Source organism: Streptomyces sp. NPDC051567, assembly GCF_044454165.1.
Taxonomy (GTDB): domain Bacteria; phylum Actinomycetota; class Actinomycetes; order Streptomycetales; family Streptomycetaceae; genus Streptomyces.
The window spans coordinates 162,388-277,730 of the sequence record NZ_JBITDK010000004.1; the positions used below are offsets into that span (position 1 = coordinate 162,388).

Consider the following 115,343-nt stretch of genomic DNA (forward strand, 5'->3'; position numbering starts at 1 on the left):
CCCCAGTCGTCGGTGGTGGACCCGGCGCCGTCGGCCAGTTCGACGGGTTCCAGCGGGTTGCGGCCGAAGCCGGGGTCGCAGACCCACACCCGGCCGGTCCCGGCGGTCTCGGCCGTCTCCACGCGCAGCATGGCGTGCGTGGCCGGACGGATGACGTCGGAGCCGATCCGGACCCGGGAGGCCAGGCCGGTCACCCCGAAGCCGACGCGCTCCAGTGCCGCCGCGAACAGCAGGCTGTGCTCGTAGCAGTAGCCGCCCCGGCGCTGGTGGACCAGTTTGTCCTGGAGGTCCTGGAGGTCGAGGGAGACGGGCCGGCCGAGCACGATCTCCACCACTTCGAAGGGTATCGAGCGGATGTGTGCCCGGGTCAGGGCCCGCAGGACATCGAGGGTGGGCGCGAGCTCTCCGTCGTAGCCGATCCGCCGGAGGTACGCGTCCAGATCGAGGCGGCTGCCCTGCCAGGCCGTGGCGTCGTCGTTCTTCGTCATGGCGCTCATCGTGCAGAAGGGACCGGCCGGTGCCGGAGTCCCCGGGGCCGACAACGTCACCTCGCCGGCCCGGCCCGGTCCGGTATGTACGCCTACGGCTACGGCTACGTGAAGCGGGCCATCGCCTCCGCGATCAGCCGCCGGCTGTCCTCCCGGGACTCCGCGGCGTGGCGCAGGTTGGTGAGGGCGTTGCGGTGGTCGTCGAGCGCCCGGGGCCGGGTCACGTAGGTGGCGCTGCTGACGTGCTCGACGTACGCCAGCTCGGACTGGTCCGGGTCGCCGAACTTCAGGTGCATGATCGGGTAGGGCGGTGTGGCGCCGTAGGCGCGGGAGAGCGCGAGGACGCGGATGTTCACCTTGGCGATGTCGCAGGCGTCCAGCAGGTGCCGCAGTTGTTCCCGCATCACCTCGGGGTCTCCGTAGCGCCGGTGCAGGACGCTTTCCTCCAGGAGGGCGGTCACCCGGGGCAGGGGGCCTTCCATCAGCCGGAACTGGCGCTGATGGCGCAGGTCCACGACCCGTTCGATCTCCTCCGGGCGGGCGCTGGGCATCACGGCGCGGACCATGTGCCGGGCGTAGGCGCGGGTCTGGAGGATGCCGGGGACGACCAGGTTCTCGTAGACGCAGATCTCCTCCGCGTCGCCCTCCATCTGGATCAGCCGCTTGAGGTAGTCGGGGGTGACGTCGCTGAACTGCTCGTACCACTCGGAGCTCTGGGCGTGTTCCAGGAGTTGCTCGATGGTGCGCATCCCCTGGTCGTCGACGCCGTAGTACCGGGCCAGGTCGCGGACGTCGCGCGGTTTGGGCGGGCTCTCGCCGCGCTCCAGCCGGCTGATCTTGGACACCGAGCCGCGGATGACGGGAGCGACCTGCCGCAGGGTGAGGCCGCGGGCTTCGCGCCAGGTTCTGAGTTCCTGCCCCAGCATGCGGTCGGCGGCCGCCCGGCCCGTGTCCTTCCCCAGCGGCAGGACGGGAGCGAGGGAGTCGGCGGGCTCGGGCAGCGGCTCGGGAAGGGCGGACATACAAACTCCAATATGACCGAGGAAGTCTTCGGTCACAGAATGGGGTCCGCGCCTCTCCCCCTCCAAGTCGTGGCCTGAGGTAAGGCCGTCATCCGGTCAGGTGGTCGAACTCCGCGCGCTTGGCACCGTCGAGGAAGGCCGCGATCTCGGCCGCCGTGAACACCAGGGCGGGACCGTCGGGGAAGCGCGAGTTGCGCACCGCCGCACCGCCACCGGCCAGGGCGGCGACCTCGACGCAGTTCCCGTTGCCCGTGCTGGCACTGCTCTTCGTCCACACCGCGCCGGGAATCCCGCTCGCCGCCACGCCGTTGTCCACGTGCATGATGAACCCTCTCCTCGTCGGACGCGCAGAACCGCGTGGTCCCCTTGCCGGACCGCACGACAAGCACGTACGGGCATGCTAACGACGCGCGCCGGAGAGGGGGATCAACTGGGCCCGCCGGGGGAGATCCCGCCGGAAAACCGGAAACGGAGGCGGGCCGCCTGGTATAAGGCGGCCCGCGGCCCCGACCGGCCGCTTCCCCGCGTACACCGGGGGCGGCGGAAGAATGTCCTAGAAGTCCCCGTAGTTGACCTGCCAGGTGGGCAGGCCCATCCGGCGCCAGAGCGCGACCACCCGGTCCCGGTCGTCGAGCGACACCCGGACCGCGTAACGGTCCCGCACGTGCGCGTCGAAGAGTTCGGCCTTCACCACGTCGTCGCGGCGCGTGTCGCCACCGGCCCGCATCCACAGCTCGTCGTAGGGCACCTCGTACCGCCGCAGCCAGGACTCGGTCCGCGCCCGGTGGTCCTCGCTCCGTCCGGACAGCAGCACGACGGCGTCGCCGTCGCGCCGGAAGGACTCCAGGGCGTGGCGCACCGGCTCGTTGGGCAGGTCGTGCTCGCAGCGCGAGAAGTCGTACGGGCCCCGGTCGCCGATCAGCGCGAGCGTGCCGTCGATGTCGCACATCACCGCGGCGGGCAGCGCCGGGTCGGGGACGTACGGTTCCACCGGGGGCTGGTCGTTCAGCCACTGCGCGGTGAGCCGCCAGCCGCCCTTCGTCGCCTTGCGGTGCTTGTCGGCCAGAATCCGGATGATCTCCTCGCCGACCGGCCGTTCCCGCCCGGCGTCCCGGCGCAGGCACTCCTCGACGGGCACACCGGTGAGGTCGTGGACGACGAAGACGGCGAGCCCGGCGACCGCGGCCTTGAGGCGCTTGGGGATGTGGGAGGTCAGGTGCGTGTTGTCCACCACCACGTCGAAGCCGCCGTCGACGGCCGCGCGCACCGCCGCGTCCTGGACGGCCAGGACGGTCTGCTCGTGCGCGAAGGACCGGGCGCCGCCGGGTGCGGGCGTGTCGAGCATGGCCCGCAGGTCGTCGAGGTTGACGCGGCGCATACGGCCCCCCGACCCGGCCTGGAGGGCGCGCGCGACGGTCGTCTTGCCCGAGGCGGGCAGGCCCGTCATGACGTGGACGACGGGAAGCGCGGGGGCCAGGCGCTCCTCCGGGGTGGAGGGGACCGAGGGGGTGAGGGGACCTGAGGTGCCCGAGACGTCCGAGGCGTCTGAGGTGCCCGAGGTGCCCGAGGGGCTCGGGGCATCGGTGGGGCGTACAGAATCGGTGGGACGTGTGGGTTCCGTGCGGCTGGTGGGGGTTGCGGACACGGGTCCGGTCTCCTCGTCGGTGGTGAACGGGTCGGCCGTTTCCGGCCGTACGGCCCGCCAGGTGAGGAGCCCGGTCCTCTTGCCGTCCAGGCGCAGGAACATCGCGGCCCGGATGCCTCCGTCACGGATGTCCTTCGCGGCGCGGGCGAACGCGGCCCGGTCGTCGGCCAGGTGGGCGAGGGCCCGGTACGCCTCGTCGATGGCGCCTTCGCGCCGCGCGGCCTCGTCCTCGATCCGGGCGATGACCCCGCGCACCCAGGCGTCGAACTCGTCCGGCACCTGCTCCAGCAGCGCGTCGAGCGGCCTGCCGCCCGACGCGCGGACCTCCGCGAGCGGGCAGCCCAGTGCCTGGGCCACCTGCCCGGCGGGCAGCGCGGCGAAGCGCTGGATGCCGTGGCCGCGCCAGATGTCCCGCTCGGTGACCCCGGTGAGGACCTTGTGGAGCCGTACGTACTCGGAGAGCTTGGCCTTGGCGCGCACACCGGAGGCGAACCGCAGGACGAACCCCTCGGCGTCGGTGCCCGTAGCGCGGCGGCCGTCCGGCAGGGTGTCGGACGCGGCCAGCGCGGCCAGCGCGGCGAGCGGCATCGCGGGCCAGACGGTGACGACGGAGCCGACGCCCTCCCAGTGGGCGGCGGCCTCGGTGAGCGGGAGTTCCGTGCCGTCCGGGCCGAAGGCGGCGAGGAGGACCAGGTCCCGGCGGTCGCCGTAGTTGACGACGATACGATTCTGCGGGTACAGGATCTCCGCGAGGTAGGTCACGCCCGGCCGCAGTGCCGTGGTGTCCCCGGTGTCGAGGCGGCGCTGGGCCCAGGTCGCCTGGGTGCTGGTGAAGGACGCCTTGGACGCGGCGCGCCAGTGGCCCGCGTAGTGGAAGACCACGGCCAGGCTGCCGTCGACCTTGTCGTACACCTCGAACGGTTCGTCCGGCAGGGCGGGGGCGTACGGCAGGCCCGCGGCGTGCTCGGCGACGTTGAAGAACTTCGGCAGCGGCAGGGCGACGACCTCGCCCGTGACGTCGTCGGCGACGAGGCCCCGGCAGAGGGTGGTGGTCCGGTTCCAGACCTGTTCGTACTGGGCCGACCGTGTGTACGTGTAGATGGAGAGCGGCAGCTCGGGGTGCGGCTTGCGGGTCACGTGGCCGGCGTCCAGCGCCTGTGCCAGTTCGCCCGCGGGCAGCAGGTCGTGCAGAGTCAGGTACGCCTGGCTCATGGGTTCCTCCCGGTTCGAGATGGTTCATTCTCACGTGCGGGAGGGGTGTCCGGAAAGGGATTTACGCAGGTCCGGCAGGTGGGGGCGGGTAAGAAGGACCACAGGGGGGCCGGGTCCGGCGCGGACGCGCGGGGCTGACGTACGGTCAGGAGAGGATCTATGACTTCCCTCATCCGGGGCGGCATCCTGCGGCCCCTGGCGGCGCGGCTCTTCCCGCCGGGGCCGGGCACGGTGAGCGGCCCGCACGGGGTGCTGCCGCCGCTGCTGATCGTGCTCACCTTCGTCAGCGGGCTGGTCGACGCCGTCAGCTATCTCGGGCTCGACCACACCTTCGTCGCCAACATGACCGGGAACGTGGTGTTCCTCGGCTTCGCGCTCGCCGGGGACCGCGAGCTGTCCGCCGCGGCGTCCCTGCTGGCGCTGGCCGCCTTCCTGACCGGGGCCGTGGCCGCCGGCCGGCTGCGCCGCGACGGGGAGGCGGCAGGGATGTTCGGGCCGCTGGTGGCGGCGCAGACCGTCCTGGTGGCCGTCGCGCTCGCCCTGACGGAGAGCGGCGCGGGGCAGCTCGTGGTCATCGCGCCGCTCGCCCTCGGGATGGGGTTGCAGAACGCCGTCGTGCACCGGCTCGCCGTCCCCGACCTGACCACCACCGTGGTCACCCGGGCCCTGACCGGTCTGGCGGCCGATCCGTGGGGGGCGGCGGCCGTGCGGCGGCTGGTGTCGGTCGTGGCCCTGCTCTGCGGGGCGCTGGCCGGCGGCCTGCTGATGCTGCGCCACGGTCCCCGGTGGGTGCTGCTGGCCGCGGTCCTCCTGCTGGCCTGGGTGGCGGTCCTGGGCTTCCGGGCCCACCGGGAGCCCCGCCGGGTGACCAGTGACCGGTGACCAGTGACGGGTGACCGGTGACGTGCGGCCGGGGGGCGGCGGCGGACCGGGCGGGCGGGGAAGAAGCCGGGGCCCGGACGGGTGTGTCCGGGCTCCTGGCGGGCGGGGGACGGTGCGGCCGGGGAGGGGACCTTCGCGCGCGGCGTCGGCGTGGTCGCGGGGCGGCGGGGTAGCGTCGGTCACGCCCGTACCACGGGGTGTTCCGCGCCCCGTGGCCGGCCCGGCCGGGTGGCCTGAACTCGGGCTTGTCAGGCCGGTCAGGGCTTCCTAGCCTATGGCTCGCCCGCACCTATGGCCCGCCCCCACGCGGGCCGCGGCACGCACTTCGGGACCATTCCCCCCACCGAAGGAGCCCCCATGCCCGGCAGACTCGACACCGCACAGCCCTATGCCGTCGCCTTCTTCCGGATCGTCACCGCACTGCTCTTCGCCTGTCACGGCGCGGCCTCCCTCTTCGGCGTACTCGGCGGTGCGCGCGGTGGCGGCACCCTCCCGGCGGGCTCCTGGCCCGGGTGGTACGCGGCGGCGGTCCAACTGGTGGCCGGTGTCCTCGTCATGACGGGCCTCGCCACCCGGGCGGCGGCCTTCTTCGCCTCCGGTTCCATGGCGTACGCCTACTTCACGGTGCACCAGCCGGGTGCGCTCTGGCCGTTGCAGAACGGCGGTGAGCCCGCCGCGATGTTCTGCTGGGCCTTCCTGCTGCTGGTGTTCACCGGTCCCGGCGCCTTCGCGGCGGACCGGCTGCTCACCGCCCGCGCCGGCGCCCGCCGGAGCGGACACCGACCGGAGACCGCCGTCGCCTGACCTCCCCCGGGAGTGGCGGCCTCCCGGCCACGGCGCCGTGGCCGGGAGGCCGCCGCGCCGTCCGCGGCGGCCTGCGTGCTGTCCCGCCGTCCACGATGAGAGGGGCCGCGACCTTGGCCGCAGCCTTGTCCGGCGCATCGCACCTCGCGGTGAACGTTCTCGACCCCCGCTCGCTCCTGGCCGCCTTCGGCGTCCTGGGCATCGCGGTGGTGCTGTTCGCGGAGACGGGCCTGCTCGTCGGGTTCTTCCTGCCCGGGGACTCGCTGCTGTTCACCGCCGGGCTGCTCTGCGCGGGTTCCGCCGCGGACGGCGCCCTGCTCTCCCTGCCGCTGGTGCTGACCGCCGCCGCGGCCGGGGCCCTGGCCGGCGCGCAGTGCGGGTACCTGATCGGGCGGCGGGCCGGTGGCGCCCTGCTGCGGCGCAGCCGCTCGCGCAGGCTCCACCGGGGGACCGCGCGGGCCCGGGAGCTGCTGGAGAGGTACGGGCACGCGAAGGCGATCGTGCTGGCCCGTTTCGTCCCCGTCGTCCGTACGGTCCTCAACCCGCTGGCCGGGACCCTGGACGTGCCGGTGCGGGTCTTCACCCTGTGGCAGGTCGTCGGCGGGCTGGTGTGGACCGTCGGGCTGGTCCTGGCCGGGTACGGTCTCGGCTCGTCGGTCCCCCGGGTCGAGCGGTACCTGCTGCCGGTCGTCGCCGTCGTCGTCGCGCTCTCCCTGCTGCCGCTCGCCGTCGAGCTGCTGCGTTCGCGGCGTCACCCCGAAGAACAGGAAGAGGCGGGCCGATGATCCCCGCGTACGACGGTTCCCCCCTGGACGGCTCCGTCTACCTGGAGGTGGTCGGCCTCGCCGACCGCTCCCCCGGCTGGCTGGACGCGCTCGTCGCCGCCTGGTCGGCGTACGGGCTCGGGCTGTTCGCCGTGCTGATGGCGGTGGCCTGGTGGCGGACCCGGCGCACGGGCAGCGCGCCGGCCACCGTGGCCCTGGCCGCGCCGCTGGTCGCCCTGCTCGCCTTCGGCGCGGACGGCCTGCTGAAGCTGGCCGTGCGGGAGGACCGGCCGTGCCGGAGCCTGCGGGTGACGACCCTGGAGGCGTGTCCGCCGCCCGGCGACTGGGCCTTCCCCAGCAACCACACGGCGCTCGCCGCGGCGGCGGCCGTCGCCCTGCTGTTCGTCTCGCGCCGGCTGGGGCTGATCGCCCTGGTGGCGGCGGCCTTGATGGGGGTGTCCCGGGTGTGGGTGGGCGCCCACTACCCGCACGACGTCCTCGCCGGGTTCCTCGTCGGCGTCCTCGTCGCCGCCCCGGCGGCCTGGGCCGTGCGGCGGCACAGCACGGCGGTGGCGCGGCGGCTGACGGCGACCCGGCTGCGCCGCCTGCTGGAACCGGCCTGAAACGACACCGACCGGTCAGAATCGCACCGAACCGGTGGTTCTCCTCGCGGGCGTCCGGTGCGGACGCCCGCACCGGAGCCGGGGCGTTCGGGCCCTGCCGGGCGCCCGTACCGGGCTGACCACCTGTCACATCGGAGGACGGCGTCAAGAGGCGATCTCTACAGGTTAGGCTTACCTAACGCGCACCTCGCCGCCTTGTCGCCGTGTTCCGGCCTGTCCGGATTCCGACGTCGGCGGTGGCGGCGGTCGCGCGGAACCCAACACCTGCCTGGAACAGAGGATTCGTCATGTCCCTCCCGATCACCCCCCTGCGCCGCCGAGTCCTCGTGGCCGCGGCCGGTGCCGCCTCGCTCACCCTGCTGGTCGGCGCCTGCGGTACGGGCGAGAAGAAGGAGGAGCCGGCCGCCGCCGGAAGCGCCGCCGCCCCGGCCGGAGCCTTCCCCGTCACGATCAAGAGCGCGCTCGGCGAGGCCGTCATCAAGGAGAAGCCGAAGCGGGTCGTCACCCTCGGCCAGGGTTCGGCGGAGACCTCCATCGCGCTGGGCATCACGCCCGTGGGCATCGAGAGCTACCCCTGGGGCAGCGACAAGACCGGCTACCTCCCCTGGATTCACGAGGCCGTCACCAAGGCCGGCGGCACGCTGCCCAAGCAGTTCACCGGCGGTGAGGAGCTCGACATAGAGGCGATCACCGAGCTCCAGCCCGACGTGATCCTCGCCCCGTGGTCGGGCGTCACGCAGAAGCAGTACGACCTCCTCAAGGACATCGCCCCGACGGTCGCCTACCCGGACAAGGCGTGGAGCACCGACTGGGACCAGCAGATCGACCTCGTCACGAAGGCGCTCGGCCAGCCGGAGAAGGCCAAGGAGCTGACCTCGAAGATCGACAAGCAGCTCGCCGACGCCGCCGCCACCCGGCCGAACTACAAGAACGTCACGTTCTCCTACATCTACACCACCGACCCCGGCACGCTCGGTGTGTTCAAGCCCGAGGAGCAGCGGGTGAAGATGATCTCGCAGCTGGGCCTGAAGGTGGACCCGGTGGTCAACACCTTCAAGGAGACCGAGGGCACCGACTCCGCGATGATCGGCCTGGAGAACGCCAACAAGCTCTCCGCCAGCGACCTGGTCTTCACCTTCTACACCGACGAGAAGACCCGCAAGGAGACCGAGGCGCAGCCGCTCTACGCGGCCATCCCCGCTGTCCAGAAGGGCGCCCTCGTCCACAGCGCCGACCAGCCCTTCGTGACCGCCTCCTCCATGCTCAACCCGCTGACCGTGCCGTACAGCATCGAGCGGTACCTGCCGCTGATCGACGCGGCCGTCGCCAAGGCCGGCAAGTAGCCGCGGCGTTCCCGACCACATGAGCGCCCCTGTCACGGTGCGGCGGCGGCCGGTTCCGGCCGCCCCGCGCCACGGTTTCGCCCGGACGGCGTCGTCCCTGACGCTCAGTCTGGCCCTCCTCGTCCTCGCACTGCTGGCCAGTGTGATGTTCGGCAGCAAGACGACCTCGCCCGGCGAGGTGCTGGACGTGCTGGCCGGGCAGGGGGACGGTTACCTGCGCACGGTCGTCGAGAGCCGCTACCCGCGCACCGTGCTGGGCGTGCTGGCGGGGGTGTGCCTGGCGGTCGCCGGGACGCTGATGCAGGGCGTGACGCGCAATCCGCTGGCCGATCCGGGGCTGCTCGGGGTCAACGCGGGGGCGTCGGCGAGCATCGTCGCCGCCACCGCGTTCCTGGGCGCCTCCGGCCGGACGGACACGATGTGGTGGGCGCTGCCCGGCGCGTTCCTGGCGGGGCTGGGCGTGTACGCGCTCGGCACCACGGGCGGGCGGGCGAGCCCGGTCCGGCTGGTCCTGGCCGGAGCGGTGCTCTCCGCCGTGCTCGCGGCCTTCATCCAGGCCGTCACCCTCAGCCGCCCCCGGGTCTTCGAGACCTACCGCTACTGGGTGGTGGGTTCCCTCGGCGGCCGGAGCTTCGACGTCGTCTGGTCCGTCCTGCCCTTCGCCGTCGTCGGCCTGCTCCTGGCGCTGGTGCTCGGTCCGGGCCTCAACGCCATGGCCATGGGCGACGACACCGCCACCTCGCTGGGCGCCCGTCCCGAGCGGATCAAGGCGGCCGGCCTGCTGGCGGCCGTGCTGCTCAGCGCGGCGGCCACGGCGGCCGTCGGGCCGATCGCCTTCGTGGGGCTGGCCGTTCCGCACATGGTGCGGGCGCTGGTGGGGGCCGACTTCCGGCTCCAGATCGTCTTCGCGGCCGTCCTCGGGCCGGTGCTGATGCTCTTCGCCGACGTGGTCGGCCGGGTACTGCTGCGCCCCGGGGAACTCATGGTCGGCGTGGTCACCGCCTTCGTCGGCGCTCCCGCCCTCCTGGTCGCCGTCCGCCGGATGAGGGGAACCTCGTGAGCTCCCACCCCACTGTCACCCGCCCCACGGCCGACCGGCCGGCCCTCCCCCGGCCCGCCGTGGTGCGGATCGGCCGCTGGGCGGCCGTTCCCGTACGGCGGCGCTCGGTCGCCGTCGCCCTGGGCCTGTTGGTCCTGCTCGTCGTCGTGGCCGTGGCGACCTTGACCATGGGGCGCCTGGGCATCCGGCTCCCCGACCTGCCCGCCGCGCTGACGGGCGGGGCCACCGGGAAGAACGCCTTCGTCCTGAACCGGCTGCGCGGCCCCCGGCTGGTGGTCGCCATCGGTACCGGGGCCGCCTTCGGTCTCTCCGGCGCCCTCTTCCAGTCGGTGACCCGCAACCCCCTGGGCAGTCCCGACGTCATCGGGCTGGGCGCCGGGGCGGGCGCCGGGGCCGCGGCCGTCGCCCTGCTCCTGCCGGACCTCGTGCCGGTCCCGGTCGGCGCGCTGCTCGGCGCGCTGGCCGCCATGGCGGTCGTCTACTTCTCCACCGGCAGCGGGTTCCGCAGCCCGGGGCGGCTGGTGGTCGCGGGCATCGGGGTGGCCGCGATGGCCACCGCCCTGACCCAGTACGTCGTCTACGCCGTCGAGCGGGACAAGGCCGCCGCGCTGACCGCGTACATCAACGGCAGCCTGTCGGCCCGTTCCTGGGACGACGCGGCGACGATCTGGCTGGTGCTGGCGCTCACGCTGCCCGTCGCCGTGCTCATCGCCCGGCCGCTGGCCGTCGGGGAGATGGGCGACGACCTGGCCGCCGGGCTGGGCAGCAGCCCGGCCCGGACCAAGACCGTCGCCGTCCTGCTCTCCATCGCGCTCTCCGCCGCGGCCGTGGCCGCGGCCGGGCCGATCGCCTTCATCTCGCTCACCGCTCCGCAGGTCAGCAAGCGCATCGCCCGCAGCGGCGGTCCGCACCTGATCCTGTCGACGGTCATGGGCGCCCTGCTGCTGGTCCTGGCCGATCTGGCCGCCCAGCAGCTGCCCTTCTTCGAGAACCTGCCCGTCGGGATCTACACGATGGCCATCGGCGGCGCCTACCTCGGGTACCTGCTGGTGCGCGAGTGGCGCCGCCACGCCCGCTGAGCCGGGGCCGGGGCGCCGCGCACGTCCGCCGAGAACAGCTCCGTCCGGACCTGTTCTCGGCGGACGTGTTCTCAGGTGACCGCGGAGGCCGGGAGTTCGGGGGCGGTCACGGGGCCGTCGCCCGCCGTGGGCAGGGTCAGGACCATGGTGAGCCCGCCGCCGGGGGTGTCCTCGGCGGCGAGGGTGCCGCCGATGGCCTCGGTGAACCCCCGGGCCACGGCGAGGCCGAGCCCCACCCCGGCGCCGCGCGGGGCGTCCCCGTGGCGCTGGAAGGGCTCGAAGATGCGGTCCTTGGCCTCGTCGGGGACGCCGGGCCCGCGGTCCACGACGCGCAGTTCGACGCGGTTGGCCAGGGCGCTGGCGGAGATGTGGACGGGCTGTCCGACGGGGCTGTACTTGACGGCGTTCTCCACGATGTTGGCGACGGCCCGCTCCAGGAGCCCCCGGTCGACCGCCACCATGGGGAGGGTCTCGGGGATGTCGAGCGAGACGCTGTCGTCGGGGACCCCGCCCAGCGCCATCGGGACGACCTCGTCGAGGTCGGTCTCCCGGATGAGCGGGGTGACCGTACCGGTGTTGAGGCGGGACATGTCCAGCAGGTTGCCGATCAGGGCGGAGAGCCGGTCGGCGCCGTCCTCGATGCCTTCGAGGAGTTCGGCCCGGTCGGCCTCGGACCACTCCACGTCGTCGGAGCGCAGCGAGGTGACGGAGGCCTTGATGCCGGCGAGCGGGGTGCGCAGGTCGTGGCTGACGGCGGCGAGCAGGGCGGTGCGGATGCGGTTGCCCTCGGCGAGTTCACGGGCCCGGCCGGCCTCGTCCACCAGCCGCTGGCGGTCGAGGACGACGGCGGCCTGGGCGGCGAAGGCCCCGATGACGCGGCGGTCCTCGGCGGGCAGGACCCGGCCGGAGAGGGCCAGGGCCAGGGTGTCCCCTATGGGCATGTCCACGTCGGCGTCCTCGGGGCGGGCGACCGGGCCGGTGCCCACCGCGGCGGCCGTGGTCCACGGGTCGACCTCGCTGGTCCGTTCCAGGAGGGCGACCGCGCGCATCGAGAAGGTTTCGCGCAGGCGCTCCAGCAGGGCGTCCAGGGAGTTCTCGCCGCGCAGGACGCTGCCGGCGAGGAAGGAGAGGATCTCGGACTCGGCCCGCAGCCTCGCTGCCTGGTGGGTGCGGCGGGCGGCGAGGTCGACGACGGAGGCCACCGACACGGCCACCCCCACGAAGATGGCGATGGCGACGATGTTGCGGGGGTCGGAGATCGTCATCTTGTAGAGGGGCGGGGTGTAGAAGTAGTTGAGCAGGAGCGAGCCGACGGCCGCCGAGGCCAGCGCGGGCATCAGCCCGCCGAGGAGGGCCGCGGCGACGGTCAGGGTGAGGAAGAGCAGCATGTCGTTGGCGAGCCCCAGCTCGGGGAGGGCCTCGCTGAGCAGCAGGGTGAGGAGGGCGGGTCCGGCGACACCGGTCAGCCAGCCCCCGATGATGCGGGACCTCCCCAGCCGTGATCTGCGGGTGGCGGGCAGCCCCCGGCCCTTGGCGACGGCGTCGTGCGTGACCAGGTGGACGTCGAGGTCGGGGCCGGACTCGCCGGCCACGGTGGCGCCGACGCCGGGTCCGAAGGCGTACTGCCACGGCTTGCGGCGGCTGACGCCGAGGACGATCTGGGTGGCGTTGACCCCGCGCGCGAAATCCAGCAGGGAGCTGGGCACGTCGTCGCCGATGACGTGGTGGAAGGAGCCGCCGAGGTCCTCCGCGAGGGTCCGCTGGAGCGCCAGTTCCTTCGGGGAGGCGGAGGTGAGGCCGTCGCTGGCGGCCACGTACACGGCGAGGACCTCGCCGCCCGCGCCCTTCTCCGCGAGCCGGGCGGCGCGGCGGATGAGGGTGCGGCCCTCCGGTCCGCCGGTGAGTCCGACGACGATGCGTTCGCGGGCCTGCCAGGTCGCGCGGATGTCGTGTTCGCCCCGGTACTGCTGGAGGTACTCGTCGACGCGGTCGGCGACCCAGAGCAGGGCCAGCTCGCGCAGGGCGGTGAGGTTGCCGGGCCGGAAGTAGTTGGACAGGGCCGCGTCGACCTTGTCGGACTTGTATATGTTGCCGTGGGCCATCCGCCGCCGCAGCGCCTGCGGGGACATGTCGACCAGTTCGACCTGGTCGGCCCGACGCACCACCTCGTCCGGCACCGTCTCGCGCTGCCGGACCCCCGTTATCGACTCCACGACGTCGCCGAGGGACTCCAGGTGCTGGATGTTGACGGTCGAGACGACGTCGATGCCCGCCTGGAGGAGTTCCTCCACGTCCTGCCAGCGCTTGGCGTTGCGCGAACCCGGGATGTTGGTGTGCGCCAGCTCGTCCACGAGCACGACGGCCGGGTGGCGGGCGAGGATCGCGTCCACGTCCATCTCGGTGAAGACGCTGTCGCGGTACTCCAGTTCACGGCGCTCGACGAGGTGCAGGCCGTGCAGCATCACCTCGGTGCGCGGACGGTCGTGGTGTTCCACGAAGCCGACGACGCAGTCGGTGCCGCGCTCGATCCGGCGGTGCGCCTCGGAGAGCATCGCGTAGGTCTTGCCGACGCCCGGGGCCGCGCCGAGGTAGATGCGGAGCTTGCCGCGTGCCATGTGCCGACTCGTCTTCTCTGCTGACGATCAGGGGCGATCGTGGGTGGCCGGGGGAGCGGGACGGTCGGGAGGGAGCGGGGCGCGGCCGTCGGGTCGGGGCGGGCCGTCGGGGGCGTGGTGCGGCGGGCCGTCAGGGCTCGAAGCGGTATCCCATGCCCGGTTCGGTGATCAGGTACCGGGGGTGGGAGGGGTCGGCCTCCAGCTTGCGCCGCAGCTGGGCCATGTAGACGCGCAGGTAGTTGGTGTGTTCGGAGTAGGTGGGCCCCCAGACCTCCAGCAGGAGGCGGCGCTGGGTGATGAGATGGCCCGGGTTGGCGATGAGGATCTCCAGCAGGTGCCACTCGGTGGGGGTCAGCCGTACGGGGCGGCTGCCGCGCAGCACCTTCTTCGCCACCAGGTCGATGGTGAAGTCGTCGGTGGTGACCACGGCCTGCTCGTCGTTCTGGGCGGGTTCCTCCTGCCGCCGGGTGGCGGCCCGGAGCCGGGCCAGGAGTTCGTCCATGCTGAACGGTTTGGTCACGTAGTCGTCGGCGCCGGCGTCCAGGGCCCGGATCTTCTCCTCGGAGGTGTGACGGGCCGACAGGACCAGGATGGGCACCCGGCTCCAGCCGCGCACCCCCTTGATCACCTCGATCCCGTCCATGTCCGGCAGGCCGAGGTCGAGCAGGATGACGTCCGGTTTGCGGGTGGCGGCCAGTCGCAGGGCGAGGCCGCCGTCGGATGCTTCCTCGACGTCGAACTTGCGCGCCTGAAGGTTGATCTTGAGTGCGCGGACGAGCTGGGGGTCGTCCTCCACCACGAGCACCCGTGTCATGGGGTGGGCAGCCTTTCCTTCGGTGCGGGCGGATACGGCTAAGGAACCGGTGGGGCGCGGGGGCTGGGCGCCCCACCGGTTCCCGATCCGCTGGATCGGTGTCATCAGCCCTTGGTCAGTGCCTTGAGCGCGATGTTGAGTTCGAGCACGTTGACCCGGGGTTCACCCATGAAGCCGAGGGTGCGGCCGGTGGTGCGGTCGGCGACGAGCTTCTCCACCTGCTGGACGCCGAGCCCGTTGCGTTCGGCGACCCGGTGGATCTGGAGCGCGGCGTACTCGGGGGAGATGTGCGGGTCGAGGCCGGAGCCGGAGGAGGTGACGGCGTCGGCCGGCACGTCCTTGGGGCTGATCCTGTGGGAGGCCGTGGAGTTGTCGGCGACGACCGCGTCCTTGGCCTGGGTCACCCAGGTGAGGAGGTCCTGGTTGTCGGCGGCCTTGTTGGAGGCGCCGGACAGGAGCAGCGAGTACTGCGTGTTGATGCTGTTGCTGCCCAGGCCCTTGGAGAGGCGCGGCTGGAACCACATGAGGTCCGGCCTGGCGGCTTCCTCCGGGTCGTCGGGGTTCTGCTTGGGCAGGTTGTAGCTCTGCCCGATGAGGGCGGAGCCGACGACCTGGCCGTCCTTGTCCTTGATCTCGGAGCCGTTGGCGTTGCCGTTGAAGGCGGCCTGGGCGATGCCGGTGACGGCGAGGGGGTAGAGGACCCCGCACAGGACGGTCAGGACGAGGAGGGCGCGGAGCCCGGCCCCCAGGAGGCGCAGTGAGCTGGTGACGGAGTTGTTCATGGCGGTCAGCCGATCCCGGGGATGAGGGAGATGAGGAGGTCGATGAGCTTGATGCCGATGAACGGGGCGACGAGTCCGCCGAGGCCGTAGAGGGCGAGGTTGCGGCGGAGCATCTTGTCGGCGCTGGTGGGCCGGTAGCGGACGCCCTTCAGGGCGAGGGGGACCAGCGCGACGATGATCAGCGCGTTGAAGATCACCGCGGAGAGGATCGCCGACTCCGGGGAGGTCAACGCCATGATGTTGAGCTTGTCCAGGCCCGGGTAGGCGACCGCGAACATGGCCGGGATGATCGCGAAGTACTTGGCGACGTCGTTGGCGATGGAGAAGGTGGTGAGGGCGCCGCGGGTGATGAGGAGCTGTTTGCCGATCTCGACGATCTCGATGAGTTTGGTGGGGTTGGAGTCGAGGTCGACCATGTTGCCGGCCTCCTTCGCGGCGGAGGTGCCGGTGTTCATGGCCACACCCACGTCGGCCTGGGCGAGGGCCGGGGCGTCGTTGGTGCCGTCACCGGTCATCGCGACGAGCTTGCCGCCCGCCTGCTCCCGCTTGATCAACGCCATCTTGTCCTCCGGCGTCGCCTCCGCGAGGAAGTCGTCGACGCCGGCCTCCTCGGCGATGGCCTTCGCCGTCAGCGGGTTGTCACCCGTGATCATGACGGTGCGGATGCCCATCCGGCGCAGCTCCTCGAACCGCTCCCGCATGCCCTCCTTGACCACGTCCTTGAGGTGGATCACTCCGAGGACGCGGGCGCCCTGGGCGTCCCGGACCGCCACCAGCAGCGGCGTGCCGCCCGCCGAGGAGATGCGGTGGGCCAGGGTGTCGGCGTCGTCGGCGATCTCGCCGCCGCGCTCCTTCACCCAGGTGAGGACGGAGCCCGCGGCGCCCTTGCGGATCTCCCGGCCGTCCACGTCCACGCCCGACATGCGGGTCTGCGCGGTGAAGCCGATCCACTCGGCGTCCGCCAGTTCGCCCTGGTGGCGCTCGCGCAGGCCGTACTTCTCCTTCGCGAGGACCACGATGGAGCGGCCCTCGGGGGTCTCGTCGGCCAGCGAGGAGAGCTGGGCGGCGTCGGCCACCTCGGCTTCCGTGGTGCCCTTGACGGGGACGAACTCGGATGCCTGGCGGTTGCCCAGGGTGATGGTGCCGGTCTTGTCGAGGAGCAGCGTCGAGACGTCGCCCGCGGCCTCGACGGCGCGCCCGCTCATCGCCAGGACGTTGCGCTGGACCAGACGGTCCATGCCCGCGATGCCGATCGCCGAGAGCAGCGCCCCGATGGTGGTCGGGATCAGGCAGACGAGCAGGGCCGTCAGCACGATCAGCGAGGTCTGGTCGTCGGCGCCCGCGTAGATCGCGAACGGCTTCAGCGTGACGACCGCCAGCAGGAAGACGATGGTCAGCGAGGAGAGCAGGATGTTGAGGGCGATCTCGTTGGGGGTCTTCTGCCGGGCCGCGCCCTCGACCAGGGCGATCATCCGGTCGATGAACGTCTCGCCGGGCTTCGTCGTGATCTTGATGACGATGCGGTCCGAGAGGACCTTCGTGCCGCCGGTCACCGCGCTGCGGTCACCGCCCGACTCGCGGATCACCGGGGCCGACTCACCGGTGATCGCCGACTCGTCGACCGAGGCCACCCCCTCGACGACGTCGCCGTCGCCGGGGATGATGTCGCCCGCCTCGCAGACGACCAGGTCGCCGATGCGCAGTTCCGTGCCCGGGACCTGCTCCTCCACGGTTCCCGACAGCCGCCGGGCGACCGTGTCCGTCTTGGCCTTGCGCAGCGTGTCCGCCTGGGCCTTGCCGCGGCCTTCCGCGACCGCCTCCGCCAGGTTCGCGAAGAGGGTGGTCAGCCACAGCCAGACGGTGATGGCCCAGCCGAACCAGTTCCCGGGGTCCTTGACCGCGAGCACGGTGGTGACCACCGAGCCTATGAGGACGACGAACATGACCGGGGACTTGACCATCACGCGGGGGTCGAGCTTGCGGACGGCGTCCGGGAAGGACGTGATGAGCTGTTTCGGGTCGAAGAGGCCGCTGCCGGCACGTCCGGCCGGCGGCTTGTGGCCGGTGGGCAGGTCTTCGTGGGGCGCGCGGGTAGGAGTGGCGGTGCTCATGAGGCGAGCCCTTCGGCAAGCGGTCCCAGCGCGAGGGCCGGGAAGTAGGTCAGGCCGGTGATGATGAGGATCGTGCCGACGAGGAGGCCCGCGTAGAGCGGCTTGTCGGTACGGAGCGTCCCCGCCGTGGCCGGTACGGGCTTCTGCTCGGCCAGTGAGCCCGCCAGCGCGAGGACGAAGACCATGGGCAGGAAGCGGCCCAGCAGCATCGCGATGCCGATGGTGGTGTTGAACCACTGGGTGTCGGCGTTCAGGCCCGCGAAGGCCGAGCCGTTGTTGTTGGCGCCCGAGGTGTAGGCGTAGAGGACCTCGGAGAAGCCGTGCGCACCACTGTTGGCCATGGAGTCGGCCGGGGTGGGCAGGGCCATCGCCACGGCGGTGAAGCCGAGGACCAGGGCCGGGGTGATGAGGATGTAGCAGGCCGCGAACTTGATCTCGCGGGTGCCGATCTTCTTGCCCAGGTACTCGGGGGTGCGGCCGACCATCAGGCCCGCGATGAACACCGCGATGACGGCCATGACCAGCATGCCGTAGAGGCCGGAGCCCACACCGCCGGGCGCGATCTCGCCCAGCTGCATGCCGAGCATCGTGATGCCGCCGCCGAGGCCGGTGTAGGAGGAGTGGAAGGAGTTGACGGCGCCGGTCGAGGTGAGCGTGGTGGCCACCGCGAAGATCGAGGAGCCGGCGATGCCGAAGCGGGTCTCCTTGCCCTCCATCGCGCCGCCCGCGGCCTGGAGCGCCGGGCCGTGGTGCGCGAACTCGGTCCACATCATCAGCCCGGTGAAGGTGATCCAGATGGTGGCCATCGTCGCCAGGATCGCGTATCCCTGGCGGACCGAGCCGACCATCCGGCCGAAGGTCCGCGTCAGGGAGAACGGGATCACCAGGATCAGGAAGATCTCGAAGAGGTTGGAGAAGGGCGTCGGGTTCTCGAAGGGGTGCGCGGAGTTGGCGTTGAAGTAGCCGCCGCCGTTGGTCCCGAGCTCCTTGATGACCTCCTGCGAGGCCACCGCGCCGCCGTTCCACTGCTGCGGGTCGCCCAGGAACTGCCCGACCTCGTGGATGCCGGAGAAGTTCTGGATCGCGCCGCAGGCCACGAGCACCAGTGCGCCGACCACCGAGAGGGGCAGCAGGATGCGGACGGTGCCGCGGACCAGGTCGGACCAGAAGTTGCCCAGTTCGCCGGTGCGCGACCGGGCGAAACCGCGGACGAGGGCCACCGCGACCGCCATGCCCACCGCGGCGGACACGAAGTTCTGCACGGCCAGGCCACCGGTCTGCACCACGTGGCCCATCGCCTGCTCACCGGCGTACGACTGCCAGTTGGTGTTGGCCACGAAGGAGGCGGCGGTGTTGAACGCCTGGTCGGGGTCGATCGACGCGAAGCCGAGCGAGCCGGGCAGGCTGCCCTGCACACGTTGCAGGGCGTAGAGGAACAGGACGCTCACGGCGGAGAAGGCCAGGACCGAGCGCAGGTAGGCGGGCCAGCGCATCTCCGCGTCGGGGTTGGCGCCGACGGCCTTGTATATCCACTTCTCCGGCTTCCAGTGCTTCTCGGAGGAGTAGACCCGGGCCATGTGATCGCCGAGGGGGCGGTAGGCCAGCGCGAGCGCGGCGATCAGCGCGAGCAGCTGGAGCACACCAGCGGTTTGGGAACTCATGTCAGTACTCAGAACCTCTCCGGGTACACAAGGGCGAGGATGAGGTATCCGAGCAGGGAGACGGCCACGACGAGGCCGACGATGTTCTCGACAGTCACAGCCTGGTCACTCCCTTGGCGATGAGAGCCACCAGCGCGAAGACCGCGACCGTGGTGACGACGAAGGCCAGATCGGCCATCGTGAGCTCCTGATTGACGTGATGAGGTGGAATCGGCCGTGTGGCCGAGGTAGAGCAAACCTCGCCACCGGGCAGGCGTTAAGGCCCCTTGACGGGGTCCATACGGGCAGGGGTCAACCCTTGACGCCGCCCTGACGCCGCCCTCCGCCACCCCTACTGAACTGCGGCTTTCATCCCTTTTGGGACAGTCCGGCGGTGTCCAGGGCGGCCCCGGCCTGGGCGGCCAGCGCCACGGCCACCCGACGGGCCCGCTCCTCGGGCAGCGGGCCCGGGAGCGGGTCGAGCAGGAAGCGTCCGTAGTAGTGGCCGCCGCCGACGACCCGCAGTTCGCTCTCCCCGTCCGGCCAGTCGGCGTACTCCGTCACCCGGTTCCCCCGGCGGAGCCAGAGGCTGCCGTCGTGCTCCAGCCGCGGCCGGTGGCCGATCAGGGTCCCGTACTCGAAGCGGCAGCCGCGCAGCCCCAGCAGGCCGACGAGTTCCCGGCGGACGTGCTCGACCACGGCGTCGGGCGAGCCCCCGCCCTCGGCGAGCCGGGCGGTCTCCTGGAGGCGGCCCAGGTGGGCGTCGTCGGTGACCACGGCGGCCTGGAGCCTGCGGGCGCGGACGGCCAGCTGGGAGACGACCAGGCCCACGACGAGCAGCAGCGCGGCCGTCTGGAGGTCCTCGCGGCCGGCGACGGCGAACCGCTGGTAGGGCCGGGTCAGGAAGAAGTCGAACCAGGCGGTCGCGGAGAGCGCGGCGAGGGCGCCGGCCGTCCGGGTGCCGGTCGCGGCGACCGCGACCACCGCGACGACCAGGACCAGGGCCGCGTTCGCCGTCGAGAGGCCGGTACGCAAGGGCACGAGCGCGAGGGCGACGAGGAAGGGGACCACGAGGGCCGCGACCAGCGCGAGACGGTCATGGAGCCGGTACCCGGACATGGGACACCTCCCCGGAGGGAACGGGCGGCGGACGGGACGGGCGGGCCTCGGCGAGGGCCGGGGCGGGGCGCGGCTGCCGGGCGGGACCCGGCAGGAAGAGCCGATGAAGAGATGTCCGCACTTATCAGTTTATGCGGGTGTGCCTCGCTCCGGCACGCCCCTCCCCCGGGCCGCCCGCCCCCGGCGGCGGCCCCTTGACGGACCCCGTACGCCAACCCCCGCCGCCGCGTATGGGGCCCGTGAAGAGTGGCCGGGCCCGCGTAGGGATCGCGCCAAGGGTGCTGGCGACCCGTCCGCGATGCTCCGACGCTGTCCTCACTTTGCCCCCTCGGAGGAACGGCATCATGGCCATACACGCAGGAAAGCCGGAGACGCCCGCACAGGTACCGGGCCAGGAGGAACCCCCTGATACCGGCGGCTCCCCGGCCCCGGACGACCGGCACCGGCTCACCTCGCTCCAGGGCCTGGCCGCCCTGTCCCTGGACGCGATGGCCTCGGTGGCGTACGGCCCCGAGTCGATCGTGCTGGTCCTGGCGGCGGCCGGGGCCTACGGCATGGGGTTCACCCTGCCCGTCACCCTGGCGATCGCCGCGCTGCTCGCGGTACTGGTGGCCTCGTACCGGCAGGTCATCGCCGCCTTCCCGGACGGCGGCGGCTCGTACGCGGTCGCCAAGCGGCACCTGGGACGGCGCACCGCACTGTTCGCCGCCGCCTCGCTGGTCCTCGACTACGTCCTGAACGTGGCCGTCTCCGTCACCGCCGGTGTGGCCGCCCTGACCTCGGCCTTCCCCCAGCTGTACGGGGAGCGGGTGTGGATCGGCCTGGGCGTGCTGCTGCTGGTCACCGCGGTCAACCTGCGCGGGGTCGTGGACTCCGCCAAGGCGTTCCTCGTGCCCACCGCCGTGTTCGTCGGCTCGATCCTGGCGATGATCGCGGTCGGGCTGTTCCGGGACGGGCCGGCCAGTACCGCCTCCGCCGCCGGGCACGCCTCCTCGCTGGGCGAGACGTCCACCACCGTCGGCGCGCTCCTGCTGCTGAAGGCGTTCGCGGCCGGCTGTTCGGCGCTGACCGGGGTCGAGGCCGTCGCCAACGCCGTACCGTCCTTCCGGGCCCCGGCCGCCCGGCGGGCCCAGCGCACGGAGGTCGTACTCGGCGCGCTGCTGGGCGTGATGCTGATCGGGCTCTCGGTGCTGATCGGCCGCTTCCACCTCCAGCCGGTCGAGGGCGTCACCGTCCTGGCCCAGCTCGCGGACGCCTCCTTCGGCCACGACGCGGCCTTCTACGTGGTCCAGTTCGCCACCATGGTCCTGCTGGCGCTGGCCGCGAACACCTCCTTCGGCGGGCTGCCGGTGCTGATGAGCCTGCTGGCCCGCGACAACCACCTGCCGCACTTCTTCGCCCTCAAGGCCGACCGCCAGGTGCACCGGCACGGCGTGCTCGCGCTCGCGGCCGTCTCCGCCGTCCTGCTGGTCCTCTCCGGCGGCGACACCAACACCCTGGTGCCGCTCTTCGCCATCGGCGTCTTCGTCGGGTTCACGATCTGCCAGGTCGGGATGGTCCGGCACTGGTCCCTGGAACGGCCCCGGGGCCGGCGGCGCAGGGCCGTCCTCAACGGTTTCGGCGCGCTGCTGACGGGGGTGGCGGCGGTCGTCGTCACCGCCACCAAGTTCACCGAGGGCGCCTGGCTGATCGTCCTCGCCCTGCCCCTGCTCGTCCTCGGCTTCGAACGGGTCCACCGCGCCTACACCCAGATCGGCCTCCTCCTCGAACTCGGCCGCGTCCCGCAGCCGCCGCACCGGGTGCGGTCCCTGGTGGTGGTCCCCGTCTCGGGGCTGTCCAAGCTGACCTGCCAGGCGCTGACCGCCGCCCGCTCGCTGGGCGACGAGGTCCTGGCCGTCACCGTCACCCACCCCGCCCCCGAGGACCGGGAGAGCGCCGAGGCCCTGCGCCGGGACTGGGAGCTGTGGAACCCCGGGGTGGCGCTCGTCGAGGTCTCCTCGGCCAAGCGGGACCTGGGCCGGCCGCTCGCGCGGTACGTGCGCGAACTCACCGAGGACCGTCCCGGGTCCCAGGTCACCGTCCTGATCCCGGAGACCGAACCGGCCCGGATGTGGCAGCGGCTGCTCCAGAACCAGCGCGGCTCCGTGGTCGCCCACGCCGTCCGCCGGGACACGGACGCGGTGATCTGCCGGCTGCGGTTCCGGCTGGGCGAGAGCATCCCCCAGCTCCCCGCGGAGCGGCCTTGACGGAGTCCTGACGCGTCCCTGACGGGTTTGCGCGCACCGCCGTCAAGGCGCCGCCAATTCTCCCCGGACGCGCGGGAGCAGCCGCTGACGGGCCGGTAGATTCCGCTCGTCCGCCGGGCCCCGGGCCGTCGCGTGACGACGTCCGGGCGTCCGGGCCGGCCCTCTCCGGCGGCTCCCCCGCCCCGCGTCCCGTCCCGCGTCCCGTCCCGCGCCCACCGCCGCCGTACGGCCGGTGGGCGCTTCGCCGATCCCACTCAGAAGGTCTCGCCATGCCTCCCGCCGCCGCGCAGCACACCCCTCCGGGCCTCGCCACCGGTCCGCGGACCCCGGTCACCCGGCCGCCCCACAAGCGCCCGGGGCCGGCCGGTCTGCTGGAGCCCGAGCAGCTGGCGGCCTCCGCGCGGGAGGCCGTCGCCAAGCTGCATCCGCGCGAACTGGTCAAGAAGCCGGTGCTGTTCGTCGTCGCGGCCGGCTCGGCCCTGACCACGCTCTCGGCCCTCTTCCACCCGTCCGTCTTCACCTGGGTCATCAGCGTCTGGCTCTGGCTGACGGTCCTCTTCGCCAACCTCGCCGAGGCCGTCGCCGAGGGCCGGGGCCGCGCGCAGGCCCAGTCGCTGCGCAAGGCCCGTACGGACACGGTCGCGCTGCGGCTGCTGCACTGGACGTACGGGGCGAACCTGCGCAGCGCGGAGACCGAGGTGGTCACCCCGGACCGGCTCCAGCCCTTCGACTTCGTGCTGGTGGAGGCGGGTGAGCTGATACCGGCCGACGGCGACGTGGTCGACGGGGCGGCGATGGTGGACGAGTCGGCCGTCACCGGTGAATCGGCCCCGGTCCTGCGGGAGTCGGGCGGGGACCGCTCCGGTGTCACGGGCGGCACGACCGTCCTGTCCGACTCGGTCGTCGTCCGGGTCACCTCGCGCCCCGGCGACAGCTTCGTCGACCGGATGATCGCCCTGGTCGAGGGGGCGTCCCGGCAGAAGACCCCGAACGAGATCGCCCTCAACATCCTGCTGGCCGCCCTGACGGCCGCGTTCATCCTGGTCGTCGTCAGCCTCCAGCCGATGGCCGCCTACGCGGGCGCCGCCCAGTCGACGACCGTCCTGGTGGCCCTGCTCGTCACGCTCATCCCGACCACCATCGGGGCGCTGCTCTCGGCGATCGGCATCGCGGGCATGGACCGTCTGGTCCAGCGCAACGTCCTGGCGATGAGCGGGCGCGCCGTCGAGGCCGCGGGCGACGTGAACACCCTGCTGCTCGACAAGACCGGCACCATCACCCACGGCAACCGGCAGGCCGTGGCCTTCGTCCCGCTGCCCGGCGTCGACCGCGTCAAGCTCGCGGACGCCGCCCAGCTCTCCTCGCTGGCCGACGAGACCCCCGAGGGCCGCTCCGTCGTGGAGCTCGCGCGGCAGTACGGGCTGGAGCCGGCGGACGAGGCGGAGCTGAGCCGTCCGCGCTTCGTCGAGTTCAGTGCCCGGACCCGGATGAGCGGGGTCAACCTGAGCTGGGACAACGGTGCGGGCTGCGCCATCCGCAAGGGCGCGGCGGCGCAGGTCGCCGAGTGGGTGACGCTGCGCGGCGGGACCGTGCCGCCGGAGGCCGCCGCATGGTCGGCCGCGGTCTCCGGGGCCGGGGGCACCCCGCTGCTGGTGGCGGTCCACGACTGGGACGGGCCGCGGGTCCTGGGCATCGTCCACCTCAAGGACGTGGTCAAGGAGGGCATGCGGGAGCGGTTCGAGGAGCTGCGCCGGATGGGCATCCGCACCGTCATGGTGACCGGCGACAACGAGCTGACGGCCCGCGCGATCGCCGCCGAGGCCGGGGTCGACGAATATCTCGCGGAGGCGACGCCGGAGGACAAGATGGCGTTGATCAAGCGGGAGCAGGCGGGCGGCAAGCTTGTCGCGATGACCGGTGACGGCACCAACGACGCCCCGGCCCTCGCCCAGGCCGACGTGGGTGTGGCGATGAACACCGGCACCTCCGCCGCGAAGGAGGCCGGCAACATGGTCGACCTCGACTCCAACCCCACCAAACTCATCGAGATCGTCGAGATCGGCAAACAGCTCCTCATCACCCGCGGCGCCCTCACCACCTTCTCCATCACGAACGACGTCGCCAAGTACTTCGCGATCATCCCCGCCATGTTCACGGCGGCCCACCCGGGGCTGGAGGCGCTCAACATCATGGGCCTGCACAGCCCGATGTCGGCGATCACCTCGGCGATCATCTTCAACGCGCTGATCATCGTCGCCCTCATCCCGCTGGCCCTGCGCGGCGTCCGCTACCGGCCCGCCTCCGCGCACGACCTGCTCCGCCGCAACCTCGCCCTCTACGGCCTCGGCGGCCTGATCCTGCCGTTCGTCGGCATCAAGCTCATCGACCTCGTCGTCTCCACGGTTCCCGGCATCGGATGAATTCCGCCAGTGGGCCGTCAATTGTCCGTAAGGGCCCTTGAGACCTGACCGCCGGGCCAGTTGCATGAGCGACGTGAACATCGGTCGGCGCCATGACGACCGGCCACCGCATACGGTGCCGCCGGCCGTGCTCCGCGCCCGCCTCTCCCGCGCTGCGGCGCCATGAGAACCCTGCGGCCGGCCGTGCCGTCTCCCGGCCGTCCGCAGGTACCTCTCCCGCCCCACGGGCCCCGGCCCGGCCGGTACGTACCCCGTCCGCCGCCACCGCTGCCGTCGTCGGCGGCGCTGTCGGCGGCGGCGCACCGGGGCGGTCCCGGCCCGGCCGCACCCGGCTCTCGCGGACCGCCCCGCGTTCCTCTCCCTTCGGCTTTCCGCGTCCCCGAGTTTCCGGCTTCTCCGGCTTCTCCGGCTTCTCCGGCTTCTCCGGCTTCTCCGGCTTTCCACGCCCGCGCTCCTGCGGACGCCCCCGCTCCCCCGCTCCCCTTCCCCCCGTCCCGTGCCCCCCGAGGTGGCTCACCCGTGATAGAGCTTCCCCTTTCCCGCCTTCCCGCCCTGACCGGCTGGTTCCCCGCCGGGGCGCCCGGCATCGCGGCCCTCGCCGAGCACGTCGTCACCACCGGCCACGGCCGCTGGTGGGCCGACCGGGCCCGCTCGCCCCGGGTCCTGGCGGTCGAGTGCGGCGACCACGTCCTGCTGCGGGGCGACCCGCAGGCACTCGGCCCGGCGGCCCTCGGCGTGTTCACCGCCCGCTACGTCGAGGCCCCGGCCCGGTTCGCCCCGGTGGTGAGGACCGCCTTCTCCCGGGTCGAGCCCCGGGAGCGGATGCTCTACGTCCGCCAGGCCCCCGCCCTGCCGTCCCGGCTGCCGCGCGGGGTCACCGTACGGCGGCTGACGGCCGAGGACGCCCCGGCGCTGGCCGCGCTCGGCCCCGGGGCCGCCCCGGTCCACTCGACCTGGGGCGGACCGCACGGGCTCGCCGGATCGGGGGCCGCCTGGGGCGCCTTCCACCGCGGGCGGCCGCTCGCGGTGGCGTGCACGTACGTCCTGGGCAGCCGCTACGAGGACATCGCCGTCCTCGCCGACCCCGGGGAGCGGCGCCAGCGGCTGGCGCTGGCCTGCCTGGGGGCCCTGTGCGAGGACATCGCCGCCCGCGGGCACACCCCGAGCTGGTCCTGCTCCCGGGGCGACCGGCCGGGCCGGCTGCTGGCCTGGCGGGCGGGTTTCCGGCTGCGGCGGGAGTACGTCCGCTACGCCACCGGGAGGGTTCGCGCCCCGGAGGCGTCGCCATCCACGCGTACCCGGGGATAGAAGAGCAGGCTGCCTACGCCGGCCCGGCCGTCCACGTCGGTGGCTGATTCCCCGCCGTACGACAGGAGCCGCCCACGATGGCCACCCCGGCCCGTACGCCGCGCCTGCGCGCGTGGCTGCTGGAAGGCATCCCCGACCGCGCCAAGCAACAGCAGCCGCCCGTCGTCGCCGCGCACGAAGGGCGCTCCTGGTGGCGCGTCATGTGCCTGACCGGTCTCGACTACTTCTCCACCCTCGGCTACCAGCCCGGCATCGCGGCGCTCGCGGCCGGACTCCTGTCCCCGCTGGCCACCGTCGTCCTGGTCCTGCTCACCCTCTTCGGCGCGCTGCCCGTCTACCGGCGGGTGGCCGAGGAGAGCCCGCACGGCGAGGGCTCGATCGCCATGCTGGAGCGGCTGCTGTCCTTCTGGAAGGGGAAGCTCTTCGTCCTGACCCTGCTCGGGTTCGCGGCGACCGACTTCCTCATCACCATCACCCTCTCGGCCGCCGACGCGACCGCGCACCTGGTCGAGAACCCGCACCTCACCAGCGCCCTGCACGGGCACGAGGTACTGATCACCCTGATCCTGATCGCCCTGCTCGGGACGGTCTTCCTGAAGGGGTTCAGCGAGGCGATCGGCCTGGCGGTCGTCCTCGTGGGGGTCTACCTGGCGCTGAACGCCGTCGTGATGGTGACCGGCGTCTGGCAGGTCGTCACCGGACCCCAGGTGGTGACGGACTGGTCCCAGGCCCTGACCACCCAGCACGGCAACGTCTTCATGATGATCGCCATCGCCCTCCTCGTCTTCCCCAAACTCGCCCTGGGCCTCTCCGGCTTCGAGACGGGCGTGGCCGTGATGCCGCACGTCAAGGGCGATCCGGGGGACACCGAGGAGGACCCCGCCGGACGCGTCCGGGGCACGAAGAAGCTGCTGACGACGGCCGCGGTCATCATGAGCGTCTTCCTGATCTGCTCCAGCCTCGTCACCACCCTGCTGATCCCCCCGGACGCCTTCAAGGCGGGCGGCCCGGCCAACGGGCGCGCCCTCGCCTATCTGGCCCACGAGTACCTGGGCTCCGTCTTCGGCACGGTCTACGACGTCTCCACCATCTTGATCCTGTGGTTCGCGGGCTCCTCGGCCATGGCCGGGCTGCTGAACCTGATGCCGCGCTACCTGCCCCGGTACGGCATGGCCCCGCACTGGGCCCGCGCGGTCCGCCCCATGGTCATCGTCTTCACCCTCGTGGCCTTCCTGGTCACCTGGATCTTCGACGCCGACGTGGACGCGCAGGGCGGCGCGTACGCCACCGGGGTCCTCGTCCTGATCACCTCGGCCGCCGTCGCCGTCACCCTCGCCGCCCGGCGGGCGGGCGAGCGCGGCTGGACGGCCGGTTTCGGCGTCATCTCCGCGGTCTTCGTGTACACGACCGCCGCCAACGTCGTCGAGCGCCCCGACGGCGTGAAGATCGGCGCCTGTTTCATCGCGGGCATCATGGGCCTGTCCCTGCTCTCGCGCCTCGCCCGCGTCTTCGAGCTGCGCGTCACCCATGTCGAGCTGGACGACATGGCGCGGCGGTTCGTCCGTGACACCGCGAGCCGCACCATCCGGTTCGTCGCCAACGAACCGGACCGCCGTGACGCCGCCGAGTACCGCGAGAAGGTGCACCAGATCCGCGCGGACAACGACGTGCCCGCCTCGGACGACCTGGTGTTCGTCGAGGTGACCGTCCTGGACCCGTCCGAGTTCGAGTCGAACCTGCGGGTGCGCGGCGAGGTCCTGCACGGCCGCTACCGCGTCCTGACGATGGAGAGCCCGACGGTGCCCAACGCCCTGGCCGCGCTGCTCCTGCACGTACGGGACACCACGGGGCGGCGTCCGCACATCTACTTCGAGTGGACCGAGGGCAACCCCATGGCCAACTTCCTGCGCTTCTTCCTCTTCGGGCAGGGCGAGGTCGCCCCGGTCACCCGTGAGGTGCTGCGCGAGGCCGAGCCGGACCGCTCCCGCCGCCCGCACGTCCACGCCGGCTGATCCGGCGCGTCGTCACGGTGGTGGCCCGGCGTGGCGATGCGTCAAGGTACGTCAAAATGCCGACAGAAAAGGCGCCCCGCTCTCGCCCGCAGGCGGGCGGGGCGGCATTCTCACTGCGGTGACCCTTCCCTGGTACCCCGACCGCGGCATCCGCCGGACCGTACTCGTCCTCGGCTCGGGCGGCGTCGCCGTCATCGCCACGGGCGCCCTCCTCGACGCCCTGTGGCTGCTCGGCATCGGCGTCTGGGGGATCATCGGCGCGATGGTGATCGAACTCGTCTACCGGCCGTAGGCCCCGCGGACGGGGCGCACGCCGGACACCACACGCTCTGTCCTGTGCCGTCGCGGGTGTGGGAGCCTCGCAGGACCAGGACACAGCAGACGACGAGGAGAGTTCCGTGCCCTTCACCAGCGTCCGGGGAAGGACGGTCGAACTACCGGACACGCTTGCCGGCATCCGCGCCGGGCTGCCCGAGGAGCGCCTCGCGGAGTTCGACGAGGTGATCTTCACGACGCCGCTGCGCGATGTCCCGAGGGTGGCACTCCTGCGGTTCGGGCTCCCGCCGGAGGCCGAGGCGGACGACCTCGCCCTGCACCAGCGGCTCCAGGCCGACGACCGGACCGGACTCGACGACCAGGACGGGACCCCGGCCGGGTGAGCGCTACCGCGTCCAGTACAGAGGGCCTTCCGGTCGGCGCAGACGTCGCCATCCACACCGGACCCGGAAGGCCCTCACCCGTTAAGGATCACCAAGCGGTGATCACCCTCACCTAGCCGCCGATGTCGCGGCTGCGGAAGTCCTCCAGGGTCTCGCGCCGGACCAGCAGCCGGGCCCGGCCCTCGTGGACCGCGACGACCGGGGGCCGGCCGACGAGGTTGTAACCGGAGGCCATGGAGAGCTGGTAGGCGCCCGCCACCGGGACGGCGAGGAGGTCCCCGGGGTGGATGTCGCCGGGCAGCTCCACGTCCGAGGCGAGGATGTCCCCCGCCTCGCAGTGGCGGCCGACCACCGTGGTGGTGCGGGGACCGGCCGGCGAGTGGCGGCCGATGAGGCGGGGCGCGTACCGCACCCCGTACAGCGCGGGGCGCGGGTTGTCGCTCATGCCCCCGTCCACGGCCACGAACACCCGCGCGCCCATGTGCTTGACGGCCAGCACCCGGTAGAGCGCCACGCCCGCCGGGCCCACGATCGCCCGCCCCGGTTCGACGGCGAGCCGGGGCACCGGCAGCCCGGCGGCGGCGCAGCCCCCGGCCAGTTCCGCCCGGAGCCTGCGGGCCAGGGCGGGCAGGTCCAGGGCCGGTTCGCCGGGCCGGTAGGCGATGCCGTGGCCGCCGCCCATGTCCAGTTCGGGGAAGGTGACCCCGTGGGTGTCGCGGACCCGGGCCATCAGGCCCACCATGCGGCGCACGGCGGCGAGGTACGGCTTGACGTCGGTGATCTGCGAGCCGATGTGGCAGTGCAGGCCGGTCAGTTCGAGCTGCGGCTGACCGAGGATGCGGGTGATGGCGTGGTGCGCCGATCCGTCGGTGAGGGAGAGCCCGAACTTCTGGTCGTCGGTGCCCGTACGGATCTTCTCGTGGCCGCCGGCCGAGATGCCGGGGACGACCCGGACCATCACCTTCTGGTGACCGTCCGGTCCCACGGCGGCGGCCAGCCGGGCGATCTCCGAGGGGCTGTCGATGACGATCCGGCCGACACCGAGCCGCAGCGCCGCCTCGATGTCCCGGGGTGACTTCGCGTTGCCGTGCAGGACGGCCCGTTCGGGCGGGAAGCCCGCGGTGACCGCGAGTTCGAGTTCACCGGCCGAGCACACGTCGAGGCCGAGCCCCTCCTCGTCGGCCCAGCGGACCATGGCCCGGCACAGGAACGCCTTGGCGGCGTAGAACACGTCGGTGTCGGGGAAGGCGTCACGGTAGGTCCGGCAGCGTTCGCGGACCTCGCCCTCGTCCAGGACGTAGGCGGGCGTGTCGAAGCGTTCGGCGATCTCCGTCAGCGACACGCCGCCGACGGTCAGGTCGCCGTGCGGCAGCCGGGTGGTGGAGGCGGGCCAGACGGACAGGTCGTCCGCGCCGGTCCCGAGGTCCGGGAGAACAGCGGTGGTCATGGAAGACGATCCCCCTCAGGCGGCCCGGACCGTGGCCCCGGCCGCGCGCACCGGCACCGGGGTGACGGCGGAGGCCGAGAAGGTCGGGTCGATGGTGAGCCGGTCCGCGCCGAGCGGCGCGGCGACGGCGCGGAGCGCGGACTCCGAGAGCCGGACCCAGGGCTGGTCGGCGCCGAGTGTCACGGCCAGCAGCTCCGCGTCGGTGAATCCGACGGCGGTGCGCTCGCCCAGCGGGGTGCGGAACATCCGGATCACCACCGCCGTCGTCGTCGTTCCCGGCCGGGCGGGCACGTACAGGGGCCCGGCCGGGATCTGTTCCTCCGGCTCCGGATCTTCCGCGTACTGGATCAGGCACATGGGGTCCTCCTTGAGGAACCAACCGCGATCGGTGGGTGACGACGCCGAAGCTATGCCCCTTCCCCTCCCTCCCGCGCCACTTCCTGACGCGACCTTGACGGACCTTGTCCCGGTTCATACGGATCGCTGACGGCCAGGGGCGCACCGGCCGCATTTGAATGGAGCCCCGGCGACGGGACGACAGGCGACGGAGTCGGGCGACGCGGGCGGCACAGGGCGGCGCGCACGACGGCGCGGGACGCGGGACGCGGGAGGCTGACGGTGGGCAGACGAGTGGTGGCCGGTGTGAGCGGGAGTCCGGGGAGCCTCACGGCACTGCACCGGGCCGCCGCCGAGGCCCGGGAGCGGGACGCGGAGCTGTGGGTGGTGCTGGCCTGGCAGGTGCCGGGCGGCGGGCTGGGCAGCCGCAGTTCCTGTGACACCTCGATGCTGATGGAGTGCCGGGCGGCGGCGGTCGAGCGGCTGCGGGAGACCCTGGACACCGCGTTCGGCGCGGCCCGGCCCGGGGTGACCACGGCGGGGCTGACGGTACGGGGCACCCCGGGCCCCGCGCTGGTGGACACGGCCCGTGCCTCCGATGACCTGCTGGTGGTGGGTGCGGGCCCGCGCGGCGGGCTGCTCGGCGCGGTGCGGCCCTCGGTGGCCCGCTACTGCCTGTCGCACGCGCCCTGTCCCGTCCTCGCGGTGCCGCCGAACCCGCTCCAGGCGGAGCTGGAGGCGGTGCACCGCCGCAACGCGTGGCGCATCCCGCTGGACGCCCGCGAACTGGCCGATTGAGCCGCGTGGAGGGACGGATGTCCCGCCGCCCGCAGGAGCCGGGGACCGGCCTCGGGGAAGGGCGGCACTTCGTACGGGACGCGCGGTCGGCGGGCGAGAGCCGCTGCGCCGTCGTGGTCGCCGCGCTGTTCCCGCTGCTGCTCCTGGCGGTGGACGCGGCGGCCGGTTCCACGAGCGGGCGCCGGACGCTGCTCTGGGCCGCCCTCGGCCTCGTCCTCCTCGCCGTCCTGTGGCCGACGCGGGTCCGCGCCACGACGGGCCTGCTCACCACCCGGGGACTGCTCCGCGGCCGGCACGTCCGCACCGACCGGCTCGCCTCGGTCGCCTGGCACGACGGCATCGCGCAGCGGCTCGTCCTGGAGGACACCGAGGGCAACCGCCTGGAGCTCGACCCCCGCGTCCTCGCCGCCGACCCGGCGCTCCGGCACGTCCTCGACCAGGACATCCGCACCAGCCTGCGCCACGGCACGGTGCGCCACGGCGCACCGCTCCTCCAGCGCCTCGCCCTCCTCCTCGACACCGAAACGGCCCGCACGGTCTTCCGTGTCTCCCACCTGCCCTGACCAGCCGGCGATGCGGGTTCCCCAGCCGGGCCGGCTCAGACGCCGGGCTGCCCGCGCGGGTGGGTGCGAGCCTGACGATGAATGCACGCCGGGGTTCCCCGGCAGTTCCTGCACCCCGAGGACATGAGGAACATGTGAACGACGCCCCGGTACGGACATCGGCCCCCTGATCACGCCGCACACAGGGGCCATCACCGGCATCCGGCCCACCGAGTACGGGCACGGGTCGGACCTGACCGCGATCGTGAGCAGTGCGGACGGGCCGTTCTTCGTCAAGGCGATGAAGAACCGTGCCGGGGGCCGCCGTGACTCCCTCCTGCGTGAGCGGGCCGTCGCCCCCTACGTCGAGGACGTGTCACCCCCGCTGCGATGGTCCGCCGAGAGCGAGTCCTGGCTGGTCCTCGGCTTCGACGCGGTGGATGCCCGGCCCGCCGATTTCACGCCCCGCTCACCGGATCTCGACGCCGTCGTCGACCTCGTGCGGCGCATCGGCGAACTCCCCCTCCCCGAGGTCGCGGCCGACTGGCACGAGCGCCGCTGGCACCGCTTCGCCGCGTCCGGCAGGGAGGCGCACGGGTTCGAGGGCGACGCGCTGCTGTACACCGACATCAACCCGTCGAACTTCCTCATCGGTGAACGCTCCTGGGTCGTGGACTGGTCGTGGCCGACGCGCGGTGCGGCCTTCATCGACCCCGCGCGCCTGGTCCTCCAGCTCGTCGCCGCCGGACACACGCCCGAGGCCGCCGAAGCCCACGCGGCCCGCTGCCCCGCGTGGACCGACGCGGATCCGGCCGCCGTCGACGCCTTCGCCGCCGCCGAACTACGCATGCACACGGCATTCGCCGGGCGGAACCCCGACGCCGTGTGGCTGAGGGAGATGACGGCCGCCGCCGAGCAATGGGTCCGCCACGGCCACAGCAGGTGACGTGGGGCGCCTGCGCCGGGCCGTGCGGCGGTTGGGCGGCGGGCCGTACCGGGAGGAGGGCGACTCCCCGCTCCTGGAAGTCGCCGACCTCCACCTCGCGGCCTCCGCTTTCCTGTAGACCGGACCCGCCCGTACCCGACGAGGAGACCACCCGTGCACGTCATGCGGCTTGCCACCATCGCCGACGCCCCCGCCGTCCACGCCGTCGTCCTGGCCCGCTCCACGTGTATGGAGGAGCACCGGATGCCGTCCTGGCGTGACAGCGCGGACGATCTGGCCGGGCAGACGGAGAACTCCGACGGCTCCATGTGGGTCCTCACCGAGGAGGGCACCGGCCGCCTCGTCGGGTGCACCACCGTTCAGCAGGAGACTCCGCCGTGGGGCTGGACCGGAGCCGAGCTGGCCGAGCCCGCCGACTACCTGTACACGACCGTCACCGACCCCGTCGACCGCGCCCACAAGCCCGGTACCGCCATCGCCCTGTGGGCCGTGGACCGCGCGGCCCGGACCGGCCGGGCATGGGTGCGCCGTGGCTGTGTGTTCCCCGGCCTCGTCCGCTACTACGAGAGCCAGGGGTTCGCCCTCCTCCACGAGGTCCAGCGCACCCGCAACCTCTTCTACCTGATGTCCCGCAAGGCCGGGGAACTGCCCGGCCTGCCGGTCCGTACCGCGACCGGAGGGTGACACCGGACACCTGCCCCCGGCTCCCCAGCCGGGCCCCCCGGACGGCCCGGAGGGAGGTTGACGGTCGGGGGGCGGGGGGTTGTGAAAGGGTTGAGGCAGTGGCCCCGGTCGGCGTGTGCGCACGTCGGCGGGGGTCGCCGCCCGGCCGGACGGCCTGCCGGGGACGGGAACCGGGGAAACACCGGGGGACGAGAAAGGGGCCAGAGCCGTGCCCGCTCCACGGATGAGCACCACACCGCTGCCCGGCATCGGCGTGCAGTACGACCTCACCACCCGCGAACGACGCCACCTGTCGGTGGTCGCGCACCGGGACGGCACCCGGACCGTGAACGTCTACCGCGCGGACGACCCGGACGCCTGCGCCCAGTCGCTGCGCCTGAGCGGTGGCGAGGCCTCCGCGCTCGTCGACGCGCTGCTCCCGGAGCACCACAGCCCGAACGTGCTGCACACCACCGATCTCGGGCTGGTCGCCGAGCGGATCGAGCTGTCCGCGCAGTCGTACTGGAACGGGCGGCTGCTGGGCGAGACCCGGATGCGCACGGAGACGGGCGTCTCGGTCGTGGCCGTGCTGCGCCTGGCGGAGGCCCGGCCGTCGCCCGCGCCGGACTTCCGTCTCGCGGGCGGGGACACCCTCATCGTGATCGGCACCCGGCAGGGTGTCGACGAGGCCGCCTCGATACTCGGACGGGAGTGAGCGCGTGCACTCCGCCCTGTTCCTGATCGAATTCGGTGCCATCCTGCTCTGCCTCGGTCTGCTCGGCAGGCTCGCGGGCCGCTTCCACTTCTCCCCCATCCCGCTCTACCTGCTGGCCGGGCTCGCCTTCGGCGAGGGCGGGCTGCTCCCGCTGGGGGCGAGCGAGGAGTTCGTCGCGATCGGCGCCGAGATCGGCGTCATCCTGCTCCTGCTGATGCTGGGCCTGGAGTACACCGCCAGCGACCTCGTCTCCAACCTCAAGACCCAGTACCCGGCCGGGCTGGTCGACTTCACCCTCAACGCCGTGCCCGGGGCCGTCGCCGCCCTGCTGATGGGCTGGGGGCCGGTCGCCGCCGTGGTCCTGGCCGGGGTGACCTGGATCTCCTCCTCCGGTGTCATCGCCAAGGTCCTCGGCGACCTGGGCCGGATCGGCAACCGCGAGACCCCGGTGATCCTGAGCATCCTGGTCCTCGAAGACCTGGCCATGGCCGTCTACCTGCCGATCATCACCGCCCTGCTGGCCGGTGTGAGCCTGGCGGCGGGCAGCGTGACCCTGGCCATCGCCCTCGGTGTCGCGGGCGCGGTGCTCTTCGTCGCCGTCCGGTACGGCCGGGTGATCTCCCGCTTCGTCTCCAGCGACGACCCCGAGAAGCTGCTCCTCGTCGTCCTCGGCCTGACCCTGCTGGTCGCGGGCATCGCCCAGCAGCTCCAGGTCTCCGCGGCCGTCGGCGCGTTCCTCGTGGGCATCGCCCTGTCCGGGGAGGCCGCCGAGGGCGCGCACACCCTGCTGAGCCCGTTGCGGGACCTGTTCGCCGCGGTCTTCTTCGTCTTCTTCGGGCTGCACACCGACCCGGCCAGCATCCCGCCCGTCCTGCTGCCCGCCCTCGCCCTGGCCGTCGTGACCGCCCTGACCAAGATCGCCACCGGGTACTGGGCGGCACGGCGGGCCGGGGTCGGCGTCAAGGGGCGCTGGCGCGCGGGCGGCGCCCTGGTCGCGCGCGGCGAGTTCTCGATCGTCATCGCCGGGCTCGCCGTCTCGGCGGGGATCGAACCGTCCCTCGGGCCGCTGGCCACCGCCTACGTCCTGATCCTCGTGGTCGTCGGCCCGCTCACCGCCCGGTACACCGAGCCGCTCGCGGCCCTGGTCACCCGGCGCCGCACCCCGGCCGCCCCGGCCGCCCCGGTGGCCACCGTCACCGCCGCCGCGCCGGCCGGTCCCGTACGGGACTCCGTGCCCCCGCCCGAGGCCGTGGAGGAGCCGCCCCGGCCCACCGGCCGCCGCTGACCGGGCGGGGCGGGGCGGGGTCCGTCCCCCTTCTCGTCCCTTCCTTCATTTGTCGAGTTCGTTTGAGTTCTCAGAGTTGATCGGTGGGTTTCTGGTTGTGGGTGGACGGCGTGGCTGAATCGCGGGTCCGGGTACTGCTCGTCGAGGACGACGCGGTCATCCGCCGGTCCATCCAGCTGGCCCTGGAGCGTTACGGGTACGAGGTCCACGTGGCCGGTGACGGCCTCGACGGGCTGGACGCCTTCCGGGCCGGACGGCCGGACCTGATGATCCTGGACGTGATGCTGCCCGGCCTGGACGGCATCGGACTGTGCCACCGGGTCCGGGAGGAGAGCCTCGTCCCGGTCCTGATGATGTCGGCGCGCGGGGACGCCCTGGACATCGTGGCCGGGCTGGAGGCGGGCGCCGACGACTACGTGGTCAAGCCCGTCGACATCGGCGTGCTGGTGGCCCGCATCCGCTCCCTGCTGCGCCGCGCCACCTTCACCGCCGGCCCGCCCGCTCCCGGGGACCGCGGCGACGGGCGGCGCACCGGGGTCCTGGCCTTCGGGGACCTGACCGTCGACACCCTGGGCATGGAGGTCCACCGGGGCGGGGCACCCGTCGCGCTGACCCCCGTCGAACTGCGGCTGCTGCTGGAGTTCGCCGCGCACCCCGGCACCGTGCTCGACCGGCGCAGGCTGCTGCGGGAGGTCTGGGACTACGGCTGGGAGGGCGACACCCGGGTGGTGGACCTCTGTGTGCTGCGCCTGCGCCGGAAGATAGGCGCCGAGCGGATCGAGACCGTCCGCGGCTTCGGCTACAAGATGGCGCGGGGCTGACGTGAACCTCCTCAGCCCCCGCGCCCTGCGCTGGAAGATCGCCGCGCTGGTCGCGGCCTCCTGCTGCGCGGTCGCGGCCGTGGTCGGCGTCATCGTCCACCACGCCGCCTGGGACCGCTCGCTCGGCCTCGGCCGGGAGCGGGCGTACGAAGCGCTCCGGCCGCAGGACCCGGCCGCGCCCGGCGCCCTGCCCCCGATCACCGGCGAGATGATCCCCGACGCCCTGGTCGAGCGGTGGCGGGCACAGGACGCGGAGCGGGCGGGGGCGGGGGACGCCGGGCGGGCGCGGGACGAGGAGATCGCCTTCTGGTACGACGACCGCAAGCCCCTCCAGCCGTGGATGTGGGGGATCAGCGGCGTCTCCGGGCAGCTCGTGGCCGAACGCGTCGAGATGGGCAGCGAGGTGCGCGCCCTCCAGGCCCTGGACCGCAGCATCGTCAAGGCCGTCCTGGCGGCGCTCCTCCTCGTGGTCCCGCTGGCCGCGCTCGCCACCGAGCCGATGAACCGGCGGCTGCGCCGGGGCGCCCGGACCGCCCGGCGGATCGCGGGCGGTGACCTCGGTGCCCGGATCGGCACCGGGGGCCGGGCCCGCGACGAGATCACCGCGATGTCGGTGGCCGTCGACGCGATGGCCGCCGCCCTCCAGCGCAGGCTGGAGTCCGAGCAGCGTTTCACCGCCGATGTCGCGCACGAACTACGGACCCCGCTGATGGGTCTGGCCACCGCCGCCGGGCTGCTCCCCGAGGACGACGAGGCCTCGGAGATGGTCCGGGACCGGGTCCGGGTGCTGGGCGCGCTGACCGAGAACCTGCTGGAGATCTCCCGGCTGGACGCGGGCGCCGAGGAGGCCCGGCTCGACCCGGTGCCGCTGGGCGAGGTGGTCGCCGCGGCCGTGCTCCGGACCGGGACTGACACCCGGGTCACGGTCGCCGAGGAGCGCGTGGTGCGGACCGACCCGCGCCGGGTGGACCGGATCGTCACCAACCTGGTGCTCAACGCGCACCGGCACGGGGCGGCGCCGGTCGAGGTGACCGTCACCGGCGCGGAGGTCTCCGTACGGGACCACGGGCCCGGTTTCCCCGCCGGGCTGCTGGCCGACGGGCCGCAGCGGTTCCGTACCGGGGCCGCCGAACGCGGGCACGGCCAGGGCCTCGGGCTCACCATCGCCCAGGGGCAGGCCGGGGTGCTCGGTGCCTCGCTGGACCTCGCCGACGCCCCCGGCGGCGGGGCGGTCGCGACCCTGCGCCTGGGCTGACGCACCACCGGACCGAAACCGCCGGGCCGAAACCGCCGCGCGACCGCCGGACGACCGCCGGGCAGCCCCTGGCGACCACCGGCCGAAACACGACTGATACGCGGCCTCCCGGTGCGGGAAACAGGACCGCACGGCTCCGGAAAGGCCCCTCCGGCACGGTGACCGGTGTGCACCACACCCGTCCACCGAGAGGTCTTCCCATGCGTCCTTCCCGGGACCGCGTACCGCCGGCCGCCGACCTGACCGGCACGGCCGCCCCCGGCAGGCCCGTCCACCGCTCCCCCGGCAGGCCCGTCCACCGCTCCCCCGGCGTACCGGTCCGGCGGAACCCCGGGCCCGGTCACGGGCGTCCCCAAGATCATGAGCATCCCGATGATCCCCGACCGCCGTCCACCGCGGCCTCCGGCGGACCGGCGGGGCCGGGGGTGAGGCGCGCCATGGCGGGGACCCGTGAAGAGGCGCCGGGGACGACGACGGCGAGCGGCACCCCGGGCGACGCGACGCCGCCGGGCGGCCCGCCGGACCTGCCGGGCGCGGCGGCGCGGCGCGGGCGACCGCACGGGGCGGCTCCGGGCGGGAGGCTCCTCGCCGTGGTGGCGCGGGGCGGGAGGCTCCTCGTGGCGGCGGGGGGCCCGGCCGGGCCGGGGCGGACACGCCACGGCCGGATCGTCGTGGCCCTCGCCCTGGTCACCGCCCTGCTGACGCTGCTGCACCCGTGGCTCCCGGAGGGGCCCGGGAACCTCGGCAGCCTCGTCCAGACCTTCGCGCCCTGGGCCGGTGCGGCCGTGCTCGCGCTGCTGGGCGCCGCTCTGCTCCTGCGCTCGCGCCCGGCCCTGGCCTCGGCCCTGACGGCCGCCGTGGTCTGGGGCTCGTTCTTCGTCCCCGCCCTCGGCGACCGGACGGGTACCGGCGGCGACCTCACCGTGGTCTCCCACAACGTGGACGACGCCAACCCCGATCCCGCCGGGACCGCGCGCGCCCTCGTCGCCTCGGGCGCCCAGCTCATCGCGCTCCAGGAACTCACCCGGCCCGCGACCGCCGCGTACGCACGGACGCTGGCCGCGACCCACCCGTACCACGTGGTCGAGGACACCGTCGGGCTCTGGTCCACCCGTCCGCTGCGGGACGCGACCCCGCTGCCGATCATGCCGTGGACCCGGGCGCTGCGCGCCACCGCCGACACCCCGGAGGGGCCCGTCACCGTCTACGTCGCCCACCTCGCCTCCGTACGGGTGCGCCTCGACTCCGGTTTCACCACCAGGTCCCGCAACGAGGCCGCCCGGCTGCTCACCGGGGAACTGCGCGCCGAGACCGCGGAGCGGGTCCTGGTGGTCGGCGACCTCAACGGCACCACCGGCGACACGGCGCTCGCACCGCTCCTGAGCGGCTTGCGCCCGGCCCAGGAGGAGGCGGGGGCGGGCTTCGGCTTCACCTGGCCCGCGGCCTTCCCGGTGGCCCGGATCGACCACGTCCTCGCCCGGGGCCTGACTCCCGTCTCCGCCTGGAACCTGCCCGCGACGGGCAGCGACCACCTGCCCGTCGCCGCCTCCCTGCGCCGGTGACCGCCGCGCCCCGTCCCGCTCCCGGCGGGGCCGGGGCGGTACGGGGCGCGGTGGGGCGGAGGGGAAAAGATCCGGCCCCTGGCGGCGCCGGGCATCCCGGTACGGGCGGGTCGGTCCGCTCGTACCGGGATGCTCGGCGCCGCCAGGGGCCAGGAGTGAGGGGCGACCGAGGAAGGGAACGCGGGTCAGGCGGGCTGCTCGCCGCGCTTCGCGTTCTTCTCCTTGATGCGCACCGTTTCCTTCCTGACCTCGGCCTGGATGGTGCGCTCCTTCTGCAGCCACTCGGGGAGCTCCGCCTTCAGGGCCTCGATCTGCTCCGTGGTGAGGGGCTCGGTGACCCCGCCCCGCGCGAGACCGGCGATGGAGACGCCCAGCTTGGCGGCGACCACCGGCCGGGGGTGCGGGCCCTTGGTCCGCAGGTCCTGCAGCCACTGGGGCGGATCGGCCTGGAGCGCGCTCAATTCGGTGCGCGAGACGACACCCTCCTGGAACTCTGCGGGGGTGGCCTCAAGGTACACACCCAGCTTCTTGGCCGCGGTCGCGGGCTTCATCGTCTGGGCGGTCTGGTGCGACGTCATGGTGTCAAGAGTATCGAGCGTGTGCGCCACCTCCGACCACGACCGGTAACCTGGCGGAGTGACAGGCTCGGAAAGCTCCCCTTCGTTCCGGCTCGCGTATGTCCCCGGAGTGACGCCCACCAAGTGGGTGCGGATCTGGAACGAGCGGCTGCCGGACATCCCCCTGACCCTCGTTCCCGTACCCGCGGACGAGGCGTTCGGCCTGCTGCGGGGCCGTGGCGCCGACGCCGGTTTCGTCCGGCTGCCGGTCGACCGGACGGATCTCAGCGCGATCCCCCTCTACACCGAGACGACCGTGGTCGTGATCCCGAAGGACCACGTCGCGGTGGCGGTGGAAGAGGTGTCCGTCGAGGACCTGGCCGACGAGATCGTCTTCCACCCCCTCGACGACACCCTCGACTGGGAGCACCCGCCGGGGCTCCCCGCGATCGAGCGGCCCGCCACGACGGCGGACGCCGTCGAGCTGGTGGCGGCCGGGGTGGGGCTGCTCGTCGTCCCGCAGTCGCTCGCCCGGCTGCACCACCGCCGGGACCTCACCTACCGGCCGCTCTCGGGCGTCCCCGAGTCGCGGATCGCGCTGTCGTGGCCGCAGGACGGGACCACCGACCTGGTGGAGCAGTTCATCGGGATCGTGCGGGGGCGGACCGTCAACAGTTCCCGAGGTCCGCAGGCCCCGGCCCCGGCCGTGGACCAGCCGAAGGGCAAGAAGCGCCCCGCCCCGGGCGGCGCCCCGCGCAAGCCCGCCGCGGGCAAGGCGGGCGGCAAGGCGGGCGGTAGGACGGGGGGCAAGGCCCCGCGCGGCGGCTCCGGCGCCGGCAAGTCCACGAAGCCCGTCAAGCGCGGCAAACCCCGCCGCCCCTGACCCGTCGGCCGCGCCGGCGCGGCCGCGCACCTGGTGGAACATCTGGCGGAACACCGTCCTGAACGGATGCCCCGGCGCCTTTCGCGCCGGGGCATCCGTTCAGGGGGTCAGCAACCGTCCGCGGACCGCCGCCACCAGGTCGTCGCCGACGCCGAGCCGCTCGGCGGCGTAGCCGCGCACCGACCCGTACCGTGCGGTCAGAGCGGCCAGGAAGAGCCGCATGACCTCGGCGGGGGCGTGGCCGTAGGCGGGCCAGCTGAGGGTCAGGTCGGGGTAGGAGGCGTGCCACTCGGCGACCAGGCGGTCGGTGGCCAGGCCGGTCAGGGCGAAGTCGGCGACGATGTCGTCCTCGTCCACCCCCAGCAGGGCGAGGACCAGCAGGGCCAGCAGGCCGGTGCGGTCCTTGCCGGAGTGGCAGTGGAACACCAGCGGGGCGGTGTCCCCCGCGATGACCTCCAGGGCGCGGCGGAGTTCCTCGGCTCCGTCGTGGGCGACCTCGGTGTACTTGCCGGCCAGGAAGGGCGCGGGATCGACGTCCGGGTCCAGGCCCGCCTGGTCGTACGGCCGGTGCTCGATGCTCAGGTTGTGGTAGGCCAGGCCCTGGTGGTGCGGGACACGGCCGCTGCGTTCGACCTCCCAGGGGTGGCGGAGGTCGATCACGGTGCGGATGCCCAGGGCCAGGAAACGGTCCCGGTCCCCGGCCTGTGCCTGGTCCACGGACTGGTCCCGCAGCTTGCCCAGCGAGTCGGAACGGAACAGCCGCCCCCAGGCCACCGTGCGGCCGTCTGCGGCCGGGTAGCCGCCCAGGTCACGGAAGTTGTGCAGACGCTCGAACACGATGTGTCTTCTCACCCGGCCACCTTAAAGGCTGTTCCCGTGGGGGTCAGGAGTAGCGGGTCACCAGTCCCCGCCTGCGGAAGGAGCGCATCATCCGGCTCAGCGCGAACAGGCTGAGCAGGATCAGGACCAGGGTCCCGCCGGTGGCGATGCCCAGTTCCCGCCAGGGCATCGGCCCGCCGCTCGTCAGCGCGCGCCCGGCGGCGAACACGTGGGTGGTGGGCAGGAGCTGGGCGAGCGGGCGCAGTGCGGCCGGCAGGGTGGAGATCGGGTAGAAGACGCCCGACAGCGGCATCACGACCGAGAGCGCGCCCCAGACCAGGGCCTCGGCGCCGCTGCCGTACCGCAGTACCAGGCCCACCACCAGCAGGGCCACCGACCAGCCGCAGGCGAGCAGCAGGGCGGCCACCGGGATGAGTCCCAGGCCCAGGTCGGTGACGTCGAAGGCGTACGCGGTGAGGGCGAGCGCGGCGACCGCGACGGTGCTCACCGCGGTCCGCAGGAGGGCGAAGAGGCCGACGCCCGCGAGGTACTCCCACTCCCGCATGGGGGTGGCCAGCAGCCCGAGGATGTTGCGGGACCAGGTCTCCTCCAGGAATCCGGTGGCGAGCGAGATCTGGGTCTGGTGGACCAGGTGCCACAGGACGGTTCCGCTGAGCAGGTACACGGTCACCGTGGTCGCGACGCCGGGGTCGTTGCCGGCGGCCTGGGCCGCGAACAGGCCGATGGAGCCGTAGAGCAGGGTGTCGACGAGCGGCCAGACCAGTACGTCGAAGAAGCGGTGCGGGCTGCGCTTGAGGACCAGCCAGTGGCGCCGGGCGACGGCGCGCACCCGGTGGACGGAGGCGACGGCCGGGGAGCGCAGCGCGGGAGCGCGGGGGTGCTCGGTGACCGGAGGGGGGGCAGAGATCATCGTACGGACGCCTTTTCACGGTCGCGTTCTTCGGCCAGGTGCAGGAAGACGCCTTCCAGGTCGGCCCGGCCGAAGCGGTGCGCCACCTCGGCGGGCGTCCCGTCGGCGGCGATCCGGCCGGCGTGCAGGAACATCACGCGTTCGCAGAGCCGCTCCACCTCCACCATGTCGTGGCTGGTGACCAGCAGGGCGGTGCCCTGTTCCGCGGAGAGGGCGAGCAGCGCCGTGCGCACGCGCAGGGCGATGTCGGGGTCGAGCGAGGCGGTGGGCTCGTCCAGGATCATCAGGCGGGGCTCGTGCAGGGCCGCCTTGGCGATGCCGACCAGGGTGCGCTGGCCGCTGGAGAGTTCGGTGCCGATGGCGACGGCCAGGTGATCGATGCCGAACCGGGTCAGGACGCGTTCCACGGCGGCGCCGGGGGCGCGCAGCCCGTACAGGTCGGCGTAGAGCCGCAGGTACTCGCGGACCCGGACCCGGTCGGGCAGCGGGAGGTAGCCGGCGACGAAGCCGACGCCCTGCATGGCCTGGGCCCGGCCGCGGTGCAGGGGCCGGCCGAGGATCTCGATGTGGCCGCCGTCCGGTTCGACGGCGCCGAGGCACATCAGGAGGGTGGTGGTCTTGCCCGCGCCGTTCGGTCCGAGCAGTCCCAGCCGTTCACCGGCGTGGAGGGTGAAGTCGACGCCGTCCACGGCCCGTCCGCGCCGGTACTCCTTGACCAGGCCGCGCGCGGTCAGGACGACGGGGCGGGTGTCCTCGGCGGGCACGGCCGCGGCGGGTCCTGCGGGTCCTGCGGGTTCCGCGGGGGTCAGCACGGCGTGTCCAGGGGGGACAGTGACCAGATCAGCTCGGCCCGCAGCGGTCCGGTACGGGCGAGGAACGTCCCGTGGTCGGGGGCGAGGGGGGCGAGCTGGGAGGCGTAGCACAGGACGGCCTCGCGCTTCGCCTCCCACTGGTCGTCGGTCAGGACCAGTGCGTGGCGGACGGTGGTGCGGTGGCCCGTCAGCAGTTCCTGGTAGGCGAGGCCGCACATCGGGCTCTTGGCCAGGGCCTCGCTCGCCTTGTCGCTGCCCCACTCGGGCAGGTGTCCGGTGTAGGGGAGGTCGGCGTAGACCCAGGGTGCGGGGGCGCCGTGGGCGGCGAGGACCCGCATGGCGCGCAGCCGTACGGCTTCGTGGTCGGGCTGGTTGCTGCCGAGCGGGGCGAGCACGCGGGTGCCGGGGGCGAGGGAGCGCAGGAGGGCGTCCAGTTCGGTGGGTTCGCCGCCGTCGCCGTAGGGGCCGTCGGGGTGGCCGAGGACCACTTGTTCGACGCCGAGGCGTTCGCAGGCGCGGGCGTCCTCGGCGCGGCGGGCCCGGTGGGCCTCTGCGGCGGAGGAGAAGCCGCAGGTGCTGTCCCACCAGGAGACCGGGGCGTCCGGGGTGGGGGCGCCGCCGTAGACGGTGACGACCGCGACCGGTCCGGGCAGTGCGGGCAGCAGCCCGGCGAGGGAGAGGGCGGCGTCGTCGAAGTGGGGTGAGAGGACGACGGTCCGCCAGGAGAGCGGGTCGGGCACGGGCATGAGTACCTCCGGATGGGTACGGGGGGCGAAGAGGTCGGGGGGCAGGGCGTGCGGGCCGGAAGGGCTTTCGCGCGCGTCCTACGGGGTGGGCCGGGCGGGGCCGGGCCAGAGGATCTGCGGGTCCAGTGCGGCGAAGGCGGCGTCCCATTCCTGGTCGTCGCCCTGCCAGCGGCCGGGGAGTTCGGCGACCGTGCCCCAGCTGACGCCGGGCGGGAGGGCGGAGGTGTCCGCGGGGGGTGTGCGGCGCAGCCAGAGCAGGGCGAACCGGTGGCCCGGGTAGCGGACCCGGAGCAGGTCGTGCAGCCGTTTCAGGTCGACGGCTTCCAGCTCGTCGAAGGCGTCGTGGTGGATGTAGAGGACCCGGGAGCGGGAGGCGGTCAGGTCCCTCCAGCGGCCGGCGAGGTGGTCGAACTTCGCCCGGACCAAGGAGAGCTGGCCGGAGATGACCTCGGCGGTCAGGGGGCCGTCGTCGGGGGCGTGGAAGTCGTGGAAGAAGCGGATGCGCGAACCGTTGTCGAGTGCGCAGGCGCCGTTGCTGAAGGGCTGGGTCAGGCCGGGGCGCAGGACGTCGCGGAAGTCGGTCCCGATGGTTTCGAGCACGGAGGCGAAGTCGAGGTCGAGCCAGTCGAAGAAGTGCGCGCGGTCGTCCCCCGTGATCCGTCGGATCTGGTAGGTCGATTCGCAGTGGTATCCGAGGCCGACGCAGACGTCGTGCACGTGGTCCTCCGTGGGGGAAGGGCGGGTGGGCGGTGTGGGGGCGCGGGGGTGCGTCCGGTCCCGGCGCCGGTGGCTGTTCCGGTGCCGGGAGCGGGGGGGGCTCGTCAGTCCCGCAGTGGGTCGGTGCGGGTGCGGCCGGTGAGGCGTTCGGCCGCGGCCACCGCGTTGGCCAGGCCGGCGCCCCGGGTGAGGAGCAGCCGGGTGTCCGTCCCGGAGGTCTGCGCTCCGAGGCCCATCTCGACGGTGACCAGGTCGGGTCTGCGCCGGCGCAGGCTGCGCAGGGCGGCGCTCTGCCAGGGGTCGAGCCCGGCGTCGCGGACCACGACGGCCACGGGGCCGGTGGCGGGGAGCGGGATGTCCTGCGGGTCGGTGCCGTGTTCGACGTCGGTGGAGGAGGCCAGGGCGCCGAGCAGTTCCAGGGCCGGTTCCAGTCCCCAGGGGGCCGTTCCGACGGCCATGTTGGTGGAGCCGACGAGGCGTACGGTGTGCACCGGCCCCTCGGCCGTGACGAGCGGCGGACCGGTCGTGGTCAGGGCGCGCCGGGCGGCGTCGAGGCCGATCCCGGAACCGGTCGCGGGGCTCCGGTCCCGGCGGGCGGCCTCCGCGGGCGCCGCCCAGGCCCGCAGTGCGGCGACCCTGGCCGCCGCTTCCTCCAGCCGGTCCAGGGAGAGGGTGCCCTCGCGCAGGGCGTCCTCCACCGCCCGGTGGACCTCGGGGAGGATCTTCTCCCCGTCGGTGGCGCCGAGCAGGACGAGGTCGACGCCGGCCGCCCAGGCGAGCACGGCGGCGCCGCCGAAGCCCCAGCGGTCGAGGATGGGGGCCATCTCCAGCGCGTCGCTGATCACCACGCCCTCGTAGCCGAGTTCCTCGCGCAGCAGCCCGGTCACGACGCGGTGGCTGAGGGTCGCGGGGAGTTCCGCGAGGTGGGGCAGGCGGATGTGGCCGGTCATCACGGCCTTGGCGCCCGCGGCGATGCCCCCGGCGAAGGGGGGCAGGTCCAGGACGCGCAGGGCGTCGAGGTCGCGGTGGATGTCGGGCAGCGCCGTGTGCGAGTCGGTGCCGGTGTCGCCGTGTCCGGGGAAGTGCTTCAGGGTGGCGGCGACACCGCGCTCCTGGAGGCCCCGTACGAACGCCTGGGTGTGGCGGGCGACGAGGCCGGGTCCGGCGCCGAAGGAGCGTACGCCGATGATCGGGTTGTTCGGCCGGGAGTTGACGTCGGCGCAGGGGCCGAGGCAGAGGTTGATGCCCGCCTCGCGCAGGTCCGAGCCGATGGCCAGGGCGACCTGCCGGGTGAGTTCGGGGTCGTCGACGGTGCCGAGGGCGTGGTTGCCGGGGTAGACGCTGCCGCGGTGGTAGTCGAGCCGGGTGACGTCGCCCCCTTCCTCGTCCAGGGCGATCAGGGCGTCGGGGCGTACCGCGCGGAGCGGGTCCACGATGTCCTCGCGCAGCGGGCCTCCCGAGGAGAGGAGGTTGGTGCCGAAGAGGCCGACTCCGGCGATTCCCTCGTCCAGGGCGCGCAGTACCCAGTCGGGCGGGACCCGGCCGTCGTACGCGGGCATCAGGCAGGCGTTGACCAGGGTTGAGACAGTGCTCACAGACGTTCAACCTTCGGGAACGGGGCAGAGGCAAGGAGGGGACGACGCGGCCGGCGCGGCCGGGTCGTCGGGGCGTGGGGGCGTCGCCACGGGTGGGGGCGCGGGGTGCGGCGCGGGCCCGCGCGTCGCGGGTGGGGGCGCCGGCCGCGCCGGCCCGGTGAGGGGCGGGGACGCCGACACGGGGGGGGCGTGCGGCGGGGCGGGGTCCTGCGGAGGCGGGGTGTCCCGGGGTGGGGGGTGTCCCGGGGTGGGGTTCAGGCCGGGGGGCGGTCCGGGCGGGGTTCAGGCCGGGGGGCGGTCCGGGCCGGGGGGCGCGCCGGGGGTGGCGGGCCGGTTCAGCGGGTGGTGCGGCGCAGCAGGACGCCGACGCTTCCGCGCTTGCTGAGGTAGGCGCGGCCACCGCAGACCGTTTCCAGGACGGGGAGGACCAGGTGGGTCCGGTCGGCCGGTTCCCAGCCGGGCGTGGCTTCGAGCCAGGGGTCGAGCCGGGAGGCGATCGCGTCGGGCTCCAGGGCGACGAAGACCCGGTCGGTGGGCAGGGTGTCGAGCAGGTCGAGGTCCTGGCCGTAGTAGAGCATCTCGATCAGGAGGTAGGCGGGGCCGGGCAGGTGGGGCCGGGCGGCGAGTTCCTCCAGGCCGTCGGGGTGGACGCGGACGGTGTCGCCGACGCGTTCGGCCAGCCGCCCGCGGAAGAGGGGATTGGGTTCGGTGGCCTCCACGGTGAAGCCCTTGCCGGTGAGGCGGGTGGTGAGCGCGCCCTCGCAGGCGCCGACCTCGATCAGCGGGCCGTCGTCGGGGTCGCAGCGGTCGGCGATCCACGCGGTGGTGGCGTCCAGCCGTTCGTCCTCGTAGGGGGAGCTCGCGAACTCCCAGGGGTCGTCCACGGAGGCGGCCTCGTCGCCGAGGCTGGCCAGGAGGGCGAAGAGCCGGTCCCGTTCGTCGGCCTCCGCGGTGAAGAACCGTTCGGTCGCCGGGACCCGTGCGGTGTAGAGCACCTGGTCCGGGGAGGTGGTGTGCAGCAGGTGGCCGCAGTGCCGGTTGACGAAGCCGAGTTTGGCGGCGGTGCGGGCGCGGTCCAGCGGCCGGTCCAGGTCACTGATGAACTGGAGGAAGGGCGAGTAGCCCACGGCGTGCCGGACGGTCAGGCCTTCCCCGGCGAGGGCGGCGTCCCGGCCGAGCACTCCCCGGCTGCGGCGGTTGTCGGCGGGCGAGTGGGTCCACAGCCGTGCCTGTCGTCCGGTCGTCGACCGCGCGACGAGGGCGGCCAGGGCCTCCGGTCCGGGTGAGGCGGCCGAGTCGTCGACCGGGCGTACGTGCCGGGCGAGGACGGCGAGCCGCTCGGTGAGCGTGCCGTCCGCCGGGAGCACCACGCGTTGCGAGGTGTCGCCGCAGATCACATGGGTTTCGGTGCCCTGCGGGTCGGTGAGTACGGAGAGGAAGTCGAGGACGGCGTCCTCGGCTCTGAGCACCACCACGATATCGATCACAGACGGGTCCCCCATCAGCGGATTTGACAGAAAGTTGACAGAAAATTGCCAGGAATTGGCATCGGCCCGCAGCTGGTGAGCACGAGTTATGTAAAGAACCCTAACCATCTCCGAGTCACGTGGTCCAGACCAATTTCACGCCGATCGACCCCTCCTGACATGCGGTCAACAAGCCCGTCGCGGGGGTCGCGGGAGGACTGCGCGCAGGGGTTCGGCACACCGTGCGGAGCGCCTCGGCGCACCCGGCCCCGCGATCACCCCGAAGTCGGCCACGACCCTCCTGCGACATGGGGAGTGCAGGATTCGCGCCGCGTCCGCGCACCCCCGGGCGGCCCGTGCCGCCGGTCACCGGCGGACAGGGCTCGGCGCGGGTCTCGTGTCACCACCGGACGGGCCGACGGAGCCGCCCGATCTCCACCCCGGAGCGATTGTTTTCAGCCATTCGTGGCCCTGTCGGCCCGGCCGACGGCGCGTCGTCCCGCCGTGGCCGGTCGGCACGGCGCCGGCACCGGCCGGGGTGGGTGTTCCCGCCCCCCGCAGACCTGTCTCCGCGCCGCCGGGGGGCCGCGGCGCGGGGCGCCTACCGTCCCGTCAGCGTCGCCAGCACGGCTCGCGCCGCGCTCTCGCCCTCCTCGTACGCGTGGGCCCTCGCCTCCCGGATGGCGTCGCCGAGCTGGCGCACCGCCTCGTCCTCGCGGCCCGTCGCGGCGAGCGCCTCGCCGTACAGCGTGCGCAGCGCCACGCGCCGGGGGGCCGCGAGGGGCGGGGCGGCCAGGGCCAGGCCGCGGGCGGCGTGGCCGACGGCCGCGGCGGGAGAGCCGATGGAGAGGAGGTGCTGGGTGAGGTGCTGGTGGGCGAGGCTGACCGTCTCGGTGGCACCCGCCCGTTCCGCCAGGGCGAGGGCCCCGAGCAGCAGCTCCCGGGGCCGTTCCCGTTCCCCGCGCCGCATGAGGGCGACGGCCAGGTTGATCCGGGCGATCGCCTCCCCGGCCGTGTCCCCCGCCAGGGCGGCGAGCCCGGGGGCGCACTCCAGCTGGACGAGGGCCTCCTCGGGCCGGCCCTCCTCGGCCAGCACCCAGCCCAGCAGGGCCCGCACCCGCGACTGGGCGCGGACGTCGCCGTCGAGTTCGGCGGAGGCCAGGCCCTGTTCGAGCAGCGGTACCCAGCCGTCACGGACCTGCCACACGATCAGGGGCCACTGGAGCAGGACCAGCCGCCACGCGCGGTCGTGCAGGGCGGCGGCGACGGCCGCCTCGACGGCGCCGCGCAGCGTGTCCCGTTCGGCGGAGAACCAGGCCAGCGCGCTCGTACGGCCGGTGAACGTCCGGATGGCGGCGGCGGGCCGGGCCCCGGGGGGCAGCTCGCAGCAGGGCTCGCTGCCGGGCTCCGCGGCGGCGTCGGCGGCGTGGAGGGTGTGCAGCCAGTGGTCGAGCAGCCGCAGCAGCCCCTCGGGGTCGTGCCCCGGGGACAGGCTCCGGGCGTAGAGCCGCACCAGGTCGTGCAGGACGTAGGAGTGCGGGCCCACCTCGACGACGAGCTGGGCGGCGGCCAGCTGGTCCAGGGCCCCGGCCGCCTGGCCGGGCGGGCAGCCGGCGAGCGCGGCGGCCGTGCAGATGTCGAGGGTGGCCCCGGTGTGCGGCCCCAGCCGGTGGAACATCCGCCGGGCCGGTTCCGGCAGGTGCTGCACGGTGAGGCCGAGGGCGGCGGCGACACCGGTGTTGCCGATGTTCAGCAGGTCCAGCCTGGTGTGTTCGTCGGCGAGTTCACCGGCGAAGGCGGCCAGGCCGTGGTGCGGGCGGGTGGCGAGCCGGGCGGCGGCCACCCGCAGGGCGAGGGGCAGCCCGTCGCAGAGACCGGCGAGGCGCGCGGCGGCCTCCGGCTCGGCCTCGACCGCTTCGGAACCCAGGACGGCGGCGAGCAGCGCGGTGGACTGCGCGGTGGGCAGTCCGGCGACCGCGACGGGGCGGGCCGCGTCGGAGGCCACGAGTTCGGCGAGCCGGCTGCGGCTGGTGACGAGGGTGACGCAGTCCTCCCCGCCGGGCAGCAGGTGGCGGATCTGCTCGGCGTCCCGGGCGTTGTCCAGCAGGACCAGCATCCTGCGGCCGGAGGTCAGCTCGCGGTAGCGGGCGCCCAGGGCCTCGGCCGAGCCCGGCATCCGTCCCGTCGGGACGCCGAGCGCGAGGAGGAACTCGCGCAGGACGGCGGTGGTGTCGCGCGCCGGGATGGGGCTGTAGCCGTGGAGGTCGGCGAAGAGCCGGCCGTCGGGGAAGTCCTCCCGGTGCCGGTGGGCCCAGTGCACCGCGAGGGCGGTCTTTCCCACCCCCGCGCTGCCCGTGACCATGGCGATCGGGGCGGGGGTGCCCGCCGTGGCCCGGTCGAGCGCCGCCAGTTCGCTCTGGCGTCCCGTGAACCCCCGGGGCCGGCACGGCAGCAGCTGCGGGGCGGCCGGGCACGGGTCCGGCCCGGCGGACGCGGGCTCGGGCGCCCGGCGCGCTCCCCGGGGCCCGGCGGCCACCGGGGCGGACGCGGGCCGGCGGGCGTCGGCCCGCAGGAGCGTGGTGTACGCGTCGGCGAGCACGGCTCCGGGGTCGACGCCGAGCTGGTCGGCGAGCAGCCGTCGGGTGCGGTGGAACCAGTCCAGCGCGTCCGACTGGCGGCCCGCCCTGCCCAGGGCCAGCATCAGCGCCGCCACCAACGGCTCCCGCAAGGGGTTCGCGACGGCCTCGGCGCGCAGGACGGCCGCCGCCGCGCCGTGCTCGCCGAGCCGGCCGTGGGCGGCGGCCAGCTCCTCCACGGTGGTCAGCCGCAGCTCGTCCAGCGTGTGCGCGGCCGTCTCCAGCGGGGGGTTGCGCAGGGTCCCGGTGAGCGCGGGCCCCTGCCACAGCGCGAGCGCCTCCCGCAGGGCCGCCGCGGTCCGGGCCGGTTCGCGCTGCTGACGGGCGGTGCGCAGCAGCGCCTCGAAGCGGTGCGCGTCCAGCAGCGCCTCGGGGAGCCGCAGCGCGTACGCCTGCCCCTGGGTGACGAGTTCGACGCCGTGGGCCGGTGCCCCGTGTTCGGCGAACAGCGCGCGCAGCCGGGAGACGTGGCCCTGCAGCACGGTCCGGGAGTGCCGGGGCGGTTCCTCGCCCCACAGCGCCTCGGTCAGCCGCTCGACGGCGACGGCCGCGTTGGGGCGCAGCAGCAGCATGGCCAGCAGGCTGCGGCGCTTGGCGGAACCGAGCGGGAGGGGTCTCGCGTGCTCCACCACCACGGCGACCGCGCCCAGCACACGGAAGTCCATGTGTGTTCCCCCCTGTGCGTCCACCGGCCCCGCCGATCCTACGGCCGATCCTTTTCGCGCCATGAGAGGTGTCCCGGCCAATTCGGTTAGCGGTCCGCCCCCAGCATACCGGGTGGATTCACCCCATCGAGGTGGGGTACCCGGCCCCGGCGGCCAGGTTCGGGAGGGCACCGTTAGTGGTCCGTTAGGGCACTGTTTGCCCGTGCTGGAAGTCTCCTGCCCGTGCCGGTCGGACCGGGCGGCGCCCGGTCCCCCCCTGGGCCGGGCGCGGCAACGGCCCGGCCCGGCCACGTACGTTACGACGACCGTCCGGGGTGGACCACCCCGGACCCGGGGTTTCGGCCGGCGGCCGGCGGGGGAGCCGCTGCCCGGCCGGGGCGCGAGCCCCGCGGAACCTCCCGGTCCGCCCGTACGGAACCGGCCACGGCCTCCGCCCCCCCTCCTGCGGGGCCGCCCGGTTCCGCTTCCCCCCGGGCGGGCCGGGTTCATCCCGTCGGCGCCACCGGTCGGCGGCCGAGCGGCAGGAGGTACTGCAGGGGTTGTTCCAGGTCGTCCAGGCCGAGGAGTTCGTGGGCCAGGTCGTCGTGGAAGCCGCCCAGCGGGGTGCCGGCCAGGCCCAGGGCCTGCGCCGTGAGGAGGAGGGTCTGGGCCAGATGGCCGGTCTCCAGCAGGGCCAGGCGCAGCGCGCGCAGGCCGTAGCGGCCGCGCAGCAGGCCGAGGTCCGCGTACAGGGCCAGGACCAGCGGCGCCCCGTCGACGCCGATCCGGTCCGGGTCCGTCTCCGGGCGGGACAGGTACGACGACAGGGCCTTGATCTCCGCCACCTGCGGGACCGGGCCGACGCGGTGCAGCGTCCGGCGCTCGGGCACGCAGTCGTAGGTGCCCGCCGGGACACCGGCCACGTCGAGCACCAGCAGCCGCACCCGGGCCGTGTACAGGGCGCCCGCGCTCGGGTAGGGGCGGTGGGCGGTGGTGCGGGCCGGGCCGTCCGCGAGGCGCTGCCCGGAGCGGCTGCTCCCGGAGAGGGAGTGCCACAGCAGCGCGCCCAGGGTGCCCGCGTCCAGTGGCCCCCCGAGCTCGCCGCGCAGCGAGGACCGGCCGGCCAGCACCTCGCGCAGCGGCACGTCCGGCAGCGGGTCCGCCGGCAGGGGCAGCTCCGGGCGGGCGGGCGTCGTCCCGGTCTCCGGCGCCCGGGGCGCCGGGGTCCGCAGCGCCGTGTCCTCGCCCCGGCCGATCTGGAACTTGCTCCGCTCCAGGTACTGGAGGTCGGCCGCGGTGTGGTCCGGCGGGAAGAAGCCGGGCGGCTCGTCCGTCTCCAGCAGGGTCCGGGAGGCCAGCCGGCACACCGCCCGCTCCTCGTCGGGGGTGACTCCGAGCCGGTTGAACAGCATGTGCAGCTGTGAGGCCCAGACCCAGGCCGACGTGGACGCGGACAGGCCCGGCCCGCCCGCCCCGCCCGCCGGGTCCGGTCCGGTGCCGTCCATCGCTCCGCTCCCGGCGCGCAGCCGTCCGTCGGCCTCCCGGACCTCCTGTGCCCACCGGCCGAGCCAGGGCGGCGCGGTGCCCGCCGTGAGCCGCTCCCCCAGCTCCGCCGCGCGCCGCGCGAGCCCGGCGCGCTGGGTCGCGTAGACGGAGTTGACGCGGGTGTGCACCGACGCGCCGGGCAGCAGCGGCAGTTCGGTGACCCACCGCCAGCCCGCCGCGTGCCGGCGCAGCCAGCGCGCCGCGGTGAGCCGGTCCGTGCCCAGCGCGTGGACCGTGGCGTGGGCCAGGTCCGCCGCGAGCGCCAGCCGCGCCCCGCCCCCGCCGTGCAGGTCCCGCAGGGCACCGAGCACCACCTGGGTGGAGGCGGCGAAGACCTCCTCGGCGACCGGCAGCGCCCCGGGGCCGCCGTAGCGGTCCGTCTCGGGCGCGTACGCCACGGCGCGGACCTCCCCGTGGGCCGAGGGCCACGGGCCCGCCACCGAGGGCACCTCCTTCGCGGCCCGCGCCAGCTCCTGCGGCAGCTCCGCGGCGGCCCGGGCGCTCAGGCCGCGCACCCTGATCCGTACGTGGGGGCCGTCCTCCCCGTAGCGGATGAAGAACCACCGGGCGGCCTCGCCGGACGCCACCAGGCCGTCGAGGAGCGGGGCCGCGCCCCGGAGCAGGAACGCGTCGGTGTCCTCGGTGCCCGAGTGCAGGAAGAGGTGGTGGCTGTGCCAGGTGTCGGTCGTCATGTGCGGGTCCTCGTGGTGGGTCCGTGGGCGGCGGGCGTCAGGGGAAGGGGTGCGGGTGGAGCGCCAGGTCCTCGTAGCGCAGCGGCCGGTCCGTGCGGCCCAGCCGGTGGGGCACCTCCAGCAGCCGGGGCAGGCCCCTGGTGCGGTGGTTGACGTGTCCGAAGGTCATCGGCAGCGAGCCGGGGACGACGACCTTCACGCAGTGCAGGCCGAGCCGGTCGCGCACCCCCGGCTCGCTCTGGTCGACGGCGATCACCTCCAGGCCGGACCGGTCGAGGCGCTCCACGGTCGCCCCGAGCAGGGCGCCGAGGTCGCCCACCGGGGCGGGCGCGCCCGGCCACGCCTCCTCGACCGTCGCGGACGGCCTGTCGGCGAAGAGGAACTCCAGGCGCGGGCCCGCCTCGGGGAGGGTGTTCAGCCCGACGTGGTCCTCCAGGGTCGTCACCAGCTCGGGCCGGTCCAGCATCGGCCGCAGCCGCTCCGGGTCGCGCGGGCGGCCCTCGGCGAACGAGCGCTGCGCCGACTCCAGCACGTTGGTGACGACCTCGGCGACGGCGGAGCGGACCGCCGCGCGGGGGTCGTGGTGGGCTCCCGCCGCCAGGAACATGCGCGGCGCGCCGGGGTGGGCGCCCTCGTACCGGCAGACCGCGACGACCGCCGGGATGCCGAAGTCGTTCGTCGCGTCGAGCAGGAGGAGCCGGTAGCCCACGACGGCCGCCCGGTCCGCGAGCAGGGTTGTGTCGAGGTCGTCCGGTGGCAACGTGATGCGGCGCAGGGGGGTCGCCGCGTACCAGGCCATCAGGAAGGCGTCGCGCTCCGCCACCTCGAACAGGCCGTAGAGCGTGGCCTCCTCGGGGCTGTTGCCCAGGCCGCAGCCGTTGGAGGACTCGTAGACCACGCGCGGCCGGCCGCCCCCGGGCACGTCCCAGTACGCCACGTGTTCGGGGACGGCCGTCGTCCGCCGCCGGGTGAGGGACCAGCCGTGCACCCAGTCCATCTCCAGGTCCGGTGTGTAGGGGACGGTCGGGGACGCCGGGTGTCCGTGGTGGGCGGGGTCGGGCAGGCCGAGCCGTTGCGGGTCCAGGGCCCGGTCGGGTCCCAGGGCGGCGAAGGAGGCCCGCAGGTCGGTGCGGCGCCCGGTCGGGCGCATGCCCGCGTACCGCTCGACGCCCTCGAACAGCGCGATCCGCTCGCTGTCGGTGAAGTCGCGGGCCCGGCCGTATCCGCCGTCGTCGCTCGTCCGGCCGTCCGTCATGAGCGCGGTGGTCAGGCAGAAGGCCGAGTCCTCGGAGCGCAGCAGCCGTCGTACCGGGCCGAACCGTTCGTCGTGCAGGGCCGCGCGCAACCGGTCGGCGGTGGTGCGGGGGTTGGGTTCGCGCAGGACGTACGGGTCGGGGAGCGGGCGGGGCGCCGAGGGCGGCGGGGCCGCCCCGGTCGCGGAGTCCGGCGGCAGGGGGCGGCAGAGGGCGCACCCCCCGACGGGGCGGACGCGGTGGGTGGACCAGGTGCCGCGGCCCTGGTGCACGAGGTGGACGAGGGCCGTTCCCGCCTCCTCGTCCCGCGGCGGTGGGCCGCCGCCCGCCAGCAGGTCCAGCGCGAGGGCGCCCGCCGACTCGGCGAGGGCCGGGGACGGCACCCCGGCCAGCGCCAGTTTCGGGCTCTGCCACGGGACCCGGCCGCCGGCCGTGGCCAGCCGCTGGTACTCGGCGCAGCACAGGCAGGCCGCCGCGTCCGGGCCCAGGAGCGGCCCGACCACCGCCAGCGGCCCGTCGAAGCGCACCGGGACCAGGGCCACCGGGTGGGCGCGCGCGTGCCGGGTCAGCTCCTCGGCCTCGCCCAGGGTCCAGCGGGTCAGCAGGACCACGGCGGGGCCCGCCGTGAACGCCGTCGCGGAGGCGGCGTCGAGCACGGGGACGGGCAGGTCGCCGAGGGGGCCGGGTACGGCCGGGGCCGTCGTCGGCGCGGTCGTCGGCGCGGTCGTCGGCGCGGTCATCGGGTCTCCTCGGGGGTGTGCAGGACGGTGAATCCGAAGGCCCGCAGCCGGTCGGCGAGTTCCCGGTTCCCCGGTGGCGCGGGCGGCCCGGCGGGGAGGGCCGCTCCCGTCAGGCGGCCCAGCGCCGCCTGGAGGGCTTCCTCGCGTCCGGCGGTGTCCGCCAGCCAGCGGCCGGTCCAGCCGTGGTCCTCCCAGGCGGCCGTGCGCGCCCCCGCGGAGGCCAGCGGGGCGACCGCGCCGCCCGAGGGCCGGACGGGGCCCGCGGCCGGGCCCGGGGCGCACACGGCGGCGACGGCGGCGAGCGCGGCGAACGCCGCCGCGTCACCCGGGGTCGCCTCGACGGCCTCGCCCAGCGGCGAGGGCTCCGGGGGGCCGCCGCCGTCCGCGCCGGGTGCGGTCCGGTGGACGAGGGCGTGGTACGCCTCCTCGCCCGGGGCCGCCCGGTACACCTCCAGGCGGGCGGGCACGGCCAGGCGGACCGTCAGCGTCGTCCACCAGTGGCGGAGCTGCGGATGCCCGGACCAGTGGTCCGCCGCCACGGGCGGCTGCCCGGCCCGCGGGCCGGGGCGGCGGGCCGCGGCCTCGCGCAGGGCGCGGCCCCGGGCGTGCCCCGGGTCGGCGCCGACGGTGGACCCCGGTGCGTCCAGGAGCAGTTCGGCCGTCCGGCAGAACACCTCCAGCCGTGCCAGGTCCAGCCGGGGCGCACCGCCGGTCAGGCGCCCGCCGGGGTGGGCGGCGGGCAGCTCGCAGGTGGCGAGCGGTACGGGCAGTTGCCGCAGCTCCCCCGGGAGCGGCTCGGGCAGCGCCCCGCACCGCGCGTCGCCGAGGGCCGCCACCCGTCGCAGCGCTTCGCCCAGCGTGGCCGCGGGGGCGAGGTCGGCCCGCCGGTCGGTGTCGAGGCGGCCGGGGCCGAGCCAGGTGCGGTAGTCGGCCCGGAGCGGGCGGGCGTCCGCGAGGAGCACCGCGGGGAGGCCGGGGAGCAGCCGCCCGTCGTCCCCTTCGTCCGCCGGGTCGGGCAGTCCGGCGGCCGTGCACAGCAGCCGGTGCGCGGCGGCGCCCGCGAGCAGCGGCACGAACGCCCCGGGGGGCGCGGGCTCCGGGGGCCCCGCAGACCCCGTGGGCTCCGGGGCGGGGGCGAGGCGTTCCTCCAGGGCCGCCGCGTCGGACCGGAGCTGGTCCGGGCCGCCCGGGGCGGTGACGTAACCGGTCCCGCCGCGCAGTCCGGCCACGATCCCCCGGCCCGCCCCGGCGCCGCCGTGGGCGTACAGGAGGACCCGGCCCTCGGGCAGGGCCGGATCGGCGGTGTACGTGACGGGCACCCCGCCCCGCTCCAGTGCCCGTCCGGCGGCCCCGGCCAGGGGTGCGCCGGGGTCGGCGGCCACCACCTCGGCCCGTACCGCGGCGAGCGAGGCCGCGGCGGCGGCGGGTTGCGCGGCCGTCACGCCGATCCACCGGGCGGCCGGGCCGGAGGCGGGCGGGCGGGCGTGGTCCGGGGCCTCGCCGGAGCCGGTGGGCCCTCCGGCGGGTCCGGCGGGTCCGGCCACGAGCAGGTCGTGCGCGTCCAGTTGCCCGAGGAGGGTGTCCACCGCCGCGCGCAGGGACGAGCCGGGCTCCAGGCCGTCCAGGAGCTCTTCGAGGCCGCCGTCGGACAGGGGTCCCTCCAGCCGGCGCCACAGGGTGGGCAGCCCGGTGCCGCCCTCCAGGGTGACGTTCCCGCGCCGGCCGCGCAGGTGGAGGCCGTTGCGCAACAGGGTGACGGCCACGCCCGGGCGCAGCCGCCGCACGGTGCGGGGCCCGGCGGGGGTGGCGTGGGTGGGGGTGGTGCCGTCGGGGGTCATGCCCGTGCCTCCACCGCGTCGACGGCCGCGCCGAGCTCCGTGCGCCAGTCGGAGCCCGTCAGACCGGGTACCGCGCGGACGACCAGGTGCGCGGCCAGGTACCGCTCCAGCGGGCGGATGTCGCAGATGGCGAAGAGCCGGTACAGGGCGTTGGTGCAGGCCCGGTACACCAGGTAGTCGGGGCGGGTCCACATCGTCCCCCGCGGGTCGGAGCGGCTCAGCAGCCGGTGGAACTCGCTGTAGCGGGTACGGGTCTGCGGGTTCCAGCGTTCCGCCGCCGCGGCGTCCCCGGTGGCGGCGGCCCGCGCCCGGTACTCCAGCGGGGCGCCGTGCAGGTCCGCGCCCGCGTCGTACCTGCTCCGCGCGAGCTGCCAGGCGTCCGCGGAGAAGGCCGCCCAGGACTGCTCCCAGCCCTGGGCGCCGCCGCCGGCGATCCGTCCGACGAGGGCGGTCACCACCTCGCCGGTGCGCTCGCCGTGGCGTTCGAAGCTGTCCCGCAGCCGCCCGTCCGGATCGTCGTGGAGGAGGAAGTCCTCCAGGTGGGAGACGTACGAGTAGTGGCCGCCCGCCAGACCGCCGGGGTGGGCTCCGGCGTGCGCGGCGAGCGCGGCGACCGCGAGCTGGAGCCGGGCCGGGGCGGTGTCGCCGTGCTCCGCGAGGAACCCGGCGCCGGCCCGCAGCGCGTCGAGCCCGGCCCGCAGCAGCTCCTCGCGCAGGGCGGCGCCCTCCTCGCCGAGGAGGGCGCGGAGCGAGGAGCGGTCGACGGCCTCGATCCGGACCGTGTTGTCGGGCACGATCGGCCCGTAGGGCGGGGCGACGAGTTCGGCGCGCCCGGTCTCGGCGGCCCGCTCCAGCAGCTGGGCCTCGGTGAGGTCTCCGTGCGAGGGGTGGGCGCGCAGCCACTCGCGCGTCCGGGCGGCGGCGGCCCCGGCGGCGGCTTCCACCCGCGCGGCCGGGCCCTGGATGCGCAGCCGCAGGTGGGGGCCGTGCAGCCAGTGCCGTTCGACGTGGGCGGCCAGGCCCTGCGCCGCGAGGGAGCCCGCGAGCGGCAGCATCACCTCGCGCAGCAACGGGGCCTTGACCGGATGGTGGTGGTAGGCGACCACGTCACGGGCGCCGAGGTCGTCGCCGGTGTTGCTGGTGTTGCTGGTGTCGGGGTGCACGGGCGGTACGTTCCCTTCCTCCGTCGTGTCCTCTGTCGTGTGCGGGCGGGTCATCGTGGCCGTCCGGCCCGGTAGACCTCCAGGACGAGTTCGACCGCGCGGGCCGGGGCGGCCCGGCCGCCGGGCGCGGGCAGGGACTCCTCCAGGACCGCGCCGTCGCCGTGGCGGGAGAGCCACTTGGCCAGGCAGCGCAGGTGCAGCGCGTTGCCGAGGTCCACGAACTGCGGTTTGGGGCGGCTCAGCCGGCTCAGGAAGTCGTCGGCGGCGCGCCCGGTGAGGGTGGGCGCGACCGGGTATAGGAAGAGCTGCTCGGGCAGGTCCAGCAGCGCCCGCCAGCGGGCCACCGCCTCCGCCGGTACCGGGGCGGCGGCGAGGTCGGCGCGCAGCTCCCGCACCACCCCGGGCGGCAGTCGCCAGCGGCGGCGCTGGAGCACCACGTGGCGGTGGCGCAGCAGGGGGCTGCGGGTGACCGTGCCGCCCGGGGCGGGGAGGGCGTGGCGGGGGACGAGCGCCCCCAGCTCGACCACCCCGTGGGGCTGGTCGCACAGGTGGGCCGCGATGCGGCGCGGCAGCAGGACGGGGGCGAGGAAGCCCGGGTAGAGGACGTCGAGGAGTTCGCCGGTGGTCCGCAGCCGCAGCCGTACCTGGTCGGTGGCCTCGTCGTGGACGAGTTCCAGGCCGTCCTCGCCGATCGACGCCCAGCGGCGGTCGGGGCCGATCTCGTCGGGGACCAGCAGGGGGTGCAGGTTGGCGTTGAACCCGCCGACGGGCCGGATCTGCGCGGCGCGCGCGCCGGGCCCCAGCCCGCGCCGGATCTGCCGGGACACCTCGGCGGTGGCGCGCGGGTCCAGGGAGTCCAGGAACCGGCTGGTGAACCGGCCCCACCCGCTGTACACGTGGTTGACGCAGAGCCGTCCCCGGTCGGGGTCCCGCTGGAGGAAGTACGCGTAGCTGAGCGGCCGTTCGACGGCCCAGCGCGGCAGCCGTTCGCCGAGGGTCTTGAGGAGGTCGGGCTCCAGGACGATCTCGTCGGCGTCGGCCGGGGCCGTGGCCGTGGCGGCCCGGACGCTTTCGGTGACCTCCACGCGCAGGGCCGAGAGCGCGTCGGCGCCGGTGGGGAAGGCGTTCCGGTCCGCGGGGTCCAGGAGCGCGATCCGTCCGGCGCCCTCCCAGGCCCCGGCGATCTCGGGCCCGAACTCCCACGGGTGGGGACAGTGGCCGCCGGGTCCGTACCGTTCGACGAAGCGGTCGCGGACGATCCGGCGGAAGAGGTGGCCGAGGTCGAAGAGTTCGGCCAGCGCGGTGACCTCGCCGAGCGCCTCGTGGTCGGCGCCGTCGAGGAAACCGCCGAGCTCCAGCGGGCGCGGGGCGACGACATCCTCGGAGAGCGCGTTGAGCGGGGCGGAGACGGTGGGGACGGGGCGTCCCGCGTCGGCCAGTTCCGCGGCCCAGCGCTGCGAGAGGCCGGCGAGCAGGGCGGGGCGCCGGGCGGCGGGCGCGGTGGCGAACTCCGCGGTCGTCCGGCCGATGGCGTCGATGCGGTCCGCGCGCGCCGCGTCCTCGGAGGAGGCGGGGGCGGGGGCGGGGGCTCCGGGGTGGGCGGCGGCGAGTTCCCGCAGCCAGGCCGCGACGCGTCCCACCGGGTCGGCCTCCTCCGGCGGGAACGGGTCCCCCGGCACCAGCAGGCCCGCCTGTCCGAGGCGGTCGAGGAAGGTGACGGCGGCGGTGCGGCCGTCACCGCCCGCCCCGGTCAGGGCCGAGGCCAGCAGGTCGGTCAGTTCGCCGAGCGCCCTGGGGGTCGTGGCGTACTCGGTGACCAGGCGCAGCGGGCCGCCGAAGGTCAGTTCCGCCTCGTCCTCGCCGGAGACGAGGTAGCGGCCCCCGGCGAAGCTGGTCCGGTCACGGGAGTACGTCGCCCGCCCGTCGGTGACGCGGGCGGTGCTGGTGATGCGGTGGGGCAGCGCGGCCCGGCGGTGCGGGGCGTCCAGGAGGGCGAGGGTGAGGGCGGTCGTCAGGGTGCGGTTGGCCTTCACGACCGCGCGCAGGGGGCCTTCGAACAGGGGCGTGGCGCCCCAGGACGGGACGGGGCGGGCCGGGGTGCCGGGCAGCGGCCCCCAGCCCACGGCGGCGAACCAGGACAGCGGGCTGGTCTTGGTGCTGGCCCGCAGCGCGTAGCGCAGCACGGTGGGTTCTTCCTTGCGCGCCCTGCGGTCGGCCGCGCCGGTGCCCGCCCGCTCCACGGCCCGGAGCAGGTCGGTGCTGGTGAGGGCGACGGCCTTGCCGAGGGCCGGTTCGCGGCACAGGGCGGCCAGGTCGGCGCGTTCGGCGGCCAGGGCCCGTCCGGCGGCGTCTTCGAGTCCGGTGAGGAGTGCGGCCCGGCGCGCGCGGAGTTCGGTCCAGGTGGCGAGCAGGGGCACCCGGTCCGGCAGGTCGCCGAGGCGTGCCAGCAGGGCGGGGCGGGGTTCGCGTCCGTTGTGCAGGGCGCGGCGCAGGGGGAGGACGACGTCGCGGTGGAACTCCGCCGGGTGGCCGTCGCGGCTGTCGTGCAGGCCGTCGCAGAGGGGGGCGGTGGTCCGTAGCAGCCGGGTGTCGAGCTGGTGCAGGCGGGCGAGCAGGGCGCGGAACTCCGCGGCGGCCGGCCGCTGGGCCGGCTGGGAGAGCACGGTGGCGCGGGCCAGCGCGTACGGCGCGGACCGTACCCGGTAGCCGTCGGCGCCGTCGGCCGTGCGCTGCGGCTGCGGCTGCGGCTGCGGCTGCGGCTGCGGCTGCGGCTGCGGCTGCGGCTGCGGCATGGTGGTCCCCGTCCTGTCGGTGAGGGCGCGCGGGTCTCCCGCCGCACACGAGGTGCGGCGGGAGGTTCCCGCCGTGCGGGTGGTGGGGCTACTGGACCGGGATGTCCGGGTGCGTCGGCTGCTGGGCACACGAGGACGAGCCCTGGCAGGAGCAGGAGCCGTGGGAGGCTCCGCCTTCGGGCAGTGCGGCCGTGTCACGCATCGAGGTCACGGTGAGGTCGCCGAGGTCGAGTTCGTCGATCGCGAAGATCGAGGTGTCGGTGGTGGGGTTCATGGTCGTCTCCTTCGGTGAGGGGCTTGTGGCCGGAGGTGCGGGGTGTGCCCGGACGATCAGCCCGCGATCGTCTGGGGGTGATCGATCGGCGGGGCGCAGGAGGAGGAGCCCTGGCAGGAACAGGAGGCCCAGGAGGCCCCGCCCTCGGGCAGCGCCGCCGTGTCACGCATCGAGGTCACGGTGAGGTCGCTGAGATCCAGGTCCAGGTCCTGGAGGCCGAATTCGGAGGTGCGTGCCATGTCGGACATACGTGTCTCCCGGAAATGCGAAGGGAAAATCGGATGTGTAGTGGTTGAAACACGGTAGCCCTCGGGGACCCCTTTGCAGGTGCCCGGGGACGTGTTCTGTCTCAGTCCGTCAGGTCCGGGCCGGTGGGCCCGTTCACGACGGCTGACGAACGTCGATCCGGCCCTTCCCGACCCGGACTTCATCCGGGCCGGTGGTGCGACCTGTCCCCAGGATCACCGGGGAAACTGAAGAAACGCTGGAGCCGAGATCCAGTGCGCTTCGCACCTGTCGGCGGGCGTGGACGGCGGACGGAATTCACGGACAATCCGGCGGGGCGGGTGGATGCCCGGACCCGCTCCGGAGCGGGGGGCGCGAGGGGTGCGGGGGCGGACGGGTCCGTGGGCCGGGGCCTGTGTCCGCCGACCGTACGGAGCCGCCGACCGTACGGAGCCGGCGGCCGTGAGGGGCCGGTCTGCGGACCACCGGCCTCGCGGACCTGACGGGCCCGCCGCCCGCCCCTCCCCGGCACGGGGGTGTCACATGCGGTGGTGCCCGGTGGCCCGGTCGAAGAATTCCGGTAAGAGGGGGCGCTGCGGCCGAAAGGGGCGGCAGGCCGTGCGGGAATTCCGGTTCCCCGCAGGCGCGGTGGGCGGATGATCTACCGGGCCACTCCTTCTCCCCTGATCCCGCCGATGACCCACCGAATGATCATTCGCACGGAAGAGCAGAGCGAAAGGAAATTCCGCAGGCACCCGACCGGAATGCGGAATCGAATGCGGAAATAAAATACAAAGCCGGAACCGGGGCCGCGTCATTCCCGACCCGTCCGCGCAGGACTCCAAGGCGGGTCCGGGAAGGCCGTATCCGTCAACTCCCCGGCCGGTGTACGGCCCCGCCGTCGATACGCCGATGCCCCGCCCACCGGAGTGGACGGGGCAGGGCGGGCGGTGCGCCGGAGGCGGACCGCCGGGGCCGGGCTTCCGGGTCAGACCGCCGGAACCGGGTAGGTCGGGTACTCCACCCCGGACACGTGCTGGACGACACGGATGACCTGGCAGGAGTAGCCGAACTCGTTGTCGTACCAGAGGTAGAGGATCGCGTCGTCGCCCTCGACCTTGACGGCGCCCGCGTCGACGATCGAGGCGTGGCGCGAGCCGATGAAGTCGCTCGACACCGCGTCGGGGGCGGTGATGAAGTCGATCTGGCGGCGGAGCGGCGAGGCCAGCGAGACGTTGCGGAGGTAGTCGAGGACCTCTTCGCGGGTGGTCGGGCGGGCGAGCCGCAGGTTCAGGATCGCGATCGAGACGTTGGGCACCGGGACGCGGATCGAGCTGCCGGTGATCTTCGCGTCGAGGTCGGGCAGTGCCTTGGCGACGGCGGAGGCGGCGCCGGTCTCGGTGATGACCATGTTGAGCGGCGCCGAACGGCCCCGGCGGTCGGAGTCGTGGTAGTTGTCCAGCAGGTTCTGGTCGTTGGTGAACGAGTGGACGGTCTCCACGTGGCCGCGCAGGACGCCGTACTCGTCCGCCATCGCCTTGAGCGGCGGGACGATCGCGTTGGTGGTGCAGGACGCGCAGGACAGGATCTGCTCGTCGTCCTTGATCGTGTCGTGGTTGACGCCGTGGACGATGTTGGGGACGTCGCCCTTGCCCGGAGCGGTCAGGACGACCTTGGCGATGCCGGGGCGCAGGTGCTTCGAGAGGCCCTCGCGGTCGCGCCACCTGCCGGTGTTGTCGATGAGGATGGCGTCCTTGATCCCGTACTCCGTGTAGTCCACGAAGGTCGGGTCGTCGGAGTAGATCACCGTGATCTCGTTGCCATTGGCGATGATCTTGTTGTTCGCCTCGTCGACGGTGATCGTGCCCTGGAACTGGCCGTGGATGGAGTCACGGCGCAGCAGCGAGGCGCGCTTGACGATGTCCTGGCCCGCGCCCTTGCGGACGACGATGGCGCGCAGCCGCAGGCCGTTGCCGGAGCCGGCCTTCTCGATGAGCAGGCGGGCCAGGAGGCGGCCGATGCGGCCGAACCCGTAGAGGACGACGTCGCGCGACTCGCGGCGCTCGATCTTGCCGGGGCCCGTGGCCCCGGCGACGGCCCCGGCGGTGAACTCCTCCACCGAGAGGCCGCGGTCGTCGGCCTTGTACGTCGCGGCGAGCATGCCGATGTCGATCTGGGAGGGGCCGAGATCGAGAGTGGTGAGGGCCTGGAGGAACGGCAGCGTCTCGGTGACCGAGAGCTCCTCGCCGGCGATCTGCCGGGCGAACCGGTGGGTCTTGAGGATGCTGACCACCGACTTGTTCACCAAGGAGCGGCTGTGGAGCAGGACCGTGACGTCCCGTTCCCGAAGCAGCTTCCCGATGATCGGGATCATCGACTCCGCGATCTCCTCGCGGTTCTTCCAGTTGGTGAACGAGTCGTCGTTGACAGTCACAGGTTTCTCTTTCGAGCTAGGCAGCGCTCATATGCTAACCCCCTGGTGCTTTGATCATTCAAGCGGTACCACCCGGACCGGGCACCGGGATCGGCGCCCCGGTCACGCCGGGCGAGGAGATGGGTGGACATGCGGCATAAGCCCATGCCGTACGGGGTGATTCAGCCCGTTCCGCTCCCACTCCCCTCCCCTACGCCCCCTTTCCCCACGCCCCCTTCCCCCCGCCCCGTCGTGCGGACCGGGTGCGCCGGTTTCGTCACGCCCCGGCGGTACCGGCCGCCCGTGCCCGGGGGGCGCCGCGCGCGGCGAGCAGGTGCGCGACCGGATCGGCGCTGCCCGAGGCGCTCAGTTCCTGCACCAGTTCGCAGTTCCTGGCGATCCTGTCGGCGACCCACTCGCGCAGCCACGCGGACAGCTGGGCGAGCGGCAGGCCGGACGGGGCCAGCCCGGCGAGCACGCAGCCGGTCGCCGCGGCGCCGCCGACGTTGACGACCACGTCCGGCAGGACGGTGCGGCCGGACTCGCGCAGCAGCCGTCGGGCCGGTGCGGTGCAGCTCATGTTGCCGCCCTCGACCACCATCGCGGCGCGGACCTCGGGCACCGCCTCCTCGTCGACCGCGGACGCGGACGCCGCCAGCACCAGGACGTCGGCGTCGACGTGCAGCCACGCCCGCCCGGACCCGTGGACCCTGGCCGAGGCGGGCAGCCGGGTCCGGTCGATCGTGCCGTCGCCGCTGGTGAGCGCGGTGAGTTCGGCGACGGGCAGTCCGCGCTGGTCCTCGATCGTGCCCTGGACGTCGGCCACGGCCACCACCAGGTGGCCGTGGGCGGCCAGGTGCCCGGCCACCGCCCGGCCGACCGTGCCGAAGCCCTGGATCGCGATGCGCCGCGGGGTCCGCGCACCGGAGGCGCGCAGGGCGCCGAGCACCGCGACGGCCACCCCGAACCCGGTGATGTCGCCCATGCGGTCCCACAGTTCGCCCCAGCCGACGGTCAGGCGGGTCGCCCCGGCCCGGTGGGCGACGTCGTACCCGGCGGCCTCGAAGGCCACGCTCCGGTCGGCGTAGGTGGTGCCCTGGTCGCAGCCCAGGTACACCCCGCCGTGCAGGAGCGGGGCCGCGGCGCGGCCGAACGCCCGCATCACCGTGTGCCGTGGGACGGCGGCCCCCGGGCCGGGCGCGATGCCGGCTTTGGCGCCGCCGATGGGGAGGCCGACCAGGGCCAGTTTGTGGGTCATGGCCCTGGCCAGGTCGGCCAGTTCCCGCTCGGTCACCGTGGGGGTCATCCTGGTGCCCCCCATGGCCAGTCCGTCGACCATGGAGTCGACGACGACCCACCCCCGCGCTCCGGTCTCCGGCAGGTGCAGCGTGGTGGAGAGCAGGGGCCGCGTCGCCCCGGCCGCACCGTGCGGTGAGAGCGTCCGGTTCACCGCGCGCCGGTTTCCGGGGCGGTCTGCGGTCGCAGGCTCCGGGGGCGCATGTCCGTCCATACGCGTTCGATGTGCGCCAGACACTCCTCCTTCGTGCCCTGTGCGCCGGTCTCGTGCCAGCCGGCCGGCACCTCCCGGTCGGCGGACCAGATCGAGTACTGCTCCTCGTCGTTGACGACGACCTTCCACTGCTCGTGCATTTCGCCGGTCATGCCGGTACCTCCGGGTGTCGGTGTGTGGTGCGCGCTCCGCCGGGGCGGCGGGGCGGGTGGGACCGGTGTCAGGGCACCGGTGGTGATCGGGGCGCGTCCGCGGGGACCGGCGCCGTCGGTGGGCTGCCGCCGTCGCCGCGGCAGCGGTCGAAGTCGTCCAGCCATCGCGGCAGGCTGTCGGCGCGCAGCAGGCCCGTCCCGACGAGCACACCGGCGAAGCCCTCCCGCACCAGCCGGGCGGCGTCCTCGGGGCGCCGGATGCCGCTGGCGCTCACCGGACACCGGGTGCCGCCGCTCAGCAGCGCGGGCAGGAGCGCCGTGCTCCGTCCGATGTCGGCCGCGCCGCGTTCGCGGGTGGCGATGTCCTTGTTGTTCACGGCGACCACGCACTCCTCGGCGCGTGGCACCCGGCGGCCCTCCTCCTCGGTGGCCACCTCGACGAACGGGGTCAGGCCGAGCCGCAGGCCGTGGTCGACCAGGTTGCCCAGGGTGGAGCGCGGCAGCAGCGCGGCCGTGAGCAGGACGGCGGACACGCCGCTCTCGCGGGCCCGGTCCAGCTGGCTGCGGCGGGTGAGGAAGTCCTTCTGCAGCAAGGGGAGGTCGGTCGCTTCCGCGACCTCGCGCAGCAGGTCGGGGGTGCCGCCGAACCACCGCCCGGTCACCACGGAGAGGCACGGCGCTCCGGCGTCCTGGTACGCGGCGACGATGCGGGCCACCGGTCTGCCGCCGAACAGGTCGCGGCCTGCGGAGTCCTGCCGCTTGAGCTCCATGATCACCGGTCGGCGGGCGCTCAGCAGCGCCTCGGTGAACGTCGCCGTCATGGGCCCGTCCCGGTGTCGTCGGTCGCCCGCCAGCCCCGTCGTACGGCCGTGACCCGGTCGGCCCGCAGCCGTCCGCCGGGGTCCCTGGCCGCCGTGTCCACGTCGATCCCCAGGAAGAGGGGGTGGTCCGCCACGGCCCGGTAGTCGTCCCGGTTCCCGGCCGTGATTCCCCCGGCGAGCAGGAACGGCCGGGACACGCGGTCCGCGATCTCGATGACGGCCCCGCGGTCCACCGGCCGGGCGGTGCTGCCGATCCGGCCGTCCCCGGTGACCGAGTCCAGCAGGAAGACGTCCGTTCCCGCCCGCTCGTACGCCGCGATCAGGGGCCGCTCCACGCAGCCGTCCGCGCCGAGGTGCAGCACCTTGATCACGGTGAGGTCCGCGGCGTCCTTCAGCGCGCGGACCGTGCCCGGCGGCTGGTAGCCGTGCAGTTGGACCCAGCGCACCCGCGCGGCGGCCGTCGTCTCGCGCAGTGCCTTCACGTCGGCGAGGAAGGTGACGAGGACCGGCCGGAGCCGTGCCGTGCGGTGCGCGGCCCCGGCCAGCGCCGGCAGGTCACCCGCCGGCAGCTCCGCGTGTCCTCCCGGGACGCCGTGCCACAGGCCGACGAGGTCGGCTCCGGCGGCGTCGAGGAGTTCCACGTCCCCGGCCGAGGTGGCTCCGCATATCTTGACCAGCATCAGGTGTCACAGCCCCAGCATCGACGCGATGCGGTTGCGCTGGATCTCCGAGGTGCCCGAGTAGATCGGTCCGGCCACCGCGTCGCGCAGGTCCTTCTCCAGGCCGTACTCGGTCAGGTATCCGCTGCCGCCGAAGATCTGCACGGCCGCCAGGGCGGAGGAGAGGTTGTTCTCACTGGCGAGGAGTTTGCCGATGGAGATGTCCGTGGTGACGTTCTCCCCGGCCGTCAGCCGTTCCGCCGTGTCGTAGAGCCATTTCTGTGCGGTGTCCAGGCCGATCTTCATGTCCACGATCTTGTGGGAGACCGACTGGTAGGAACCGATCGGCTTGCCGAACTGGATGCGTTCCTTGGCGTGTTCGACGCAGCGGTCGAGCCGGTACCGCATCTGTCCGGTGGTGATGACGAAAGAGCACAGGATCTCCCATTTCATCACGTGGTCCATGATCAGGAATCCGGAGCCGACCCGGCCGATCACGGCGGACGCGGGAATCCTGCACTCGTCGAAATGGAGTTCGCTCAGCGGTGAGGTCCGCAGCCCCATCTTGGCGACGGGTGCCCCGACGGACAGCCCGGGGGTGTCCCGCTCCACGAGGAAGGCGGTGATGCCGAAGGGTCCGCCGTCCGGGTGGGTGCGCGCGTAGACCACGAACACGTCGGCCACCGGGCCGTTGCTGACGAAGGCCTTGCCGCCCCGCAGCACGAACGCGTCGCCCTCGCGGGTCGCCGTCGTCCGCATGGCCAGTGCGTCGGAGCCGCTCTCGGTCTCGCTGATCGCGTGCGCCCCGATCGTCGCGCCCGAACAGATCCCCGGCAGGTAGCGCTCCTTGAGCGCCTGCGACCCGAACCGTTGCAGGGGAACGCCGCAGCTGACCATGTGGGTGGCGACCGAGAAGTTCAGTCCGCCGTCACGGCAGCCCGCGCCGAGTTCTTCGAGCACGTACAGGGTGGTGAGCAGGGACTGGCCGAGCCCGCCCCACCGCTCGTCGAACGGCAGGCCCAGGATTCCGGATTCCTGGACGAGCTTCCACTGGTCCTGCGGGAAGACGCCTTCGGCGTCCCGCTCGATGTGGCCCGCGCTGAGCGGCTCGCACCAACGGGCGAGGCCCTGGCGCAGGGCGGTCTGGTCGGCGTTCCATCTGATCATGTGTCAGCCCTGTCAGTACTGGGAGAAGTCGGCCGAGTCCAGGCTGTGCCGTTCTCCTCCGCGCAGCGCGGGCGAGAACACGCACACCAGACGGAGGTCCTCCTCTTCGCCCGCGATCAGGAAGTGCGCGTCGTGCTGATCGAGTGCGTAGAAGGTGCCGGGTTCGATCGGGTGGGACGTGCCGTCGGAATCCACCACCTCTCCCGTGCCCTTGATGCAGTAACAGGCCTCCAGGTGACGCCGGTACTCCAGTTTGGACTTGGTCCCGGCGCGTACCGTGGTGTCCGTCATCGAGTAGCCCATGCCGTCGGATTCGAGAAGAAATCTGCGGCTGAGCCCGTTGCCCCAGTCCACGGTCGTCACTTCGTCAAGGCGTCGGACAATCATTGGGTGGACCTCCTACCCGGTTGGATGAACATGGTGATTACCGCGAGTCCGGCGAAGACGCCGAGCGCGGTGAGATCGGTGAAGTCTGCGGAATCGGTGAGATCGGTGAGATCGGCGAAAGGGTCTGGAGGAAGGAGTGGAATTCCTCGACCACGTCACGCTGTCCGGCGAGGGCGTGCTCGATCCGGGCGACCCCGGCGCTGCCCACCACCGCGGCGTCGGCGCCGAGGTCGTGCAGCATGTCGATGTCGGCCCGCGAGCGGACACCGAATCCGACGGCGACCGGTACGGTGGCCGCCTTCTTCAACGTGGCCACCGCGGCGGCCAGTTCCTCGCGGCCGGTGGTGAGGGCGCCGCCGCTGCGGCCGTAGTGGGCCACCAGGTACAGGTACGCGGAGGCGTGCTCGGCGGCCTCGGCCTTCACCTCGGCCGACGAGGTGGCGTAGCAGGTGGCCACCATGGGCAGCCCGGCCCGGCGCACCGCTTCGCGGTAGGCCGCCCGCAGGCGCGGGGGCAGGCCGTGGACGAGCAGTCCGTCGGCGCCCGCATCGGCCGCCCGGCGGACGAAGTCCGGCAGGGACAGGGGCTTGACCGTGTGGCTCCAGTCGGCCAGCAGGGCGACCCGCAGGTGACGCAGCCGGGGCCGGACGGCGCCCAGGAAGCCGAGCACCTCGTCGAGCCCGGTGCCGTCGGCCAGCGCCCGCCGCGCCGACCGGCGGTTGACCGCTCCGTCGGTGACCGAGTCGGGGAAGGGCACCGCCAGTTCCAGGCAGTCGACCCGGTAGTCGTCGAGCATCCGCAGGAGGTCGGCCAGTACGGGCAGCGGCGGGTCCCCGGCGTTGAGGAAGACCGCCAGGCCGGGCCGGTCCGGCGGGCGCCGCGCGAAGAACTCGCTCACCGTGCGCCCCTCCCGCCCGCCGGGCCGTCCACCGGCCGCGCCCGCAGGCGGTCGACGAGGGCGCGGGCGGCGCCGCCGCGCAGGGTGTCGTCCGCCGCGGCGACCGCCTGCGTCCACTCCTCGAAGAGCCCGCCGGCGACGGCCAGCGCGGCGGCGTTCAGGCAGACGGTCCGCGTCGCGAGACCCGTGCCGTTCCCGGACAGGACCCCGAGGAAGTGGTCGACCACCGCCGCCCCGGAACCGGCGGGCGACAGCTCGGCGAGCGTTCCGGAGGCCGGGCCGAGCGCGCCCGCCCGCAGCCGGAAGGAGCCGGTGGCGGCGTCGGTGCCGGCGGCGTCCGTGCCGGTGCTGGTATCTGCGTCGGTGGCGGTATTGGTGTGGATGACGTTGTCGACGGAGCTGACCAGTTCGTCGATGCCCAGCTCATTGGCGCACAGCCAGATCTTCCGGTCGGTGACGGTGGCCGCGGCGTGCCGCAGCGCGGGCAGCAGCGTGTGGTCGGAGACGCCCACGAGCTGGGCGGAGACCGGCATCGCGGCCAGGAACGGCCCGACCGTGTTGATGAACCCGCCGAGCGCCCGCAGGTCCATCGGAAGGATGCTCTTGGCCAGCGACATCACCTCGCGGGGGTACACGAAGTGCCCGGGGAAGGCGATGCCGAAACGTTCCAGCACGGCGTCGGTCTGCTCGTAGGAGCTGGTCAGCTCGATGCCGAGCAGGTCGAGCAGGTCGAAGGAACCGCAGGTGCTCGTATAGGCGCGGGAGCCCGTCTTGACCACGCGGACACCCATCGCGGCGGCGGTGAACGCCGCCGCCGTGGAGATGTTGAACGTCCTCGGCCCGCCGCCGGTACCGACGATGTTGACGGTGTCGTCCAGCCGCACGGTGACGGGCGGGCGGCGCTCGTCGAGCGAACGGAGCAACCCGCTCAGCGTGTCCTGGTCGGGCATGCGGGTGGACAGGGAGGCCAGCAGCGCCACCGTCTCGCCGCGCTGGAGACCGCCGTCCCGCAACCGGTCCCAGAAGGACCGCCACATCTGCTGGTCGGCGGAGCGGTCCCGGGCGAGCAGCGCGCTGAGCACTTCGTGCATGACTAGTCGGACTCCGGCCGGAGCCCGTGGGCGCGCTCGATGAAGCCGCTGATCGCGTCGACGGAGCGGAAACTGTCCGGGGCGAGTTCGAGTTCCTCGGCGCGCAGGTCGAACCGGTCCTCCAGCCATGCCATCGTCTTGAGCAGGCCGAGGCTGTCGATGACCCCGCCGTCCACAAGATCGTAGTCGGAAGCCAGTTCGGTTACGCTGACGTCCGGCAGGAACTCGTCGATGATGAACTGCTTCACGACCGCGGTGTGTTTCACGTCAGCGTTCCTTCGTTCGGCCGTGCCGGGCGCGGGCCCGTCCGGCTGGGGCGGGGATGAGAGCTTTCGAGGAGCATGTGGTTGATCTTTCCGGTGGACGTCCTCGGCAGCGGGTCGTCCACGATCCGCAGGACCGAGGGGATCGCCGCGGGGGGAAGCCGCTCGGCGCAGTGCCGGCGCAGGACCAGGCTGTTCAGCCCGCTGTCCGCGGTGCGGTGCACCACGGCGTGGAGCAGGCGGCCCGCCACCGGATCGGGCACCGTCACCACTGCCGCCTCGACGACTTCCCGGTGGGCCAGCAGGACCTGCTCGACCTCGTGGGTGTTGACCCGTGCGCCACGGACCTTGACCTGGTGATCGTTTCGGCCTTCCAGGGTGATCCGGCCGTCCCGGTCGCGGCGCACGAGGTCGCCGCTGCGGAAGTGGCGGACCTCCTCCTGTCCGTGGAGGTGGTCCGCGAACCGGTCCGCGTCCTGTTCCCGGCCGAGGTAGCCCTCGGTCTGGAACGGTGTCGCGACATGGAGTTCACCGGCGCCCGGTCCGGTCAGGACCGTGCCGTCGGCGCCGACGATCACGGCGTGGACCCCGGGCAGCGGGCGGCCGATCGGGACCGGCCCGCCCGCCGGTTCGGTGCCGTCGACCTCGTGCAGGAAGCTGTCGTTGGTCTCGGTGCAGCCGTAGACGTTGTAGAGCCGCGCCGCGGTGAACAGCCGTGGCAGTTCGGCGAGACAGCCGGCGGGCAGGGTGTCGCCGGTGAAGATGACGTGCTCGACCGTGTCGAGCGGCCGGCCGTCCTGCCCCGCCGCGTCGATCAGCAGCCGGAAGAACATCGGCACCGCCTGGACGATCCGCACCTCGTGGCGGGCGACGAGATCGAGCAGGTGCCCGGCCCGGGTGGCGTACGCCGGGTCGACCAGGACGACACGGCCGCCGTGCTTGAGCGTGGCCCAGATGTCCAGCAGACACAGATCGAAGTTGAGCGGGGCGTAGTTGAGCACCGTCGTGCCCCGGCGGATGCCGAACCGTTCGCCCGCCCAGTCGGTGAAGCGGTCCACCGCGCCCGTGCTCAGCGGCACGATCTTCGGCTGCCCGGTGGAGCCGGAGGTGGTGAACATGAAGGACACGTCGGACGGCCGGGTGGGACGCGGCTGCGCCGGTCCGGCCGCCGGGGCCGGAGCCGGGAGCGGCGGTCCGCTCTCCGGTGAGAGGATGTGCCGGCAGCCCGCCTGTTCGAACAGCCGGTGCAGCACTTCCGGGGGCAGCGTCGGCGAGGGCAGCAGGAACCGCCGCCCTTCCATCAGACAGGCGAGCACCAGGGCGATCGCCGACGGCGACTTGGCGGCCAGGATGCCGACCGGTTCGTCCGCGCCCGGCGCGAGCCGGGTGATCCGGGCGCGCTCCCGGTCCGCCCGCTCGTGGAGTGCGCGGTAGGTCGTCTCCTCCCCGTGCCAGACCAGCGCCGGATCATCCGGGTGAGCCGTGGCATGGGAGACAAATGAAGTAACTAATTTCTGCTGCATCGTCCTGCGCTTCTCCGAGTTCATGCCCCGAGTTCATGCGACGGGTTCATGCGACGGGTTCTCTTGAATCATTCGGTCCCATGACGACCCGGCATGCCAGTCATGACAGTGCTGACCGGCCGACCCCCGGCAGCAAACGAATTTATCATGCGGCTACGCCTGCAAATCACCAGGACATTCGGACAAGTGCCGTTCGCACAGGGCGTATTCACACCCTCACGCCTCTTCAGCATGGCATCTGACCAGCACTGACGCCTCATCCTTATCAGATGCGGGATCAGGTTCGCATAAATGGCGGTGCGACAGGGGGCGTTGGCCTTGCGCCGAGGCGATGCTATCCATCGAACCGGTCCGAAGGCCACAAAAATTTCTTGACGCCTCTTCTTCACTGTTTGATCTTGCCGAGCGGGACGGACGTCATCTAGCATCCGCCGTACTGCTCGCAATGTGGCGAATCGGCGGGGCTTTCCGTATCCCTGGAAGAGTTCCCGGTCGCCGTGAAAGGTGAATCCATCATGCCTGGCCCTGATCGGCTCGTGGACGCTCCGGCAGTTCTTTCGTTCGCGCAGCAACGGCTGTGGTTCCTCGACCGGCTCCGGCCGGGCCGGCCGGACCACAACGTCCCGGTCGCGGTCCGTCTGCGGGGGCGGCTGGACCAGGGGGCGCTGGTACGGGCGCTGGACGAGGTCGTGCGGCGGCACGAGGTGCTGCGCAGCAGGATCGTCGTCACCGACGACGTCCCGCACCAGATCACGGAGGAGACCGGGACGTTCGTACCGGCCGTGACCGATCTGACGCACCTGCCGTTCGAACAGGCCCAGGAGCGGGCCCGGGAGCTGGTGGCCGCCGACACGGCCACCCCGTTCGATCTCGCGACCGCGCCGATGCTGCGGGCCCGGCTGATCCGCGTCGCCTCCGACGAGCACCTGCTGCTGCTGGTGGTCCACCACATCGCCTTCGACGGCTGGTCGTCGTCGGTGCTGTGGCAGGAGTTCTCCGCCGCGTACCGGGCCGCCGTGGAGGGCCGGCCGGTCGTGCTGGAGGAACTGCCCGTCCAGTACGCGGACTTCGCCTCCTGGCAGCGGAGCGCCCAGGACGGGGCGGCGCTGCGGGACCAGCTCGACCACTGGCGGGAGCGGCTGTCCGGGCGGAGCCGGGAGGTGTTCCCGCCGGACCGGCCGCGCCCCGCGTTGTGGTCGGGCCGGGGGGACCAGGTCGGGATCGAGATCCCCGCGGAGTTCACGGACCGGATACGGGCCCTGGGGAGCGCCCACGAGGTGACGCCGTTCATGACGTTGCTGGCCGCTTTCCAGGTGCTGATGGCGCGCTGTTCGGGGCAGCCCGACGTGCCGGTGGGGACACCGATCTCCGGGCGGAACCGGATCGAGGTGGAGCCGCTGATCGGGTTCTTCGTCAACACGCTCGTCCTGCGCACCGACCTGTCGGGCGACCCCGGCTTCGCCGAGGTGCTCGGCCGGGTGCGCCGGTGCGCGGTGGACGCCTACGCCCACCAGGACGTCCCGTTCGACCGGCTGGTGGAGGAGGTGCGGCCCGAACGCGACCTCGGCCGGCACCCGCTGTTCACGGTCATGTTCCAGATGGACGAGGTGCCCGCGCTCCCGGCGGACCTGCCGGGCCTTGAGGTGAGCGCCCATCAGGTCCCGTACACCGTGGTGAAGTTCGACGTCGAGGTCTCCCTGACGGACCGCGGTGACCACTTCACCGGGGTCGTCCGCTACGCCACCGACCTGTTCGACCGCGACACGATGCGGCGGCTCGCCCAGGACTACCGGTCGCTCCTCGATCACCTCGTCGGCGCTCCCGGGGAGCCGCTATCGGCGTGGGAACCGTCGCTCGGCCCACGGGTGGACCCCTCCGGTCCGGCCGCGTCGCCCGGCGCCGGGCCGGACGGGCGCGGCGGCGCGCCCTCCACCGAGACCGAGCTCCTCGTCCTCGACGTCTGGTCCGAGGTCCTCGGCGTCGCCCCGGGCGGCGTGCACGACGACTTCTTCGAGCTGGGCGGGCATTCGCTGCTCGCCTCGAAGGTCATGTCCCGGCTCGGCCGGGCGCTCGACCTCGAACTGCCGGTCGCCCTGCTGTTCTACCACCCCAGCGTCACGGAGCTGGCGGACGCCATCGACGCGGCGCTGCTGCACGACCTCGACGGCGCCCCCTCCGAAACGGCGCCGCCACCCGCCGGAGCACCCGCGCTTCCCGCCGGAGCGGCTCCGCTCCCCACCGGAAAGGGGCTGTGACCATGGACGCGCAGCACCCTCGGCCCCGGCCGGACGCACAGGCCGACACCGCGCGGGCCGGCTCCGTACCGGCCGGTACCCGGGCCCTGCTCGACCAGCGCGTGCGCGCGGCCCGGAAGAAGGCCGCCGAGGGCGGCGCGGGACCTTCCGTGCCGCCCCGCCCCGAGGGCCCGCAGGTCGCGTCGTTCACCCAGGAACGCATGTGGCTGATCGAGCGGCTCTTCGACGGCCCCGCGATGTACAACGTCCACGAGGTCTTCCGGCTGCGCGGCCCGCTGGACGTGGCCGTCCTCGGCCACGCCCTCTCGGGGCTGATACGCCGGCACGAAGTGCTGCGCACGGTCTTCCCCGAGCGGGACGGACGGCCCGGACCCCTGGTCTCACCGGCCCGGCCCCTCGCACTCACCACGACGGACCTGCGGGACGGGCCGGCCGGGCGCAGGACCGGGCGGGCCCTCGCGCTCGCCCACGCCGAGATCCGGCGCCCCTTCGACCTGACCGCCGCCCCGCTGCTGCGCGCGTCGCTGCTCCAGGTCGGCGAGGACGACCACTTCCTGGTCGTGGTCGTCCACCACATCGCGGTCGACGGCTGGTCGATGCCGCTGCTGTGGGACGACCTGGCGGCGCTCTACCGGAGCGGGCTGGAGGGGCGGGAGCCCGAGCTGCCCCCCTTGCCGATCCAGTACGCGGACTTCGCCCACTGGCAGCGCGGCCGGCTCACCGGTGAGCTCCTGCGGAGCCAGCTGGAGTACTGGGAGGACCGGCTCTCCGGTGTGCCCCCGCTGGAACTGCCGACGGACCGGCCGCGCGGCCCGGTCCGCTCGGGCCGGGGCGAGCGGACCACGTTCACGGTGCCCGGGGAACTGGTCGAACGGCTGCGGCTGGTGGGGCAGCGGCACGGCGCGACGCTGTTCATGACGTTCCTCGCCGCGTTCCAGGCGTTGCTCTCCCGCTACAGCGGACAGAGCGACGTGGCGGTCGGCACACCGGTCGCGGGCCGGACCCGTCCGGAACTCGACCCGCTGGTGGGTTCGTTCATCAACACCCTGGTCATCCGGACCGACCTGTCGGGCGATCCCAGCTTCGCCGACCTCCTCGGCCGGGTCCGCCGGACCTCGGTGGACGCCTACGCCCACCAGGACGTGCCCTTCGAGCGGCTGGTGCAGGAACTGCGGCCGGAGCGCGGTCTCGACCGCAACCCGCTGTTCCAGGTGCTGTTCTCGGGCCTGTCCGACACCGTCGCCGCGCTGCGGCTGCCGGGGCTGGAGGTCGAACAGGTCCCCCTCGACAACGGCACGGCCAAGGTCGATCTCAGCCTGGTGATGGCCGAGGGCCCGACGGGGGCGACCGGTACCGTCGCCTTCGACACCGACCTGTTCGACCGTGCGGGCGTGGAGCGCCTGACCGGCCACTACCTGCGGCTGCTGGACGGGGTGGCGGCCGACCCCGGCCGCCCCGTCTCGCGGGTGGACCTGCTCACCGACGCCGAGCGCGAACAGCTCCTGGTGGAGGCCAACGCCACCGAGGCGCCCGTTCCCTCCGACCTGTGCGTGCACGAGCTGATCGAACGCCAGGCCCGGACGACCCCCGACGCGGTGGCGGTCCGCTGCGGTACCGAGCGGCTGACGTACCAGCAGCTCGACGAGGACGCCAACCGGCTGGCCCGGCACCTGCGCGAGCGGGGCGCGGGGCCGGATCTCCTGGTCGGCGTGTGTCTGCCGCGCTCGGTGGAGCTGGTCGTGGCGCTGCTGGCCGTACTCAAGTCCGGCGCCGCCTACCTGCCGCTGGACCCGGAACTGCCGTCCCGGCGCCTGTCGTTCATGCTCGCCGACGCCTCCGTGCCGCTGCTGGTCACCCGGAGTTCGCTGGCCGGCCGGCTGCCGGAGAACGACGCCACCATCGTGTGGACGGACACCGAGGCGGACCTGATCGCGGCCCGGTCCCAGGACCCGCTGCCGGCCCGCGCGACACCGGCCGGCCTCGCGTACTCGATCTACACCTCCGGCTCCACCGGCCTGCCCAAGGCCGTGCTGGTCCCGCACGAGGGCGTGGTCAACTACCTGGTGGTCCGCGGCCGGCAGCTGGCCCTCGACAGCTGCGACGTCGTCGCCTCGGTGGCCTCGATCTCCTTCGACGTCCTCGTCCCCCAGGTGTTCATGCCCCTGGCCCGGGGTGCGAGCGTGGTGATCGCCCCGTCGGAGGTCGCGGTCGACGGGCCGCGGCTCGTGGAGATGATGCGCGCGTTCGGCGTCACCACGCTCATGGCCACACCGGCCACCTGGCTCCTGCTGCTCGACAACGGGTGGGAAGGCGGCCGGTTCCAGGCGATCTGTGTGGGTGAGCCGCTCCAGCCCCGGCTGGCCCGGCGTCTGCTCCGCGTGGTCTCCACCCTGTGGAACGGGTACGGCCCCACCGAGGCGTCCGTCGGCTGTGTCACCCACCGGGTGGACGCCGTACGGGACCTGGACCGGCCGGGCGGGTCCCTGCCCATCGGCCGCCCGCTCGGCAACCTCCGGGTCTACCTCCTGGACGAGGCCGGGGCTCCGGTTCCGGTCGGGGTGCCGGGTGAGATCCACATCGGTGGCGTCGGTGTCACCCGGGGGTACGCCGACCGGCCGGGGCTGACCGCCGAGCGGTTCGTGCCCGACCCGTTCGGCGGCGACGGCCGGCGGCTGTACCGCACCGGTGACCTGGCCCGGTACCTGCCGGACGGCAGCCTCGTCTTCCTCGGCCGGACCGACGAGCAGGTGAAGATCCGGGGATACCGCATCGAACTGGGCGAGATCGAGACCGCGCTGTGCGCGCACCCCGAGGTCGCGCGGGCCGCGGTGACGGTGCTGGGCAGCGGGACCGACACCGAGCTGGCCGGTTACGTGGTGTGGCGGGAACGGCCCGGTGATCCGGTGGCCCTGCGACACTTCCTGCGCGAGACCCTGCCCGAGTTCATGGTGCCCACGACGTTGACCGTGCTCGACGGCATCCCGTTGACCAGCAACGGAAAGGTGGACCGCGGGGCCCTGCCCGCTCCCGTCCGCCGCGGTCCCGAGGTGTCCGCGCTGCCGCCCCGGGACCTGCTGGAGCTGCGGATGACCGGGATCTGGGAGCGCGTACTGGGCGTCCGGCGGGTCGGTGTGCGGGACAACTTCTTCGAGCTGGGCGGGCATTCGCTCAGGGCGGTCCAGCTCATGGAGGCGGTCCGGCGGGAGCTGGGTGTCACCGCACCGCTCAACACCGTGTTCCGTCATCCCACCGTCGAGGGCCTGTGCGCGGAGCTGCCCACCGCGTCGGCCGCGCTGCGGCAGCCGGTGGTCCCCCTGGTGGAGGGTGACCGGCGCAAGGCTCCGCTGATCCTGGTGCACCCGCAGAGCGGTGACGTGTGCTGCTACCTCCCGCTGGCCGGACACCTCACGGCGGACCGGCCCGTGTACGCCCTCGAAGCCGTCGGCTACAACACCGACGACCAGCCGCTGGCCACCGTCGAAGAGCAGGCGGAGCGCTACCTGCGGGAGGTGCGGGCCGTGCTGCCCGAGGGCCCCTGTCTGCTGGCGGGCTGGTCCTTCGGCGGGCTGGTCGCCTTCGAGATGGCCCGCCTGCTGGAGGCGCAGGGGCGCCCGCCGGCGTTCCTCGGGATCATCGACGTCGGGGCGCCCGGCTCCATGAGCGGGGCGGCCGGCCGCGACGTGAGCGGGGCCGCCCGGTTCGCGATCGCCTCCGGGCTGCCGGCGCGGGACGCCGGTGACCTCGGCGGCCTCGGCGGCCTCGGTGACCTCGGTGACCTCGATGAGCAGGACGTCCTGTCGCTGCTGCTCAGCGACGCGCACGCGCGGGAACGGCTCCCCGCGCGGGTGCGCACCGACCAGATGCGGCGCATGGTGCGGGTCTTCGCCGCCAACGGTGACGCCGTCCCGCGCTACCGCCCGACGGCGCGGCTCCGTACGCCCGTCCACCTGTTCACGAGCACCGAGGCCCATCCCACGCTCGCCGACCCGGTGGTGGTTCCCGCGCTGTGGCGAGAGCGCACCGAGGGGACGCTGAGCGTCGTCGAGGTGCCCGGCAACCATCACGACATGCTGTCGCCGCCGCACGTCGCGTCCTTCGCGAAGGCGCTGTCGGCAGCCCTGGAGGACATCCGATGAGCACGGGACACGGGATGCCGCTGTCGTCGGCGCAGTCCGGCATCTGGTTCGCCCACCACCTGCGTCCGGACAACCTCGCCTACAATACCGGCGAGTACCTGGACATCCCCGGTCCGGTCGACGGGGAACTGTTCGAGCGGGCGCTGCGGCGCGTGGTGGACGAGACGGAGTCGCTGCGGGTCCGTTTCACCGTGGGCGCCGACGGCCCCCGGCAGAGCGTCGCCCCGGCGCCCGGCTGGTCGATGCACCGGGTCGACCTCGCCTCGGCGCCCGATCCGCGGCGGGCGGCCGAGGAGTGGATGCGCGCCGACCTGTCCACACCGGTCGACCTCACCCGCGGTCCGCTGTTCTGCCAGGCCCTGCTCAGGATCGCGCCGGACCACTTCCTGTGGTACCAGCGGGTCCACCACGTCCTGGTCGACGGTTTCAGCATGTCGCTCGTCGCACGGCGGGTGGCCAAGACCTACACCAGGCTGGCCGAGGGCGCGGACGGCGCGGGTGCCGCCTTCGGTCCGCTGAGTCTTCTGCTGACTCGTGACGCGGACTACCGCGCCTCGGAACAGCGGGTGCTGGACCGGGCGTTCTGGCGGGAACGGACGGCCGGCCTGCCGGCTCCCGTCAGCCTCGCCGGGCGGTCGGCACCGGCCTCGGACCGTTTCCTGCGGCGCACGAGCAGCCTCCGCGCGCCCACCGTGGCCGCGTTGCGGCAGGTCGCCCAGCAGGCCGGGACGAGCTGGCCCACGGCCCTGATCGCGGCGGTCGCCGCCTACTTCCACCGGCTCGGCGGCGAGCGGGACGTGGTGCTCAGCATGCCGGTGACGGCGCGCGCGGACTCCTCCGGGCGGGCCGTCCCCGGCATGGTGGCGAACGTGGTGCCGCTGCGGCTGCGGGTCCGTCCGCAGCGGGGTCTGTCCGCGCTGGTGCGGCAGGCCGCCGAAGAGATCGGCGCGCTGCGGGCGCACCAGCGCTACCGCAGCGAGGACCTGCGCAGGGAGCTGGGCCCGGACCGCTCGGACCAGGTCCTGTTCGGCCCCGTCGTCAACATCATGGCCTTCTACTACCGCCTGGACTTCGCCGGTGTGCGGGCCACCGCGCACAACCTGTCGAACGGGCCGGTCGAGGACCTCTCGTTCTCCGTCTACGACCGCTCCGACGGCACCGACCCCCGGGTCGATCTCGACGCGAACCCCCTGCTCTACTCCGACGCCGAACTCACCTCCCACCAGCAGCGGTTCCTGGGCTTCCTGGACGCCCTCCTCACCGCCGGGCCGGACCGGCCGATCGGCGCGGTGGACGTCCTCACCCCCGAGGAGCGGCAGCTGACGGTCGTGGCGAGGAACCGCACCGCGCACCCGTTGCCGGACACGACCGTGCCGCAGGCCTTCGCGGCCCAGGTCGCCCGCGCACCCGACGCGACCGCCGTGGTCCTCGGCGGCGCCACGCTCTCCTACGCCGAACTGAACGCCCGCGCCAACCGGCTGGCCCACCGGCTGATCGCGAGGGGTGTGCGCGGCGAGAGCACGGTGGCCGTGCTCATGGAACGCTCCGCCGACGTGGTGGTGGCGGTGCTGGCGATCAGCAAGGCGGGCGGCTGCTACGTGCCGCTGGACACCCGCTCCCCGGTGGCCCGCCTGCGTCTGGTCATGGCCGGAACGCGGGCCCGGGTGCTGCTCACGCACCGGGCCACCCAGGACCACGAACTGGCCCACGGCACACCGGTGATCGTCGTCGACGCCGACCCCGGGCTCGACGGGGAACCGGCCACCGACCCCGTCGTAGCGCTGCGTCCGGACCACCTGGCCTGTGTCCTGTACACCTCGGGGTCCACGGGCACGCCGAAGGGTGTGGCCCTGAGCCACCGCAACGTCCTCAGCATGACCTCGCAACGGTGCTGGCGGGGCGGGAGCGGCCCCCGGGTCCTCGCGCACTCCCCGCACGCCTTCGACGCCTCCACCTACGAGTGGTGGGTGCCGCTGCTCAACGGGGGCCAGGTGGTCATGGCCCCGCCCGGCGAGCTGGACCTCGCGACCCGGCACCGGCTCGTCGTCGACCACCGGGTCAGCGCGCTGTGGCTGACGGCCGGGCTGTTCCGGGTGTTCGCCGAGGAGTCCCCCGGCTCGCTGGCACAGGTGGACCAGGTGTGGACCGGCGGTGACATCGTCCCGGCCGACGCGGTACGGCGGGTCCACGCGCACTGCCCGGACACCGTGGTGGTCGCCGGGTACGGCCCGACCGAATCCGCCACCTTCACCACCCGCACGGTGCTGGAACCCGGCCGGGCCGTGCCCGAGGTCGTGCCCATCGGCCGGCCGATGGACAACCGGCGGGTGTACGTACTGGACCAGGCGCTGTCACCGGTGCCGCCGGGAGTGGCGGGGGTGCTGTACATCGCCGGTCCCGGTGTGGCGCGCGGCTACCTGGGCAACCCCCGGCTGACGGCCGGCCAGTTCGTGCCGTGCCCGTTCGGCGCACCGGGTGAGCGGATGTACCGCACCGACGACGTGGTGCGGTGGAACTCCGGCGGCGAGCTGGAGTTCCTCGGCCGCGCCGACGAACAGGTCAAGCTGCACGGCTTCCGTATCGAGCTGGGCGAGATCGAGGCGGTGCTCGCCCGGCATCCCGGTGTCGCCCAGGCGACCGTGGTGGCCCACCCGGACGCCCCAGCCCCGGGCTCGGGCTCGGGCTCGGGCTCGGGCTCGGGCGACAAGCGTCTGACCGGCTACGTCGTACCGGCCGGGGACCAGGACCTGGACGTGGCCTCGCTGCGGGAGCACGCCGTGGCGGCGCTGCCCGACTACATGGTGCCCTCGGCGATCGTCGTGCTCGGCGGTTTCCCCCTGACCCGCAACGGGAAGATCGACCGGGCCGCGCTGCCCCTGCCGGACCTCGCGCCGCCGCCGTCCGCGCCGGGGACCGGGACCCCGGTGGAGGAGGCCCTGTGCGCGCTCTTCGCCGAGGTGCTGGGCCGGTCCGCGGTCGGCGTCCACGACGGTTTCTTCGCGCTGGGCGGCACCTCCCTGCTCGCCACCCGCCTGGTCAACCGGGTGCGGGTGAGGTTCGGCCGTGAACTCACCCTGGGCGCCCTGTTCCAGGCCCCCACACCGGCGCGTCTGGCCGCGGCGCTCGACAGCGCCCCGGACACCGCGGCGGTCCCGGGCCTCTCCCGGCGGACCGTACCGCCCGTACCGACCGTACCGCCCGTACCGCCCGTACCGCCCGTACCGCCCGTACCGCCCGTACCGCCGACAGTGACCACAGGAAGTGTCTCGTAATGCCCCACCCCGTCCCTCCCGCCGTCCCTCACCCCGACGGCGCCCCGGCGACGGCGGGGGCCTCCCTCGTCCGGCGCTACTACCGGACCGTCGACTCCGGGGACGTCCCCGCGCTGGTCTCCCTGTTCACCCCGGACGCGCGCTACCACCGGCCCGGCTACCCGCCGATGACCGGGCACGGCGAACTGGAGCGCTTCTACCGCGACCAGCGGGTGATCCGCTCGGGCGTCCACACCCTGGCCACGGTGGTCTCGGCCGGTGACGAAACGGCGGTGCACGGGCTGTTCCGCGGTGTGCTGCACGACGGCCGTCAGGTCGAGCTGCGGTTCGCGGACTTCTTCCGCACGACGCCGCAGGGGCTCATCTCCTCGCGGGACACCTTCTTCCACGTCCCGGCGGTCTGAGGCGGTGCACTCCCCCGAACCCACCGAACCCACCGAACCCACCGAACCCACCAGATCCGCCGACGTCACCGATTCCCCCGCGGACCGGGTGATCCGTGTCGGCCGCCGCTACAACGGCCCCCCGGACAGCGCCAACGGCGGTTACGTGTGCGGTCTCGTCGCCGCGCGGGCGCGCCGGATGCTGGGGACCGACGGCGAGGTCGTGGTCCAGCTGCACGCCCCTCCGCCGCTGGAGACCGGGCTCCTGCTGACCCGGGCCGGCCGGCGGGTCCACCTCTGGCACGGTGAGGAGCTCCTCGCGACCGCGGCGCCCCAGGTGTCCGTCGCGGACCGGGTGGACTTCGTCGCCCCGGCCGTCGCGGAGCGGGCCATGGGCCGTTACGAGGGTCACCGCTCCCACCTCTTCCCCACCTGCTTCGTGTGCGGTCCCGGCCACCGGGACGGTCTGCGGCTGGCCCCGGGCCCGGTACCCGGCCCGGGCAACCGGGTCGCGTGCGTCTGGACACCGGACGCCTCCTGCGGCGACGGGAGCGGCGCCGTCGCCGAGGAGCTGGTGTGGGCGGTGCTGGACTGCCCGGGAGGCTGGACGCTCGACCCGCTGCGCAGCCCCCTGCTGCTCGGCCGGATGACCGCCCGGCTCTCGGCCCTCCCCCGCGTCGGCGAACCCGTCGTCGTGGTCGCCCGCGGTGTGCCCGGTGACGGGCGGGTCCTCACCTGCACCACCGCGCTCTTCCGCCGGGACGGGACGGAACTCGGCCGCGCCGCCGCGGCCTGGGTGCGTTCGGCCCCGACGGGCACTCTTCAGGACAGGAAAGTGGGAAACAGTTGAGCAAGACGGTCTCTACCACGGACATACCGGGGTTCGTCGGCAGTGGACGGCCGCCGTTCGACGCGCGGACCCTCCACGAGCTGGTCGCCGAGCAGGCGGAGCGGACCCCGCACGCGCCCGCCGTCACCTGCGACGGGCAGACCCTGACCTACCGGGAGCTGAACGTCCGCGCCCACCGGCTCGCCGCGCGCCTGCGGGCGGCGGGCATGGCGCGGGAGGACGTCGTCGGGGTGCTGGTGCGCCGGTCGCCGGAGCTGATCGTGGCCCTGCTCGCCGTCCTCGTCGCGGGCGGGGCGTACCTCGGTCTCGAACCGGACGACCCGCCGTCCCGCCGCGAACTGCTCTGCGAGGACGCGGGCGTGAAGATGACGGTCGTCGAGGAGGCGCTGCGGGACCGGGTGCCCGGGGCGGTCGTCGCGGTACTGGAAGGCCCCCCGCCGGAGCAGCCGGAGGCCGGGGACACGACCGGGCCGGAGGCCGGGGAGGGGATCGCCGAGGGGGTCGCGGACCTCCCGGCCGGCCCGGACCGGCTCGCCTACGTCAGCTACACCTCGGGGTCCACCGGCGAGCCCAAGGGCGTCGGGGTGCCCCACCGGGCGGTCGACCGCCTCGTCCGGGGCGCGGACTGGATGGAGGTCCGTCCCGGGGACGTCTTCTTCCACCTCGCGCCGGTCGCGTTCGACGCCTCCACCCTGGAGATCTGGGCCCCGCTGGTCAACGGCTGCCGGCTGGTCGTCTTCCCCCCGGGCACGATCGCGCTGGACGAGGTGGCGAGGACCGTGCGCGCCGAAGGCGTGAGCGTGCTCCTGCTGACGACCGGGCTCTTCCACCAGATGGTGGGCTCCCACCTGGAGGCGTTCGCCGGGGTGCGTCACGTCCTCACCGGTGGTGACGTGGCCTCGCCGGGCCATGTCGAGCGGCTGCTGACCACCTACCCGGAGCTGCTCTTCACCAACGGTTACGGGCCGACCGAGAACACCACGTACACGACCTGCTGGACCAGCAGCGCCCCCGCGGCGGGGCCGAGCGTCCCGATCGGCCGCCCGGTCAGCGGCACCAGGGTCGCCGTGCTCGACGGCAACCTCGACCCGGTGCCCGTCGGCGAGTGCGGCGAGCTGTACGCGGCCGGGGCCGGTCTGGCCCGCGGCTACCTGGGCCGTCCCGGCGCGACCGCCGAACGGTTCCTGCCCGACCCGTCCGGGACGGAGCCGGGGGCCAGGATGTACCGGACCGGCGACCTCGTGCGGTGGCTGGCGGACGGCACGCTGGAGTTCGTCGGGCGCGCGGACGACCAGGTGAAGGTCCAGGGCTACCGCGCCGAACCGCGGGCCGTCGAGGCCGCACTCGAACGGCTGCCCCAGGTACGGCACGCGGTGGTGCTGCCGCAGGCCGACCCGGCGGGCGGCACCAGGCTGCTGGGATACGTCGTACCCGCCGACCCGGACCTGCCGGACACCGTCGACCTCGGCCGGCAACTGCGCCACGCGCTGCGGGACCGGCTGCCCGGACACCTCGTCCCCTGGGCCGTCCTCGTCCGCCCCGAGCTGCCGCTGAACCGCAACGGCAAGGTCGACCGCCGCGCCCTGCCGACCGCCACGCGCGTGCCGCGCAACGTGGCCGAGGAGTTCACCGCGCCGCTCACCGCGGTGCAGGTGCGGCTGGCCGAGCTGTGGGGCGAACTCCTCGGCGTCGAACCGATCGGGGTGCACGACGACTTCTTCGACCTCGGCGGGCACTCGCTGCTGGCCACCGAACTGCTGGTCGCCGTCCAGGACGAGTTCGGTGTGGACGTCCCCGCGCAGACCCTGTACCTGTCGCCGACCGTCGCGGAGCTGGCCGCGGCGCTGGCCGGGCGGATGAAGGAGCCGGGTCCGCACAGCCCGGCGGCCCCGGCGGCCGGCGGGCCGCAGGAGGGGTGTTCCCGATGACGGTGCTTCCTGCGGCCTCGCGGTGCCCGGTCTCCGCTCCGCACCGGGCCGACCTGATCGACCCCGGCCTCCACCAGGGCGACGGGGCACACGCGATCTGGCGGGAGCTGCGCCGCCACGCCCCGGTGAGCTGGCAGCCGGTCCGTGACACCGGGTACTGGTCGGTCGTCGGGCACGCCGAGGCCAACCAGGTGCTGCGCGACCACGACACGTTCACCTCCGAACAGGGCACCCTGCTCAACCTCCTCGGCAAGGGCGACCCGGCGGGCGGCAGGCAGATGGCGGTGACCGATCCGCCGAAACACACCCACATGCGAAGCCCCCTGCAACAGGCGCTGTCGATCAAGACGGTGGACAACGACCGGGAGGAGATCCGCCGCGTCGTCCGCGGACTGCTGGAACCCCTGGCGGACGGCGGCCCGTTCGACTTCGCCGTCGCCATGTCCGCGCTGCCGATGGCGGGGATCGGCACGATGATGGCGCTGCCGCAGGAGGACTGGCCGCGTCTGGTCCGGCTCACCCACGCGTGCGTCGCCGCGGACGACCCCGAGTTCCAGCTCGCCGCCGGACCGCGGGCCACCCTCGTGACCGCGCACCGCGAGCTGTTCGCCTACTTCCAGGACATCGTCACCGCGCGGCGGCGCGCGCCGGGCGACGACCTGATCAGCGTGCTGCTGACCATGGAGCTGGACGGGCGCCGGCTGTCGCCGGGCGAGATCGTGTCCAACTGCTACAGCCTGCTGCTGGGCGCGACCGTCACCACGGCCCAGCCGCCGAGCGCGGCGATGGCGGAGCTGGCCGGGACGGCGGTCCTCGACGACTGGGCGGCCCACCCGGAGCTGCTCACCAGTGGTGTGGAGGAGTCGCTGCGCTGGGCTTCGCCCACCCAGCACTTCATGCGCCACACCACCCGCGAGGTCGAGATCCGGGGGGTGCGGGTCCCGGCGGGGGACGCGGTCGTCGTGTGGCTGGGGTCGGCCAACCGTGACGAGAGCGTCTTCACCGACCCGGACACCTTCGACATCCGGCGCAAGCCCAACCGGCACATCGCGTTCGGCGTCGGCGCGCACTACTGCATCGGGCACACCGTCGCCCGGGTGACCCTGCGGGTCCTGTTCGAGGAGCTGCTCGGCCGGTTCACCGGTTTCGAACTCGCCGGGACACCGCGGCGGATTCGTTCGAACATCATCGCCGGTTTCACCCACCTGCCGGTCACCGCGCGGCTCCGGTAGGCGCTGCCACGCCCCGTACCCCGCGCCGTTCCCGGCCGCCCCCCTCATCAGCGAGAAGAAGTCCCCAGAAGTCCCCACCGGAAGGTCATCAGTGGACGCTCCAGCGGCCCGTACCCGCAACAAGTGGTTCCTGCGCGAGCCGTCGCCGGTGGCACCGGCGAGGCTGTTCTGCCTGCCCTACTCGGGGTGCGGCGCCAGCATGTACCGTCACTGGCCGTCGTCGGTCGACGGCGTCGAGATCTGTCCCGTGCAGCTGCCCGGCCGGGAGAACCGGATGCGCGAGCCCGCCTACGCCACCTACGAGGCGCTGGCCGACGACCTCTCCGAGGCGCTGCGGCCCTATCTGGACCGCCCCTACGCGCTGTTCGGGCACTGCGGTTCCGCGCTGGCGGCGTACGAGACGGCCGTGCGGCTGGTGGAGAAGGGCTGCCCCGCCCCCACCCAGGTGTTCGTCTCGGCCGAGGTGGCGCCGCAGGACGGCCCCTACGGCCGTTTCCTCGACATGAGCGACGACGAACTGGCCGTCGAGCTGCGCCGCCTCGTCGCGGAGCTGGGCGGCACCCTGGAGCCGAGCCTGCTCGCGCTCTACCTGGGTGTGCTGCGGGGCGACGTCGAGATGAACAAGCGGTACCACGTGGCCGATCCGGTGCGGCTGCCGTGTCCCGTGACCGCCATCGGGTGGACCGGGGACACCGGTGTCCCGGCGTCCCTCATGACCGGCTGGTCGGCGTGCGGGGAGACGACCTTCGCGCTGCTGGACGGCGGCCACTACCGCTTCGTCGAGGCGCCGGGTGAGCTGATGGCGGTGCTGACCGCGGACCTCCGTCGTCCCGGCCGGGCCCGCACCGCCTGACCCGGGCCCGGCCGGGGGCCCGGCGGAGCCTGCCGGACGGTCCGGCGGGCGGCGGGCGGGCTCCGGCCCCCCGGGTCAGGCGGTGCGCGCGGTGGTCCGGCTCACCGGGGCGCCTCCTGCGGGGCCTTGGCGGCCAGGGAGAGTTCCCGGTCGCCGAGCGGCGCGAAGTACCGGGCCACGTCCTCGTCCGTCACCTCCGCGAGGGTCGGGGGTGTCCAGCGGGGCGAGCGGTCCTTGTCGACGACCTGGGCGCGGATGCCCTCCACCAGGTCGGGTGAGGACAGGGCCGCGCAGGACACCCGGTACTCCTGTCCGAGCACCGCCTCCAGCGGCCCGAGCGCCGGTACCCGGCGCAGGGCGGCCAGGGTGACCTTCAGGGCGGTGGGCGACCTGGCGAGGATCGTCCCGGCCGCCTCCCGTGCGGCGGGCGCGCCGGTGCCGAGGAGCCGGTCCACGATCTCCTCGACCGTGTCGGCCCCGTAGCAGGGGTCGGCCCATTCGCGGAAGGCGTCCAGCGTCCCCGGCGGCGCCTCGCCGACGAACGCGGGGAGCACCTCGTCCACCGGCGCCGCCGCCAGGGCCGTGCGGAGTTCCGGCAGCCGGTCCGCCGGGACGAAGTGGTCGGCGAGCCCGCACAGCACGGCGTCCGCGGCCCCCACCGCCGTCCCGGTCAGCGCCAGATGGGTGCCGAGCCCGCCGGGGGCGAGCGCCAGCAGGTACGTGCCGCCCACGTCGGGTACGAAGCCGATCCCGGTCTCCGGCATGGCGACCCGGGACCGTTCGGTGACGATCCGTACCCCGCCGTGCGCCGAGACGCCGACCCCGCCGCCCATGACGATGCCGTCCATGAGGGCGACGTACGGTTTCGGGTAGCGGGCGATGCGGGCGTTGAGCCGGTACTCGTCCCGCCAGAACTCCGCCGAGGCGGCGCCGCCCGCGCGGGCGTCCTCGTGGATGGCCCGGATGTCGCCGCCCGCGCACAGGCCGCGTTCCCCGGCCCCGGTGATCAGGACGGCCTCGACCGCCGGGTCGTGTTCCCACGCGTCCAGGGCCCCGGCGATCCGGTGGACCATCTCGTGGGTGAGGGCGTTGAGGGCCCGGGGCCGGTTCAGGGTGATGACGCCGAGGCGGCCCTCGGCCCGGGTCAGGACGGGGGGTTCGTCGCCGGTCACCGGACGGCCCCGGGCAGGGAGCGGGCCACAAGGAGGCGCATGATCTCGTCGGTTCCTTCCAGGATCTGCCGGACCCGCAGGTCACGGACGCTCTTCTCGCTGCCGTACGCGGCCGGGCGGCCGCAACCGGCGTGGGGCTGCCGGAGGCCGGTGAACCGCTCCGCGGGCGGGCCGGACCGCTGCCGCTCCGGCTCCGACTCCGGCTCCGGCTCCGGCCCGTCCGTGTCCCCTCTCACGGTCCGGAATGTGAACAGTACTGTCCGAACGCGGGTGATCCCTCTACTCTGACGGGCACAGCTGGTTCGCCCCGTCCGCCAGGCGGGATGCGTCGTAAGAGGGAACCCGGTGGAAATCCGGGACTGCCCCGCAGCGGTGAGCGGGAACGACCGCCGTCATACGCACTGGGACCGGGAAACGGTCCTGGGAAGCGACGGCCAGTAGGTGTCCGCCGGGAGACCGGCCGGCGTGCCCGCGAGTCCGAAGACCTGCCCGCTGTCCGCGCACGGCCGATCGTGCGCGGATATCCCGGTGACCTCGTGGGCGGGTCGGAGGAAACCCCGGACGGAAGTCCGGGGCGACGCACATCAGGCGGACGACCGCGCCCCGCGCGCGGCAACGGTCCCGTCCGGTCTGCCTCCCCTTCGCGTCCTCGTCCCGTCCCCGGGATCTCCAGGACACATCTCGCGAAGGAGAGTTCCGTGACAGCGAAGTCCGCAGCCGCGGCAGTACGGGCCACCGTGTACGGCTACCCCCGCCAGGGACAGAACCGGGAACTGAAGAAGGCCGTCGAGGGTTACTGGAAGGGCCGCGTCACCGCCGACGCCCTCCGGGAGACCGCGGCGGAGCTGCGCCGGACGAACTGGCGGCAGCTCGCCGACGCGGGCATCACCGAGGTGCCGACCGGCGACTTCTCGTACTACGACCACGTGCTGGACACCAGTGTCATGGTCGGCGCCGTCCCCGCCCGGCACCGTGAGGCCCACGCCGCGGACGCGCTCGACGGCTACTTCGCCATGGCGCGCGGCACCCAGGACGTCGCGCCCCTGGAGATGACCAAGTGGTTCGACACCAACTACCACTACCTGGTCCCCGAACTCGGCCCCGGCACCGTCTTCACGGCCGACTCCTCCCGGCAGGTCGCCGAGCTGGAGGAAGCCCTCGCGCTCGGCCTCGACGCCCGGCCGGTCCTCGTCGGCCCGGTCACCTACCTGCTGCTGGCCAAGCCCGCTCCCGGGGTGGCCGCCGACTTCGAGCCGCTGACCCTGCTGGACCGTCTCCTGCCCGTGTACGCGGAGGTCCTCGCCGACCTGCGGGCCGCCGGCGCCGAGTGGGTGCAGCTCGACGAGCCCGCCCTGGTCCAGGACCGCACCCCGGCCGAACTGAACGCCGCCGCCCGCGCCTACCGCGACCTCGGCGCGCTCACCGACCGGCCCAAGCTGCTGGTCGCCTCCTACTTCGACCGCCTCGGCGAGGCCCTGTCCGTCCTGGCCAAGGCACCCGTCGACGGGCTCGCCCTCGACTTCACCGACCGGGCCGCCAAGAACCTCGACGACCTCGCCGCCGTCGGCGGACTGCGCGGCAAGCGCCTGGTCGCGGGCGTGGTCAACGGCCGCAACATCTGGATCAACGACTACGAGAAGTCCCTCGCCGTCCTCGGCACGCTGCTGGGCCTCGCCGGCCAGGTCGACGTGGCCGCCTCCTGCTCCCTGCTGCACGTCCCGCTGGACGCAGGCGCCGAACGCGACATCGACCCGCAGATCGCCCGCTGGCTCGCCTTCGCCCGGCAGAAGACGACCGAGATCGTCACCCTCGCCAAGGGCCTGGCCCGGGGCACCGACGCCATCACCGCCGAACTCGCCGCCAACCGGGCCGACCTGGCCTCCCGCGCCGGGTCCGCCCTCACCCGCGACCCGGCGGTACGGGCCCGTACCGCCGCGATCACCGACGCCGACGGCCGCCGCTCCCAGCCCTACGCCGAACGGACGCTCGCCCAGCGCGCCCACCTCGGCCTGCCCCTCCTGCCGACCACCACCATCGGTTCGTTCCCCCAGACGGCCGAGTTGCGGACCGCCCGCGCCGACCTGCGCGCCGGACGCCTCGACACCGCCGGGTACGAGGAGCGCGTCAAGGACGAGATCCGCGAGGTCCTCGCCTTCCAGGAGAAGGCGGGCATCGACGTCCTCGTCCACGGCGAGCCCGAACGCAACGACATGGTGCAGTACTTCGCCGAACAGCTCACCGGCTACCTCGCCACCCAGCACGGCTGGGTCCAGTCCTACGGCACCCGCTACGTCCGCCCGCCCGTCCTGGCCGGGGACATCTCCCGCCCCGAGCCGATGACGGTCCGCTGGACCTCCTACGCCCAGGCTCAGACCTCCAAGCCGGTCAAGGGCATGCTCACCGGCCCGGTCACCATGCTCGCCTGGTCCTTCGTCCGCGACGACCAGCCGCTCGGCGACACCGCCCGCCAGGTCGCCCTCGCCCTGCGCGACGAGGTCAACGACCTGGAGGCCGCGGGCACCTCCGTCATCCAGGTCGACGAACCCGCCCTCCGCGAGACCCTCCCGCTGCGCGCCGCCGACCACGCCGCATACCTGGACTGGGCCACCGAGTCCTTCCGCCTCACCGTCTCCGGGGTGCGGCCGGACACCCAGATCCACACCCACATGTGCTACGCCGAGTTCGGTGACATCGTCCAGGCCATCGACGACCTCGACGCGGACGTCATCAGCCTGGAGGCCGCCCGCTCCCACATGCAGGTCGCCACCGAACTGGCCGGGCACGGCTACCCGCGCGAGGCCGGGCCCGGGGTCTGGGACATCCACTCCCCGCGCGTGCCCAGCGCCCAGGAGGCTGCCGCCCTGCTCCGCAAGGGACTGGAGGCCATCCCGGCGGAACGCCTCTGGGTCAACCCCGACTGCGGCCTGAAGACCCGCGGCTGGCCCGAGACCAAGGCCTCCCTGGAGAACCTGGTCACCGCGGCCCGCGAGGTCCGCTCCGGCCTGACCCCGGACGCCTGACCGCACCGGCACGAGGAGCCGCCCCGGCCGCCGCGACCACCGGCGGCCCGGGCGGTGCCCGGGCACCCACCCCTCAAGGGACGTACCACCGCTGGGACTTGTCCCCGGAGCCGCAGCCGTAGCCGTAGCCGGAGAGGAGCTGCGGGGCCGAGGACCGGCACCCCCTGGGCCGAGCCCGTGGCCGCTCGTGCCGCAGGCGTTGCACTTGGCCCCCCGCAGCCGCGCCGCCGGAACCACCTGCGGCCGCCGCACGTTCCTCCCGGTTCCTCCCGCACCGTCGCTCGGCACAGGTTCGGCAAGGATGTGGCAAGCAGCCGCAAGCGGACGAAGAGTGGTCAACAGGTGGGTCCTGGGACGCTCCGGAACACAGGCACCGGGCTCGGATGCGTCGACGGCCGGCGAGGCCGTGATCCGCAGGCCGACGGCGTGTCCGACATCCATTCCGGAGTGCATTCATGACATCAGCCGCGAACGTCTTCGCCAAGGAACCGGATGAGCAGCCCCCGGGGGAAGCGGACGGAATCCCCGACTACCCCATGCCCAGGGCCGAAGGCTGCCCCTACGACCCGCCACCGGCTCTGCGCAGTGCGCGTCGCGCGTCCGCGATCTCCAAGGTACGCCTGTGGGACGGCACCACGCCGTGGCTGGTCACCGGCTACGCCGAACAGCGCGAGCTGCTGAGCGACAGCCGGATGAGCAGCGATGTCACGCTGCCCGGATTCCCGCACATCAGCGAGACGTTCAGGGCGCGCAGGACGACGCGCAAGCGGCGCAGCTTCATCAACTTCGACGACCCCGAACACGCCCGGCTCCGCCGCATGGTCACCGCCCCGTTCACCGCCCGGCGCGTCGAGGCGATGCGGCCCGGTATCCAGCGGATCGTCGACGCCGCGATCGACTCGATGACGGCGGGCCCGCGCCCGGCCGACCTGGTCCGGTCGCTCGCGCTGGCCGTGCCGTCGCTGGTGATCTGCGAACTGCTCGGCGTGCCGTACGAGGACCACGACTTCTTCCAGCGCAACAGCCGCGACCTGATCAACGGCGAGTCCGCGCCGCAGGTGGCCCTCGACGCCCAGCGCAACCTGCACGAGTACCTGAACCGGCTGGTCGCGGCGAAGGACGCGGACCCCGGTGACGACCTGCTGTCCGAGCTGGTCGTCCGTCAGGTCCGGTCCAACGCGCTCACCTGCGAGGACGTCGTCCTCACGAGCATGCTGCTGCTCATCGCGGGGCACGAGACCACCGCGAACATGATCGCGCTGGGCACCCTGGCCCTGCTCGACCACCCGGACCAGCTGGCGCTGCTCCGCGAGGGCGACGACCCCCTGGCCGTCGCCCTCGCCGTCGAGGAGCTCCTGCGGTACCTGACGGTGCTTCACACGGGGCGCGGGCGGGTCGCGCGGGAGGACGTGGAGGTCGCCGGGACGATCGTCCGCGCCGGTGACGGCGTGATCCTCGTGAACAGCATCGCCAACCGCGACGGGACGGCCTTCCCCGACCCCGACCGACTGGACGTGACACGGGACGCGCGGCGGCACCTGGCCTTCGGCTTCGGCGTGCACCAGTGCCTCGGCCAGGCGCTCGCCAGGGTCGAGCTCCAGGTCGTCTACGCCACCCTCCTGCGCCGGATGCCGAACCTGCGCCTGGCGGTGGACAGGGAGCGGGTCCCGTTCAAGAACGGCGGGCTGGTGTACGGGGTGTACGAGCTGCCGGTGACCTGGTGAGGGGATGGGGGGCGGCGGCGGGGGGCCGTCAGAGCCGGGCGAACAGCCCGTTGAAGGGCAGCCGAGGGGTGAGGAAGACGGTGGACCCCTGCCGCCCCACGGTGTCCCGCATCGCGGCGAGGGTGGCCGCGGCCCCGTCCCTGTCCCCCGCCCGGTACTGGGCGTCGGCCAGCAGTCCCAGATGCAGGGGGAAGTGGGAGAGGTGGGAGACCGACGGGCTGTGCACGGTCTCCCACAACTGCGCGAGGAGCTCCTCCGTGCCGCTGGGCCGTACCCTGCCCCACCCCCGGCAGACCCGGAGCCCGTGCGCCCAGTGCTCCATCCCGTGCCGCTCCGCCAGTTCCAGCCCCTCCCCTCCCGAGCGGACGGCCGTCTCCTGGTCGCCGTCGAGCGCCGCGACGAGCGCGTCGAGGTAGAGGGCCGTCGCCCGGTCCGGTGGCCCGCCCCTCCCGTGGGTGGCGGCCAGCGCCTCGGCCCGACGCGCCGAGACCGCCGCGCGGTCACCGGACATCCAGTGGGCGAGGGCGCTGTGCAGCCGCACGATGACGCGCGGATCACGCAGGATGCCCGGCGCCGGGTGGTAGGCGCACGCGTCGACGTGGCTGTCGGCGAGCCCCACCGCCGTGTCGAGGAGGACGCGCGCCTCGTCGGCCCGGCCCCGGGCGAGGCTCACCACCCCCTCGGCGCAGGCGGCGCCCACCAGGGCCACGGGGTCGCCCGTCTCCGCGCCGAGTTCGCTCAGCAGAGCGCTGTAGTACTGGGCCCGCGCGTACCGCGCCCTGACCAGGTGCCAGGCGGTCAGTCCCCACAGGGCGCAGGCCCGCTCGCGCGGGTCGGCGCCCTGGAGTGCCTCCGCCCGGCGGTACGCCGTCAGGGTGTCTCCGTGGCCGGGCCCGCAGGTGACGGACACGACGCTTCCCAGGTTCAGCTGCAACTGCCGCTCGGCGCGCAGGGATTCCGCCCCTCTGACGCCTTCGGCCGGCAGTCCGGGCAGCAGCCGCGCCGCACGCCGCAGCCAGGTCTCCGCCTCGTCGTACGCATGACGGCTCTCGGCCTCCTGCGCGGCCCGCGCCAGCAGCGGCAGGGCCTCGGACTCGGGCAGCGCGCCCGCGGCCTGCCAGGCGTGGTGGGCGATGTGCTCCCGGTCCACCGTCACGTCGCCGCGCGCGGCGAGCACCCGGGCCACCCGTGCGTGCAGCCTGCCGCGCTCGGCGTGTCCGGCCGCGGCGACCAGCGTCTCGCGGTCGAGGGGCTGGCTGAAGGAGAGCTGCCCGGGAAACCGCGGGTCCTCGGTGAGCAGACCGGTCCGCAGTGCGCTCTCCACCGAGGCGGCGATGTCCGCCCGGGGACCGTCGACGAGTTCCTGGACGAGGTACAGGTCGCTGCGTGCGCCCAGGACCGCGCACACCCGGAGCACGTCCTGCACCTGCGGGGAGAGCCCGGCGAGCCGGTGCCGCACGGACTCCTGCACGCCGGCCGGGATGTCGGTGAAGAGCACGCGGGACGCCTGCGCGTCGTGGAGGCGCCGCACGTCGCCGAGCATCGAGAGCAGTTGCTGGATGGTGTACGGATTGCCGTGGCCGCGGGCCTGGACGGATCGCGCCAGCTCCAGGCTCACGCCCGGGCCCGCCTGCGATCCGAGCAGTTCCCTGACCTGCTCGGCGGTCAGTCCCTGGAGGCGGAACGCCTCGCGGCTGCTGCGGACGACATCCAGGACCGTCCGGTGCAGGGCCGGGTTCGTCCCGCTGTCGCGCGCGGTGGCCACCACGGTCAGGGCCCGGCCGTGGAGCCGGGTGCCCATCAGCCGTACGACCTCGACGCTCTCCGTATCGGCCCACTGGAGATCCTCCAGGAACAGGACGAGGGGCCGTTGCCCCGCGAAGGCCAGGAGGGTCTCGCAGACCGCGTCCCGGGTGAGGAAGGCGAGGCGCGCGGCGTCGCGGGCCGGGCTCCCCGTTCCGGGCACGGGGAGCCCGGCCGGGTCCTCCGGGAGGGCGCAGGACTGGCCGTGCGAGAGCGGGGCGAGCAGGAGCGCGCGGCTCGCGTGGGCGGTGCGGAACGTCTCGGGTGCCAGGGTGGCCAGTTGGCGCAGGACCTGGGTCCACAGCCAGTACGGCGGGGCCTCGCCTCCCGGGTGTGCGTGGCCCCAGACGATGTCCTCCCCGGGCCTGCCGAGTGCCGCGACCTCCTCCAGCAGGCGCGTCTTGCCGATCCCGGCCTCGCCGTGGACGGTGATCAGCCGGCCGCCCCCGGTGCGCGTGTGGGCCAGCGTGGCCCGCAGGGCGGCCAGCTCCCGTTCGCGGCCGACGAAGGCGCCGGTGGCCGGCAGCTCTTCAGCAGGGTCGGCGGCGGTCCCCGTCCGGGAGCGGGTCTCCGCTGCGGTGCGGTCCTCCGCTCCCGTGCGCGCCTCCTTCGCCCTGCGTGGCTCCGTCCCCGGCCGGGCCGCGCGCCCGGCGGACGCCTCCACCCGTAGGCCGGGCGCCGGAGGGTCACCGGCCGCGCGCGAGGACACCGGGGGCCCGCCCTCCTCTCGCGAAGGCGCCGGGGGCGGGTCGGCGGCGTGTCCCGGTGCGGGCCCGGGTCCGGGGACCGTCGCCGTCCGCGGCCCGCGCGCCGGCGGGCCGGAAGGGCCGGACCCGCCCGCGGGGGCGGAAGCGTGCGGGAGGCTCCTGTGCCGGGTGACCTGCCCGGGGGCGGCCAGGTTCTGCCGCAGCATCCTGGTGTGCAGCGCCTGGAGTTCCGCACTCGCGTCGACGCCCAGTTCCTCGGCCAGCACCAGCCGGGTCCGCTCGTAGATCCGCAGGGCCTCGGCCTGTCGTCCCAGCCGGTACAGGGCCGTCATCAGGTGTCCCACCAGCCGCTCGCGCAACGGGTGTTCGGCGAATTCGCGGCCCAGCTCCGCCGCGACCGTCTCGTTGTCACCGAGATGGAGCCGCGCCTCCGCGAGGACTTCGAGCGCGCCGAGCCGTACGTCCTGCAACCTGCTGCTCTCCGCCGCCAAGGGGGCGTACTGGCTGAGTTCGGCGTACGGGCAGCCGCGCCACAGCGAGAGCGAGGCGGCCACCGCTTCCCGGGCTCCCCGGGCGTCGCCCTCCGCCAGCAGGCGGCGGCCACGGAGCACGCCCTCCTCGAAGGCGAGGACGTCGATGTCCTCGGGGACGATCTCCAGTTCGTACCCCGGTGCCCGGAAGCGCACGAGCGCCGTGGGGCGGCGCAGCCTGCCCTCCTGGCTCAGCACGCGCCGCAGGTGCGAGATGTGGCTCTGGAGCGTCGCCGTGGGGCGGCGCGGCGGCGTCTCGCCCCACAGCTCGTCGATCAGTTGCCCCAGGGGAACGACGTGTCCGACCCTGATCAGCAGAAGGGCCAGCAGCGCGCGTCGGCGGGGCGGGCCGATCGCCAGTTCCCGCCCTCCCGCACGCGCGGTCAGCGGCCCGAGGGCGGCGATGCTCAGCCGCTGCGACTGCCCCCCGCCCGGCTCCCGGACGCCCCCGGCCGAATCCCTGATCTCGCCCGTGATGCCGTCCCGTTGCGCGGGAACACGTGTTCCTGTGGTGCGGGGTTCCTTCTCCACACGCCATCACTTTCTCCGCTGGTGCCATGCCCTGGGCGATGCCGTCGTGCCGTCCGGTCCTCACGTTCCCCGACTCCGCCCTCCCCACGCGCCGTGGGTCCCGTTCTTAAACCAAAGGGTGATGAGGGCCCGGGAGGCATGCGGTGTGCCTTGTCGGGTGCTTGCGGACGAACGACAAGCGCGTGGCCAGCGGACCGACATGGTTTCGGCAGGGTCCTCGGCACAAGCTTCTGCGGCGACACACCGACTGCGGCGACCGAGGGGACGAAACGGCATGACACAAGGTCGACTCGCGCATCCGACAGCGGACCTCAGGGAAGTCCTCGACAGGGAAGCACCCCCCGAGGAACCTCCCGAACGGCCTCCCCTCGTCCAGCTTCGCAGCGAGATCACGGTGGAGCTGGTGGACCACTCGGCGGACGACGCGGCCGTGGTCCGGGCCGCCCGGGTCTCCACCGCCGGGGAGGCCGCACAGCACGAGGGGCGCAGCACGGCCGATCAGCGCGGGCTCATCCGCTACTTGGTGCGTTCCCGGCACGGCAGCCCCTTCGAGCACAACTCCATGACGTTCCTGGTGCACGCCCCCCTCTTCACCGTGCGGCACCTCATGCGGCACCGGACCTGGTCGTTCAACGAGGAGAGCGCGCGCTACCGCGATGTCGCCCCCGTCTTCTACGTACCGGACGAGACCCGGTTCCTGCGGCAGGTGGGCAAGCCCGGCCACTACCGCTACGTACCGGGCTCGGAGGCCGACCGGAGGCAGTTGCTGAGTTCGGCGAGGCGCTCGTACGAGACCGCGTTCGAGGAGTACACCCGCCTGCTGGACACCGGGATCTCCCGCGAGCTGGCCCGGATGGTGCTGCCCGTGTCCACCTTCTCCGCGGTGTACGCCACCTGCAACGCCCGCTCCCTGATGCACTTCCTCGGCCTGCGCACCCACCAGGCGGACGCCACGTACGTCTCCCACCCCCAGCGGGAGATCGAGATCGTCGCCGAACGGATGGAGGAGGAGTGGAGCCGGCTGATGCCGCTGACCCACGAGGCTTTCGCGACGGCCGGCCGAGTGTGCCCCTGAACCGGTGCTCCGCACCTCAGACACCGTGACGTACCCGAAGGGATCTCCGGCGCCATGGCACCGTCATCGTCCTCCGCGCTCTTCCTCGTCCTGAACACCAAGAGCATCCTCGACCGCCTGCCGGAGTGGTTCCCGGACGCCGGACAGGAGCTGATCGTGGTCACCACGCGGTCGGCCCTGGGGGACGCGCACCTGCCCTCCCTGGCACGGAAGTTCCGGCACCTGCACCTCGTGGAGGACTTCGACGGGCCCGGTACGGAGGACGAACTCACCGCACTGGGAAGACGGTTCGCCATCCGGCGGGTCCTGTCCACCGGTGAGCGGGACGTGCTGCGCGCGGCGCGGCTCCGACAGCGGCTCGGGCTCGAAGGCCAGAGCCTGGAGCAGGCCGTCCCGTTCCGCGACAAGTACGTGATGAAGTCGCGACTCGCGCGGGCCGGGATGCCGGTCGCCCCGATGCGCCGCCTGACCGACGCCCGCGACCTGCGCGCCTTCGCCTGCGACCACGGCTTTCCGCTGGTCGTCAAGCAGGTGGACAGCGGCGGCTCGAACGGGACCCGGGTGCTCGTCGACGAGAAGGCGCTCGCGGAGTTCCTGACGACGTGGCAGCCGCACGCACCGGGCTCGCAACACCTCGTCGAGGGCTGGGTGGAAGGGGACTTCTACCAGGTCAACGGGTTGATGGAGGCGGGCCGGATCGTCCTGGGGCAGCCTTCGCTGCATCCGTACTCCGACTGGTTCTCGGTCGCGTTCGACGCTCCCGGCATGAGCGCCATGATGCCCGAGGAGCATCCGCTCTCCGGACGGCTGCGGCGCACGGCGGCCGATGTGCTGGCGGCGCTCCCCGCGGTGCCCGGGATCTGCGCGTTCCAGGTCGAGTTCTTCCATACGCCCGACGACCGTCTCGTGATCTGCGAGGCCGCCTGCCGGGCGGGCGGCTCCCACATGGTCGACACCCACGAGGCCGTGCTGGGCGTCAACCTGCACGGCGCGAGCCTGCTCGGACAGGCCGGACGCGGCGAAGAGGTACGCATCGGTCCCACCGGGCTCCCCCGCCGGGGCTACGCGCGTTTCCCGCCCGCCGACGGCACGCTGCGGTACCTGCCGCGCCACTGCCCGCTGCCGGGAACGCTGAGCTACCGCGCCTCCGGCGAGGTCGGCCGTACGTACGAGGGGGCCCGGCACCTCGGCCCGAGCGTCGCCGACGTGGTCTTCACCCTGTCCGCGCCCGACCCGCGCGAGGAACTGCGGCGCGTCGAGGACTGGTGGGAGCGGAACGTGGTGTGGGAAGGCCGCACCACGGCGCTGCCCAAGGCGTACCGGGACCACCCGCTCCGTGCGCTCCCGCGCACCTGTGGGACCGCCTGAACTCCGCACGCCCCTCCCACCCTCTGTGAGGTACGACCGCATGCACCCCTCACCCCCGCGCCCCGACCCCGTTCTCGACGTGCTCGGCGGCAAGCGCCTGTCCGGGACCGTGGCCACCTCCGGATTCAAACACTCGCTGGTCACCCTCGCGGGAGCCGCGGCGGTGGCCGACGCCCCGGTCCGCATCGACAACTGCCCGGACATCGTGGAGACCGACGTCCTCAGCGGGCTGTTCCGGTCCCTCGGCGGCCGGGCGACGCGGACGGGTGACAGCCTCACCCTCGACGCGTCGGGTTTCGGCGGCGGCCGGGCCGCCGACGTGCCCGCCGACCTGGCCACCCGCATCCACGGCTCCTCGTACCTGCTCACCGGGTTGCTGGCCCGGCACGGCGCCGCCCGGATGCCCGCCAGTGGGGGCTGCCGCATCGGCGAGGGCCCGCAGGGCCGTCCGGTGGAGCATTTCCTGAGCATCCTGGAACGGTTCGGGGCCCGAGGGCGCATCGCCGACGACGGCGCGCTGGAAGTGCGGGCCGAGCGGCTGCTCCCCTGCACCGTGGACCTGCTCGACTACACGCGCAACCGGGCCCTGATGTCGGGGCCGCAGTACGGCGGCGCCACCAAGACCGCGCTGCTGGCCGCCGTCATGGCCGAGGGCACCTCGACACTGCGCCACCTGTACCCCAAGCCGGACGTCACCGACCTGGTAGAGGTGTTGCGGGCCCTCGGCGCGGACATCGAGGACGACGGACCGGAGACGCTCGTCGTACGGGGCCGCGGACCCGGTTCGCTGCGCCGTGCGGCGGCGCACACCCTGATGCCCGATCTCATCGAGATCATCACCTGGGTGTGCGTCGCGGTCACCCTGGCGGACGGGCCGCTGCGGGCGACCGGGCCCGGGATGGCGCGGGCGGTGCGGGCACTGCGCCCCGAGTTCGACCTCTTCGACCGCATGGGCGTCGAACTCTCCGTCGGAGACGGAGAGTTGCTGGTCCATCCGGCGGAGAGGCCGCTGCGTCCGGTGGAGTTCACCGCCGCCTCCCGGAGCGTCTTCAGCGACAGCCAGCCGTTCTTCGCCCTGCTGGGAGCCCTGGCCGAAGGGCCCACCACGATCACCGAGGCGGTGTGGGAGAACCGGTACGGATACGTACCCGGGCTCATCGCCCTGGGCATGCGGGCCACCCAGGACGGCCGGGTCCTGCGCGTCGACGGCCCCTGCCCGCCCCGGCTCCCGGGCCGGACCCTCACCGGCACCGACCTGCGCGCCTCGGCGGCGCTGCTGCTTGCCGCGCTCGCGGTCCCCGGCCGCACCCTGCTGCACGGCGGCCACCACCTGGACCGCGGCTACCGCGACCTCCCCGGGGACCTGCGGTCGCTGGGCGCCGACATCGCCGCCGTCGCCGGCCCCGCCGACGCCCCGCCGTCCGCCGGCTGAGCCGGGGCGGCCCGGCACCGTCCGCCACCGCACAGGAGAGACCACCGCACAGGAGAGAGCAATGACGCACACACGGAGCACGCCCCGGAGCATCCTCGTCATCTGGCCTCCCCAGGTGCTCAGTTACTTCAACGCGGGCCACCACCTGGCACTGCACCAGGTGGCGGGCCATCTGCGGACGGCTCTGCGGGGAAGCGTCGTGGACGCGGTGGACGCCAGCGTGGAGCGGCTCACCTGGAAGGACATCGGCAACGCGCTCTTCCAGAAGCAGTACGACGTGATCGCCGTCATGAACGACTTCGACGGCGTCGACGGGCTGGCCCGCTTCCTCTCGTACGTCGCCGAGCTGAGCCCGCGGTCCAAGGCCGTGGCCTTCGGGCGCCTCAGCGGCGTCAACCCGGAGTACTTCCAGAAGTTCGCCCTGGACGCGATCGTCCACAACGGGGACTTCGAGGCGGGTGTCCACGCGGCGATCGAGGTGTTCGACGGACACGCGGAGCGCGCGCCCGGTGTCTACGTCAAGGGCCCCGACGGCTGGCGGGCGCCGGACGCCCCCGGCACACTGCTGCCGCCCTCCGCCTGGTACCTGCCCACGCCCGACGAGCTGCCCTACGCGCGCTACGACGAGCTGTACAGCAACGACGCCAACAAGTTCTGCGGCATCCCCCGCCGCCGCGAGCTGGTGGTGCCCGCCGCCCGCGGCTGCCCCATCGGCTGCTCGTACTGCGAGGTGCACACCATCTTCGGCAAGCGCGAACGCCGGCTGACGGTCGATCAGGTCATGGAGTACGTCGAGGAGTCGTTCGCCGCCGCGCCCTTCGAGTACGTGGCCTTCTACGCGCCGACCTTCACCCTGGACCGCACCTGGGTGCGCGCGATGTGCGACCGGTTCGAGGCGGCGGGCTCCCGCTATCCGTGGAAGTGCGCCACCACCCTGCACCATCTCGACGAGGACACGGTGACGCGGATGGGCCGCTCCGGCTGTGTGCGGATCAGCGTCGGCCTGGAGACCCTGGACGAGGAGGGGCACGACGCGCTGCCCCGCTCCAAGCAGAAGTCCGAGGGGGACCTGGACCGGCTCGCGCGGTGGTGCGCGGCGGCGGGCGTCGAGCTCAACTGCTTCGTCATGGTGGGCCTGCCCGGCACCACCGTCGAGGGCACCCGGCGCACCGTCGCCAAGGTGCACGAGCTGGGCGGCCGGGCCCGCCCCACCGTCTACTGCCCCTGGGACGAGACCCGGGCCGACATGACGGACCGGGAGATGTCGGCGTTCAACCGGCAGCTCTTCGCGCCGGGCACCCACAGCATGCCCCCGGAGGATCTCGCGGCGGCCTACCACGTGGTCTTCGGCCCGCAGCCCGACCAGACCGAGGTCTTCCAGCACATCCCCGAGCGCTCCCGGCCGGTGGCCGATACGCCGGCGCCCGGCCCGCGGGGGGTGCGATGAGCAGCGACGGGGCACCGCCCAGGCCGGGTGGGAACGCGCCCTTCGCCCGCCCGGCGGCGGGCGGCCTGTACCGCAACACGCGCAGCCACCGGCCCGGCGAGGTCAACCTGAAGAGCTGCGGGCTGCTGCATCCCCGGGCCGCCGCCCTGCACCACGAGACGCTCTCCCTCCTCGATCCGCTCGACGTCCTGACGTACCCGGCGCTGAAGTCGACGTACGCCATGGTCGCCGAACGGTTCGGGCTGGCGCCGGGTGCGCTGGTGCTGACCGCCGGCAGCGATCCCGGCCTGCAGCTCCTCGTACGCGCCTTCCCCGGTGCCCGGCGCATCGTCCTCCACACCCCCAGCTACGACAATTGGGGAAAGTTCGCCAGGATCGGCGGCTGCGCGCTCGACCTCGTGCCGCCCGACCCGGTGAACGGCCTCTTCTCGCTCGGCGACCTGGCGGCGCGGTTGCGCGAGGGGCCGCCCGCCTTCGTGGTCGTCACCCAGCCGCACAGTTTCACCGGCCAGGCCCACACCGCCGCCGAGCTCCACGAGCTGGCCGGGCAGGTCGCGGCGCACGGCAGTCTGCTGGTGCTGGACACCGCCTATCTGGCGTTCTCCGAGGGCGGGGAGGACACGGTGCGCGCCCTGACCGGGCTGCGCCACGTCGTGCGCGTCAACAGCTTCTCCAAGAGCTACGGGCTCTCGGGGGCCCGTATCGGTGTGGTGATGACCCACCCGGACACCGCGGAGCACCTCCTCGACATCGACGCCGAGGCCTCCGTGTCCGGCCCCGCGCTGGCCCTGCTGCGTGCCGCTCTGGGCCGGCCCGCCCTCTTCGAGGAGATCTGGGCGGAGGTGCGCGGCCTGCGCACCCTCCTGGCCCGGCTGGTGGAGACGGCCGCACCGGGCTGGCGGGCCCGTCCGGGCGAGGGCAACTTCGTCTGCTGGGACGTGCCGTCACCCGCCGAGGCCGCCGCCGCGACCGCCTGGCTGTACGAACACGGCTTCGTGATCCGCGACCTGTCCGGGTTCCCGGGGCTGCCCGCCGCCGTACGCGTGTCCGTGGGGGAGCGGCACGACGTCGATCGGGTCGGCGAGTTGTTGGCGCACCGGCACCGGCACGGCCTGATACCGCGCGCACAGACCACACAGGACGCGCACACCGCATGACCAGCACCACCCGCACCACCCGCACCACCCGCACAAGGAGAGCCACGATGAGCCGCACCACCCGCATACTGCCCGGGGCCGGGCTGCCGAACGTCCGCGACACCGGTGGACTGCGTACGTCGGACAACGCCCTGATGCGGCGCGGCGTGCTGCTGCGCGGCCCCGCACCGGTCGGGGACAGCGTCGGCCTGCTGACCGACCTGGGCATCCGTACCGTCGTCGACCTGCGCAGCAAGGCCGAGACGGACGTCGCGGACGTGCCCCGCGACCGGGGGGCACGGGTGCTGCACCGGCCGGTGTGGGGCGACATGACGCGCATCCGCGGGGTCCGGCTCCCGGGCCCCGGCGCGTATCTGGTCAACTACCGCAGCATGCTGTCGGTGGCGGCGCCCGTGGCCGTGGAGATCGTCCAGGCCCTGGCCGCGCCGGACACCTGCCCGCTGTACGTGTGCTGTTCCGTCGGCAAGGACCGGACCGGGGTGATGACCGCCCTGGTCCTGCGCGCGCTGGGCGTACGGCTGGACGACATCGTGAAGGACTACGCGCTCACCGGGCGGGCCTACCGCAAGCTGCGTCCCGACGACCCGAGACCGCCCTGGGTCGATGAGTACTCGGCGCGGGAACTCGCCGCGAGGACCGCGTCACCCGCGTGGACGATGCGTTCCCTGCTGGAGGGCATCGAGAAGGAACACGGCCATGTGCGGGCCTACTTGACCGGGTTCGGGCTGACCGGACCGGACTGGCGGCGGGCCCGGCGACAGGCCCTGGAGCCCGCCCGGGCCGCGGCGGGGGGAGCCTGATGTCCCTCATCGACCTCACCGCCCTGGCGGGCGCCGAACTGGTCCGCACCCCCTACGACTTCGCGGTGATCACGGACACCTTCGCCGACGGGGCGACCGCCCGCGCGCTGGGGTCCGGTTTCGCCGCGGACGCCTTCGTGCGGAGCGAGCGCGGGGCGGGGGCCGGCGGCAAGCAGTACGTCATGTTCAGCCGGACCGTGGTGCGCGACGGGGTACCGGACGGGGTGGACGACCTCTCCCCCGCCTGGCGCGGCGTCGTCGACGACCTGCTGTCCGACGGGTACCGGGACGCGCTGGCCGCACTGACCGGGGTCGCGCTCGACGGGTGCGCGGTCGAGGCCCGGCTGACCCGTTACGCGGCGGGCTGCTGGATCGAGCCGCACACCGACCGGCCCGACAAGGCGCTCACCCATCTCTTCTACTTCAACGAGGGCTGGCGCGCCGAGTGGGACGGTGACTTCCGTGTCCTGAGCGGACCTCGCATGCGGGACTGCGTACGCCGTGTCCCGCCCCGCCTCGGCACGTCCGTCGTGATGGTGCCCTCGCCCCGGTCCTGGCACGGCGTTCCGCCCGTGACCGAGGACTGCCCGCAGGAGCGGCTCGCCCTGCTCGTGCACTTCGTCCGCCCGCCCGGGGACGGCCCGACGGCCGCTTCCCCCGACCCCCTCGCCCGCAGCGGCTCGTGAGGAGCGCCATGCACGTCCTGCCGGACCACACCCTCTCCACCGAAGTGGACGTCACCGACGACATCGTCCGCCGGGGGTTCTCCCTGGTCGACGGCCCGCAACTGCACGTCCCGGACCAACTCGTGGATTCACTGGGTGAGTTCGTCGCCTCCTACGAGGACCTGCCCGCCGACCCCTTCCTGCCGGACGGCGGCCGGTACCGCTACCGGCGTCACTCGCGCTACCTCTTCGACGCGGCGACCCGGCACCTGGAGGTCATCGAGAACCCGGGCTACTTCCAGACGGCGGAGAACAACCCGTTCGCGGGCGGGGTGATGCGCACCTACGAGGAGCTGGCCGGCCACATCGTCCGCAGCCCGTTCCTCGCCGCCCTGATCGCCTTCAACTGCGACCGGCTCCCCCCGCAGGAGACGACGACCCGGTGGGAGGTGCAGGCGCACTGCGTGCGCATCGTCGCCCGGCAGAACGCGCTGGGCAGGCCGACCCCCGAGGGGGTGCACCGGGACGGCTATCCCTTCATCAGCCTGCACATGATCAACCGGTACAACATCGGACGGACCGGGACCAGCGTCTACGACGCGGACGAGAACTTCCTCACCCGGAAGGTGTTCTCCGCGCGCCTCGACTCGCTGTACGGCGAGGACCACCGCATCCGGCACGGTGTGGAGGACGTCGAGCAGGCCGACCCCCGGCTCGGTGACGGCACCCGGGACATGCTGCTCATGAGCTACGACCCGAGGTGATCGCCTGTGCGTGCTGTTGTCGTCTCGGGTGCGTCGTCGGGCATCGGCCTCGCCACCGCACGGACCCTGGCCCGCGAGGGGTACGCGGTGGTGGCGCTGGCCCGCCGCGCCGAGCGGCTCGACGCCCTGGTGGCGGACCTGCCGGGGGCGGAGATCCGGGCCGTGCCCGTCGACGTCCGCGACCGGGACGCGCTGGCCCGCACCCTGGACGGCCTCCCCGAGAAGTTCCAGGACATCACGGCGGTGGTGAACAACGCGGGCCTGTCCCGGGGGTTCGGGCCGCTCCAGGAGGGCAGCCCCGAGCACTGGCGGGACATGCTGGAGACCAACATCGGGGGGCACCTCAACCTGACGTCGGTCCTGCTGCCCCGGCTCGTCGAGCGGGGTCCTGCCGCGCACATCGTCAACATCGGCTCCATAGCCGCGCGTTATCCCTACAGCGGCGGGAACGTCTACGCCGCGACCAAGGCCTTCGTGCATCAGCTCAGCCTGAGCCTGCGCACGGACCTCCAGGGCACCGGGGTGCGGGTGACCTGCATCGCCCCCGGGATGACGAGGACCGAGTTCGCCCTGGTCCGCTACGACGGGGACGCGCGGAGGGCGGACCGGCTCTACGAGGGGGTCGAGCCGCTGGACGCGCAGGACGTGGCGGACACGGTCTCCTGGTGTCTGGCCAGGCCGCCGCACGTGAACGTGAACATGATCGAGATCATGCCGACGGACCAGCCGTTCGGCCTCGGTTTCACCGCCCCCGGCAGCGGGCCCGCACCCACCGGGCCACGGCCGTGCCCGCCCGAGTCAAGGAGTTGAGCAAGTGATCGTCTGCGGACTCAAGGTGACCCACGACGGAGCCGTCGCCCTCGTGGACGGCGACCGGCTGGTCTTCAGCGTGGAGATGGAGAAGATCGCCAACGGCGCCCGCTACAGCCCGGTCGCCGACCTCGACGTGATTCCCGGCCTGCTCGGCGACTTCGGGTACAAGCCCGCCGACGTCGACGAGTGGGTGATCGACGGCTGGGACGGCGACGTGTCCGGCATCGCGGAGACCACCGGTCGCGGTCGCCCGCTGGCCCTGCCGGTCGGCCCCTACCGCGAGTCCGACGCCTGCCCCGACCTGCTCCGGCCGGCCATGTCCGGGGTGTTCCCGCTGGGCGGGAAGACCTTTCCCTACACGAGTCACAGCCACGCCGCGGGCCATGTCGCGAGCGCCTACTGTTCGAGCCCGTTCGCCGCGCGGGGCGAGGCCGCGGCCGTACTGATCTGGGACGGCGGGCTCTTCCCCCGGCTGTACTGGTGCGACCCCGGGCGGGGGGAAGTACGCAACGGCGGCGCCCTGTTCCCCCTGATCGGCCACGCCTACGCCACGGCGGGACACCATTTCGGCCCCTTCCGGCGCACCCGCCAGTCCCCCACCGTCCAGGACCTCTCGGTCGCGGGCAAACTGATGGCGTACATCGCGCTCGGGCAGGTACGGGCCCCCGTGGTGGCGGTGCTGCGCGAGGCATTCCACGAGATCTTCGAGGGGGACGACCCGCGGGCCCGGGAGTACCGCGCCTCGGTGGGCGGTTTCGGCAGCCTCTTCGAACCGTCGATCCCGCCCGTGCACGCCTTCTTCGCGACCGTGCGCGAACGCCTGACGGGCCAGGACGTCCCGGACGAGGACGTCCTGGCGAGCGTGCACGCGTTCCTGGAGGAGCTGCTGGTCACCCGGCTGACGGAGCGGCTGGGCGACTGGCGGGGGCCCGGCCCCTGGAACGTGTGCTTCGCGGGCGGCTGCGCCCTGAACATCAAGTGGAACAGCGCCCTGCGGGCCGTCCCCCAGGTCCGGGAGGTGTGGGTGCCGCCGTTCCCCAACGACGCCGGATCGGCCATCGGCGCCGCCGCGCTCGGCGCGATCCGGCACGGCGGCCTGCGTCCCCTGCGCTGGCACGCCCGCTCGGGGCCCGAGCTGGGCCCGGTCGGTGACGTCCCCGACGGCTGGAGCGCCCGCCCGTGCGACGCGCGCGCTCTGGCGCGGGTCCTGCACGGCGGCGGGGAGCCCGTCGTCGTCCTGAACGGCCGTGCCGAGCTCGGGCCGCGCGCCCTCGGCGGGCGCAGCATCCTCGCGGCCCCGACCGATCCGGCCATGAAGGACCTGCTCAACTCCGTGAAGAAGCGCGAGCCGTACCGTCCGGTGGCCCCGGTCTGCCTGGTCGGGGAAGCCCCGAAGATCTTCGCTCCGGGGACGCCCGACCCGTACATGCTCTTCGACCACGAGGTACGGCCCGAGTGGCGGGACCGCATCCCGGCGGTCGTCCACCTCGACGGCACGGCGCGGCTCCAGACGGTGTCGGCCGAGGACGACGTCTTCCTCGCCGCCGTCCTGACGGAGTACCACGCGCTCAGTGGTGTCCCCGTGCTCTGCAACACCAGTGCCAACCTCAACGGCTGCGGCTTCTTCCCCGACGTGGCGTCCGCGATGGGCTGGGGACGGATCGGCAGGATCTGGAGCGACGGCGTCCTGTACGAGCACGCCGGTGAGTGAACCGGGGCACGGGAGGGGCGGGCGCGGGCCCCTCGCCGTGGTCAAACTGGGTGGCAGCGTGATGGGCGAACCGGCGACCCTGCGCGCCTTCGCCGAGGACGTCTGGCGCTTGCGGAGGTCGGGGCGGCGGGTCCTCGTCGTGCACGGCGGCGGCCCCCAGATCAGCACGCATCTGCGCGCCAGGGGGGTGGAACCGGCCTTCGTCGACGGCCTGCGCGTGACCACCCCGCAGATGCTGGACGAGGTACGGATGGTGATGGCCGGGAAGCTCCAGCGCGAGCTGGTCGGTCTGATCAACGCGTACGGGCCCCTGGCCGTGGGCCTGACCGGCGAGGACGCCCACACGCTCGCGGCCGCACCCCGGCGGCACACCACCGCGGACGGCCGGGAGGTGGAGCTGGGACGGGTGGGCGACATCGTCCGGGTGGAGACGGGGCTGCTGCGGACGCTGCTGGCCGCCGGACGCGTCCCCGTCGTGTCCGGCATCGCCCGCAGCACCGACGGCGGCGTCCTCAACGTCAACGCGGACACCGTGGCAGCCGCCCTCGCGGTGTCCCTCAAGGCGCGGACCCTCGTGCTGCTCACCGATGTGGAGGGCCTGTACGCGGGTCCCGAGGCGCGGGTGGTGCGAAGGCTGTCCGCGGGAGAGCTCGCGGAGCTGCTGCCGGAGATCGGGGGCGGCATGGCTCCCAAGGCCGCCGCGTGCCTGCGGGCGGTGGACGCCGGCGTGCGGGAGGTGCGTATGCTGCCGGGCCTGGCACCGCACGTACTGGCCAGGAGCGTGCTCGACGGCGAGGAGCTCGGTACCACCGTGGTGTCCGACCCCGCGCGCCAGGAAGTCCCGGCAGGCAATCCCGTGCTCCCAGGAGGCAGCCCCGTGCAGAGGATCATCGTCGCCGGAATCTCCGGAGCGGGTAAGACCACGCTGGCGCGCGGTCTGTCGCGCCGGCTGTCGATCCCGCACACCGAGATGGACGGGCTCTTCTACGGGCCCGGCTGGACCCCGCGCGCCGAGTTCGAGCACGACGTGCGGGAGATGGCCGCCGGTGCGCGGTGGATCTGCGACGGCCAGTACCACTGGGTCATCGGGGACCTGGTGTGGCAGCGCGCGGACTGCGTGATCTGGCTGGACCTGCCGCGCAGGACCGTGCTGGCCCGCCTGGTCCGCCGGTCGCTGTGGCGGGTCGCCGGCCGTCGGCGGCTCTACGGCGGCAACGTCGAGACCTGGCGTTCGCTGCTCTTCAACCCGGACCATCCCGTCCGCCGGGTGCTGGACCTGTACGCGCAGCGCCGCCGGGAGACCCAGGAGCAGCTGGCCCGTCATCCCGGTGTCCGGGTGGTGCGGCTGACGTCCGGGCGGCAGGCGAGGCGGTGGCTGCGGGCGGTGGCGGACGGCGCGCCGCCGGGATGATCCGGGAGAGCGGGGCGCCCCTTGCGCGGGACCGGTCCGGCCGCTCGCGCAAGGGGCGCTCCGCTGTGATCAGTTGCCGGCGCTCTGCTCCGGGAGGGCCGGTACGAGGCTCCGTGCGAAGGTCTCCAGCGCGCGCGACCAGTTCTGCGCGTACTCCCGTACCAGCGCGAGGAACAGCTCCGCGTCGGCGGGGTCGGCCACCAGGCCGGTCATCCCGCTCTCGTCGTCGCTGACCTGCGCCGCGTGCCCGGTCTCGGCCTTGATGTGGGAGTCGATCCAGGCCAGGTCGCCCGGGCCGGTGAAGAGCGCGCCGTGCCCGGCGGGCACGGCGGTCCTGGGGAACATCCGCCGGAAGGCGACGGCGATGTCCAGGGCGATGGTCTCGACGACGCGGAGCTGCACCCCGGGACCCAGCGGCTCGTCGGCGAGGCGTTCCATGTTCGCCAGGAGGGCGGTGACCGGGGCGGGCAGTTCGGCGGCCGACCGCTGCCGCGCCGTGTCCAGCAGGGCGGCGACGGGGGCGACCACGGTGTCGTCCCACCACAGGTAGTGGATGCCGTCGGGGCCCGCCGGGGCGACCTCCCGGAACGCGGCGGCGACGTTGTCCAGGTCGTCGCCGATCACCCGGTAGGCCGTCTGGAAGGCTCCCAGGAGGTCGCGTCCCGGTTCGTCGCCACGGGAGTTCAGTGTGCGGGCGAGCACCCCCAGGCCGGACAGTGTGGTGAGCATGAAGCTCTTGGTCATCGCCCGCCAGCGGCAGGCCACTTCGAGGGCCGCGTGCGCGTCGACGGACTCGACGCCGCGGGCGACCTTGAAGAAGGGGTGGTCCGCGCGCCGGAGCCCCGCCTTGTCGATTTCCGCCTCCACCCGCTGATCGAGCTCGTTGTGCCCGGCGCGGGAAGGTCGTACAGCAGTCACGCTCGCTCCAGTGGGGTTCTGCGGGTCGCGGGCGTCGTCAGACGCCCAGTCGGCTCTTGACGTCCGCGAAGAAGGGGATGTGCCGGTAGTCGCGGATCTCGGGGTCGTAGTCCGTGTATTCGTCGGTGAAGGCCCGCAGCCTCTTCTTCACGGCGTCGACCGGTTCCTGGTGAATCCTGTGCTCGATCGCCTGGATCTCGGCGAGGAAGTCGGCCAGCGCGGTGGGGAGTCCGCCGCCGAGCCGGATGATGCCGCCCTCCAGCACGATCGCCCCGCGGCGGGCGAGGTAGTGGAACAGGAGCTGCGAGGCGACGGCGTCGTAGTTCGGCCGCGGGATGCCCTCCACCGCGTACCGCAGGAGCCGTTCGGCGAGGATGAACTCGTACGCGCGCCGCGCCTGTGCCGTCGGCAGCCGTGTGTCGTGCAGGCAGGCGAGCATGCCGCAGACGTCGACCCGCAGCTCCTCCAGTCCGGCCAGCGGCTTGGACTTCTTCGCGGAGAGGAACTCCGGGATGGGCATGGGGCCCTGCCGGTGGTGGTACTCGTGCAGCCGCACCCACCAGGAGGAGGCCTGGCGCACCTCGGCCTCGGACGCGTCGCTCAGCGTCGGGAAGCTGCCGTCGGCCATCACGTGGCGGATCATCGTGCGGGTGATCGCGAAGTGGCGCTCCACGAACTTGTCGATGAAGTAGAAGATGAGGTCGTCCGGCTGCTGGGAGCCGTCGATCTGGTTCTCCGGGAACAGGGCGACCACGGCGCGGGCGTCGAAGCCGCGCGAGCGCCGGGTGACCAGCACCGGCATGGTGTTGCTCGCGTACCGGTCGGCCAGGTGCGGGTCGGTCGGCAGCGTCTCGTAGGTCAGGTAGTCCAGGCTCAGGGACGGGAAGTACGAGGCGTCGAAGAGCGAGAAGAGGTGGTTGTCCCGCCGCTCGTTGATGTGGTTCTTGGTCGCGGTGAGCCTGGCGCCCCCGGTGAATTGCCTGATGTCCTCCAGGAAGGCCCGGACGATCGGCCTGCGCCGTAGCGCGTGCGTCCTCTCCACCCGCGCACCGAGGCGTTTGAGGAAGTCCGGGTCACGGAACGCCGACCGGTCCCCGCACAGTTCCTCGCGGATCGCGTTCACCTCGTCGAAGGTGTCGGCCATATCGTCGTTCGTGTACGTCAACTGACTCCACCTCACATGCCGCTGTAGCGATCCTCGTGCGCGAACCAGTACTCCAGCTGCACGGTCAGCCGGGGCCGGCCGCCGTCCGTCCGCACGGTGGACACGGAGTGCCACGAGGAGTCCGTGGGGGGGAAGGCGAGCAGCCGGCCGGGGCGCGGCGGGAGGCTGAGCGCGGGCGGCTCGCCCGCGTCCGCGGACATCCTGACCTCGAACTCCCCGCCGCCGTCGGAGGGCCAGCTGTCGTTGAGGTACAGGATGGCGGTGATGGCCTTCTCCGGTTTGTCCTTGTGGACGGAGATGTAGTCCCCGTCGACATGGGTGTAGATGCCCATGTCCCGTGACAGGCCGCCCAGTTCGATTCCGGTGCCCGCCGAGAGCCACCGTGTGAACCGGTCGCTCACGAGATCGTCGAACAGGGTCCGCCAGGGGGCCGGGAGCATGTGTGCGGTCCGGGCCTCCTTGCCGTTCACCATCAGGTAGGTGAGGTTCATCCGGTACTGCTTCTCGCTCGTGGGGTCGGTGCGCGAGATGGTGGTGATCCGGTCGATCGGCGCGGTCGTGAAGAGGTCCGTCGCCTCGTCCTTCGTGAGCGTGTTCTGCGCCACGTGCAGCGTGTACGGCGAGTCCATGTGCACGAACGTGGCGTTGAGGTTCAGCATGCGTCGTCCTTGTCGCTCGTCGCTCCGTCAGCTCTTCCAGTAGCCCAGGGACAGGGTCAGCAGGTCCGCCGGCGCCTGGGGGGTCACGGGCGTCACCGCGTGCCAGGAGACGTCGGAGGGCACCACCGTGTACATCCGCCCGGGGGCGGGCTCGACCACGCTCGCCGGACGTTCGCCGGAGTCCCGCGCCCACAGCTCGTAGACGCCTCCGGCGCCGGGCCACTCCTCGTTGAGGACGAGGACCGCGTTCAGTGCCTTGTCCGGTTTGCCGCGGTGGCGGTTGCGGTAGTCGCCGGGCTCGCGCAGGGAGATGTTCACGTCGAGCGCGCTGCGGCGGACGTCGATGCCGGTTCCCTCCGAGAGCCACTCCCCGAACCCGGGGCTCAGCACCTCCTCCAGCAACTCGGCCCAGGCGGGCTGGAGCCGGTCGGCGGCCGGGCGTCGCTCGTGCCCTTCGAAGAGCGTCACCAGCCACAGCCGGTACTTCTTGTCGTGCTGGGGGCCTTCCTTCACCGCACGGATGAATTCCTCCCGCTCCGGCACCTGTGCCTGGAGCCGTCGGAGGTCCTCGGCGCGGAAGAGGCCGTCCGCCGTGTGGTGGGGATGCGGGTGCGTGTGGGACACCACCCGTTGCCGCGTGTCGATCACGGTCACCTCACTGCCCGGGCCGTACGGCCGCGTCGAAGGGGGGACTGCGCGGCGGGCCCCGGAGCCGCTGGAACACGGCGGCCCGCCGGAACAGGACTCTGCCCGCACGCCCTTGCCGGATCGCTCCCACCCGCTTGAGGGTTCCTCGCACGCCCCCTTGCCGCCGGTACGCGACCGATGGGTTCCGCACGACGCGCCGCGCCGTGCGGCAAGCGGACCGGCATGCGCACCGCAGGCGTACCCTGCCACGGTCGGCATGAGGAATCTCTCATTCCGGCTTTCGGCGCCCGTCTTCCGTGCGGGCCGCCGAAGGCATTCGATCCGCCGAAGGACGTAGCGATTGAACCGCGTGCTGCGCCGCCGTGCACACGAACCGGCGGGCCCCCCGCGCACCCGCGCCTACCGGGGCTATCTGGCGGCGATGCTCATCGACGCCGTGGGCAACGGCCTGTGGGCTCCCGTCGCGCTGATCTTCTTCACCCGGGCCCAGGACATGCCCATGGCCCAGGTGGGCGCCGCGCTCAGCGCGGGAGGGCTGATCGGCCTGGCCCTGGGCCCGTTGGGCGGGAACCTGGTCGACCGGTGGGGGCCCCTGCGCCCGGCCCTCCTCAGCAATGTCGTGCGCGCCGGAGTCCTCGCCCTCTTCCCCACGGTCGGCTCCGCCTGGCAACTCGTCGTACTGGCCGCCCTCTTCGCCGCGTCCGACCGGGTGTTCTGGACGGCGAACGCCCCGATGGTGGCCCGCCTCGTGCCGACGGCGGCGCTGCCGCGCGCCCTCGGCACGCAGAACGTGATGCGCATCGGCGGATTCATGGCCGGCGGGGGCGTGGGAGCGGCGGCGAGCGGCGCGCTGTTCGCCAGCCCCGGAGGGCTGCACCTGCTCGCGTACGCCAACGCGGTGAGCTACTGCGCGGCGGCGCTGCTGCTGCTCACGGTACGGGTGCCCGCCGCGCCCACGGCGCGGGCGCCGGGGCCGGAACCGGCCGACGGCCCCGGGTGGCGGGCCCTCCTGGACGACCGGCCCTTCCTCCTGCTCTGCCTCGTGCAGCTCTCCTTCGCGCTGGCGTCGGAGAGCCTGTCGGTCATGCTGCCGCTGGTGGCCCTGAACGTCATGGACGGCCCGTCCTGGCTGCCCGGCGCGGCCGTGCTCACCGCCTCCCTCTCCCTGCTGGCCGCCAAGGTCCCGGCCGCCGCGTACGCCGAGTCCCGGCCGCGCCCGCACAGCCTGGTGGCCGCCTGTCTGGTGTTCGCGGGTGCGTTCCTGCTGCTCTCGTCCGCCGAGCAGTGGGACAAGGAGTGGGCGGCCTTCGTGATCCTGGGCGCGGCCCTGGTCGGAACGGTGGGCGACGCGCTCTTCGTACCGGTGATGACGACGATGGCGCACGAAGCGGCCCCCGACGCGCTCAAGGGCCGCTACAGCGCCGCGTTCCAGACCTCCTGGGGCCTGGCGAACGTCCTGGCTCCCGCCCTCTTCGCCGGACTGCTGTCGGTGGGCAACGGCGTGCTGTGGCTCGCCCTGACGGGCCTGGTCCTGCTGACCCTTCCCGCTGTCCACAGGCTCGGAGCGGGGCGGGCGCACACCGGGAGCCAGATCGGTTCGTCAGCCGGATGAGCCCGCGCGCGGTCCGGTCACGACCGGGTCACGACCAGGTCGCGGAGATCGCCGCGGACCGGACTCCGCCGTGCTCGTGGCCGACGGCGTCCTCGTCCCCCTGAGCCGTCACTGGGGTTCAGCGCACCCTTCCGCGCGGTTTCAGGCGCGTGGCCGGGAGTTCGGGGGCCGGGATCGGGGGGCCGTCGTAGCCCTTGACCTCGCCGTAGCGGGTGCCGTTCGTCCAGTCCTCGCGGAAGCCCTCGATGTCCTCCTGGGAGCGTCCGATCCAGTTCCAGAACATGACGATCTCCTCCTCGAACGGCTCCCCGCCCAGGAGCATCAGTCCCGCGTCCGAGACCGCGCGCAGCGGGAGTTCGCTCCGGCCGCAGCCGAGGTAGAGCATGGCGCCCGGGAGGAGCGGGACGCCGTCGACGTGGGCCTCGCCCGACATCGACAGGACCGCGTACTCGAAGTCGGGGTCGAGCGGGAGCCGGGTCCCGGTGCCCGCGGCGAGGCTGAGGTCCGCGCCGACGATCGGGCTGTACGCCGTACCGGGCGAGGTCGCCGTGTCCAGGGTGCCCAGGATGACCGTCGCGGTCAGGCCCGGGGCCGTCACCAGGGGCAGCTCGGCGTGGTGCTGGAAGTGGGGTGCCACATCGCGGTGGGCGTCCGGCAGGGCCACCCACAGCTGGGCGCCGTGCAGGAGGCGGGCGTGCGGGCGGGGGCTCTCCTCCGAGTGGCTGATGCCGCGGCCGGAGGTCATCAGGCCCAGCTCGCGCGGACGCACCGTCGCCAGGCTGCCGACGCTGTCGCGGTGCAGGACCTCGCCCTCGTGGAGCCAGCTCACGGTCTGGAGCCCGGAGTGCGGGTGCGGTGCGACCTGCATGCCGGGCTCGTCGGCGATGTCGTCCGGACCGTAGTGGTCCACGAAGCACCAGGCGCCCACCATCCGGCGGCCCAGGTTCGGCAGGAGGCGGCGGACCTCGGTGGACTCACCGAGGGTGACGGTACGGGGGCTCAGGAGTTCGCGTACCGGTTCGGCCACGACGAAGCCACGGCCGCCGCAGGCGGAGAGGACGGGCCGGCGATC

General features: G+C 73.6%; 92 protein-coding genes, 1 pseudogene and 1 riboswitch (2 of these 94 only partly in view). Of the genes and pseudogenes, 45 read left to right on the forward strand and 48 right to left on the reverse strand.

The window, feature by feature from the left end; translation table 11 throughout:
• The 4 genes from ACIA5F_RS06700 to ACIA5F_RS06715 form a co-directional block, all read right to left on the reverse strand.
• Window positions 1–488, reverse strand: the beginning of a protein-coding gene (locus ACIA5F_RS06700; protein ID WP_399349867.1) for an arylamine N-acetyltransferase. 511 nt of this gene lie to the left of the window's left edge; the window shows 488 of its 999 coding nt (coding positions 1–488); its start codon is at window positions 486–488; the stop codon falls past the left edge of the window.
• A gap of 104 nt (window positions 489–592) precedes the next feature.
• Window positions 593–1,510 carry a helix-turn-helix domain-containing protein gene (locus tag ACIA5F_RS06705; RefSeq protein WP_399349869.1) on the reverse strand — a complete coding sequence of 306 codons (918 nt, stop codon included), beginning with the start codon at window positions 1,508–1,510 and terminating at the stop codon, window positions 593–595.
• Between the two features lie 88 nt (window positions 1,511–1,598).
• A complete protein-coding gene (locus tag ACIA5F_RS06710; protein ID WP_399349871.1) occupies window positions 1,599–1,832 on the reverse strand; it encodes a DUF397 domain-containing protein in 234 nt (77 codons plus the stop codon).
• A gap of 231 nt (window positions 1,833–2,063) precedes the next feature.
• On the reverse strand, window positions 2,064–4,367 hold the full coding sequence (locus ACIA5F_RS06715; protein WP_399349873.1) for an RNA ligase: 2,304 nt from the start codon (window positions 4,365–4,367) through the stop codon (window positions 2,064–2,066).
• A gap of 159 nt (window positions 4,368–4,526) precedes the next feature.
• Between ACIA5F_RS06715 and ACIA5F_RS06720 the strand changes: the two genes are divergently transcribed.
• The 7 genes from ACIA5F_RS06720 to ACIA5F_RS06750 all read left to right on the forward strand — a co-directional run bounded on the left by ACIA5F_RS06720 (window position 4,527) and on the right by ACIA5F_RS06750 (window position 10,922).
• The gene (locus tag ACIA5F_RS06720; RefSeq protein WP_399349875.1) at window positions 4,527–5,249 is read left to right on the forward strand and encodes a YoaK family protein; all 723 of its coding nucleotides are present in this window, start codon (window positions 4,527–4,529) and stop codon (window positions 5,247–5,249) included.
• Window positions 5,250–5,606: 357 nt separating this feature from the next.
• Complete coding sequence (locus tag ACIA5F_RS06725) at window positions 5,607–6,053, forward strand: DoxX family protein (RefSeq protein ID WP_399349877.1); 447 nt, start codon at window positions 5,607–5,609, stop codon at window positions 6,051–6,053.
• 95 nt (window positions 6,054–6,148) lie between these two features.
• Entirely contained in the window at window positions 6,149–6,838 is a 690-nt protein-coding gene (locus ACIA5F_RS06730) for a DedA family protein (RefSeq protein WP_399349879.1), read from the forward strand.
• Entirely contained in the window at window positions 6,835–7,440 is a 606-nt protein-coding gene (locus ACIA5F_RS06735) for a phosphatase PAP2 family protein (protein WP_399349881.1), read from the forward strand. Before ACIA5F_RS06730 ends, ACIA5F_RS06735 begins: the two co-directional genes overlap by 4 nt.
• 287 nt (window positions 7,441–7,727) lie before the next feature.
• Window positions 7,728–8,783, forward strand: coding sequence for an iron-siderophore ABC transporter substrate-binding protein (locus ACIA5F_RS06740; protein ID WP_399349882.1), 1,056 nt, complete (start codon window positions 7,728–7,730; stop codon window positions 8,781–8,783).
• Between the two features lie 19 nt (window positions 8,784–8,802).
• A complete protein-coding gene (locus ACIA5F_RS06745) occupies window positions 8,803–9,843 on the forward strand; it encodes a FecCD family ABC transporter permease (RefSeq protein ID WP_399349884.1) in 1,041 nt (346 codons plus the stop codon).
• Window positions 9,840–10,922 carry a FecCD family ABC transporter permease gene (locus ACIA5F_RS06750; protein ID WP_399349886.1) on the forward strand — a complete coding sequence of 361 codons (1,083 nt, stop codon included), beginning with the start codon at window positions 9,840–9,842 and terminating at the stop codon, window positions 10,920–10,922. Before ACIA5F_RS06745 ends, ACIA5F_RS06750 begins: the two co-directional genes overlap by 4 nt.
• A gap of 71 nt (window positions 10,923–10,993) precedes the next feature.
• On the opposite strand, the gene ACIA5F_RS06755 is transcribed toward ACIA5F_RS06750, so the two are convergent.
• The 7 genes from ACIA5F_RS06755 to ACIA5F_RS06785 all read right to left on the reverse strand — a co-directional run bounded on the left by ACIA5F_RS06755 (window position 10,994) and on the right by ACIA5F_RS06785 (window position 20,003).
• Window positions 10,994–13,537, reverse strand: a complete 2,544-nt coding sequence (locus ACIA5F_RS06755; protein WP_399349888.1) for an ATP-binding protein — start codon at window positions 13,535–13,537, stop codon at window positions 10,994–10,996.
• Between the two features lie 130 nt (window positions 13,538–13,667).
• Complete coding sequence (locus ACIA5F_RS06760) at window positions 13,668–14,351, reverse strand: response regulator (RefSeq protein WP_399349891.1); 684 nt, start codon at window positions 14,349–14,351, stop codon at window positions 13,668–13,670.
• Window positions 14,352–14,455: 104 nt separating this feature from the next.
• Entirely contained in the window at window positions 14,456–15,133 is a 678-nt protein-coding gene (locus ACIA5F_RS06765) for a potassium-transporting ATPase subunit C (protein ID WP_399349893.1), read from the reverse strand.
• A 5-nt stretch (window positions 15,134–15,138) separates the two neighbouring features.
• Window positions 15,139–17,244, reverse strand: coding sequence for a potassium-transporting ATPase subunit KdpB (gene kdpB / locus ACIA5F_RS06770; protein ID WP_399349895.1), 2,106 nt, complete (start codon window positions 17,242–17,244; stop codon window positions 15,139–15,141).
• The gene (kdpA, locus tag ACIA5F_RS06775; RefSeq protein WP_399349897.1) at window positions 17,241–18,905 is read right to left on the reverse strand and encodes a potassium-transporting ATPase subunit KdpA; all 1,665 of its coding nucleotides are present in this window, start codon (window positions 18,903–18,905) and stop codon (window positions 17,241–17,243) included. The genes kdpB (ACIA5F_RS06770) and kdpA overlap by 4 nt, the downstream gene beginning before the upstream one ends.
• Before the next feature lie 8 nt (window positions 18,906–18,913).
• Entirely contained in the window at window positions 18,914–19,003 is a 90-nt protein-coding gene (kdpF, locus tag ACIA5F_RS06780) for a K(+)-transporting ATPase subunit F (protein ID WP_351374607.1), read from the reverse strand.
• A gap of 250 nt (window positions 19,004–19,253) precedes the next feature.
• Window positions 19,254–20,003 carry a DUF4118 domain-containing protein gene (locus tag ACIA5F_RS06785; RefSeq protein ID WP_399349899.1) on the reverse strand — a complete coding sequence of 250 codons (750 nt, stop codon included), beginning with the start codon at window positions 20,001–20,003 and terminating at the stop codon, window positions 19,254–19,256.
• A gap of 344 nt (window positions 20,004–20,347) precedes the next feature.
• Between ACIA5F_RS06785 and ACIA5F_RS06790 the strand changes: the two genes are divergently transcribed.
• The 6 genes from ACIA5F_RS06790 (at window position 20,348) to ACIA5F_RS06815 (ending at window position 28,648) form a co-directional block, all read left to right on the forward strand.
• Window positions 20,348–22,249, forward strand: a complete 1,902-nt coding sequence (locus ACIA5F_RS06790) for an APC family permease (RefSeq protein WP_399349901.1) — start codon at window positions 20,348–20,350, stop codon at window positions 22,247–22,249.
• 269 nt (window positions 22,250–22,518) lie between these two features.
• Window positions 22,519–24,669 carry a potassium-transporting ATPase subunit KdpB gene (gene kdpB, locus ACIA5F_RS06795; RefSeq protein ID WP_399349903.1) on the forward strand — a complete coding sequence of 717 codons (2,151 nt, stop codon included), beginning with the start codon at window positions 22,519–22,521 and terminating at the stop codon, window positions 24,667–24,669.
• A gap of 519 nt (window positions 24,670–25,188) precedes the next feature.
• Window positions 25,189–25,977: a GNAT family N-acetyltransferase gene (locus tag ACIA5F_RS06800; protein ID WP_399349905.1), complete on the forward strand. Its 789-nt coding sequence runs from the start codon at window positions 25,189–25,191 to the stop codon at window positions 25,975–25,977.
• Window positions 25,978–26,054: 77 nt separating this feature from the next.
• Window positions 26,055–27,989, forward strand: a complete 1,935-nt coding sequence (locus ACIA5F_RS06805) for an amino acid transporter (protein WP_399349907.1) — start codon at window positions 26,055–26,057, stop codon at window positions 27,987–27,989.
• 118 nt (window positions 27,990–28,107) lie between these two features.
• Window positions 28,108–28,281 (forward strand): hypothetical protein, encoded by a 174-nt coding sequence (locus ACIA5F_RS06810; RefSeq protein ID WP_399349909.1) that lies wholly within the window; start codon window positions 28,108–28,110, stop codon window positions 28,279–28,281.
• Between the two features lie 106 nt (window positions 28,282–28,387).
• Window positions 28,388–28,648 carry a hypothetical protein gene (locus ACIA5F_RS06815; RefSeq protein WP_399349910.1) on the forward strand — a complete coding sequence of 87 codons (261 nt, stop codon included), beginning with the start codon at window positions 28,388–28,390 and terminating at the stop codon, window positions 28,646–28,648.
• A gap of 112 nt (window positions 28,649–28,760) precedes the next feature.
• Here the strand turns inward: ACIA5F_RS06815 and lysA are convergent, their stop codons facing one another.
• Window positions 28,761–30,095, reverse strand: coding sequence for a diaminopimelate decarboxylase (gene lysA / locus ACIA5F_RS06820; protein WP_399349912.1), 1,335 nt, complete (start codon window positions 30,093–30,095; stop codon window positions 28,761–28,763).
• Window positions 30,096–30,110: 15 nt separating this feature from the next.
• Window positions 30,111–30,452: an SAV_915 family protein gene (locus ACIA5F_RS06825; protein WP_399349914.1), complete on the reverse strand. Its 342-nt coding sequence runs from the start codon at window positions 30,450–30,452 to the stop codon at window positions 30,111–30,113.
• A gap of 261 nt (window positions 30,453–30,713) precedes the next feature.
• Here ACIA5F_RS06825 and ACIA5F_RS06830 point away from each other — a divergent pair, with 261 nt between their 5' ends.
• The 9 genes from ACIA5F_RS06830 (at window position 30,714) to ACIA5F_RS06870 (ending at window position 39,018) form a co-directional block, all read left to right on the forward strand.
• The gene (locus tag ACIA5F_RS06830; protein WP_399349916.1) at window positions 30,714–31,229 is read left to right on the forward strand and encodes a universal stress protein; all 516 of its coding nucleotides are present in this window, start codon (window positions 30,714–30,716) and stop codon (window positions 31,227–31,229) included.
• A 17-nt stretch (window positions 31,230–31,246) separates the two neighbouring features.
• Window positions 31,247–31,792, forward strand: coding sequence for a hypothetical protein (locus ACIA5F_RS06835; RefSeq protein ID WP_399349918.1), 546 nt, complete (start codon window positions 31,247–31,249; stop codon window positions 31,790–31,792).
• A 244-nt stretch (window positions 31,793–32,036) separates the two neighbouring features.
• Entirely contained in the window at window positions 32,037–32,717 is a 681-nt protein-coding gene (locus ACIA5F_RS06840; RefSeq protein ID WP_399349920.1) for a protein kinase, read from the forward strand.
• 162 nt (window positions 32,718–32,879) lie between these two features.
• Window positions 32,880–33,401, forward strand: a complete 522-nt coding sequence (locus tag ACIA5F_RS06845) for a GNAT family N-acetyltransferase (protein ID WP_399350237.1) — start codon at window positions 32,880–32,882, stop codon at window positions 33,399–33,401.
• Between the two features lie 223 nt (window positions 33,402–33,624).
• Window positions 33,625–34,095 carry a cation:proton antiporter regulatory subunit gene (locus ACIA5F_RS06850; RefSeq protein WP_399349922.1) on the forward strand — a complete coding sequence of 157 codons (471 nt, stop codon included), beginning with the start codon at window positions 33,625–33,627 and terminating at the stop codon, window positions 34,093–34,095.
• 4 nt (window positions 34,096–34,099) lie between these two features.
• Window positions 34,100–35,380 (forward strand): cation:proton antiporter, encoded by a 1,281-nt coding sequence (locus ACIA5F_RS06855; RefSeq protein ID WP_399349924.1) that lies wholly within the window; start codon window positions 34,100–34,102, stop codon window positions 35,378–35,380.
• Between the two features lie 83 nt (window positions 35,381–35,463).
• Window positions 35,464–36,201 (forward strand): two-component system response regulator CseB, encoded by a 738-nt coding sequence (cseB, locus tag ACIA5F_RS06860; protein WP_399349926.1) that lies wholly within the window; start codon window positions 35,464–35,466, stop codon window positions 36,199–36,201.
• 1 nt (window position 36,202) lies between these two features.
• Entirely contained in the window at window positions 36,203–37,456 is a 1,254-nt protein-coding gene (locus ACIA5F_RS06865; protein ID WP_399349928.1) for a sensor histidine kinase, read from the forward strand.
• A gap of 437 nt (window positions 37,457–37,893) precedes the next feature.
• A complete protein-coding gene (locus tag ACIA5F_RS06870; protein ID WP_399349930.1) occupies window positions 37,894–39,018 on the forward strand; it encodes an endonuclease/exonuclease/phosphatase family protein in 1,125 nt (374 codons plus the stop codon).
• 185 nt (window positions 39,019–39,203) lie between these two features.
• Here ACIA5F_RS06870 and ACIA5F_RS06875 read toward each other — a convergent pair whose 3' ends face one another.
• A complete protein-coding gene (locus tag ACIA5F_RS06875) occupies window positions 39,204–39,596 on the reverse strand; it encodes a DUF5997 family protein (RefSeq protein ID WP_399349931.1) in 393 nt (130 codons plus the stop codon).
• Window positions 39,597–39,654: 58 nt separating this feature from the next.
• Between ACIA5F_RS06875 and ACIA5F_RS06880 the strand changes: the two genes are divergently transcribed.
• Window positions 39,655–40,458, forward strand: coding sequence for a LysR family substrate-binding domain-containing protein (locus tag ACIA5F_RS06880; protein WP_399349933.1), 804 nt, complete (start codon window positions 39,655–39,657; stop codon window positions 40,456–40,458).
• 99 nt (window positions 40,459–40,557) lie between these two features.
• Here ACIA5F_RS06880 and ACIA5F_RS06885 read toward each other — a convergent pair whose 3' ends face one another.
• The 26 genes from ACIA5F_RS06885 to ACIA5F_RS07010 form a co-directional block, all read right to left on the reverse strand.
• Window positions 40,558–41,310, reverse strand: coding sequence for a tyrosine-protein phosphatase (locus tag ACIA5F_RS06885; RefSeq protein ID WP_399349935.1), 753 nt, complete (start codon window positions 41,308–41,310; stop codon window positions 40,558–40,560).
• Between the two features lie 31 nt (window positions 41,311–41,341).
• A complete protein-coding gene (locus ACIA5F_RS06890) occupies window positions 41,342–42,208 on the reverse strand; it encodes an ABC transporter permease (RefSeq protein WP_399349937.1) in 867 nt (288 codons plus the stop codon).
• Window positions 42,205–43,020, reverse strand: coding sequence for an ABC transporter ATP-binding protein (locus ACIA5F_RS06895; RefSeq protein WP_399349939.1), 816 nt, complete (start codon window positions 43,018–43,020; stop codon window positions 42,205–42,207). Before ACIA5F_RS06895 ends, ACIA5F_RS06890 begins: the two co-directional genes overlap by 4 nt.
• Complete coding sequence (locus ACIA5F_RS06900; protein ID WP_399349941.1) at window positions 43,014–43,766, reverse strand: PIG-L deacetylase family protein; 753 nt, start codon at window positions 43,764–43,766, stop codon at window positions 43,014–43,016. Before ACIA5F_RS06900 ends, ACIA5F_RS06895 begins: the two co-directional genes overlap by 7 nt.
• Window positions 43,767–43,844: 78 nt before the next feature.
• A complete protein-coding gene (locus ACIA5F_RS06905; RefSeq protein WP_399349943.1) occupies window positions 43,845–44,483 on the reverse strand; it encodes a papain-like cysteine peptidase in 639 nt (212 codons plus the stop codon).
• Window positions 44,484–44,587: 104 nt separating this feature from the next.
• On the reverse strand, window positions 44,588–46,078 hold the full coding sequence (locus ACIA5F_RS06910) for a glycoside hydrolase family 3 protein (protein WP_399349944.1): 1,491 nt from the start codon (window positions 46,076–46,078) through the stop codon (window positions 44,588–44,590).
• A gap of 335 nt (window positions 46,079–46,413) precedes the next feature.
• Window positions 46,414–47,565: a hypothetical protein gene (locus ACIA5F_RS06915; RefSeq protein ID WP_399349946.1), complete on the reverse strand. Its 1,152-nt coding sequence runs from the start codon at window positions 47,563–47,565 to the stop codon at window positions 46,414–46,416.
• A gap of 580 nt (window positions 47,566–48,145) precedes the next feature.
• Window positions 48,146–50,845 (reverse strand): BTAD domain-containing putative transcriptional regulator, encoded by a 2,700-nt coding sequence (locus ACIA5F_RS06920; protein ID WP_399349948.1) that lies wholly within the window; start codon window positions 50,843–50,845, stop codon window positions 48,146–48,148.
• Between the two features lie 485 nt (window positions 50,846–51,330).
• The gene (locus ACIA5F_RS06925) at window positions 51,331–53,061 is read right to left on the reverse strand and encodes a thiopeptide-type bacteriocin biosynthesis protein (RefSeq protein WP_399349950.1); all 1,731 of its coding nucleotides are present in this window, start codon (window positions 53,059–53,061) and stop codon (window positions 51,331–51,333) included.
• A 37-nt stretch (window positions 53,062–53,098) separates the two neighbouring features.
• Window positions 53,099–55,054, reverse strand: a complete 1,956-nt coding sequence (locus ACIA5F_RS06930) for a TOMM precursor leader peptide-binding protein (RefSeq protein ID WP_399349952.1) — start codon at window positions 55,052–55,054, stop codon at window positions 53,099–53,101.
• Entirely contained in the window at window positions 55,051–56,892 is a 1,842-nt protein-coding gene (locus tag ACIA5F_RS06935) for a hypothetical protein (RefSeq protein WP_399349954.1), read from the reverse strand. The genes ACIA5F_RS06930 and ACIA5F_RS06935 overlap by 4 nt, the downstream gene beginning before the upstream one ends.
• Complete coding sequence (locus tag ACIA5F_RS06940; protein WP_399349957.1) at window positions 56,889–58,055, reverse strand: lantibiotic dehydratase C-terminal domain-containing protein; 1,167 nt, start codon at window positions 58,053–58,055, stop codon at window positions 56,889–56,891. Before ACIA5F_RS06940 ends, ACIA5F_RS06935 begins: the two co-directional genes overlap by 4 nt.
• 50 nt (window positions 58,056–58,105) lie before the next feature.
• On the reverse strand, window positions 58,106–60,847 hold the full coding sequence (locus ACIA5F_RS06945; RefSeq protein WP_399349959.1) for a lantibiotic dehydratase: 2,742 nt from the start codon (window positions 60,845–60,847) through the stop codon (window positions 58,106–58,108).
• A gap of 88 nt (window positions 60,848–60,935) precedes the next feature.
• The gene (locus tag ACIA5F_RS06950) at window positions 60,936–61,121 is read right to left on the reverse strand and encodes a thiazolylpeptide-type bacteriocin (RefSeq protein ID WP_399349961.1); all 186 of its coding nucleotides are present in this window, start codon (window positions 61,119–61,121) and stop codon (window positions 60,936–60,938) included.
• Between the two features lie 56 nt (window positions 61,122–61,177).
• Window positions 61,178–61,369, reverse strand: a complete 192-nt coding sequence (locus tag ACIA5F_RS06955) for a thiazolylpeptide-type bacteriocin (protein WP_399349963.1) — start codon at window positions 61,367–61,369, stop codon at window positions 61,178–61,180.
• Window positions 61,370–62,334: 965 nt separating this feature from the next.
• Complete coding sequence (locus tag ACIA5F_RS06960; RefSeq protein WP_399349965.1) at window positions 62,335–63,780, reverse strand: glyceraldehyde-3-phosphate dehydrogenase; 1,446 nt, start codon at window positions 63,778–63,780, stop codon at window positions 62,335–62,337.
• Window positions 63,781–64,036: 256 nt separating this feature from the next.
• Window positions 64,037–65,209 (reverse strand): Glu/Leu/Phe/Val dehydrogenase dimerization domain-containing protein, encoded by a 1,173-nt coding sequence (locus tag ACIA5F_RS06965; RefSeq protein ID WP_399349967.1) that lies wholly within the window; start codon window positions 65,207–65,209, stop codon window positions 64,037–64,039.
• Window positions 65,206–65,421 (reverse strand): MbtH family protein, encoded by a 216-nt coding sequence (locus ACIA5F_RS06970; RefSeq protein WP_399349969.1) that lies wholly within the window; start codon window positions 65,419–65,421, stop codon window positions 65,206–65,208. The genes ACIA5F_RS06965 and ACIA5F_RS06970 overlap by 4 nt, the downstream gene beginning before the upstream one ends.
• A gap of 68 nt (window positions 65,422–65,489) precedes the next feature.
• Window positions 65,490–66,242: an indole-3-glycerol-phosphate synthase gene (locus ACIA5F_RS06975; protein ID WP_399349971.1), complete on the reverse strand. Its 753-nt coding sequence runs from the start codon at window positions 66,240–66,242 to the stop codon at window positions 65,490–65,492.
• Window positions 66,239–66,922, reverse strand: a complete 684-nt coding sequence (locus ACIA5F_RS06980; RefSeq protein WP_399349973.1) for an N-(5'-phosphoribosyl)anthranilate isomerase — start codon at window positions 66,920–66,922, stop codon at window positions 66,239–66,241. The genes ACIA5F_RS06975 and ACIA5F_RS06980 overlap by 4 nt, the downstream gene beginning before the upstream one ends.
• A gap of 6 nt (window positions 66,923–66,928) precedes the next feature.
• Window positions 66,929–68,068, reverse strand: a complete 1,140-nt coding sequence (locus tag ACIA5F_RS06985) for an acyl-CoA dehydrogenase family protein (RefSeq protein ID WP_399349975.1) — start codon at window positions 68,066–68,068, stop codon at window positions 66,929–66,931.
• A gap of 12 nt (window positions 68,069–68,080) precedes the next feature.
• On the reverse strand, window positions 68,081–68,455 hold the full coding sequence (locus ACIA5F_RS06990; protein WP_399349977.1) for an ectoine synthase: 375 nt from the start codon (window positions 68,453–68,455) through the stop codon (window positions 68,081–68,083).
• 37 nt (window positions 68,456–68,492) lie between these two features.
• On the reverse strand, window positions 68,493–69,353 hold the full coding sequence (trpA, locus tag ACIA5F_RS06995; protein ID WP_399349979.1) for a tryptophan synthase subunit alpha: 861 nt from the start codon (window positions 69,351–69,353) through the stop codon (window positions 68,493–68,495).
• On the reverse strand, window positions 69,350–70,444 hold the full coding sequence (locus tag ACIA5F_RS07000; RefSeq protein WP_399349981.1) for an anthranilate phosphoribosyltransferase: 1,095 nt from the start codon (window positions 70,442–70,444) through the stop codon (window positions 69,350–69,352). Before ACIA5F_RS07000 ends, trpA begins: the two co-directional genes overlap by 4 nt.
• A 2-nt stretch (window positions 70,445–70,446) precedes the next feature.
• Window positions 70,447–70,710: an acyl carrier protein gene (locus ACIA5F_RS07005; protein WP_399349983.1), complete on the reverse strand. Its 264-nt coding sequence runs from the start codon at window positions 70,708–70,710 to the stop codon at window positions 70,447–70,449.
• The gene (locus ACIA5F_RS07010) at window positions 70,707–72,254 is read right to left on the reverse strand and encodes an AMP-binding protein (RefSeq protein ID WP_399349985.1); all 1,548 of its coding nucleotides are present in this window, start codon (window positions 72,252–72,254) and stop codon (window positions 70,707–70,709) included. Before ACIA5F_RS07010 ends, ACIA5F_RS07005 begins: the two co-directional genes overlap by 4 nt.
• Before the next feature lie 491 nt (window positions 72,255–72,745).
• Between ACIA5F_RS07010 and ACIA5F_RS07015 the strand changes: the two genes are divergently transcribed.
• From ACIA5F_RS07015 to ACIA5F_RS07050, 8 genes are all read left to right on the forward strand, one after another.
• Window positions 72,746–74,485, forward strand: a complete 1,740-nt coding sequence (locus ACIA5F_RS07015; protein ID WP_399349987.1) for a condensation domain-containing protein — start codon at window positions 72,746–72,748, stop codon at window positions 74,483–74,485.
• A gap of 2 nt (window positions 74,486–74,487) precedes the next feature.
• Window positions 74,488–78,621: an amino acid adenylation domain-containing protein gene (locus tag ACIA5F_RS07020; RefSeq protein WP_399349989.1), complete on the forward strand. Its 4,134-nt coding sequence runs from the start codon at window positions 74,488–74,490 to the stop codon at window positions 78,619–78,621.
• Window positions 78,618–81,893 (forward strand): amino acid adenylation domain-containing protein, encoded by a 3,276-nt coding sequence (locus ACIA5F_RS07025; RefSeq protein WP_399349991.1) that lies wholly within the window; start codon window positions 78,618–78,620, stop codon window positions 81,891–81,893. The genes ACIA5F_RS07020 and ACIA5F_RS07025 overlap by 4 nt, the downstream gene beginning before the upstream one ends.
• A complete protein-coding gene (locus tag ACIA5F_RS07030; protein ID WP_399349993.1) occupies window positions 81,893–82,297 on the forward strand; it encodes a nuclear transport factor 2 family protein in 405 nt (134 codons plus the stop codon). Before ACIA5F_RS07025 ends, ACIA5F_RS07030 begins: the two co-directional genes overlap by 1 nt.
• A gap of 4 nt (window positions 82,298–82,301) precedes the next feature.
• Entirely contained in the window at window positions 82,302–83,126 is an 825-nt protein-coding gene (locus ACIA5F_RS07035; protein WP_399349995.1) for a hypothetical protein, read from the forward strand.
• Window positions 83,123–85,054, forward strand: coding sequence for an amino acid adenylation domain-containing protein (locus ACIA5F_RS07040; protein WP_399349997.1), 1,932 nt, complete (start codon window positions 83,123–83,125; stop codon window positions 85,052–85,054). Before ACIA5F_RS07035 ends, ACIA5F_RS07040 begins: the two co-directional genes overlap by 4 nt.
• Window positions 85,051–86,286, forward strand: coding sequence for a cytochrome P450 (locus ACIA5F_RS07045; protein WP_399349999.1), 1,236 nt, complete (start codon window positions 85,051–85,053; stop codon window positions 86,284–86,286). Before ACIA5F_RS07040 ends, ACIA5F_RS07045 begins: the two co-directional genes overlap by 4 nt.
• A gap of 91 nt (window positions 86,287–86,377) precedes the next feature.
• Window positions 86,378–87,139, forward strand: a complete 762-nt coding sequence (locus ACIA5F_RS07050; RefSeq protein WP_399350001.1) for a thioesterase II family protein — start codon at window positions 86,378–86,380, stop codon at window positions 87,137–87,139.
• Between the two features lie 101 nt (window positions 87,140–87,240).
• On the opposite strand, the gene ACIA5F_RS07055 is transcribed toward ACIA5F_RS07050, so the two are convergent.
• A complete protein-coding gene (locus ACIA5F_RS07055; RefSeq protein ID WP_399350003.1) occupies window positions 87,241–88,311 on the reverse strand; it encodes an enoyl-CoA hydratase/isomerase family protein in 1,071 nt (356 codons plus the stop codon).
• Window positions 88,308–88,451, reverse strand: a pseudogene (locus ACIA5F_RS07060) (acyl-CoA dehydrogenase family protein); the annotation flags it as partial. The pseudogene ACIA5F_RS07060 and the gene ACIA5F_RS07055, both read right to left, overlap by 4 nt.
• 141 nt (window positions 88,452–88,592) lie before the next feature.
• Window positions 88,593–88,819, forward strand: a riboswitch (cobalamin riboswitch).
• A 190-nt stretch (window positions 88,820–89,009) separates the two neighbouring features.
• On the opposite strand from ACIA5F_RS07060, the gene metE reads away from it, so the two are divergent.
• Complete coding sequence (gene metE / locus ACIA5F_RS07065; protein ID WP_399350005.1) at window positions 89,010–91,331, forward strand: 5-methyltetrahydropteroyltriglutamate--homocysteine S-methyltransferase; 2,322 nt, start codon at window positions 89,010–89,012, stop codon at window positions 91,329–91,331.
• 455 nt (window positions 91,332–91,786) lie between these two features.
• A complete protein-coding gene (locus ACIA5F_RS07070) occupies window positions 91,787–93,055 on the forward strand; it encodes a cytochrome P450 (protein ID WP_399350007.1) in 1,269 nt (422 codons plus the stop codon).
• 28 nt (window positions 93,056–93,083) lie between these two features.
• On the opposite strand, the gene ACIA5F_RS07075 is transcribed toward ACIA5F_RS07070, so the two are convergent.
• Window positions 93,084–96,626: a BTAD domain-containing putative transcriptional regulator gene (locus ACIA5F_RS07075; RefSeq protein ID WP_399350009.1), complete on the reverse strand. Its 3,543-nt coding sequence runs from the start codon at window positions 96,624–96,626 to the stop codon at window positions 93,084–93,086.
• A 274-nt stretch (window positions 96,627–96,900) separates the two neighbouring features.
• Here ACIA5F_RS07075 and thyX point away from each other — a divergent pair, with 274 nt between their 5' ends.
• The 11 genes from thyX (at window position 96,901) to argB (ending at window position 109,269) form a co-directional block, all read left to right on the forward strand.
• On the forward strand, window positions 96,901–97,701 hold the full coding sequence (gene thyX / locus ACIA5F_RS07080) for an FAD-dependent thymidylate synthase (protein ID WP_399350011.1): 801 nt from the start codon (window positions 96,901–96,903) through the stop codon (window positions 97,699–97,701).
• A 54-nt stretch (window positions 97,702–97,755) separates the two neighbouring features.
• Window positions 97,756–99,069: an acetyl-CoA carboxylase biotin carboxylase subunit family protein gene (locus ACIA5F_RS07085; protein ID WP_399350013.1), complete on the forward strand. Its 1,314-nt coding sequence runs from the start codon at window positions 97,756–97,758 to the stop codon at window positions 99,067–99,069.
• A gap of 40 nt (window positions 99,070–99,109) precedes the next feature.
• On the forward strand, window positions 99,110–100,501 hold the full coding sequence (locus ACIA5F_RS07090) for a hypothetical protein (protein WP_399350015.1): 1,392 nt from the start codon (window positions 99,110–99,112) through the stop codon (window positions 100,499–100,501).
• A gap of 61 nt (window positions 100,502–100,562) precedes the next feature.
• Window positions 100,563–101,948 (forward strand): B12-binding domain-containing radical SAM protein, encoded by a 1,386-nt coding sequence (locus ACIA5F_RS07095; RefSeq protein ID WP_399350017.1) that lies wholly within the window; start codon window positions 100,563–100,565, stop codon window positions 101,946–101,948.
• A complete protein-coding gene (locus tag ACIA5F_RS07100; protein ID WP_399350019.1) occupies window positions 101,945–103,105 on the forward strand; it encodes an aminotransferase class I/II-fold pyridoxal phosphate-dependent enzyme in 1,161 nt (386 codons plus the stop codon). Before ACIA5F_RS07095 ends, ACIA5F_RS07100 begins: the two co-directional genes overlap by 4 nt.
• A complete protein-coding gene (locus tag ACIA5F_RS07105; protein ID WP_399350021.1) occupies window positions 103,102–103,905 on the forward strand; it encodes a tyrosine-protein phosphatase in 804 nt (267 codons plus the stop codon). The genes ACIA5F_RS07100 and ACIA5F_RS07105 overlap by 4 nt, the downstream gene beginning before the upstream one ends.
• On the forward strand, window positions 103,905–104,591 hold the full coding sequence (locus ACIA5F_RS07110; protein WP_399350023.1) for a 2OG-Fe(II) oxygenase: 687 nt from the start codon (window positions 103,905–103,907) through the stop codon (window positions 104,589–104,591). The genes ACIA5F_RS07105 and ACIA5F_RS07110 overlap by 1 nt, the downstream gene beginning before the upstream one ends.
• Window positions 104,592–104,599: 8 nt before the next feature.
• Window positions 104,600–105,334 (forward strand): 2OG-Fe dioxygenase family protein, encoded by a 735-nt coding sequence (locus ACIA5F_RS07115; protein ID WP_399350025.1) that lies wholly within the window; start codon window positions 104,600–104,602, stop codon window positions 105,332–105,334.
• A gap of 6 nt (window positions 105,335–105,340) precedes the next feature.
• On the forward strand, window positions 105,341–106,144 hold the full coding sequence (locus ACIA5F_RS07120; protein WP_399350027.1) for an SDR family NAD(P)-dependent oxidoreductase: 804 nt from the start codon (window positions 105,341–105,343) through the stop codon (window positions 106,142–106,144).
• 4 nt (window positions 106,145–106,148) lie between these two features.
• A complete protein-coding gene (locus tag ACIA5F_RS07125; RefSeq protein ID WP_399350029.1) occupies window positions 106,149–107,858 on the forward strand; it encodes a carbamoyltransferase N-terminal domain-containing protein in 1,710 nt (569 codons plus the stop codon).
• Window positions 107,851–109,269, forward strand: coding sequence for an acetylglutamate kinase (argB, locus tag ACIA5F_RS07130; RefSeq protein ID WP_399350031.1), 1,419 nt, complete (start codon window positions 107,851–107,853; stop codon window positions 109,267–109,269). Before ACIA5F_RS07125 ends, argB begins: the two co-directional genes overlap by 8 nt.
• Window positions 109,270–109,338: 69 nt before the next feature.
• Here argB and ACIA5F_RS07135 read toward each other — a convergent pair whose 3' ends face one another.
• From ACIA5F_RS07135 to ACIA5F_RS07150, 4 genes are read right to left on the reverse strand one after another with little or no spacing between them, the layout of a single operon-like run.
• Window positions 109,339–110,187, reverse strand: coding sequence for a DUF6202 family protein (locus ACIA5F_RS07135; RefSeq protein ID WP_399350033.1), 849 nt, complete (start codon window positions 110,185–110,187; stop codon window positions 109,339–109,341).
• A 37-nt stretch (window positions 110,188–110,224) separates the two neighbouring features.
• Complete coding sequence (locus ACIA5F_RS07140; RefSeq protein ID WP_399350035.1) at window positions 110,225–111,352, reverse strand: DUF6421 family protein; 1,128 nt, start codon at window positions 111,350–111,352, stop codon at window positions 110,225–110,227.
• 11 nt (window positions 111,353–111,363) lie between these two features.
• Window positions 111,364–112,011, reverse strand: coding sequence for a 2OG-Fe(II) oxygenase (locus tag ACIA5F_RS07145; protein WP_399350037.1), 648 nt, complete (start codon window positions 112,009–112,011; stop codon window positions 111,364–111,366).
• Between the two features lie 27 nt (window positions 112,012–112,038).
• A complete protein-coding gene (locus ACIA5F_RS07150; RefSeq protein ID WP_399350039.1) occupies window positions 112,039–112,659 on the reverse strand; it encodes a 2OG-Fe(II) oxygenase in 621 nt (206 codons plus the stop codon).
• A gap of 349 nt (window positions 112,660–113,008) precedes the next feature.
• Here ACIA5F_RS07150 and ACIA5F_RS07155 point away from each other — a divergent pair, with 349 nt between their 5' ends.
• Window positions 113,009–114,271 carry an MFS transporter gene (locus tag ACIA5F_RS07155; RefSeq protein WP_399350239.1) on the forward strand — a complete coding sequence of 421 codons (1,263 nt, stop codon included), beginning with the start codon at window positions 113,009–113,011 and terminating at the stop codon, window positions 114,269–114,271.
• A 118-nt stretch (window positions 114,272–114,389) separates the two neighbouring features.
• On the opposite strand, the gene ACIA5F_RS07160 is transcribed toward ACIA5F_RS07155, so the two are convergent.
• Window positions 114,390–115,343, reverse strand: the 3' portion of a protein-coding gene (locus tag ACIA5F_RS07160; protein WP_399350041.1) for a pirin family protein. Its footprint extends 12 nt past the window's final position; the window shows 954 of its 966 coding nt (coding positions 13–966); the start codon falls outside the window, past its right edge — the gene reads right to left on this strand; it ends in the stop codon at window positions 114,390–114,392.

What these genes read in the sequence shown, in the direction of transcription:
- ACIA5F_RS06705 (WP_399349869.1), bottom strand. Translation starts at nt 1,510, where the DNA reads ATGTCCGCCCTTCCCGAGCCGCTGCCCGAGCCCGCCGACTCCCTCGCT.
- ACIA5F_RS06710 (WP_399349871.1), bottom strand. Translation starts at nt 1,832, where the DNA reads ATGCACGTGGACAACGGCGTGGCGGCGAGCGGGATTCCCGGCGCGGTG.
- ACIA5F_RS06715 (WP_399349873.1), bottom strand. Translation starts at nt 4,367, where the DNA reads ATGAGCCAGGCGTACCTGACTCTGCACGACCTGCTGCCCGCGGGCGAA.
- ACIA5F_RS06720 (WP_399349875.1), top strand. Translation starts at nt 4,527, where the DNA reads ATGACTTCCCTCATCCGGGGCGGCATCCTGCGGCCCCTGGCGGCGCGG.
- ACIA5F_RS06725 (WP_399349877.1), top strand. Translation starts at nt 5,607, where the DNA reads ATGCCCGGCAGACTCGACACCGCACAGCCCTATGCCGTCGCCTTCTTC.
- ACIA5F_RS06730 (WP_399349879.1), top strand. Translation starts at nt 6,149, where the DNA reads ATGAGAGGGGCCGCGACCTTGGCCGCAGCCTTGTCCGGCGCATCGCAC.
- ACIA5F_RS06735 (WP_399349881.1), top strand. Translation starts at nt 6,835, where the DNA reads ATGATCCCCGCGTACGACGGTTCCCCCCTGGACGGCTCCGTCTACCTG.
- ACIA5F_RS06740 (WP_399349882.1), top strand. Translation starts at nt 7,728, where the DNA reads ATGTCCCTCCCGATCACCCCCCTGCGCCGCCGAGTCCTCGTGGCCGCG.
- ACIA5F_RS06745 (WP_399349884.1), top strand. Translation starts at nt 8,803, where the DNA reads ATGAGCGCCCCTGTCACGGTGCGGCGGCGGCCGGTTCCGGCCGCCCCG.
- ACIA5F_RS06755 (WP_399349888.1), bottom strand. Translation starts at nt 13,537, where the DNA reads ATGGCACGCGGCAAGCTCCGCATCTACCTCGGCGCGGCCCCGGGCGTC.
- ACIA5F_RS06760 (WP_399349891.1), bottom strand. Translation starts at nt 14,351, where the DNA reads ATGACACGGGTGCTCGTGGTGGAGGACGACCCCCAGCTCGTCCGCGCA.
- ACIA5F_RS06765 (WP_399349893.1), bottom strand. Translation starts at nt 15,133, where the DNA reads ATGAACAACTCCGTCACCAGCTCACTGCGCCTCCTGGGGGCCGGGCTC.
- kdpB (WP_399349895.1), bottom strand. Translation starts at nt 17,244, where the DNA reads ATGAGCACCGCCACTCCTACCCGCGCGCCCCACGAAGACCTGCCCACC.
- kdpA (WP_399349897.1), bottom strand. Translation starts at nt 18,905, where the DNA reads ATGAGTTCCCAAACCGCTGGTGTGCTCCAGCTGCTCGCGCTGATCGCC.
- ACIA5F_RS06785 (WP_399349899.1), bottom strand. Translation starts at nt 20,003, where the DNA reads ATGTCCGGGTACCGGCTCCATGACCGTCTCGCGCTGGTCGCGGCCCTC.
- ACIA5F_RS06790 (WP_399349901.1), top strand. Translation starts at nt 20,348, where the DNA reads ATGGCCATACACGCAGGAAAGCCGGAGACGCCCGCACAGGTACCGGGC.
- kdpB (WP_399349903.1), top strand. Translation starts at nt 22,519, where the DNA reads ATGCCTCCCGCCGCCGCGCAGCACACCCCTCCGGGCCTCGCCACCGGT.
- ACIA5F_RS06805 (WP_399349907.1), top strand. Translation starts at nt 26,055, where the DNA reads ATGGCCACCCCGGCCCGTACGCCGCGCCTGCGCGCGTGGCTGCTGGAA.
- lysA (WP_399349912.1), bottom strand. Translation starts at nt 30,095, where the DNA reads ATGACCACCGCTGTTCTCCCGGACCTCGGGACCGGCGCGGACGACCTG.
- ACIA5F_RS06825 (WP_399349914.1), bottom strand. Translation starts at nt 30,452, where the DNA reads ATGTGCCTGATCCAGTACGCGGAAGATCCGGAGCCGGAGGAACAGATC.
- ACIA5F_RS06835 (WP_399349918.1), top strand. Translation starts at nt 31,247, where the DNA reads ATGTCCCGCCGCCCGCAGGAGCCGGGGACCGGCCTCGGGGAAGGGCGG.
- ACIA5F_RS06845 (WP_399350237.1), top strand. Translation starts at nt 32,880, where the DNA reads ATGCGGCTTGCCACCATCGCCGACGCCCCCGCCGTCCACGCCGTCGTC.
- ACIA5F_RS06850 (WP_399349922.1), top strand. Translation starts at nt 33,625, where the DNA reads ATGAGCACCACACCGCTGCCCGGCATCGGCGTGCAGTACGACCTCACC.
- ACIA5F_RS06870 (WP_399349930.1), top strand. Translation starts at nt 37,894, where the DNA reads ATGGCGGGGACCCGTGAAGAGGCGCCGGGGACGACGACGGCGAGCGGC.
- ACIA5F_RS06875 (WP_399349931.1), bottom strand. Translation starts at nt 39,596, where the DNA reads ATGACGTCGCACCAGACCGCCCAGACGATGAAGCCCGCGACCGCGGCC.
- ACIA5F_RS06890 (WP_399349937.1), bottom strand. Translation starts at nt 42,208, where the DNA reads ATGATCTCTGCCCCCCCTCCGGTCACCGAGCACCCCCGCGCTCCCGCG.
- ACIA5F_RS06900 (WP_399349941.1), bottom strand. Translation starts at nt 43,766, where the DNA reads ATGCCCGTGCCCGACCCGCTCTCCTGGCGGACCGTCGTCCTCTCACCC.
- ACIA5F_RS06920 (WP_399349948.1), bottom strand. Translation starts at nt 50,845, where the DNA reads ATGGACTTCCGTGTGCTGGGCGCGGTCGCCGTGGTGGTGGAGCACGCG.
- ACIA5F_RS06925 (WP_399349950.1), bottom strand. Translation starts at nt 53,061, where the DNA reads ATGACGACCGACACCTGGCACAGCCACCACCTCTTCCTGCACTCGGGC.
- ACIA5F_RS06930 (WP_399349952.1), bottom strand. Translation starts at nt 55,054, where the DNA reads ATGACCGCGCCGACGACCGCGCCGACGACCGCGCCGACGACGGCCCCG.
- ACIA5F_RS06935 (WP_399349954.1), bottom strand. Translation starts at nt 56,892, where the DNA reads ATGACCCCCGACGGCACCACCCCCACCCACGCCACCCCCGCCGGGCCC.
- ACIA5F_RS06945 (WP_399349959.1), bottom strand. Translation starts at nt 60,847, where the DNA reads ATGCCGCAGCCGCAGCCGCAGCCGCAGCCGCAGCCGCAGCCGCAGCCG.
- ACIA5F_RS06950 (WP_399349961.1), bottom strand. Translation starts at nt 61,121, where the DNA reads ATGAACCCCACCACCGACACCTCGATCTTCGCGATCGACGAACTCGAC.
- ACIA5F_RS06955 (WP_399349963.1), bottom strand. Translation starts at nt 61,369, where the DNA reads ATGTCCGACATGGCACGCACCTCCGAATTCGGCCTCCAGGACCTGGAC.
- ACIA5F_RS06970 (WP_399349969.1), bottom strand. Translation starts at nt 65,421, where the DNA reads ATGACCGGCGAAATGCACGAGCAGTGGAAGGTCGTCGTCAACGACGAG.
- ACIA5F_RS06975 (WP_399349971.1), bottom strand. Translation starts at nt 66,242, where the DNA reads ATGACGGCGACGTTCACCGAGGCGCTGCTGAGCGCCCGCCGACCGGTG.
- ACIA5F_RS06980 (WP_399349973.1), bottom strand. Translation starts at nt 66,922, where the DNA reads ATGCTGGTCAAGATATGCGGAGCCACCTCGGCCGGGGACGTGGAACTC.
- ACIA5F_RS06985 (WP_399349975.1), bottom strand. Translation starts at nt 68,068, where the DNA reads ATGATCAGATGGAACGCCGACCAGACCGCCCTGCGCCAGGGCCTCGCC.
- ACIA5F_RS06990 (WP_399349977.1), bottom strand. Translation starts at nt 68,455, where the DNA reads ATGATTGTCCGACGCCTTGACGAAGTGACGACCGTGGACTGGGGCAAC.
- ACIA5F_RS07000 (WP_399349981.1), bottom strand. Translation starts at nt 70,444, where the DNA reads ATGCACGAAGTGCTCAGCGCGCTGCTCGCCCGGGACCGCTCCGCCGAC.
- ACIA5F_RS07010 (WP_399349985.1), bottom strand. Translation starts at nt 72,254, where the DNA reads ATGAACTCGGAGAAGCGCAGGACGATGCAGCAGAAATTAGTTACTTCA.
- ACIA5F_RS07015 (WP_399349987.1), top strand. Translation starts at nt 72,746, where the DNA reads ATGCCTGGCCCTGATCGGCTCGTGGACGCTCCGGCAGTTCTTTCGTTC.
- ACIA5F_RS07020 (WP_399349989.1), top strand. Translation starts at nt 74,488, where the DNA reads ATGGACGCGCAGCACCCTCGGCCCCGGCCGGACGCACAGGCCGACACC.
- ACIA5F_RS07025 (WP_399349991.1), top strand. Translation starts at nt 78,618, where the DNA reads ATGAGCACGGGACACGGGATGCCGCTGTCGTCGGCGCAGTCCGGCATC.
- ACIA5F_RS07030 (WP_399349993.1), top strand. Translation starts at nt 81,893, where the DNA reads ATGCCCCACCCCGTCCCTCCCGCCGTCCCTCACCCCGACGGCGCCCCG.
- ACIA5F_RS07045 (WP_399349999.1), top strand. Translation starts at nt 85,051, where the DNA reads ATGACGGTGCTTCCTGCGGCCTCGCGGTGCCCGGTCTCCGCTCCGCAC.
- ACIA5F_RS07070 (WP_399350007.1), top strand. Translation starts at nt 91,787, where the DNA reads ATGACATCAGCCGCGAACGTCTTCGCCAAGGAACCGGATGAGCAGCCC.
- thyX (WP_399350011.1), top strand. Translation starts at nt 96,901, where the DNA reads ATGACACAAGGTCGACTCGCGCATCCGACAGCGGACCTCAGGGAAGTC.
- ACIA5F_RS07085 (WP_399350013.1), top strand. Translation starts at nt 97,756, where the DNA reads ATGGCACCGTCATCGTCCTCCGCGCTCTTCCTCGTCCTGAACACCAAG.
- ACIA5F_RS07090 (WP_399350015.1), top strand. Translation starts at nt 99,110, where the DNA reads ATGCACCCCTCACCCCCGCGCCCCGACCCCGTTCTCGACGTGCTCGGC.
- ACIA5F_RS07095 (WP_399350017.1), top strand. Translation starts at nt 100,563, where the DNA reads ATGACGCACACACGGAGCACGCCCCGGAGCATCCTCGTCATCTGGCCT.
- ACIA5F_RS07100 (WP_399350019.1), top strand. Translation starts at nt 101,945, where the DNA reads ATGAGCAGCGACGGGGCACCGCCCAGGCCGGGTGGGAACGCGCCCTTC.
- ACIA5F_RS07105 (WP_399350021.1), top strand. Translation starts at nt 103,102, where the DNA reads ATGACCAGCACCACCCGCACCACCCGCACCACCCGCACAAGGAGAGCC.
- ACIA5F_RS07110 (WP_399350023.1), top strand. Translation starts at nt 103,905, where the DNA reads ATGTCCCTCATCGACCTCACCGCCCTGGCGGGCGCCGAACTGGTCCGC.
- ACIA5F_RS07115 (WP_399350025.1), top strand. Translation starts at nt 104,600, where the DNA reads ATGCACGTCCTGCCGGACCACACCCTCTCCACCGAAGTGGACGTCACC.
- ACIA5F_RS07145 (WP_399350037.1), bottom strand. Translation starts at nt 112,011, where the DNA reads ATGCTGAACCTCAACGCCACGTTCGTGCACATGGACTCGCCGTACACG.